Source organism: Tenacibaculum sp. 190130A14a (assembly GCF_964048965.1).
Taxonomy (GTDB): Bacteria; Bacteroidota; Bacteroidia; order Flavobacteriales; family Flavobacteriaceae; genus Polaribacter; species Polaribacter polynesiense.
Genome location: NZ_OZ040189.1, coordinates 3330858 through 3446200 on the forward strand (window position 1 = coordinate 3330858; position 115343 = coordinate 3446200).

The window sequence follows — 115343 nt, forward strand, 5'->3', positions numbered from 1 at the left end:
GCGTATTTACCGTTATTGGAGCTGCTGCCACATTAAATGCAGTAATCGACTTTTCAGATGCTATGGTATTTTCAATGATGGTCCCAAATATGATAGGATTAATTCTATTAGCACCTAAAGTAATTCAAGAATTAAAAAGATATAAAACTGCCATTCATAAAAATTCTTAATTCTATTTTGTAGTTTTATATCCAAATAAATTTCTGTAATGAAAAAAACACTTGCATTTATATGTCTTAGTTTTCTTATGTTTTCTTGTAAAACAGAACAAAAGGGAACTTCAAAAACTCCTATTTCTAATACTGAATACCAACAAGACTCAGTACAAATAAAGGAAATTTTCAATACCGCTTTAACCCAAGGAAAATCCTATGAATGGTTAAGAGACTTAACACAAAACATTGGTAGTCGATTATCTGGTTCTGAAGGTGCTGCTAAATCAGTTATTTGGGGAGAACAATTAATGAAAGATGTGGGACTAGATTCTGTTTGGTTACAACCTGTAATGGTTCCGCATTGGGTACGTGGAGAAAAGGAAGTTGCTAATTACGAATTTAATGGAGAAAAAATCAATGTTCCTATTTGTGCTTTAGGAGGTTCTATAGCAACTCCTTCTAATGGTATTACTGCTGAAATTATTGAAGTAAAAAGTTTGGATGAAGCTAAAAGTCTAGGAGAAAAAGCAAAAGGTAAAATCGTATTCTTTAACGGTGCTTTTGACAATACATTAATCAACACCTTTAGAGCTTATGGCGGTTGTGTTGGACAACGTTTTGCAGGAGCTGCAACGGTTGGTAAGTTTGGAGCAAAAGGTGTCATTGTTCGTTCTATGACCAATGGTCTTGATGATTATCCGCATACAGGTTCTATGGGATATGGAGAAATTCCAAAATCAGAATACATTCCTGCAGCAGCAATTAGCTCAAGAGCTGCAGAAAACTTAAGCAAGCACTTAAAGGAAAACCCAACATTAAAATTCTATTTTAAACAAAGTTGTGAAACCTTACCAGATGCTCCTTCTCATAATGTCGTAGGAGAAATTAAAGGAAGTATCAATCCAGATAAAATTATGGTGATTGGTGGTCATTTAGATTCTTGGGATCTAGGTGATGGAGCGCATGACGATGGTACTGGAATTGTACAATCATTAGAAGTAGCCTATTTATTAAAGAAAAATAACATTCAACCTAAAAATACTATTCGTATTGTATTTTTTATGAATGAAGAAAACGGATTAAGAGGAGCAACGGAATATGCTCGATTGGCAAAGGAAAATGGCGAGTTACACATTGGTGCACTTGAATCTGATGCTGGAGGACATACACCTAGAGGATTTTCTATTGATGCAAATGAAAAAAACAGAACTCTTTTACAAAGTTGGAGAAAATTGTTAGCACCGTATGGTTTACATGATATTACAGCTGGAGGTAGTGGTGCAGACATAGGTCCATTAAAAGATGATCATGTTACTTTAGTAGGATACCGACCAGACTCTCAACGCTATTTTGATTACCATCATGCCGCAACTGATACTTTTGACAAAGTAAACAAAAGAGAGTTAGAATTAGGAAGTGCTTCAATGGCTAGTATCGTGTATTTAATGGATAAATACCTATACAATAACGAAACTTTAAAGCCTTAAAAAGACAATGAATAAAAGACTCAATGAAGAGTATTTCAAGACAAGAGCTAAACATAAAGTTGGGTATAAAAAGAGACCCTTAACTTTTAAAAAAACTCTTATTAATTCAATTATTGTAATTGTTTTGATTTACCTCTCTAATCTTTTATTCAATTATTTTGCAAAAAGAATTGAACAAAACAAAAAGAATGATGCTCATAGTTCTTACATTGTGTATAGCAATGATAGACTATAATTAATTAATTCATTCATTGCTCTAAATATTATTCCAGAAACATCATCTAACCAAATGAAAAAAATATTCATCTCCTTAGTTTCAATAGGTCTTTTATTCTCATGTAAACAACAAGAAAAAGCAGATCTTATTGTTATTAATGCCAATGCATACACCGTAAACAACAACTTTGACAAAGCAGAAAGTTTTGCTGTTAAAGATGGTAAATTTATAGCAGTTGGTACGAATGAAGAAATTCAAAATAAATACGCTACTTTAAAAACGGTAGATGCCCAAAATAATGCTGTATATCCAGGATTTATTGATGGTCATTGTCATTTTTACGGATTGGGCTTACAACAACAAAAAGTAAACTTAGTAGGTACCAAAAGCTATGATGACGTGTTACAGCGTTTGGTAACTTTTCAAAAAGAAAAAAACACCACTTTTATTACAGGACGTGGATGGGATCAAAATGATTGGGAGGTAAAAGAATTTCCTACCAAAGAAAAATTAGACAGTGTCTTCCCTAATACCCCTGTAGCTATTCGTAGAATCGATGGACACGCCATGCTTGTAAATCAAAAAGCAATTGACTTAGCAGGAATTTCTACGGAATCAAAAATTGATGGTGGAGAATTTATTCAAAAAGATGGTAAACTAACAGGAGTTTTAATTGACAATGCAATGAACTTCATCAAAGTACCTAAACCATCTAAAAGAGAACAAATTCAGGCATTAAAAGATGCTCAGAAAATATGTTTCGATTTAGGATTAACTACGGTTGATGATGCTGGTTTAGACAAACAAGTTATTGAGTTAGTAGATAGCCTTCAACAAACAGGAGATTTAAAAATGCGTATCTACGCCATGATTTCCAACAATAAAGAAAACCTTGATTACTACTTAAACAAAGGAGTTATAAAAACCGATCGTTTGCATGTACGCTCTGTAAAAGTATATTCAGATGGAGCTTTAGGCTCACGTGGTGCTACTTTAAAAGATGAATATTCAGATAAAAAGGGACACTTTGGTGCATTGGTAAATTCTTATAATGATCTACAAAACTTAGCACAACGAATTGCAAATTCAGAATATCAAATGAATACACATGCCATAGGTGATTCAGCAAATTATGTAATGCTAAAAACATATGACGAGGTCTTAAAAAACAAACAAGACCGTCGTTGGAGAATAGAACATGCACAAGTAGTAGATTTAAAAGACTTTCATTTCTTTAAAAATGTATTACCATCTATACAACCAACACATGCCACTTCAGATATGTATTGGGCAGAAGAACGCGTTGGAGCTGAAAGAATCAAAGGAGCTTATGCTTATAACGACTTACTTAAGCAATACGGAAAAGTTGCTTTAGGAACAGATTTCCCTATTGAACACGTAAGTCCTTTATATACTTTTTACGCAGCAAGTATCCGTAAAGATTTAAAAGGATATCCAGAAAATGGATACCAAATGAACAACGCCTTGTCTAGAGAGAATACCTTAAAGGGAATGACTATCTGGAATGCTTATGCCAATTTTGAAGAAACTGAAAAAGGAAGTATTGAAATTGGAAAAGTAGCTGATTTTATCATTTTAGAAAATGATATTATGACTGTTGATGAAAAAAAGATTCCACATACAAAGGTTTTAGAAACCTATGTTAATGGAGAAAAAGTTAACTAACTACATGCATCTTTTTTGCTTTTTTGATGTCTGATTATAAAAATCATGACACAACAATTACGAAAACAAGCATTTAAAGAACAACTAGATTTAGGTAAAATGGCACTTAAAAACAAACGTTTTAAAGTGTCATTTTATCATTTTGAAAACGCTCATATTCTTGGGCAAAAACATTGGTACCGACATACAGTTTCTCATTACTGGATGCTACTACACGGAATTCGATCAAAAAACTTCAAAGAGATTCTAGGGCAAATTACTAGAATTTTAGCTTCCTTAATCTTCACTAACATCTGGGTACCAAAAGGAAATACTGGCGGTGCTAACATTTCTCCTATCAAACCAATTCCCATTCGAAAAGAACTTCAAAAATATTTTTCAAGTTAAATGCATCTTTTTACAAAGAACTAAGTCTACTATATGAAACTTTTAAACAATAATATCATGATATATAAAAATCAATGTACTTGTAACTGTGAAGGATGTAAAAATGGAAACTGCAACAGTTGTACTTGTGAAAACTGTACATGCAACAATTGCAATTGTTAATGAATTCATTTGTTAACTACTCGTTCAATTCAAATTAGAATTGAATAACAGAAAATGTATCGAGGTACCTATGCTTCGATACATTTTTAAAACCACTCAATAAAACATTTTTTGTAAATTTATAATATGACTACACAACAGGTTTGGACAAAATATGCAGATGATATCAGATACTTTATATTAAGTAAAGTGAAGGATAAAGATCTTACCGAAGATGTGTTACAGGATACTTTTATAAAAGTACACACTAAGCTTCATACTCTTAAGGATATTACCAAACTAAAACCATGGATTTTCACCATTGCTCGAAATTCTGTCATAGATTATTTTAAAAGTACTAATCAAACTTTTGAATTGGCCAATTTCGAAACGGAGACAAAAATAGAAGCACATAAGCACACCGAACAAGATTGTTTACGAGGTATTTTAGAAAGTCTTCCTAAAAAATATAGAGACCCTCTATTTCTCTCAGATATTAAAGGTTTAAAACAACAAGAAGTAGCCCAACAACTCAACCAAAGTTTATCCACTACAAAATCGCAAATACAACGTGCTCGTAAATTAATTGCCAAAGGCTTTATGGACTGTTGTGGATTTGTATTAAACGAAGAAGGAAAACTGGTAGGAGAAATTCAGGATAAAGACGATTGCAAAGTTTGTAATTAATTCTTTTTTCAAGTATGTTTGAAAAAGAATTAACTAACTATGGAAAACACCCCCACTCGTTTTGATATTTTACAAGCTGAAATTTCAAAAATGATTGAACTTACTTCTTATCGAACTAAGAACAACAAAAAGAAATCATTCCGAATTTACATTAGTATTGCCATCTCATCGGCGTTAATCACTTTTTTGGTAGCTGTAGGAGATGATTTCCCTAATTTTAAAACCACTATAAAAATTCTAACACTTTTTTTTAGTGCTTTAAGTACCATCTTTGCCGCATGGGACGGGTTTTATAGTTATAAAGAATTATGGGTTATTTATGGAGATACACGAGACCGGTTAAAAGAACTAGAATTAAAAACAAAACTTGCTACCAAAGAAGAAAAAAACGATTCTGAATATATTTCTAAAATTCATACAGAATTTCAATCGATTGTTAACAAAGGCAAATACAAATGGAAAGAACTTCGTTTAGACGATAATGGAAATTAAATTTGGAATAACAATTGCAGTTAACTCGTTGATTTTGTATCTTTGATATTATGGTTACTGAAAAAGCAAATAACAGAAAAGAAGATTTAAGTACTAAATTCAGGGAAGCTGGTTCCACTGGAGAAAAACTACATGTAATGCCTCGTAGAGGACAGTGGGTAGTTTTTAAGGAAAGAACCGAAAAAGTTATTTCGCAACACTCTACAAGAAGAAGTGCCATATTAAAAGGAAAGAAAATTATTCAATTACAACATGCAGAAGCATTAGTAATACACAAAATTGACGGGTCTGTAGATAAGGTTCAATTTGCTGGATAATATTTATGGCTTTCGAAAACAACCTCTTCATTAATTGTCCTTTCGATAACGAATACAAACCAATACTCAAAGCTGTAGTATTTAGTGCAGTATATTTAGGGCTAAACCCTTTGTTATCTGAAACTATAAACTCTGCAGAATCTAGGGTATCTGGAATTCAAAACTTGATTCTACAAGCACAATATAGCATTCACGATTTGTCTCGAATGGAATCTACTCAAAAAAATCAATTAGCGCGATTTAATATGCCTTTTGAATTAGGAATGGATATAGGCTGTAAGGTTTTTGGAGAAGAAAAAATGCGTAATAAGTTCTTATTGATTTTAGATAAAGAACGTTATCGCTACCAACGAGCCATCTCAGATTTATCGGGGAATGATATTGAAATTCATAGAAACTCACCGGAAGCTGCTATTCGAAAACTTAGAAATTGGCTTCGTAAAATTAAAAACGAACAAATAGATAGTGCGAATAAAATTTGGCGTCTGTACAACGAATTCAATGGTGACTTCTATCAAATTGCTCATGAAAATGAACTTAACAAAGAAGATATTGAGGAGATGCCATGGGATGAATACTGCTACTATATTAACCAATGGATCATTGGTCGAAGAAACCTTAATTAATTTATTCGAAAAAAGTAAACTTTAGTATTTTTGTGTAAACTCAACACTAAATGAAGATACCACAAAATATAAAAGTTGCTGTAGATGCTGTTGTTTTTGGTTATGAACAAAAAGAGCTCTCTGTATTATTAATTAAAAGAGGGGTTGAACCCTATAAAGGTACTTGGGCATTGCCTGGTGGATTAGTTTTAGAAAATGAATCACTAGAAGATGCGGTACAAAGAGAATTACAGGAAGAAACAGGAGTTACGATAGATTATCTAGAGCAGCTATACACTTTTGGAACTCCTGGGAGAGATCCTAGAAATCGCGTTGTCTCAGTTACTTATTTTGGCTTGGTAAGTCCGAATCATTTTAAAATTAGTGCAGATACCGACGCAGATGATGTACAATGGTTTTCTATTGACCAACTTCCTGAGTTAGCTTTTGATCATGATCTAATTTTAAATACTGCCTTAGAAAGACTTAAAAGTAAAATCAACTACCAACCTATCGGTTTTGAACTACTAAAAAAAGAATTTCCTTTTTCAGATTTAGAAAACTTATACCAAACGATTCTTAATAGAAAAATAGACCGAAGAAACTTTAGAAAAAAAATTCTAAGTTTTGGAATACTTACAGAAACAGATAAGATTCACCAACCTTCTAGCGGAAGACCTGCAAAACTTTTTAAGTTCAACGCTAAGAAATACAAAGAGCTTGAAAAAGAAGGATTTCACTTCGAAATAAAGTTTGCGTAAAAAAAACACAAAACTCTTTTGCTATCTATAAAACTTTTTTATTTTTGCGTTAAAATTACGCAATATGATTTTAAATTTAGACACAGAGTTTACTCCATACGGAACAGAGAATACAATAACCTATAAAGCTTTTACTTTTTCGGGAGGAGAACCGCATATTAAAATCATATCTGTATTAGAAAATGTTGAAGAAGTAATCATTACTCATCGCATTCAGTCATTTAATGATATAGGAATGCTATTGTTAGCAACCGATGCTTTAAGAAATATGGGAGTTCGAAAATTACATTTAGTACTTCCCTATTTTCCAGCAGCTCGCCAAGATAGATTAATGGTTACTGGTGAACCTTTATCGGTAAAAGTATATGCTAACGTTATTAACAGTCAAAATTATGACTCGGTTAGCATTTTTGATCCGCACTCTGAAGTTACTCCTGCATTATTGAATAATTGTAAAGTAATTGATAATTACAAGTTCATTGAAAGTATAACCCAACAGCTTTCTAAAGATCTTATATTAATCTCTCCTGACGGAGGTGCATTAAAGAAAATATATAAAGCAGCTGCTTATTTGCAAGAATATCAAGTCGTAGAAGGCTCAAAAAGCAGAGATGTAAAAACGGGTGCACTTACAGGATTTAAAGTATACACGGATGATTTGCAAGGCAAAGACTGCTTAATTGTAGATGATATATGCGATGGAGGGGGTACTTTTTTAGGACTAGCAAAAGAGTTAAAAGTAAAAAATGCCGGCAATTTATATTTAGCCGTAAGCCATGGTATATTTAGTCGAGGATTTGAAGAGCTGGAAAAAGTATTTACAAAAATATTTACAACAGATAGTTTTAAAACTATTGAACATAAAAGTTGCGTACAAATAAAATTGAAAGAAATATTAAAAGAATGACTATGAAACTAAAAACAACGCTATATAAAGAACAACTAAAAAAATGGCCAGAAAAGGGACACCATATAATGGCGCAATATGATAAAGAAAAAGTGATTGTATATCAATCGTATCGTCCAGCTATTGGGAATTTTGCTATGAAAAACCAGTACTTTGGTGGCCCTTTTAAATATACTCGTATGACCTGGATTAAACCTAACTTTTTATGGATGATGTATCGTAATGGTTGGGGAACAAAAGAAGGTCAGGAAGTAGTATTAGCTATCCATATAAAAAGAGAAGCGTTTGAACGTTACCTAAATAAAGCTGTCTACTCTAGTTTCAAAGAAGATTTATATGGGAGTTGGGAGCTTTGGCAAGAAGAAGTAAAAAACTCATCTATCAGATTACAATGGGATCCAGATCATGATCCATATGGAGCAAAGCTAGAGAGAAGAGCTATTCAAATAGGTATTAGAAATGAGGAAATTGTTCAATATGCTAGAGAAGATATTATTGAAATTGAGGATATTTCTGATTTTGTTCAAGAACAATATCAATATGTTTTAAATAAAGATCTAGATAAGTTAATCATTCCTGAAGAAAAACCATATCTATCATTTGATACTAGTGTAAATAAAAGATTAATGCTTGAAAATAATAACTATGAAAAATAATGTAATCACATCCACATTTATTGGACTAGCAGTTGCTGATGCTCTAGGAGTTCCAGTAGAATTCATGAGCAGAGCAGCATTAAAAAATAATCCAGTAACAGATATGAGAGCCTTTGGAACACATCATCAACCCCAAGGTACTTGGTCTGATGATAGTTCCTTAACTTTTTGTTTAGCTGACAGCTTATGTAAGGGCTATGATTTAGTGGATATCTCTCAAAAGTTTGTACAATGGATGCGAGGACAAATTTGGACTCCTCATGGATCTGTTTTTGATATTGGAATACAAACTAGAAGTGCTATTTATCAATTAATTGGTATACTAAAGAAAAAAGAATACAAAGATTTAGAGCTTCTAAAATACTCTGGTGATGAATACACAAATGGTAATGGTTCTTTAATGAGAATAATTCCTTTGCTATTCTATATCAAAGACAAAGATATTATTGAACAATTTGATATTATATGGCATGTTTCCTCTTTGACTCATCCACATATTCGATCAGCCATTGCATGTTTGATTTATTTAAAACTTGCAGAATACATATTACAAGGTAGTTCTATTGAGGACTCTCATAAAAATATGGTTCAAGATGTTTTAGCATTCTTTGAAAAAAGGAAGATATCAGCATATGAACAAAAACATTTTAAAAAAGTTTTACAACTAAATTTAAAAAACTTAAAAGAAGAAGAAATTAGTTCAGGAGGTTATGTAATGTATACTTTAGAAGCCTCTTTATGGTGTTTATTAAATACTTCTAGTTATAGTGAAGCTGTTTTAAAAGCTGTTAATTTAGGTGATGACACAGATACAACAGCTACTGTAGTCGGTGCTATTGCAGGAATGCATTATGGATTAGATAATATTCCAAATGATTGGATTGATTGTTTAGCAAGGATAAATGACATTTTTGAATTAAGCGAACAATTTGCTAAAAAATACGGTTATGAATAACATACAATATATAAAGGGAGATGCAACACAGCCAACAGGAAACGGTAATAAAATTATCGTACATGTTTGTAATAATATTGGCGGTTGGGGAAAAGGGTTTGTTATGGCACTTTCTAAACGATGGAAAGCTCCAGAACAAGAATATCGAAAATGGCATACTTCCCAAGTTGGTTTTGAACTAGGAGCTGTTCAATTTGTGCAAGTTGAAAAAGATTTATGGATTGCCAATGTAATTGGTCAACATAAAATTAGGAAAGACAAACAAGGAAATCCGCCTATTCGATATAAAGCAATTCAAGACGGCTTGAAAAAAGTTAGTCAGAAAGCAAAAGAATTAAATGCTTCGGTACATATGCCAAGAATTGGCTGTGGCTTAGCTGGTGGAACTTGGGATAAAATAGAACCCCTAATTACAAAAGAACTAATAACACATCAAATTCGTACCACAGTGTATGATTTTGAATAAGAAATATAATTATGAATGAAAAAGAAACAAAAAGAATCAGTAAGTTTTTAAGCTTACTATTAAGACATCAACCTGATAAAATTGGCTTAACGTTAGATAAAAACGGATGGGCATTTGTAGAGGAATTGATTTCTAAATCAAAAAAATCCGGAACTTGGTTTTCTATGGAAGATTTAGAGTTTGTTGTAAAAACCAATGACAAACAACGCTTCGCTTTCAACGAAGACAAAACTAAAATTAGGGCCAATCAAGGACACTCGCTTAAAAATGTAGAAGTACTTACAGAAATAAAAGAGCCTCCTACTTTTTTATATCATGGTACTGTAGCCAAATTTATATCATCCATAAAAGAAAAAGGTTTACAAAAAATGAGCAGACAACATGTTCATTTAAGTGCAGATAAAGAAACTGCTATAAAAGTGGCTAGTAGAAGAGGAAAACCAATAATCTTAACAATTCGTACTGGAGAAATGTATAGAGAGAAACATCCTTTTTTTCAATCTGAAAATGGGGTTTGGTTAACCGATCAAGTACCTACTAAATATATTGAGTTTTAAAATTTACTCAAAAACAATAAACCTATGAAAAAAGAACTAATAGAAATTGTTTCAAATAAGATAAGCAATAAAAACCTCAAAAAAAACAAAATAACATTTTTAACTGGCGCAGGAATTTCCGCTGAAAGTGGTATCCCAACATACAGAGGAAAAGATGGAATCTGGATAAAAGGTAGTACATTTTACAAGCCTGAGTCTTTTGGTACTTTTGAACATTTTTCAAAAAACATTGATCAAGTTTGGCAATATACTTTCTTTAGAAAAAAAATGTTTCATGATGCCAACCCAAATAAAAATCATAAGTTATTAGTTGAAATTGAGCAGAAACTTGATGATAGATTTTATTGCATTACACAGAATATTGATAACCTACATCAAAGAGCTGGAACTAGGAACTTATATGAAATTCATGGTAATTTACGTGAAATGCGATGTGCTGAAGAATGTTCCAAGGAAGTCTATAAAATCCCTTCTGAAGTTTCTTTAAAGAAATTAGATGAGGATTTAACTTATGATGAAAAAGAGCTCCTAAAATGTCCTAAATGCGGTGAAGACACTAGACCTAACATTCTTTGGTTTGATGAATATTATAACGAAAGAAACTTTAAACTTCACTCCTCATTAAAAGTAGCAAAAAACTCTAGTTTACTGATAGTACTTGGTACTTCAGGAGCAACCAACCTACCTATTGGTCTTGTCGAACAAACATTAAAATATGGTGGTCATGTGATTGATGTTAATCTAGAAGACAATAACTTTACAAGAAAGTTCTCTTCAAAAAAACATTTCCACTCAGTAAGAAATGATATAAACTCTTTTCTTATGGAACTTTTAAAACTAATACAATGAAAACATTTGTAATTGGAGATATACATGGAGGTTTAAAAGCACTTCCACAAATTTTAAAAAAGGCGAAGGTAACTACTGAAGATACTTTGATCTTTTTAGGAGATTATGTTGATGGTTGGAGCGAATCTGCTCAAGTAATAGACTACCTCATCAACCTAAACAGAACACATCATTGTATTTTTATCAAAGGAAACCATGATATATGGTGTGAAGACTGGTTGAGGACTGGAAAAGGAGAAGTTGTTTGGGAAATTAATGGAGGTAATGAAACTAAAGATAGTTACATGGATTTTTCAGAAGAAGAAAAACAAGAACATTTGGATTTTTTCAAAGAAATGAAACCTTACCATATCGATTCTGAAAATCGTTTATTTATCCATGCAGGATTTACTTCTATGCATGGTGTAGAAAAAGAAACTTTCAAATTGAATTATTATTTCGACAGAACTCTTTGGGAAATGGCCCTCACTATGGACAAAAGAATTGAAAAGAATTCAGAATTATATCCTAATCGATTAAAACATTATCAAGAAATTTATATTGGACATACTCCAACAATACGATATAATAGTAAGCAACCCATAAATGCCATAAATATTTGGAACTTAGATACTGGAGCTGCATTTACTGGAGCCTTAACCATTATGGATATTGATACCAAAGAGTATTGGCAAAGTGAACCTTTGAAAGATTTATATCCTAAAGAAAAAGGAAGAAACTAAACATCATTGCGAAGAAGGGTAAACGAACGACGCAATCTTTTTATAAAAATAACACTATGAAATACACTAACGAAAAAATAATAGAACGCTTTAATAATAATGAAACTTTAAAATTCTTATTCTTTTGGGGACATCAACCTAATAAAGATGGAAGCATAGGCAAAAGTTGTTTTAGTCAATGGTGGGAAGCTTCATTTGAAATTGATGGAATCACCTACCCTACTGCAGAGCATTATATGATGGCAAGAAAAGCTCGCTTATTTAAAGATGAAGAAATATTACAAAAAATTCTTATTGCAACGCATCCTCACGATGCTAAAAAATTAGGACGAAAGGTAAAGAACTTCACACCCGAATTATGGAACGAACATAAGTTTAATATTGTTTTAGAAGCGAACTATGCAAAATTCTCTCAAAACGAAACTTTAAAAGAATACCTAGTAAACACAAAAGGTCGAATTATTGTAGAGGCCAGTCCAAGAGATAGAATTTGGGGGATTGGCATGGGACAATCAAATGAAAAAGCAATGAATCCAAATTTATGGAGAGGACACAATCTTTTAGGCTATGTATTGATGGAAGTTAGAGATCAATTAAATAATTAGGCTAAACTCTATGCTTGATATCAATCATTACTCTAAACTAAACTTAAAATACAATCCTTTTTCATATTTAAATGATCAAGAACTACTAGCGGTAACAGAAGAGCGAATGAATCTTAAAGATCTAGCTTTAAAAATAACCACTAGTAGTTCTTGTTTTGTTGAATTTTATGGTAAAAAAGGGAGAGGAAAATCAACACTCTTGCAATCACTTTATTCCAACTACTTGCCCAATGCTACTTTTGTTAAATTAAAGAAGAAAAAGCCCGAATATGTACAAGTAGTACCAGGTATTCTTATCATAGACTCTTTTCAATTGCTTTCTATTCAAAATAAACTGCAACTATTTAAAAATCAACACAAACTAATTATTGGTTCTCACTACTCTCATAAAATTCCGTATTTTTCGAGAAGAAAATTATATGAAAAAGTAAATTTCAACAAACTAGAAATAGATATAAACCTTATAAAAAAAATTGTACAGCAAAGAATTCAATTGGCATGTTTAGATTCTGACAAAGAATCTATAAAAATTAAAGACGAATACCTTAAAAGATTACTAGCAACCTATGGTAACAATTTAAGAGCAATTCAAACATGTTTATATGATTTTTTCTTAAACCCCAATAAAGAACTATATGAGCTATACTAACTTTGTAGATATTAAAATTGTGCTTGATGAAAATGAATTTCAAGTAAACCAACCTATTACAGGTGAAATATTTGTAAAAAACAACAGTCCTATTCATTTAGACCTTGAAACAATTGAAATTAAACTATCTCTAAAACATCAAGGAAAAGGAGAAACGGATGAAATTACATTGGATTACTATTTCATAAACGATTATCCAAAAATTTCTAGAGGTCAAACCATTTCATCTAAGTTTTCATTCAACCCTGCTTTTAATGTTTCTTTCATTGGTAAAAACATGACACAATCGATCTTATTAACCACAAAAGTTGATATTAAAAAGGAAAGTGAAAAACTATTAAGAAAAGAAAAACTATCTGATTTTAAGTTAGGAGGGTATCTAAAAGGTCTTGTTTCTCCAGATTTTTATGATGAGACTCCAGTTTTAGTTATAAAAGGGGATACTCCGTATAAATTTAAGAAAACTTCAGGAAGTATTAAGCCTGGTATTAAAAAAGCAATATCTATTTTATTCTTTGGTTTTGTTATTGTAACAATTCTTAGTCTCTTTATATATTCAACAATAGATATGTTGGAAGTATGGTATACATCTTTGTCAATATATATTATACTATTAGGAGTAGTTTACTTTTACAAGATCAAACCTTCTCTTGCCATAGGCAAAATCGATTATAAATTAACAACAATAGATGACAGCTTCTACCAAACAAGTTTAAGGTTTAAAAAAAGAACTAGAATGATACAACATATAAACTGTCAACTCATTGCAAAAGAGAAAGTAACCTATGATAATGGCAGCAGTCGTTCTACGGTAACAAAAAACTTTTATGAAGGGCCAATAACCAAAGTTACTTCTACAAACTTACATTCCTTTAAATCAGAACTCCCAACCAAATCACTTCCTATTTCAATTAACAACAACGATTTTGAGATCTTATGGTACTTGAAATTGGAAGTTTTAACCAGAGGTAATAAACGTTTAAATGGAGAAGGTTTAATCGAATTAGATTTCCCAATAGACTTTTAAAACATCTTTTAAAAAGGAAAATTTTGCTAGTTAAATTTAATTTGCGTATTTTTGACGCAAATTAAATTATTACACTATGAATCCATTATTATATACAGACGGTTATAAAGTAGATCACAGAAGACAATATCCTAATCAAACTACCTTAGTATATTCAAACTGGACCCCTAGAAAAAGTAGAATTAATGGAATTGAAAAAGTTGTATTCTTCGGACTACAATACTTCATTAAAAAATACATTATTGAAGAATTTGAAACAAACTTCTTTAACAAACCCAAAGAAGAAATTTGTAAACAATACAGCAGACGAATCAATAATTATTTAGGGCAAAATCAAGTAGGCATTCAACATATTGAAGCACTTCATGATTTAGGATACATTCCAATGGCTATTAAAGCTTTACCTGAAGGAGTTGAAGTACCAATTCGAGTACCAATGTTTACCATGTACAACACCTTACCAGAATTCTTTTGGTTAACCAACTATTTTGAAACTTTATTATCCACTACCGTTTGGTTACCATGTAACTCTGCTACCATTGCAAAACAATACAGAAAAATATTAGATCAATACGCAGAAGAAACCTCTTCTACTCCAGAGTTTGTAGACTGGCAAGGGCATGACTTTTCTATGAGAGGAATGGCAGGCTTGGAAGCTGCAGAATTAAGTGCAGCAGGACACTTATTGAGTTTTACAGGTACCGATACCATTCCTGCAATTGACTTTTTAGAAAAATACTACAATGCCAATTCTGATCTTGAATTAGTGGGTGGTTCTGTTGCCGCTACAGAACACTCTGTAATGTGTATGGGAACCAATAGTGGGGAACACGAAACTTTTAAACGATTGATTACCGATGTTTATCCGAACGGAATTGTTTCTATCGTTTCTGACACATGGGATTTATGGAAAGTATTAACTGAATACTTACCTAACTTAAAAGAAGAAGTATTAGCACGTGACGGAAAAGTAGTGATTCGACCTGATAGTGGAGATCCTGTAGACATCATTTGTGGAAACCCTAATGCAAGCACTGTCGTTGAACAAAAAGGAGTGATACAACTTCTTTGGGAAACTTTTGGAGGAACCACCAATGAAAAAGGGTATAAAGAATTAGATCCTCATATTGGTGCTATTTATGGAGACAGCATTACCATTGAAAGAGCTACACAAATTTGTGAACGCCTAAAACAAAACGGTTTCGCTTCTACCAATGTAGTCTTGGGAATAGGTTCTTTTACCTATCAATACAATACTCGCGATACGTTTGGTTTTGCGATGAAAGCTACTTATGGAGAAGTAGACGGTATTGGAAGAGATATTTTTAAAGATCCTATTACCGATGATGGAACTAAAAAATCAGCTAAAGGATTACTAAAAATCACTCTTGAAAATGGAGAATATCAACTACAAGATCAAGTTAATTGGGAAGAAGAACAACAAGGTGAACTTCGAGAAGTTTTTCGTAATGGAGAATTATTAATTAATGAAAAATTAAGTGATATCCGCCAACGAGTAAAAAATACTATTATAGAGCCTATTGCATTATAAAAAGAAAGGTTGGATTAAAAATCCAACCTTTTTTATTTCTCTATTATCGTCTTTTTTTCTTAAAACCTTTATTCTTTCTTCTCGATGGTTTCTCTTTATAGGTAACTGCATCGTTAAAAGTATTCTTTGTTTTTCCTGGCTTATTCTTTCTCCAAGAATTATCTGGCGGCAATAGCTTTTGTAATAAATCACTACGTCCAACCTTTGTAAGGGTGTCTTTAATCCACTTTCTATTTTCTTTCTTATACCAAAAGAAGAATTTATGTTGATCTAACTTCTCTTTTTTCGTTTTTGGAGTATTTACTTCTTTTAACGTATATGGATGATAACCACTATAGTAAATTACAGTAGCAACTGTCATTGGTGTCGGCGTAAAATCTTGTACCTGCTCTAACTGGAACCCCATATCCTTTGTTTCTGCAGCTAAATTTGCCATATCCTCTGGCTCACAAGCAGGATGACTAGAAATAAAGTATGGTATTAACTGAAGATTTAACTTCTTACGCTTATTAATCTTATCAAAACGCTCCTTAAACTTATGAAAATATGTAAACGATGGTTTACGCATTAATTTTAGCACAGGATCTGAAGTATGCTCTGGAGCTACCTTTAAACGACCAGAAACGTGCTTTGTCATTACCTCTTCAGTATATGCATCTAATTCTTTAGGGTCCGCATTTTTATTGAATTCTGGCACTAACATATCATGCCGAATTCCACTACCGATAAATGATTTTTTAATCTTCGGATGTTTATCAACTGCCTGATATAACTCTGTTAATGGCTTATGCGAAGTATCTAAATTACTACATATCACAGGAGAAATACAAGAGGGTGCAACACACTTGTCGCAAATAGCCTGTACCTTTCCTTTCATTTGATACATATTTGCTGATGGTCCTCCAATATCAGATAGATACCCTTTAAAATCATCCATCTTTGTCAATTCATCCACCTCCTTTAAAACAGATTCCTGACTTCTACTTGCTATAAACTTTCCTTGATGCGCTGAAATTGTACAAAAACTACATCCACCAAAACATCCTCTGTGAATATTTACCGAGAACTTAATCATTTCATAAGCAGGAATGGCTCCTCTCTTATTATACTTTGGATGCGGCATTCTTGTGTAGGGCAAATCAAAAGAACCATCAATCTCCTTTTCTGTCATAGTTGGATATGGTGGATTGATCATTAACTTCTTATCTCCTACACCTTGAAAAATTCTTCGAGCATATAATTTATTAGACTCTTGCTCTATTACTTTAAAGTTAGAAGCATACGCCTTCTTATCTCTTAAACAAACTTCATGAGAAGAAATCTCAACATCTTGCCAATTCTTATTCTTAGGTACCTTCTCTCCTTCTTCTAATAAAACAGCTGTTTGTTTGATGGTTTTTAAACTAGAAAACGGAACTCCTTTTTGTAAAAGTTCCACAACTTCACGTAACGGCTGTTCTCCCATTCCGTAAACCAACATATCGGCTCCGGAAGTTTCTAAAATTGAAGGCATCAATTTATCCGACCAATAATCGTAATGTGTTACACGACGTAACGAAGCCTCGATTCCTCCAATTAATACAGGAACATCAGGGAATTTTTCTTTTAAAATCTTCGTGTATACAGTAGTCGCGTAATCTGGTCTAAAACCTTTATCTCCATTTGGAGTATATGCGTCTTTATCTCTTCGACGTTTACTTGCAGTATAGTTACTTACCATGGAGTCCATACAACCTGCTGTAACTCCAAAAAATAAACGTGGAGTTCCTAACTTGGTAAAATCTTGCAAATTATCGTTCACACTTGGTTGCGGTACAATTGCTACGCGCAAACCATAACTCTCTAATATACGTCCAATTACTGCAGGACCAAATGCTGGATGATCTACATATGCATCTCCACTGAATAGGATTACATCTAATTCATCCCATCCTCTTAACTTCACCTCCTTGTTTGTCGTAGGTAACCAATCTGAAAGTCGTCTAATTCTCATGCCGCTGCAAAGGTACGATGTTTTAATTTATTGATGGCGTCTTAAATTTTTGTTAAACGCGTAACATTTACTGTAACAATTCTTCTTTACTCTATACAAATCAATCAAACTAAATACATCTAATGAAAAAATTAATATTAGGAATGGCTACATTGGCCTTCATTGCCAGTTGTTCATCTACTAAAAACTTAAACAACAGTACTTCATTAATAGAGACGACTATTGATTTAGAAAACGTAATAGACGATAAAGTTACCGTCGAAGTCAATCCACAAAAAATAAAACAAGCAACCATTACTTATCAAATTCCTGCAATTGTTCCAGGAACTTATAAAATGAGTAATTATGGACAATTCATTTCTAATTTTAAAGCTTTTGATTATAAAGGGAATGAATTAGTTGTAAAAAAGCTTGACACAAATTCTTGGCAAATAGAAAATGCTTCTCAAATGGACAAACTATCTTACCAAGTAGATGATACTTTTGACTCTGAAGTTAAACATGGTATTTATGTTATGGCAGGTACAAATATTGAAGAGGGTAAAAACTTTATTTTGAACCTACCTGGATTTATTGGGTATTTTAAAGGTAAAAAAGAATCTCCATACAGTATTAAAGTACAGCACCCTGAAAACTTAATTGAAACTACTTCATTAATTAATAAAAACAAGAATAATGCTAACAAAACAGAAGATGTTTTCCATGCAGCACGTTATGATGAAATTTCTGATAGCCCAATTATGTATGCTCCTGCAAACACAATTAGTTTTAATGTAGATGGAATTGATGTTTCTTTAGTTATTTATTCTCCAAACGGAGTTCATAAAGCCGAGGATTTTAAGGCACCATTACAAAAAATGATGCAAGCACAATCTAACTTCTTAAAAGGATTTGATACCACAAAAGAGTACAACATTTTAGTATATCTGTTTGATGATAAAACCTATAAGTTTGACATCTATGGAGCTTTAGAACACAATACCTCAACAACGGTAGTATACCCAGAGTCTTTACCAAAAGAGCAATTAGTAGATAATATGATCAATCATGTTGTTTCTCATGAATTCTTTCACATTGTAACTCCTCTTTCAGTTCATTCAGAAGAGATCCATAATTTCAATTTCAATCAACCAAATATGTCCAAACATTTATGGATGTATGAAGGAATTACAGAATATTTTGCACACTTATTCCAGGTAAATCAAGGATTAATTTCAGAGCAGGAATTCATTAATAATATGAATGGTAAAATTGCAACCTCTAAACGTTTTAAAGATGATATGTCTTTTACTGAAATGAGTAAAAACATCTTAGATGAGAAATATGCTCCTAACTATTCAAATGTATATATGAAAGGTGCTTTAATTGGGATGTGTATCGATATCATTTTAAGAGAAGAAAGTAACGGAACTTATGGCCTAAGGAACTTAATGAAAGACTTATCTAATAAGTATGGAAAAAATAAACCTTTTAAAGACGATGAAATCATTGACGAAATTATTAAAATGACCAATCCTAAAGTAGGTGAATTCTTTGCTACTCATGTACAAGGGGCTACTCCGATAGCGTACTCAAAATATTTTAATAAGGTTGGAGTAAAAAATCAAACTACTACAGAAAACTCAACTTATTTCATTGATAAAAAAGGACGTCCATTTATATCAGTAAACAAAGACAAGAAAATATTCTTTACTAAAAAAACCAACTCTGGATTAACAAATTTAGGGGTAAAAGCAGGAGATATTTTAGAGTCGGTAAATGGAGAAAAAGTATCTTTAGAAAACATCAGACCTATTATTGGTAAAACAATGCAATGGAAAACTGGAGATACTATTAGTTTAGAGGTTACTAGAGATGGAAAAATTTTAAAGTTAGGTGGTAACTATGTGCAACCTACTTCAGAAGCTACAAGTTTAACCATTGACAATGCCGCAAATGAAACTCAAAATAAATTAAGAAATTCTTGGTTAAAAAGTTAATATTACTTTCTAATCACTCAACTGAAAGCCCTCTTTTTGAGGGCTTTTCCTTTTAAGATGATTTTTTTTATTTTTGATACTCAATCTAAAAATCAAAGTGCATGAAAAAATCTATTTTAATTATTGTAGCCTTATTCTTTGGTAGTATTTCTTCTTTTTCTCAGATAAAAAGTGAAAAAATCACACCTCCTTCAGAAGGAAAAGCTGTAATTTATTTTTTAAGAACAACATCTTTGGGAGCACTCATGAATATGAGATATTTTAACAAAGATGTTTATCTAGGTAAATTTAATGGCGTAAACTATTTAAGATATGAATGTGATCCTGGTAAAACCTATTTTTGGATTAAAGCAGAAAACATTGATGTTTTAGAAGCTAACTTAGAAGTCAATAAAATATATTTAGTGGAAACAAATGCAGCTATGGGAGCATTTTCTGCTTCAGCTAAATTTAAAATTGTCGATTTTGAAAATGAAAAGCAAATCAAAAGAATTAATAAATTACTGAACAAAAAAGATTCAAAAACATTTACTCAAAACGAATTAAAAAAGCAGATGAGAAAACAGAACAAATCTTTTCAAAAAGGAATGAGAAAGGTTCGTTCTATAATAAAAGAGGGAGATTTTAAGAAATTAACCTCAAACATGAACTATGTTCAATAAACGTAATAAAGAAGAGTTTTTACTCTTCTTTATTTATGATTAAATGTGGTACTTTTTCCAAATCCCAATTTATCACCAAACCTCCGGCTAAAGACTGTGTTATTTCCTCCCCATATAAAAACTCACATAAGTACAACGCCGCCTCGAATGATTTTGCTCCTCCTGCTGAAGTAATATATTTACCATCATGCACAAATAACACATCTTTCCTGATATCTAATTCAGGAAATTTAGCACGCATCTTATCTATATCTGAAGGAAAAGTTGTAGAAACTTTTTCATTTAAAACTCCTGCTTTTGCCAGTACAAAAGCACCATCACAATGAGAAGTAACAAATTGTGCTTCTTCATCAACTTTTTGTACAAATTGAATTAATTGCTCATTTTCTAAATCTGTATCCAAATGATGTTCTGCAGAGGGAACTACCAAAATATCAATCTTTGGTAAAGAGTCTTTAACATAATTAAAATCTGGTAAAATCCTCATTCCTTCGAAGGTAGTAATTGGTGCATCTGTATCTGCTACTGTAAAAACATTCATTGCTTTGATCCCATCTCTAAAAATAGTATGTTGAAAAATATCAAATGGAGCTGTTAACTCAGTATTATAAGTTCCGTCCATTATTAAAAAAGCAACATTGAATCGATTAGGTTTTAATTCAGGAAACACTTTTTTGACATCCTCTTTTTCAATTTTAGTTTTTGTTTTTTGAAGACAAGAAGATAACACTATAACAAATAGAAGAAACGTAATTTTTTTCATGAGTAAAATTTAAGAAAGTTTAAAAATACTCATTTTATAATAGTTCTGTTTTTATTAAGATGATTCCCTTTCCGTTTAACAAATAATTAAGATTTTATAAGATATGATTCGCTAATTTCGACAAATTTCACAATTAATTAACATCATGAATATAAAATTAGTCACAAGAATTTTATCTTTTCTTTTTGTTTTTGTCATTACTCATAATGTAGATGCGCAAAGGAAAAAGAAGAAAAGAAAAAATCAAAAAACTACTACTACTGCTCCAGCATCAAAATCAAAAAAACCTAAAAAAGGTGAGATTCTACCTTACGAAAAGGTAGTTACCAAAAAACATACAACAGATGATGGTTTGTTTAAGGTTCATCAAAAAGAACAGAACTATTTATTTGAAATTCCGAATTCTTTGTTAGGCAAAGAAATGTTAATGGTTACAAGGATAGCTAAAACTGCCAATGGAATTGGTTTTGGAGGAGGAAAACAAAACACGCAAGTACTTCGTTGGGAGAAAAAACATAAAAAAATACTATTAAGAGTTGTTTCTCATGCAGTAGTAGCTGACAGTATTTTACCTGTTCATGAGGCTGTTACCAACTCTAATTTTGAACCTATCCTATTTTCTTTTCCTATAAAAGCTTTTAGTAAAGATTCATCTGCAACTGTAATAGACGCTACTCCATTATTTACAAAAGACGTTAAAGCAATTGGATTTCCTCAATTTAGAAGAAAACGTTACAAAATAACAAAGTTAGATGGTACGCGTTCATATATTGATAGAGTAAGTAGCTATCCTAAGAATATTGAAATCAGACACGTAAAAACATATGCTTCTAACCAACCACCATCAAATAGAAGTGTTGGTTCTGTTTCTCTAGAAATTAGTAATTCAATGATTCTTCTTCCAGAAAAGCCTATGAAACGTAGGTATTTTGATCAACGTGTAGGATGGTTTACCAGTTCTCAAACTGATTATGGCTTAGATGTTCAAAAAAGTAAAAAAGTAACCTATTTAGATCGTTGGAGATTAGAGGTTAAAGAAGAAGACATTGAAAAATTTAAACGTGGTGAATTAGTAGAACCTAAAAAACCTATCGTTTATTATATAGATAGAGCAACTCCAAAAAAATGGAGAAAATATTTAAAGCAAGGAATTGAAGATTGGCAAGTTGCTTTTGAAGCTGCTGGGTTTAAAAATGCCATTATTGCAAAAGACCCGCCTACAAAAGAAGAAGACCCTGATTGGTCTCCAGAAGATGTAAGATATTCTGTTGTGAGATACTTAGCTTCTCCAATTCCTAATGCCAACGGGCCACACGTAAGCGATCCTCGTTCTGGTGAAATTTTAGAATCTGATATTAACTGGTATCATAATGTAATGACTTTACTTCATAATTGGTTCTTTATTCAAACAGCCGCTATCAACCCGGAAGCAAGAAGTAACGAATTTAAGGATGAGGTTATGGGACGTTTGATTCGTTTTGTATCAGCCCATGAAGTAGGACATACAATTGGATTACCTCATAATATGGGTAGTTCTGTTGCTTATCCAGTTGATTCACTTCGCTCTGCTTCCTTTACTAAAAAATTTGGTACTGCTCCATCTATTATGGATTATGCTCGATTCAATTATATTGCGCAACCGGAAGACAAAGGGGTTGCTTTGATGCCAGATATTGGTCCGTATGACAAATACGCTATCAGTTGGGGGTATAGACCTATTTTAAATGTTTCGGCGAAGGATGAAAAAACAACTTTAAATCAATGGATTACAGAAAAAGCAAACAATCCTTTGTATCGTTTCGGACATCAACAAGCTCGTAATGTAATTGACCCAAGTTCTCAAACAGAAGATTTAGGAGATAATGCTATTAAAGCAAGTGAATATGGAATTAAAAATTTAAAGCGCATTTTACCTCGTTTAGAAGAATGGACCACTGAAAAAGGTGAAAATTACGATGAATTAAATACCATGTATGGACAACTTGTTGGACAATTTAATAGATACATGGGACATGTAAGTTCTAATATTGGAGGTGTATATGAAAACTATAAAACTGCCGATCAAGATGGAGCTGTTTATACACATGTAGATAAAAATCATCAAAGAAACGCTTTACGTTTTATCAACGAGCAATTATTCAAAACACCTAATTGGTTAATTGATAAAAACATATATAGTAAAACAGAATTCTCTGGTTCAGGAGAAGATATTAGTCGTTTACAAGTAAGAACTTTGAATCGAATTTTAAAAACGGGACGAATGACCCGTATGATTGAAAACGAAACCTTAAATGGTAATACAGCATATACCTTGGTAAATATGATGTCTGATTTACGTAAGGGTGTTTGGAATGAAATATATAATAATCGTTCGATAGACACCTATAGAAGAAATCTACAAAGAGCTTATTTAGAACGTCTTGATTTTTTACTAAATAAAGCGAAAGATCAAAAAACAATTAGCAACGGAGGTTATGTTAAACAAACAGGTGTAACTATAAATCAATCAGATATTAAACCAGTAGTGAGAGGAGAATTAAAACGTTTAAAAAGAGATATTAAACGTAGTATTCCATCGGCAAGAAATACCATTAGCCGCTATCACTTGCAAGATGCAGTTGACAGAATTGATACTATTTTAAATCCGAAATAATTAAATATATAAAAGAGATCTAATTTACTAGGTCTCTTTTTTTATATTTACCACACTATTACAATTAACCACATGAAATCACAATTAAAACTATTACTGTTATCGTTATTTATAATAACGAGTTGCTCCAAAAAGACTGACGCTAATAAAGAAGAAAAAGTAGACACTTTTGTTCAAGATAATTATACTAAACAAGAAGTTAGTATTGAAATGAGAGATGGTGTTAAACTGCACACAACTATTTACTCTCCTAAAGACACCAGTAAAACATACCCTATCTTATTACAACGTACACCTTATAGTTGTAGACCCTATGGAGAAGATAAATTCAGAAAAAAAATTGGCCCAAACCCAATTTTAATGAAAGAAGGGAATATCATTGTATATCAAGATGTACGTGGAAGGTGGAAGAGCGAAGGTGTTTATGACAATATGCGCGCATATATCCCTAATAAAACAGCAAAGCAATCAGATGAAACTACAGACACCTACGACACCATCGATTGGCTTGTAAATAACGTAAACCATAATAATGGTAATGTAGGAACTTGGGGAATTTCTTATCCTGGTCATTATGCTACCGTTTCTACTATTGATGCTCACCCTGCATTAAAAGCTGCATCTCCACAAGCTTGTATTGGAGATTTCTTTTTTGATGATTTCCATCATAATGGAGCATTTTTACTGAGCTATTTTAAAGTTATTCCTCTATTCGGAACTTATAAAGATCAACCTACCGACTCTGCTTGGTATTCTTTTCCTGATATGAAAACACAAGATCAATATCAATTTTTCTTAGATAAAGGACCTTTAAAAAATCTAAACGAATATTTTCAATACGACAAATTAGATACCAAGACTGCAGAAAGTAAAAATCGTATTGATGATTTCTTTTGGAAAGAAATTGTAGAACATCCAAACTACGACTCTATTTGGAAAAGTAAAGGTATTATTCAACACTTAAACAAAGTACCTTCAACAGTTGCTACTATGGTTGTTGGTGGTTGGTTTGATGCTGAAGATTTGTATGGTCCATTAGAAACTTATAAAAATATTGAAAAACATCAACCAAATAATTATAACACATTAGTATTTGGACCATGGGATCATGGTGGATGGTCTAGAAATAAAGTACCTAATAAAGTAGGTAATTATTATTTTGGAGACTCTATTTCTTTAAATTTTCAAAAAAACATCGAAACAAAGTTCTTCAATCATTTCTTAAAAGAAGGAGGCTCTAAAAACTCTGGTTTACCAGAAGCACATGTTTTTGATACTGGAAAAAAAGAATGGAAAAATTATGATACTTGGCCTCCGAAAAACAGAAAAAAACAAACTTTTTTCTTGTCTGATAACCAGAAGTTAACCACAGCAAAAAAATCAGAATCTAAAATAAATTTTATCAGTGATGTAAAAAATCCAGTTCCTTATTCTGAAGATATTAAAACTGTTTTTACTCCACGAAAGTATATGACTGATGACCAACGTTTCGCAGCAAGACGCCCAGATGTTTTAGTTTTTGAAACAGATGTTTTATCAGAAGATTTAACTCTTGCTGGTGATATCTTAGCAAACTTAAAAGTAGCTACTACTGGAACCGCTGGAGATTGGATTGTAAAAGTAATTGACGTTCACCCTCACGATTTAAAAAATGACAATAAAGAGATGCAATCTCACTTAAAATTGAGCAACTATCATATGATGGTTCGTAGTGAGGTAATGCGTGGACGCTTTAGAAATAGTTTTTCTAAACCTGAACCATTTGTTCCAAACAAAAAAACGGCTGTAGACATTAAACTACAGGATGTATTTCATACAGTAAAAAAAGGGCATAAACTTCAAATACAAATACAAAGCACTTGGTTCCCTTTAATTGATTTGAATCCGCAAACTTATGTAGATAATATTTACAAAGCGAATGAAGATGACTTTAAAACGCAAACACATTCTGTCTTTACCGACTCCAGTATAGAATTCACAATCTTAGAATAATTTTTTAAGCTCGTGTTTATAACACGAGCTTTTTATTTTTAAATGAATTGCCCATATTTGTAAAATAAACTATGAGTTATGAATTGTAAAAATTGTAATGAAGTACTTGAAAACGAAGCTTTATTTTGTGATCATTGTGGTGCAAAAGTTATAAAAAACAGAATAAGCTTACGTTTTTTACTTGGCGAATTATTTGCTTCAATGGGCTTTGAAAGTATTTATTTTCTTACGCTAAAAAAAATGATAATTGCTCCCCATGAGGTTATCCAAGAATATTTAGAAGGAGTAAGAAAACGCTACATAAACCCATTTGCATATTTAGCTGTAGGGGCCGCAGTTTCATTGATTATTTTCAACTATTTTTCTGAAGATTATTTAGAAATACAATCCTCTTTTAATAAAGAGCAAATTGCTGAGGTAGAAGAATTAGCAAACAAGGATTTAACTACTATAAAAGATATTTCCAAAAAAGATTTAGAAAAACTTAAAGCTCAGCAAGGTGTTGCTAAAATGCAGCTTAGTTTTTTAGAAAAATGGTCTACTTTTTTATTAAAATATTTTAATATTTCAACTTTTTTGTTCCTTCCTTTCTATGCTCTCTTAAGTAAACTAACCTATAACAAACGACATAATTATGGGGAACATATTGTAGCAAATGCATATTTACAAGGTACTACTATGTACACTATGATACTATGTTTCTTATTGAGCATGCTGGTTCATCCAAGAATGTTTGGTTTTAGTATGTTAATTGTTGTACTGTATTACCTTTATACTTTTGCCAAACTTTACCAACTAAGTTTTGCGAAATCAATTGTTAAGTTTTTAAAATTTATACTAATGGTAGTGCTCCTTTCAATACCTCTAGGTATTATTCTAATTTTTGGTGTTGCCATATTTATGTTTAAAAGTAATCCTGGGCTCTTTCAACCAGCTTAAAAACAAAAAATTATACGAGCACCTAAACAACTTAGGTGCTTTTTTATTTATAAAAATAAAAAATAACCCTCTCATTACCTATAACTTAACACTCATTCTCTAATTTACTTCCTTTAAGTGTTTTTTTAGTATTCAACTAAAAATAATGATAATCTTTGTTATGATTCTATACCTATTTTGAATACTGTAGCTACTAAGATTAATTATTGTATGGAATATTATTAACCATAAAATATCTCATTATGAATACTAATTTAGCAATGGTAGCAACTCCAAATGCTACTACTCAAGGGGAAGACACAAAATACGACAAAGTAAAAATTACCAATGGATATGGTCTAATATCTAAGGCAGGAGTTTCTGTACAAAGAGGAATTACTGCTCATTTACATGTAGACATGAATACGAAAACTTTAACTGAAAATACTGTAAAATCTTGGTTAGAGGATAACAAAAGTTCATTTACACAAGAGCAATGGTCTAGTGTATCTCAAGGATTCTCAGCTTCTGGTGCTTTTGGATGGTTATTTGGGGGATCTGCAGGATACTATAGAAACACGAATAACAAAATAGCTAAAGCACAAACAGAGCAACAAAAAGGATTCTTAAAAAGCCTATATCAACAACAAGAAACAAATGTGAATATTCATGGTACTTTAGATGCTGTAGGTACTAGCTTTATTCCTGTTGAAGGATTTGTTTTTGTAGAAGTGACTACTATTACTTTTGATGATAATACATCTTTAAATGTAATTAACTCTTCTAATAGCACTGTAGCAGATTCTTCTGGAAGTACAAATGGAATTGAAAAAACAGGAGGTAACTTAAATGTCGTTCCTTTAAAATAATTAAAAAATGTACTGTCAATATAAAAATATATTGGCAGTACTTATTTTACTATGGCTACTGTAACATCTGAATATACAGCAATTGATAGTTTAACTATTTCACTAATAGGAAATGCATCTGCAAAGTTGAAGATTAATTTTGAAGCTGATATTGTAACTATTTCAAGCTTTAAAAACATATTAAATTCTCAATCATCGTGGGAAAGTTTTCTAGTTAGTATAATCGAATTTTTAACCAAATTCTTATTGACCTATCTCAGTGGTAGTGCTATTCCTAAAGTAGGTTCTTCTCAAAATTTTAATTTACCCTCTAACCTACTTACCGCCATCTTTAATTTACAAACTTCTAAAGTTACTATTAACGGTGATATTGATATGACCAACAATAGTAGTATTCCAATTACAGCTAAAGTTTTTGCTGAAGCACTTACTGTTGACAACAATGGAAAAAAACAACAAATAATTAATCCAGAAAAAATGTTTTTGGGATATGAAAACAATCAATTAAAAGGAGTGAGTGCTAGAGAACCAATTAAAATTATCCCTATAACGGGAGCTACTATTACATCATCGTAAATATTTTAAAAAAAGATCTCTAGATATTTCATAAGCACCCAAACTAGCTAAATGTTTATTGTACACCTGACAGTCTATTAGTTTATAATTGCATTCTGTTGCTAAATGTATAAAGGCTATTTTACTCATATTGCTCACATTGCTAAACATGCTTTCTCCGCAAAAAACTCCGTTTCCTAAATCAACTCCATACAAACCACCTACCAAAATATTTTGATTTAAATTGGTATCAAATTGCCACACTTCAATAGATTTTGCAAATCCCACTTCATGCAATTTTAAATAGGCTTTTTGCATATCATCGGTTATCCATGTTCCATATTGATCTTGCCTATCAATATATTTACAATTAAATATAACTTCTTCAAAAGCTTTGTTTTCTGTAATGACAAAGTTCTTTTTTCGAAGTACTTGTTTCATTGATTTTGATACTTTGATTTTATCAGGAAAAAGAACCATTCTTTCCCAAGGAGCATACCATACAATAGGTTCTCCTTCGTTAAACCATGGAAAAATTCCATTTTTATACGCTAAAATTAAACGCGATACAGATAAATCACCTCCTAAAGCTAAAACTCCATCTTCTGTAGCTAAATCTAATGGAGGGAATACCAATTCATTGCTTAACCAAATCATTTATAATACTAATAATCCTAATAAATATACTGCACTTCCCACAACCATTGCTATTAAGGTGTACGGTAAAATTTCTTTTGCTTTTAATTTTGTAATTCCTAGTAAAGGTAAAGCCCAAAAAGGCTGTAACATATTAGTTATTTGATCACCATATGCCAATGCCATAATAGCCTTAGGTAAAGGTACTCCTAGTTGTAATGCACTTTCAACTACAATAGGTCCTTGTACTACCCATTGCCCTCCTCCACTTGGAACAAAAATATTTACCAGTCCTGCACTAAAAAAAGTAAAAATTGGCAAAGTAGTCGCTGTAGAGATAGACACAAAAAAATCAGAAATTAAAGTCACCATCCCTGTACTCTTCATAATTCCCATAATTCCAAAATACAGCGGAAACTGAATTAAAATACCTGAAACATCACTTATAGATTCTCCCACTGCATTTGTAAATTTCTTAAAACTTCCGTGTAATATGATACCTAACCCTAACATAAAGAAGTTAATTAAATTAGGTGTTATTTTTAACCGTTGAATATCTTCAAAATATCGATAACCAAAGGCTATTAAAATAATTATCCCAAAAACAATAGCTAATATCTTTGAACTGTCTAATTTTTCAGCTTTAGTTAGAGCTTCCTCTTTAACGTTCATTTCATATTCTGGCAAATTAATTTCTGTTGGAGTTGCCTTCTTTCCTAAAAAGAAAAAAGTGAAAGACACGGCTATTAATGCTGAGAAGAATATAAGAAGATTCCACCAACTAAAAACTGTTTGAGAATAATCTATTACATCAGGTATTTGTGCCAACACTCCGTCTGAAGAAATAGATTGCATAATACTTTGTATATGGCCACTTTCATTTATTTTTATGGGAGCAGAACCTGAGATTCCTCCATGCCAAACCATAAGTCCCACATAACCTGCGGCTCCTATGATAGGGTAATTCAATTTAATATTATTTTTTTGAGCATGTTCTGCTACTTTTCTTGCTAACAACGCTCCAAATATCAATCCAAGTCCCCAATTAAAAAATGCAACCAACATAGTTGTACTACTTACTATTGCCGCACTTGTAGCAGTATTTGTACAATATTGGGTTACCTTTAAAATCAAATTACTTACAGGTTTACTCAGTACCAATACATGTCCTAAAACGAGTATTAACATCATTTGATAAGCAAACACTAACAAACCATTAGACCAAACTCCACTCTCCCAGAATTTTAATACATCTAATGAATAACTTAAAGCTGATGTCTCAGTTGGTTTGGTAAAAACTAATGCAAGCAATAAAGTAGTTAACGTAAGTAAAATGGCAATAGTAAATGGCGAAGGAAGGTATTTTTTAAATACATTTTCTATAACCTGAGTAATTTTCATTTATTTCATTTTAAATAGCGACCAATTTAGATTACATGGTTCATGTAAAAAAACAGCATTTTTATAGTTGTTCGTTCTTTGAGAGGTCAATAAACTAAGTTTCATTTGCTAAAATAATCAAAACACAATTAAGTTATTGTTTGATATTTCAAATTAGGTATAATGAATCAATTGATTTTACCTAGTTTTGCACTATGGTTAAAGAAATTCAGGTACGCGTTAATTTAGTTGAACAACGAATTGAGGATATATTAAAAAAGAAAGCTGCTAGAAGCTTAAAAATATCTTCAAAAAACATAACCGCTGTTAAGGTTTTACGAAAATCAATCGATGCTCGTAAAAAGGAAACAATATTCAATTATAAACTTGCTGTTTATATAAACGAACCTATTCCTGAAACACCTGATTATATTTTTAACTACAAAGATGTTTCTAATGCCAAAGAGGTACATATTATCGGATTTGGACCTGCTGGTATGTATGCCGCTTTACGCTGTATTGAATTAGGGTTTAAACCCATTGTTTTAGAACGCGGAAAAAACGTTCAAGATAGACGTAGGGATTTACGTGCTATTAACCAGTTTCATACGGTAAATGAAGACTCTAATTATTGTTTTGGAGAAGGAGGAGCTGGAACCTATTCTGATGGAAAACTATATACACGAAGTTTAAAACGTGGAGACGTTCGTAGAATCTTTGAAAATCTGGTTTATCATGGTGCTACAGAACAAATTTTAATTGATGCTCATCCACATATAGGAACAAATAAACTTCCAAAAATTATTCAAAATATTAGAGAAACCATTCTTAAATATGGTGGTGAAGTTCATTTTGAAACTCGTGTCTCTGACTTTGTTGTTTCAAACAATAAAATGAAAGCTATAATTCTAAAAGACGGTACAGAAATACCAGTAAGTGCTGTTGTTTTAGCTACTGGACATTCGGCTAGGGATATTTTTGAATTGTTACATAAAAAAGATATTCAAATTAAGGCAAAATCATTTGCTATGGGGGTTCGTGTAGAACACCCTCAAGAATTAATTGATCAAATTCAATATAGTTGTTCTGGACAAAGGGATGAATTATTACCCGCCGCCGCTTATAGTTTAGTTCATCAGGTAAACAACCGTGGTGTATACTCGTTTTGTATGTGTCCTGGAGGTTTTATCGTTCCAGCTGCTACTGCAAACGGAGAAGTTGTGGTAAATGGAATGTCTCCATCTAGAAGAAATAATAAATTTGCCAATTCTGGGATTGTTGTTGAAATTAATGTTGAAAAGGACTTACCAAAATATCAACAATTTGGTGAATTAAAAGGATTACAGTTTCAAAAAGATCTTGAAAAACTTGCTTTTAATGCTGGTGGAAAAAGCCAGGTAGCTCCTGCACAACGTTTGACTGATTTTGTAGAGGGACGTTTATCAAACTCATTAAATGACACTTCGTATCAACCTGGATTAAATTCATCTCCTTTACACTCACTACTTCCAAAAATTATAGGAGGTAGACTACGAAAAGGATTTGCTGCATTTGGTAAAAAAATGCATGGTTATTATACTAACGAAGCCAATATTGTAGGGGTTGAATCAAGAACATCCTCACCTGTAAGTATTCCTCGTAAAGAAAACTTAGAACATCCACAAATAGAAGGTTTATATCCTTGTGGAGAAGGAGCTGGTTATGCCGGTGGAATTATTTCTGCCGCTATGGATGGTGAACGATGTGCTGAAGCAGTAATCGCAAAATATACTTCGTAATTTATTGGTATATACTCATGTTAAGTGGTATTTTTGCAGTCTCTAAATTTTGATGTCAAAATCATGACCAAGAAAAAAAAGAAAAAAGGAAATAAGAAACCACATGTAAAACGTTTGCATAATTATTATCAGCGAACAGGTTTTTATATGTTTATTTGGGAAAGTTTAAAAAAAGCTTTTTGGCCTATTGTTATTGCTGTAGTAGGTCTGTTATTGTTTAACAAATATGTGTACAATATTGGAGAAGGCTTAGAGGCTATGACTCAAACCTTTTCAAGGACTGGAGTATTAATCACTTTCTTTGTTTCAGAAACTATCTTAGGATTGATTCCGCCAGAAATTTTTATTGGTTGGTCTAAAAAGACCTCAGACCCAATTTTAAACTTAGCAATTTTAGCTACTTTATCTTATTTGGGTGGTTTAACAGCATATTTTTTAGGAAGAGCTTCCCTTAAAATAGATTCTGTTAGAAACTATTTAGAGGTTAAAATGGCCAAAAATTTAAAAAACACTAGTAAATGGGGTGGGTTTTTAATTTTAGTTGGAGCCTTATTACCATTACCTTTTGCTATTAGCTGTTTAACAGCAGGAATGATCAAGTATCCTTTTAAAAACGTTGTAATTGTAGGTTTGTTCCGATTTTTACGTTTTGCTCTTTACGCTTGGGCAATTTTTTCTGCACTTAATTAAAATAAATATGGGACTTACAAATAATGATATTTTTAAAAAACTTAGAGTAGCACATAAACTTAGAGATACTGATATTATTGAAATTTGCGCTTTAGTTGATTTTAAAGTTTCTAAATCTGAAATCAATGCTATTTTTAGAAACGAAAACCACCCGAAATATGTAGTCTGTGGCGATCAATTTTTAAGAAACTTTTTAAATGGATTAATTATTCATTTAAGGGGTCCGATGCCTGAGAAAAAATAAAAATATTTTCGTAAAAAAAATAAATCCGCATAAGTCTAACCTATGCGGATTATTTTTTCCCCTTAAATTCCTCTCCCATTGCTGGGCGATGATGACACAAACATACAACCTCTTTTTAGTTTACAAAATGGGATTTCCGCAATTTAAAATGTAGTTTTCCGCAAAAGGAGGTATTTATCAGGTTTTCAACCAAATAAAAGAGGGAGATTGTTTCTACAACCTCCCTTTATTATTTAATTTTATTTGATTATTAATTTACGTTTTAGTCGTTTTCCATTGACTCTTAACTCGTACATATATACACCGGTTTGAAGTTTAGTTCCTCTAATTTCTCCATTCCATTGTAATTCATGTTTTGTATTTGCTTTTACTTTTCTTGAAACAAATGTGTGTAACTTCTGTCCAAGTAAGTTATATAAACTTAGGTTTACATGGGCATCATTAGAAATACTAAAACTAATTTTGGTATATTCATCTACAGGGTTTGGTCTATTTTGAGATAGTGATAAACCATAATCTGTACTAGATTCAATTTCTTTAGCTTTTAATCTAAAAATGTATGGAGTATTCATATCTCCGAATACTTGGTTCGATTCAAACTTCTCAACGTTACCTAGCTCAGTAATATCAATTCCGTTATATAATTTAAATGTAATATTTTCAACTGGTGTATTACTTCCTACCCCAATATAGTAGTGATATGCTCCATTTATAAATTCAGCTTTAGAAACTCCTCTTAACTCATTATTTACAAAAGCTAAAATGGTTTGTGCTTCATCAGAAACAACATTTTCATCATCAATAACACCATTGATGTACATAAAATTAGCATATTTATTAACGTCTATTGTTAAATCTAAATCTTCATATAAAGGAGTTTCTTCCAACTTACTTGTAGCAATTGCTTCATTTTTTGAAGAGTTACGTGAAACAAACGACCTAGCTTCTGCATTTTTAACAATTCCTGAATAGTTAATTGCTCCTGAGTTTTGCGATTTAAAGATATATCCTAATCCTGGGGTTAAATGTGTTAAACTACCTCTCCAACCATTGGCTGTTGAATATTCAGCAAATAAACCTCTTCTTTCAATTCTATCTCCCTCACTAACTTTTGTTGAAGTAAATGATCGTAATGCGTAACCTGTACGCTGTAAATCATTTGGATAAAATGGAAGTGCGTTTCTAACATTATTTCCATTTATAACTAGGTCTTTATCTAAACTTACTGGAACACCTGTTACTTCAATATATTTCACATCTTCATGAGAAGCGGCTACATTAACTAAATATGCTTTTGTAATATCTAATTCTGTTAAACCTCCTGTGAAAACATTGTTTGTACCAAGTACTGCAATTCTGTTATCTGATAAATCAAGAATCTGCGAATTAACTGGTAATCCTTTGATTGCTGTCAATGATAATTTATTTGATGCTTCGCTATCTTTTAAATTAAAACTTAATTCTTGATATCCTGTTACAACTGGTATTCTTCTTCTAACTTTTTCTCCTACCGTAAACTTAACTGGTGCAGCATTCGAACCTACTGTAGCATTTGAATTAAAACTATAATTTTCAATAATCCCTTCATACTCGGTACATTCTGAAGCATCCCATATTTTAAAGTTTAAGGCTGTAGTTTCTCCAATATTTCCAAATACAGTTAAATCTACCAAACCGTTAGCTCCAACTTTTGCATATCCTCTTATTTCATTTCCTACATAGGCTTTTACGATATCATTAATGTCTGCAGAGTTTTGAGAATTAATAACTAAATTACCTTTTATATTCATTGAAAATGGATACTTGTTTTCAAATCCAGTTTCAACAGGTGGCTCCGGACACTGAACAGTTACCTCAACTCTAAAACTCTCTACTCCTAATTTTAAACCAGTTTCTTTGTTACTCGTTTTTATATAAATCGTAGCGGTATGAACACCAGGATTTAGATAATTTTTTACTTCAAATTCTAAATCTCTATTTGTTTCTGTAGCTCGAATAATATTTAATGCATCTTTGTCTGGATTTGCACCTTTGTTCACACTAAACCAAACTGGTAAGTTTTCAAAAGTATATGCCACATCTACTCCTCCCTCTTCGTTAATCAAATCAATATAATCGATCAATGTTGCTTCTCCCTGATTTTGTGTTATCGAGATGTTGTTATGACTCCACTTTAACTTACTTCTATTTACAATAAAACTCCAAGATGTTTTGTCTATCTTATTTCCTAAAGGATCTTCTAACTTTTTATCTTTTACAAAAACGGTTAATCGTGCTCCTTCTACGAATTCTAAGTCTGAAATTTTCATATTGAAATTAATAATGGTATTATTTTCAGACATGGTTGTTGTAAATTGAATGTCCTCCACAGTTTTTGTTTCATCTAATGGAGCTGCCTCTTCATTGGTTATAAAATCAATACCTGATGCGGTTGTACCTTGCGCATTTCCAGTAAAATCTTGAATTGCTTCATCAGGATTTCCATTTATTCCTTGCTTTGCCAATGTATTATTATTGAAAACAAAATATGCTTCTAAATCATTTTCATTTCCTAATAACTGGTTTTTGAAATTACTTGCAATTTCTAATGGAGATCTTGCAGATTGCCATAGTCTCATTTCATCTATAGAACCTACAAAAGAATCTGTTGCCCCTATTGAAGATATTATGAAATCCTCTGTATTTACTTCATTACTTATGGTAGAAATATTTCCTGAACCAACTTCTCCTCCGTTAAAATAAATAAGAGCATTCCCATTTGTTTTATCTAATACAACCGCTACATGAGTCCAAGTAAATGGTTGTAATCCTCTTATTGATTTTACTCCATCATTTGTAATAATCTTACCATCTGGCATTAATGAAACGTGGTAATTTGATCCTTTTTGAACAATTGGCACATTGCTTCCTGATGGATACTTTGATGGGTTGACCCACATTTCAATAGTCAATTTATCTTCTAAGCTAAACTTATCATTATGAGGAACAGTAATAACATCTGATACATTATCTAATTTCACCGACGTTAATGGCTTTGGTACTCCTCCTAAGATTCCACGCATTGCCAATGAATTTAAGTTTACTGTTGCTGGATTAATTGGAGCTGAGAATTTAGCCGAAATAGTTCCTGTGGTAAAGATCCCTCCATTATCTGGTGTTGTTAAAACCAATTGAGGTGCTTGTCTTGCTATTTTCCCTGATACAAAAGGAGTTGGGTTTTTCCTATTATTTGGATTATCTGAACCACCATCTCCACATACAGGTACAATTCTAAAGTTATATACTCCATCTGTTAAACCAGAAACATCTGCACTATATTCTACTTGATCTGTCTTTGAATTTAAATGTTGTTTTAATGTTTGTAAATCTAGCTTTCTTAATATTTTAGGTGAATTATTACCTTCAATTGTATATTCTAAATCTACAGAGAAATCATTATCATCTGACATGTCTTTTAACTCAGGAATTCTAAAGTTAAAGTCGAGTTTCTTTTTATCAGAACCATTTACCACCCAATCATTTTGTGGTGCATCTGAGGTAATTTCTTCAATACAAGCTCCTGTAAAATGTGCGGTTACTAATATTTCAGCATACGGTTTTATACCAACTTCATTATACTCATCTACACCATAAGAACGGTATCTATCTCCTGTTTGTTCACACTCAGAGTACATTTGAATTTTTATATTCTCATAAGAAATTTCTGAAGGAGCATCTGTTCCTCTAGAGATACGTAATTGCGCCTTGATTTCTTTCCTTACTCCTGTAGGAGAACTTGAATCCAAATCAAATACAAATTTTGACGATGTTGTTGGTTCAAAAATTGGTGATTCATTCAAATTCACCACAGCACCTAAAGGATTCGAAGCACCTGACATACCTACAATATAGGTTTTTCTTGTAGCATCTTTTGCTATTTGGGTATTACGTAGCGTTAAATTGTATAATATAGATTCATCTCCTGTACCATAACCAACTACCTTATCTACAATTAATTCTACTCCTTCTCTAGGAACAGTTCCAGATTCGAAAGGACAAGAACTTCTTCCAGCATTTGTTAAGAACATTGGTGTATCATATTCTGGATCTCTCTTTATTAACACATCAAAGTGATCTCCCGCATCGTCATCACTCAATGTGAAACTATCTACTCTATTGTTTCCATTCTCATCAGTATCGGTTCTACTGTTAAAGTTATGTACTTTGGTTTCGTTGTTTAGCGTAAGTCCAACTCCAAAGACTGTAAAATCTGTTGAAAAACTAACACCTACATAAGGTCCTCCACTAAATGAATTTCCAGTACTTTTTGTTTTTCCTCTAGATAAGGTATAACTAATCTCTGTTAAGGCATCAAATGTAATTCGCTTATCTAATACAGAAGCATTTAACCCTGCACCACTCTGACCAACATCATTGTCATTAGTTAGTTTCTTAGTGGTTGAACTAAAATCAGGAGCATTATCAAAATATGCTTTGGTACGCTTATCATGATTCTTTTTTATAATTGCTTTCCACCTAGAGATTTGATGTAAGTAATTCTTGATGTCTTTATCTTCTCTATCATTTGGTGTACTTGCCAAAAGCTTTTCTAAGGTACCTTCTAAATCTAAATAATCTCTATCGTCTGGCGCTGTTTCAATATTGTTGTTTTTATCATATTTAGCTATTGCCAACTGATATAAATTAGGGATTACAATATCATTTAAACTCTGTTTTGTATAAATAAAAGGAGTTACGGTAGATGGCTTTGCAACCTTGTCTGAATTTTGAACTACCGGTGAACAACCATTTAATTTTAACACTTGCCCTGTTCCAAACGTAATTACTTTTGACGTTCCAATAAATACATCTGCATCTTCGCCTACATAAGTAGGATCTGAAGGAGTAGAAACTGATTGTTCTAAAGTAACCGTTTCTGAATTACCACTATGTCTTACATAGTCAAATTTTCCACCAATTAAACCTTTGGTATCACTACTTGTTTGTAATACTGGATTTACAAAACCTGCCACTGTTCCAACTCCTAATGGTGCTGCAACAACTCCTGTTAGGATTTGTTTTTTAACTTTTAACTTGGCTCCTATTGAATTATCAACTTCTAAACCTATACCATTTTCTGCTGAAAAAGAATAAGAGTAGGTGGCTCCTTTTGCCAACGTTGAAGAACTATTATCTCCAGGAGGATCATGTAACACAAAACCTACTTGAGGATCTATCAATGTAAAGTCTGAATTTCCTTGACGAGCACCTAAAATAATTGCTTTTTTAGTAATGGAAGCTGTTCTACCGTTGTGTTCAGCAGAGATTAAAAAACTTCTTGTATGGTTTCCTAAGAAATTAGGCGATGAAACTTGTGTAAAAAACTCCAATACTCCTTGACTTAAACTATTCCCTGATAAATTACTATCTGATAAAATAGCATCACCACCCAAAGTAATTTCAGCACCTTCTACTGGACACATATTAGCTCCATACCTTTCAAAAACCTTTACGTCCATTTTAAAACCATCATGAGAGTTAAAAGTATAGCTTCCGTCACAGGTACTATTTATTTGTTCTCCTACATAATCTCTCATATTATCTACATCTCTAACTCCCGCCATATCGAATTTATATAACTCAATTTCTAGTTCGATATCGTTTCTAAATTCAAAATCATAAACTACATTTTTACGTCTTAAATCTATAATGGGACTATTCAATAGTCTATTGGTATCTGTATTGGTAATTTCAACACGATATTGCCCTGGTAATAAATCATTTATTGTAAAAACAGTTGCATCATTGTTAAAGTTAGCAGCATTGATTGTTTTTTCAAACTTAGGAAATTCAATATCCGTTCGAACAATTCTTCCTGTCCAAGCTCCCACACTATTGTTACATGGAACTACTATATTTCCAATAAAACTTCGTCTGGTAGTATTTTCAAAATTCACATTCTGTAAAGGTTCTTCCAATACAACTTCATAGCTATTTCCTTCTGGATTTAAACCTGTATTAGTCGCTTTATATGTATATTGTATTTCTCGTACATATTGTTTATGTGATGTATTATCAAAGCTACATCCTCCTTCAAATTGTAAATAATTATTCTCTACAGTACTTACAATAGAATTGATTGCTTTGGTTCCATATTTTTGATCAAAACTATAAGATAATTGTAATTGTGATTCTTCAGGTGAAAGGTACTTTCCTTCTAATATCTTTAGTATAGCTTCTTCCTCTAAAGCCGCTGTTCTATACTCTAGTAAATCAACCTGAGATTTTGAAAAATTCACATAGCCATCTACAGTTTCTTCTGCCCCGACAAATAGATTTCCAGCTGTTATAAGGTTACTTAACGATGTGTTTTTTCTTTTACTATTTACATAAAGAGACATCGTTCCTTTTTCCTTATTGTAATTTACAGCAAAGAACGAAAATTGCCCTACACTATTGGATGGTAAGACTTCCGATAGCTTTTCTTGGTTACCGACATAAACCTTTAACGTACTATTGTTTATTAGTTTTAATGATACATCTCCCCAATCTAAAATAGTTTGAATAGCAATAACTTGCTCATCTACATTGGTTTTTAAATATGGTTTTATAAATCCAGACCACACAAAACTTTCTCCATTATTAGCTATAGATTTTAAAGAACGAGCATATCCTGTTACTCCATCAAATTGTAAACTTCCTTCATTTAATAATTCTTCATTAGTTAATGATGGTACTGGATTAGGAGTAATAATATGTCTTCCAGGAGCAGTTTTTATGGCATATGTTCCTGTATTATCAGTAGTTACTTTATCATCTTCATTACTTTGAATTACAGATCCATCTACTTTTAATGAAGTCCCTTTTATTACAGGATATAATTCTTCTCCCACTTTATATGAAATTACTCCCGTAACCGGTAGACTAGATACATCGTTGAAGTTCACATCGTTTACCTCCGCGCCATTTAATCTTCTTGGTACTCCAACTACTCTGTTTTTAGGTAAGAAATCGAATCGTGGTTTTGATGGCTTTATTGTATACTCAAACTTATTGTCATTGTTTGTTACACCTTGTATACCTGTATTCAACGTATTAAACTCATAGTTTCCTGTTTCATTTGTAAAAGTGGCATATGTAATTTGTGGTTGTTCTTCTGCAGGTAAACGCTCTAAATCCTCTTCCGTTTCAGCAATATATTCACCTCTTCTAGTTGATGAAAAATTAAATACTTTACGACTACTATTGAAATCAAAACGGTAGTATGCAAACAAATCACTTACATCTCCTCCAATAATATGGTTTGCATAGTTTTTTAATTCTAGTGATGTTCTTGGTGTATTCCATAAACGAACCTCATCGATATAATAAGTTACGTTGGTCGTTTCGCTTAGATAAAATGTATTTACATTACTTAAATCTAAGTTAAATGGTGTTGAAGTACTTGCATTATTTATTGGTTCTCCATCTTCATAAAGAACTCCTCCTGTAGTATTAAATGCAAAAGCATAATGATGCCAATTGGTATCTGATGTTCTTGCTCCTTCTAAGTATGTACTTCCATTTAACCTAACTACTATTTTATCTTCTTGAAGAACTAATTCACTATTTCCGATTTTAAAAATCTTATTTTCTCCTTGAGATACACTCGGAGTTTTATACCAAAACTCTAAGGTTGCTCCTCCTTTAGCTTTTCTAAAAGCATTGATATTCTTAATAAGTAATGGTTTTTTCTCTGGTATAAACTTAAGAGCTCCTCCTGGATTTACATTTCCTTCAGCTATAGCTTCTACTTTTGCATACTTCGTTGCTACACGAGAAGATGTTTCTATAATTCCACTTACTTTTCCATTTGGCAATACAAATCCAACATCTTTACCTGATAATGTCGTTGCTCCATTTTTCTTAGCTTCTACCGTATACTCATATAATTCGTTTGGCAGTATTCCTTTGTCTACAAAAAATAAAGATTCTGAGGGACTTCTTGTTTCTGTATCTTTTAAAGAATGGATTTCTGTACTGGTTGTTCCTGATCTTAAGTTTCTTCTTTTAATTTCATAGCTCTCAACATTTCTAACATGTTGCCACTCTATTAAAACTCCATTAGCTCCTGATAAAAGTGTATTATCAATACCATCTCCATCACTAGCACGTACTATAATTTTATTTAAGTTTAGTACTGGGTGTTGTATATCTGAACCTATTCTTCCTACTTCATTTGTTTTTAAATTTGAAGAAAATTCTGCTTCCTTCACTAAATTGTCGTTAGGAAAATATTCATACAATAAGTTTTCCCAAGAAATAGAAGTAAGTACATTTCCTCCCAAATAATCTTCATTTCTATAATTTGTGTTTGTATACACAATCTCCAATCCGTTATTTTTCAATTCTTCCAACGAATTTTGAGTTTCTTTATAGAAAGTTCGGTACTGTTCTTCTTGAATTTGTTTTTTACTTTTTACAGTAGACCATCCTCTATATTCGGCTAAAAACAGATCTGTCTTTTTATTTGTTAAAAAGTACAATTCTTGGACATCAAAAGTAAGTTTGGTACTATAAAAATATTCAACTCCATCAATATATACTCGTAACTCATTATACTCTTTATCTAATGTAATTGCATAATGATGCCATGTATTTTTAAACAATCTTTCTGTAAGTAAGAAATCACCTACTTGCTCAATACTTCCTACTCTTAAAGAAATCTTGTCTTCTTCTACACGAAGTGTAAATTCTTTTGCTCCGGTTTCTAAGTTTGAAAATTGCCATTTTACCACTTCATTAATCCCTGAAGTTCCAGTATTATGCATTCCCCAAAACTCGATGGTTGCTTTATTATTTATTCCGCTATTTAATAAACTATTTAGTTTAGTTTGAGGGTTAAAAATTCTATGATACTTTCCTTTACTTTGTATTTGCAATACAGCCAAATCATGCGATTGTTGTGCATATAACAAAGAAAATGAATGCAATAGAGCTATTATTAAACAGCCTATAATTCTATTTTTTCTCATGTTTATTATTTTAAAGTACGTTTGCTATTTTTTCCATGGTAAACCTGTATTGATCTCCCACTATTTTTCCTGTGGTTAACTCTTGATTATTACCATCTTTAAATTCTTCTAGTTTTATGATATTACCTTCTTTTTGTACCAAGCCTTTGTTAAGGTTACTTAAAGGTGATATCAATATTTTACCTTGACCAGCAAACTGAATTCTCCATGTGTAGTTATCTAACTCATTAAAGTTTTCTATAGTAGAAAAAACTACATCACTTGAGGTATTACTAAATTTTAAAAAGTGATTTTTTTGTTTTGCAGATGCTATTAAAACGTTACCTCTTTCTAATCTCTTTAGAATAAAAGACTGTAAATAACCATCTTTTTCATTTAGATTAGAACTCGATTTTTTTAATAACTTAATTGAATTATTAGAAGTATTATGGTATAACACCATTTCGTTTCCATCTACAACATTAGCATTTGTAAACCTAAATAACTCTATATCTTGAGCAAAGGCCATCCCTGCACCTAAAACATATAGGTACAAAAACAACATCAATTTGTTTTTCATGTCTCTTACTTATTTTTTGTTGATTGTATAGCCTCTTTTATAAGTGCTAGCTCCTTTTGTAGTTGTTCAATTTTTTCTTCTTGAGAAATAGTATGTAGGGTAAGTTCTTCTACTTTTTCTACTAAAATTGTGTTGATTTGTTTTAGATTCATACCATTAGCTACTACCTCCTTTTCAGATGGCATATTAGGCAAATGCTTATGCTCTTTTATATAGATAGCTACTTCTTTTAAAGGCATTAATCTATAGCTTTTAGAAAACACATAATCTGGAAATGATCCTACATTCAAAACAACACTATCTAAAGTTAAAACTCCGTTTCTTAAACTTGCCATTTCAACATTATTACCATTTAAGAAAGTTATTTTTTCATTTGTACTATGCCCTAAACTTAACCTACCACTACTATTATAAGAAACACTACCAAATGTACCTTCTTGAATTTGAGCACTATTTACTGAGATATTGTTATTAAAAATACCAGTATTAATTGTTAAAACACCATCATGAATTTTTGCCATTTCTCCATTTGCACTATTTCTAAAAGAAATAATATCGTCTCCATTATTATCTACATCTGGATGCAAAATTATTGGCCCCCAACTTTGGTACTCTCCTGTATCTATTCGAATATTTTTGTTTTTTACATGTATTCCTTCGGTTGGTGTTATTCCTAAACCAATTTTAGAAAAAGTGCTCGTTCCAGACACATTTAAGTTGGTATTTATTTGTACATTTTTCCTAAAATAAGTTAACCCATCGAAGTACACTTCTTTATCAAAAAAAGTTCTCATTAAATGAACATTGTTAGCAGGAGTAAAATATGCTAACTTCTTATTTGCAGCATACAAAACAACTCCTTCATTACCTCCTTTCGCATCGGTATCGGCTCTAATATCAATTCCTCTCACAGTTTGGATAACATGTTGTGCTTGTGTAATACTTGCTCCAAATAATAAACCTAGTAGTGTAATTTTCTTAAACATCTTCATTTTTTAATTTTTAGCTTTTAACGAATGATACTCCTTTTCTAAATTTGAAATTCTTTCTAAAAGATTTTCCATTTTTTTCTCCGCTTCTTTTGCTTTTTTCAATGCTCCAGAAAGCTTCGTTATTTTTTCTTCTTGAGAAATAAGATAAAGTGTTAGTTCCTCAACTTTCTCCACTAAAACCGTATTAATTTGTTTTATATCCATTCCCTTAGCTATTACTTCAGCTTCAGAAGGCATATTTGGTAAGTGTTTATTTTTCTTTATAAAAATTGCTACATCTTTCAAAGACATTAGTTTATATTTCTCTGAAAAAACATAATCTGGAAATGAGCCTACATTTAATACAACTTTATCTAAAGTTAAAACTCCGTCTTTCAATGTGGCCATTTCGTTATTTTGACCATTTACAAAAGTTATCTTTTCATTTTCACCATGCCCTAAGCTAAGTCTACCTGTACTATTGTTATAGGATACACTTCCAAAAGTTCCTCCAACGGTAGAAATACTATGATTAAAAACACCTCTATTAGTTGTAAAGACACCATCTTGCAAAGATGCCATTTCCCCGTTTTGACTATTTCTAAATGAAATTTTATCATCTCCTGTATTATCAACATCTGGATGAAATATTAGCTGTCCCCAACTTTGATATTCTCCATTATCAACTCTAATATTTTGATTTTTTACGTGTATAGCTTGTAAAGGAGTTGTTCCAATTCCTATTCTCGAAAAAGTACTATTTCCTGAAGCACTTAAACCGCGGCTAAAGTTTGCTCCTCTAGCAAATGAAGCATCTCCATCTGAATAAAAACGCCCTTTAACTCTTAACTCTCTATTGGCTTTAAAGTTTACTTCAGAAATATTTCCTGTTGTGTAAGATCGAAAAGTAGTTATCGTACCTCCTCTAACTCCTCCGTTGATAAAAAGCCCTTCAGATCCCTGATGACTTCCATCTGTATCGAAGTAAATTATGTGGGTACTCCCTTGGGCTTTTAGATTATAACTGACACATAACAATGCGCCAATTAAAAAAATTGTTTTTCTCATGTATACTTATTTAATGGTTAAAAATTCTAACTAACTAGTAGTTAATTTCAAGCCCACAAAATTCAATTAAGAAAAACCATTCGATTTAACTAGAATCACCATTTAACCATGGTCACTATTTAACACACATCAATATTTGACCTACATCACATTTAACACCATCGTAAAACCCACTAATTAAGACACTTATATTTTACACAGAAGAAATTAATATTGATCACTTTTCTTAAAGCCTTCAATTTTATTTTTTTATTAAATAAATTAACATTTATTTAACATTTTACACTAAATTCGTTTTAACCAGAATGTTAAAACCGAGTTCATGAAAAAAACATGTACTTTTTCTAAAAAGTTGTAACGGTTTCCTTAGCTTCAATTTTATACTTATAAGAATTATTTATGACGCATAAGTATTTCATATTAAAGAGTCATAGGGTTTTCTTTTTGCACACTGTTTAGATAGAATGTAAGAACATTATATAATTTACTACTAAATAACGGCTTACAGGTTTAAGTACAAATTAATTTAAATAATTTATAATGATTTTAGAGTCCCTCATTAATTGTAACGAATCAACTACTAGATTAATTCAATCTTATGCTATTAAAAAGAAATATATTTCAGGTGATCCTATTTTACTAAAGGATGTTCCTTTAAATCATAGTGCTATTATAATTAAAGGTGTTTTAAAAGCACATCTTGATCAAGACGATAGTTCGCTGTTACTTTATCATATTTCCCCAGAAAACAATCCAATTATAGCACTAATGAACATGACAGAAGCTCAGGCTTCCCCTATTTCAATTACTGCAATAGAAGATAGCATCTTATTATGGTTTCCTAATGATAAAATTGCCGAATGGCAAAGCACTTATTTGTCCTTTAAAAAAGCGATTATCAATTCTAGTGAATACAATATTAGCACTATGGTATATAGACTAAAGAACTTACTAACCCATTCTTTAGAAAATCGTTTGTTTTATTATTTAAAAAACAAGTCAAACATTTATCAGAAAAAGGAAATTCATATTTCAAGAGCTGAAATTTCTTCAGATTTAAAAACTCCCCAAGCTTCTATTTCTAGAGCTATTAAACGTTTAGAAAATCAGCATAAAATCATTGGAAAACCAAGGTCCATACAGCTGGTAGTGTAATTTTAAACTCACATAAATTTTATAGATACGGTTTATATATATGTAAACCTAAAGGCTCATTTTACCCTATTTTTTAAGGGCAAAAAATGCTATAACCAACTAACCTAACAAACTAAACATATGCTAGAAAACTTACCACTATCTCAAGAGGTTATCGATCTTTTTAAAAAACATGGAAACCTTTTACATTATAAAAAAGGATATCTATTACAAAGCTGTCGTCGCTTCGACCAAGGTGTATGTATTTTAACCTCTGGAATTGTCAAAATATCAATAAATCATAACAATAAAAAAATTCTACTATATCATATTGATTGCAGTAGTCCACAAATAATGAATTATACCAATAGTCCTAATATCTCTTCTGAAATAATAAGTAGTACTGTTTTAAAAGATGCAACCATCTTAAACATTCCTAATAGTTTATTCTTAGAATGGACAAGTACTTATACTGAACTAAGAGATTTTATGGTTAGTTCATTTCAATATCATTACATGAATATTATTACAAAAACCCAAGAAATTAGTAATCAACCTCTAGACACTCTATTACTTAACTACATACAAACAAAATCTAAACTCTATAAAAGTTCAGAAATCAAAATACCTCTTCTAGAAATTTCTGAAGATTTAAACTTTTCACGAGAAGCAATATCTAGAAGTTTAAAAGTACTTGAAAAGAGCGAGAAAATTATTCGAAAAACAAGATCAATTATATTGCTGGATCCCTAACTTCTAAAGTTTTCCATAAAAAAAAGCCTATGAATTAATCCATAGGCTTTTTTTATATCTTATTGATTTTCTCGTTTAGAACGGTAAATCATCTGGTTCGTTAGCAGATAAATCTGGAGCTGGCTCAAACTGATCTGGAGCTGGCATTCCTTGTGGTGCTGCTTGTGCTAAGTTTTCAATTCTCCATCCTTGAACAGAGTTAAAATACTTCGCTTCTCCTTGAGGGTTAATCCATTCTCTTCCTCTTAAATTGATAGACACCTTTACATCTTGCCCTACTTGGTAACTGTTTAATAAGTCACACTTGTCTTGAATAAACTCAATTAATATCATTTGAGGATATTGCTCATCAGTAGTCACAACCATTTCACGCTTCCTGAATCCGTTCGATCCAAAAGTTTGTGTTTCATTGATCAATTTAATCTTCCCTATAACTTCCATATTCTTAACTATTTAATTAAAAGCACTTTCCACGCGCTTTCTACATCATTTTTTTGTAAATACTCTTGTGCAAATGTATGCTTTTTTTCAGTGCTAATAGAAACATATTCTGGATGTTCTTTAGCAAAGTTATTAACAGTTTCATTAGTAGGAAGCTTTTCTACATTACCTAACATACCTAAATTATTTCCTGTTAAAACAGTACTATTTCTAATTTCAAATGGAATTTGATCTACCCCAATTCCTAAAGTAGATATTGGTTTTGGAATTTCAAAAAAACCATCTCTTGCTCTAGAATAAAAACTTCCTCCTGCTCTAGCTACCAAATCTATCTTATATTGGTCTATACTTCCATCTTCAGCTAGAACATCTTCATTTATATGGAGCTTTACCACTTCACAAACAATTAAATTTCCTGCTCCACCTTCTGACCCTGTGTATATTATGTCGTTCACTTTACACTCAAATTGAACTGGCGACTCAGCTACTCTAAAAGGTTTTACCTCATCTGAAGGTAACATTGTTAAACCAGCTTTTTCAAACTCATTTACTCCTTTAGGGTACATAGTACTACTTAACGACATTTGTTGAACAATGTCATAGTTTACAATATTAATTACAACTTCTTTGGTTTCTTCAGCATTATCTAACGTATGTTTTGTTGTATTTGCTCTTACACTTCTAGCCGGAGAAAAAATCATGATTGGAGGGTTTGCTCCAAAAACATTAAAAAAACTAAAAGGTGATAAATTTGGATTCCCATCACTATCAATGGTACTAGCAAATGCTATAGGTCTTGGAGCAATAGCTCCTAATAAATAACTATGTAATTTTCCTGTAGGTAAATCTTTAGGATCTAATGATAACATTGTCTAATATTTTTAATGTAAATATACTACGGATTTATAAATTAAGTTATTGTAAAGAATAGTTATATTTGGATAATGAGTTTTTTTATGAATACTTATTGGTTGAAACGATTTGGAATTTTAATTTCCTTTGGAATCGTTACTTTAATTTTATGGAATACCTATTCTTTTTTTAAGCTTTTTAAAGAAGAAGAACGTGCAAAAATGGAGGTGTACGCTTCTGCTATAAAAGAGCTAGCAGCAAATACTGACTTAAATGCAAATATTAATCTTGAAAATAAAGTTTTTGAAACAATTAAGAACATCCCAGCTATTTCAGTTAATGAGCATGGAGAAATTAAATACACCTATAACTTAGACTCCATTAAATCTAAAAACCCTAACTATCTTAAGGAGCAATTAAATCTAATGAAAAAACAAAATGCTCCAATTATTATTGAATACCAAAACACCAAAGAGTATGTTTATTACAGAAACTCTGATTTATTATATAAACTAACCTATTACCCGATAGCACTTCTTTTAATTCTAGCGCTATTTTCTACAATTATATATTTAGTGTACCGCTCCAATAAAGTTGCCGAACAAAATAAATTATGGACAGGTATGGCTAAGGAAACTGCGCATCAAATAGGAACTCCTCTATCTTCTCTATTGGGTTGGATTGAAATCTTAAAAACTGAAAATATTGATCCATCTTATATCAACGAAATGCAAAAAGATGTAGATCGTCTTAGTACAATAGCCAATCGATTTTCAAAAATTGGTTCTCTACCAGAATTAAAAAAACAAGACATTGTTCTTATAACCAAAACCACCTTCAATTATCTTCAATCTAGAGGATCAAGACATACAAACTTTTCTTTTTCTTCAGATAAAAATGACTTGTATACTAAATTAAATACGGAACTATTTGGATGGGTTATTGAAAACCTCATTAAAAACGCGATTGATGCAATGCAAGGTAAGGGAGATGTAACAGTTACTATTTTAGAAACTCCTAAAAAAGTAAAAATACTGGTTTCTGATACTGGTAAAGGAATCGCCAAATCACAATTTAATCAAATTTTTAAACCTGGTTTTACAACTAAAAAAAGAGGTTGGGGATTGGGCCTTTCACTTTCTAAACGTATAATAGAAGATTACCATAATGGTAAAATACACGTACTAAAATCAGAACTAGGAAAAGGAACTACTTTTGAAATTCTTTTAAACAAACTATAAATATTTAATTTCTAAGAAACAATATATACGAATCAAATGGGTTCAATCTCTATAGTTTCTATAACGAAATTATTTGGACTGATTTCGACAACTATTTCGTATTTATCTTTGAACCCTTCATCCAAAAACCTCAAAATAATTTCCTTTCTAGCCAAACAGGAATTATTTTCTATGTAGTTTTCAATTTCCTCATAAGAAAAAGATAATACTATGTAGTTGTAAACTTTTTTTCCTTCGATTACACTCACTCTCTTCATTATCTGTAACTAAGTCAAGACTTAATTTTTCAAAAACCCTTTCCTTTAAACTATCTAAATACTTTAAACTAAACTCTCTTTCAAACTCCTTAAGTATCTTTTCTAAAGTTTCAAATCCGGACATATCATTCTCTGGTTGATTAAAAACCTGAAACTCTATATCCAGAATAAGATTTAACTTAACAAAGTCATAAGTACCTGTCATGTATCGATTATTATACTTATCAGGTTCACTTAATTTATCTAGCTTAAAGTAATTAGATATTTTCATCTATTTTTTAGAAGACTTCTAAGCTTTGATTACTCAAAGCTTTGAGCTATTTTATTGGCTACCTCTACAAACTCTTCCTTTGCGAGTTTTTCTTTTTTAACAAATTGCATATCTGCCATTGTATTTATAGGAATTAAATGTACATGTACATGGGGTACCTCTAAACCAATTACACTCATTCCAATTCGTTTACAAGGAACTGCCTTTTCTAACGCCTTTGCAACTCTATAAGAAAAAGACATTAAACCATCGTACTCTTCTTTTGATAAATCGAAAATCTTGTTTTCTTCTCTTTTTGGAATGACCAAAGTATGTCCTTTTGCATTCGGATTAATATCTAAAAATGCATAGTAGTTTTCGTCTTCTGCTATTTTATATGAAGGAATTTCTCCCTTAACTATTTTTGTAAAAATACTTCCCATTATTTTCTTCTTGTTTTCAGTAAAAATAAAAAAAGCGCTGCTTACGCAACGCTTCTTTATAAATTATTTTCAAACATCTTATCTTGATATATCCATAATTTCAAACTTCATAATTCCATTAGGAACTTGAATTTCTGCAATGTCTCCAACCTTCTTACCTAATAATCCTTTACCTATAGGTGAGTTTACAGATAACTTACCATTTCTTACATCACTTTCACTATCTGCAACAAGCGTATAAGAAAACTCCATTCCGTTTACTGTATTTTTAATTTTCACTATAGAATGAATCAATATTTTTGATGTATCTAATTGACTTTCATCAATAATACGAGCACTCGCAACAACATTCTTTAATTTAGCAATTTTAGTTTCTAATAAAGATTGCTCTTCTTTCGCTGCATGATACTCTGCATTTTCACTTAAATCCCCTTTATCACGAGCATCCGCAATTTCTTGAGAAACTCTTGGTCGCTCTACTTGCTCTAAATGTGCTAATTCATCTTTTAATTTCTTTAATCCTTCTTCAGTATAATATGAAATATTGCTCATTTTTTCTTCTTTTTAATCCGACATCAAGACTTCTATTTACAGAGGTCTTCCAATATACTTTTGCCTAAGTACTAATCAGGCTTTTAAAATTCAAAAATCCCACACCTATAGGAATGAGATTCTCTTACAAATGTACAAAATATTTGTAAATTCGTCACGTTACATTATCAATACAATATAGTTTTAATGAGAAAAATACTTTCCTTATTCGTTTTTATAGTATTTTATGGTTGCGGAAGCGAAATAGTGCAAAACACTTGTTTTAATGGTGTTAGATTAAATGAAGTAATTAATCTAAGTAACCCTGAATTTATCGACTTACAGGTACCCAATGGTAGTGCTATTACAAGAATTGGAGGAAGAACTGTTCTTGTTATAAGAAGAAATAGTCATTATCAAGCTTTCGATCTAGAGTGTCCTGAAAAAAATTGTGGTAGTCCAATGACTTATGATGGATTAAAATTAAAATGCCCATGTGACAATAAAGAGTACAACTCATTAAATGGATCGCCTTTAAACAACGAAGGTTGTTTTGCTCTAGAATACAATGTTTTACAAATTAATAGTTCTTCTTTGCAAATTAGCCGATAATTAAGTTTTCACAACCCAATAAGATTCTTATTTTTGCGCTAACAACAACACAACTAATTAATTTTTAACGTGAAAAATTATTTTTCGTCTTCCTTTAGACTAGGAGTTCTAGGTGGAGGACAGTTAGGTAAAATGCTGCTATCTGAAACTCAAAAATTTGATGTTTTCACTGTAGTGTTAGACGCAAACAATGAAGCTCCATGTGCACAAATTTGTAATGAATTTCATCAAGGAGACTTATTAGACTTTGATACCGTTTACAATTTTGGTAAACAAGTAGATTTATTGACTATTGAAATCGAAAATGTTAATATTGATGCACTCGACAAGTTAGAGGCTGAAGGTTTAACAATATATCCAAAACCTAAAAACTTAAGAGTAATTCAAAGCAAAGCTCAACAGAAAAAATTCTACAGAGATCATAACATTCCTACTGCTGAATTTAATCATTACGCTTATTTAGAAGAACTAAAGCATTCTTATGAAAATGATATTATAGAATTTCCATTTGTTTGGAAAGCTGCTCGTTTTGGTTATGATGGCAACGGCGTTAAAGTAGTTCGAAATATAGTAGATTTAGAAAGTTTACCTGCTGGCGAATGTATAACAGAAAAGTTAATTCCTTTTAAAAACGAGTTAGCTGTAATTGTTGCTCGAAACGAACAAGGAGAAACAAAAACATATCCTGTAGTAGAAATGGAATTTCATCCAGAAGCTAATCAGGTAGAATATGTAATTTGTCCTGCTCGTATAGCAAATACAGTTGCCACAAAAGCACGTGAAGTTGCTCTAAAAGTAGCAGATTCTTTCGATTTTGTTGGTTTACTTGCTGTTGAAATGTTCCAAACAGAAAACGACGAGATTTTAGTGAACGAAGTAGCTCCAAGAACGCACAACTCTGGACATTATTCTATAGAAGCAAGTTATACCAATCAATTTGAACAACACTTGCGTAGCATATTAAACCTTCCTTTAGGTAATACAGAAAGTAAAGTAGCTGGTATTATGGTTAATTTGGTAGGGGCAGAAGGATATACTGGAAATGTTGTCTATGAAAACATTGAAGATATCCTAAAAATAGATGGTGTCACACCCCATATCTATGGAAAAACAATTACCAAACCTTTCCGAAAAATGGGGCATGTTACTATTGTAAATACTGATATTAATGAAGCTAGAAGAATAGCCCAAAAAGTAAAAGAAACTATTAAAGTTATTAGTAAATAATTTCTCGAACTTATTCGAGGTCATAAAAAAGAATACATATGGTAGGAATTATCATGGGAAGCGACTCTGATCTTCCAATAATGCAAGAAGCAATTGATATTTTAGAAAGCTTTGACATTCAAGTTGAAGTAGACATTGTTTCTGCACACAGAACACCAGAGAAATTATTTCATTATGCAAATAATGCACACAAAAGAGGCGTACAAGTAATTGTTGCTGGTGCGGGAGGAGCTGCGCATTTACCTGGTATGGTAGCAAGTATGAGTCCGTTACCAGTTATTGGAGTTCCTGTTAAAAGTAGAAATTCTATTGATGGATGGGATTCTGTGTTATCTATCTTACAAATGCCCGGTGGAGTTCCTGTAGCAACAGTTGCTTTAGATGGGGCAAAAAACGCTGGTATCCTAGCGGCACAAATTATTGGAGCTTCTGACAAATGTGTTTTAGATAAGATTGTTGCTTATAAAGAAGGTTTAAAACTTAAGGTTGAAAAAGCTTCAGAAAGAGTAAAAAAATAAGTACATTAGTACACTGTTTTACAAACCTCACAGATTCACATTTGTGAGGTTTTTTCAATTTTAAAAGAGAATTTTATGACTAAAAATCCTTTATTACAAGATTTCAACACTCCTCCTTTTTCTCAAGTAAAAGAGGAAAACTATAAACCTGCAATACAAAAAGCAATTGAACTTGCTAAAGAAGAAATTAATACAATTATAGAAAACTCAGATACTGCAACCTTCGAAAACACCACTGAAGCTTTAGATTATGTTGGAGACAAACTAGATAGGGTTACCTCAATTTTCTTTAATTTGAATTCTGCCGAAACCAACGAAGAAATTCAAAAAATAGCAAAAGATATTTCTCCTTGGTTAAGTGAATTTAAAAACGACATGATTTTAAACGAAGCTTTATTCGAAAGAGTGAAAATAGTTTATGATCAAAGAGAACAATTAGAATTATCTTCTGAGCAAAGTATGCTTTTAGAAAAACAATATAAAGGTTTTTCTAGAAACGGAGCTGATTTAAATAATACTGATAAAACAGAGCTGCGTAAACTTGATGCAGAGCTAGCAAAACTAGCTCTTCAATTCGGAGAAAATGTGCTCGCCGAGACCAATTCTTATGAGCTTTTATTGACTGATGAAGAGGATCTTGCTGGACTACCAGATGGAGCAAAAGAAGCCGCAAAACTCTTGGCTCAACAAAAAGGATATGAAGGATGGTTAATTACGCTTGATTATCCGAGCTATATTCCTTTTATGACCTATGCAGAAAATAGAGAGTTGCGAAAAAAGCTATCTATTGCTATGGGTAAAAAAGGATTTCAACAAAATGATTTTAATAATGAGAAGATTGTTTTAGAAATTGTTCATCTTCGACATAAACGAGCAAACTTATTAGGATATAAAACCCATGCTCATTTTGTCTTAGAAGAGAGAATGGCTGAAACTCCAGAAAAAGTATTAGCCTTTTTAAACGAGTTGTTAGAGAAAGCTAAGCCGGCCGCAATTAGTGAATTTAATAACTTAGAAAGTTATGCTCAGAAATTAGACGGAATAGACAAATTACAAAAGTGGGATTCTGCATATTATTCTGAAAAATTAAAAAAGGAGTTATTTAATCTTGATCAAGAATTACTAAAACCATATTTTAAACTGGAGAATGTTATTCAAGGAGTTTTTGAAATTTCAAGTAAGTTGTTTGATTTACAGTTTGAAGAGATTGACTCTATTGATAAATACCATGAAGATGTAAAAACGTATCGCGTTACGAATACAAATGGAGATTTTATTTCATATTTCTATGCCGATTTTCATCCTAGACCTGGGAAAAGAAATGGCGCTTGGATGACGTCTTATAAATCTCAACAAATTAAAGATAAGGTAAATGAACGTCCACAAGTTTCTATAGTATGTAATTTTACTAAACCAACAGCAACTAAACCTTCTTTACTTACTTTTAATGAAGTTACCACTTTGTTTCATGAGTTTGGTCATGCTTTACATGGAATGTTAGCTAATACGACTTATGGTAGTTTATCTGGAACTTCTGTTTCTTGGGATTTTGTAGAGTTACCTAGTCAAGTTCTAGAAAACTGGTGTTATGAAAAAGAAGCCTTAGAATTGTTTGCTACGCATTATAAAACTAACAAAACAATTCCGATGGAATATGTTCAAAAGATTAAAGAATCTGCAAGTTTCCATGAAGGAATGCAAACTTTGCGTCAATTAAGTTTTGGGTTATTAGATATGTCATGGCATGCAGGAGAATCACCAGAAAACATTGATTCTGTAAAAGACTTTGAGTTAAAAGCTTTTGAAAACACTAAACTATATCCAGATGTAGCTGAAAATTGTATGAGCACAGCTTTTTCTCATATTTTTCAAGGAGGATATTCTGCAGGCTATTACTCTTACAAATGGGCCGAAGTTTTAGATGCAGATGCTTTTGAATATTTTAAGGAAGAAGGTATTTTTAATAAAGAAGTAGCCGATAAGTTTAAAAATAATGTTTTATCAAAAGGAGGAACAGAAAAACCAATGGACTTATACAAACGTTTCAGAGGTAAAGAACCTAATTCAGATGCTTTACTAAAACGCGCAGGCTTAATTAAATAATTAACAATTTTAAATTTTAATTCTGCTAGTAAGTCCCTATTTTTATTGAAAAATTTTACAATGAAAAAGGGACTTGCTATTTTATTTTTGTTTTTTTCTTCACTTAGCTTTTCGCAAATAACTCTTGAAGGAAGTGTTGTTTCAAGCGATAACAAACCTTTAGAAGGTGCTTCTGTTTATTTTAACAATACCACTATTGGAACAATAACCAATGCTAATGGTAAATTCAATTTAAAAGTAAAAGAGGGTAACTATTTATTAATTGTTTCTTTTTTAGGTTATCAAACCAAGCAATTATCGATCAATTCAAAAAATAAAAACCAAAAAATTAAGGTTATTCTAGAGGAAGAAACCAATGTTCTTAATGAAGTAATTGTAAAAAAAATAGTTTATGATCACGTATGGAAAAACAACCTAATACATTTTAAAAGAGCTTTTCTTGGTAAAAGTGCTGCTGCACAAAAGTGTAAAATACTAAATGAAAAAGATTTGTACTTCTCTTATGATCACGATACGAATACTTTTAAAGCCTTTTCTAAGAAAAAGTTACTTATAAAAAATAAAGAACTTGGTTATATTATTACTTATGACTTAGTAGACTTTATTATGCACGACGATAAACTTTTTTTTAGTGGATATGCGCAATTTAAAGATTTACGCAAAAAAGTTCGTTCTAAATACCACAGAAATAGAATAAAAGCTTTTAATGGATCAAGAATGCATTTTTTGAGAAGTTTATTAGAGCATAAAACAGAAAAAGAAGGCTTTATTATTCATCAATTTAATAGAATCAAAAACCCTGAAAGACCTACCGATGAAGCAATAGAGTTAGCTAGAAAAGTAATTAAACCAATATACCACAAGGTCGATTTCAACAAAACTATTATACAACCAAAAACAAAAATAGATAGTGCTTTAATCACATTGAAAAAAGCATCGTTACCTAGGTTTATTGATTACATCACTAGAAAAAATGTTTCAGATAAAAATATTTTACAACATCAAGAAAGCGTTCCTTATTTAGATTTTAAAAACTTTCTTTCAATTATATACAAATACGAGCCAGAAGAATACAACTATCTAAAAACGCTTCCTAGATCTCAACGAAAAGGATCAGGTGTTCAAACTTCAAACATAGTACTACTAAATGGAAAAACACCTATTGACGCTCATGGAATTTTAGAACCTAGAGCAACTTTAAGTGAGGGATACTGGGGATTTGAAGCGATTGGTGAAATGTTACCTTTAGATTATCAACCAAAGAAAAACTAATTCTTATTTTTCTCTTCAATCCATTTACTCATATATTTTGTTGCTTGTAATGTTTGATACTGCAACAAGTTTCCATAAAAATTTTGTGTACGATGCATTGCTATATTATTCTTAATATGAGTTATTCTAGCAATAAATGGTTCTGATAATTCTTTTTTATCATACAACTTATTAATAATGTCAATTCCATTTCTTTGTGCTTTTTTCCACATAGTTTTATCCGAATAAAGCTCTACAGCGGCATCTGCGAATCTATCAATATCATCTTCTATAAAACCATTCCAAGGTTGCTCATCGTGCATTCCTTCTGCCCCTAATTTAGTGGTTACCGATGGTGTACCACAAAGCATCGCTTCGGTTAATTTTCCTTTTATCCCGGCTCCAAAACGTATTGGGGCAAGTACTACACGTGCTTTTTGCACCACCTCTTCTGCTTTTTTAGCAAACCCTTTTACTATAAAACGCTCTTGAGGTTTGTGTAAATCTCTAATTTGTTGAGTTACGTAAGCCCCATAAATATGCATCTCTGCATTAGGTAACTTCTTTCGTAAAATATTCCAAACTAATTTTAGCTGTAACGCGGCATCAACATTTGGTGCATGAAAAAAGTTCCCTATAAAAACAAAATGCTTTCTTTTTTCAAAAGTACTCCAACTTTGAATAGTCTCTTCATTAATACCTTCTAATAAAAATGGTAGGTGACACAGTACATTTTTGTCCACTTTAAAAACTTCTTGTAACAATTTCATTTCATAAGATGAAATAATCAAGCTCACATCACAACGTAAAATAGAAGCTATTTCTCGCTTAGCTTGATCTGAATTTAACAAAGCTTCTTTGGTAAACTTTTCTCCTTTTTTTATTTGTTGATGACGAACTTTACGTAAAAAATGTAAATCTTCAGTATCTAATATTCTTAAAGAATGAGGAGAATTCTCAGCAACTCGCCAACCAAATTGTTCCTCCATCATAAAACGATCAAACAATACAATATCTGGTTGAAGGTTTGACACAAACTCATCGAACGAAGTATTATTTAATTCTATCGATACTTCCTCAATACCGAGTATATTTAAATCTAGTGAATTTTCAGTTTTCTGTGCAGGTGAGGCAAAAGTTATGGTGTATCCTTCTTTTAAAAACAACTCAAGTAATTGAAACATTCTATTCCCTGCTCCTGTTGTTTTCTCTACCCATACATAACCAATAATTAAAAGCTTGGCCATTAATTTAATTTTGATTTATAATTTTCTTGTACTTGTTTTCCCCATGTTACCACTAATTGTATTTGTGCGTCCGTTAAACGAGCGTCACCATGTGTCCACTTATACGAATCAATTGGCATATGCTTCTCTTCTACTTCTTCCCAAACTTCCTCCATCTTATGCTCTTTCTTTTTTAAAGAATATGAATCCCAATTTGAAAAATTTAGATCTCCCTTTCCATGCCTAACATGATCCGCCATCCAAAAATTAATTGGTGTAATATTACTATACCAAGGATAACGAGTTGTATTACTATGACAATCAAAACAAGCTACTTTTAAAATTTCCTGAACATCTTCAGAAGGTTTTGTTTCCGTTAAAAAAGCACTTAATGAAGTATATTCTCCTTCATTCTTTTCTGGTTGAAAAAACTGCGCAACCACTATAATTGCTAATAATATTAAAATCAGTTTTTTAAAAATTTTCATTTGTTAGTTTTTTGTTTTCTTAAAAATACTAATTCTAATAAATTAAACTATTTTATCACAAATAATTGTACTTTTGTAAGACAATTTTATCATTCTTTTTTTTAAAGAAAAACTGTTTTAAGACAAAAATAAATAACAATGAAATACGATGTTATCGTTATTGGTTCTGGACCTGGTGGATATATTTCTGCTATCCGAGCTGCACAATTAGGTTCTAAAGTTGCTATTATTGAAAAGTACCCAACTTTAGGTGGAACTTGTTTAAATGTTGGTTGTATCCCATCAAAGGCTTTATTAGATTCTTCTCACCATTATTACGATGCTGTACATCATTTTGAAGAGCACGGAATTTCTGTTGAGAAACCGTCTTTTGATTTCGGAAAAATGGTAGACCGTAAAGCTAAAGTAGTAGAAACTACTACCGGAGGTATCAAATATTTAATGGACAAAAACAACATTGATGTTTTTGAAGGTCTAGGTTCTTTCGAAGATGCTACCCACGTAAAAGTTACTAAAAATGATGGCTCTTCAGAAGTTATTGAAGGAACAAACATTATCATTGCAACTGGTTCTAAACCTTCTACGTTACCATTTATTTCTATTGATAAAGAACGCGTAATAACTTCTACAGAAGCATTAAAACTTAAAGAAGTTCCTAAGCATTTATTAGTAATTGGTGGTGGAGTAATCGGATTAGAATTAGGATCTGTTTATAAACGATTAGGAGCAGATGTTACTGTTATTGAATACGCTCCAACTATTACTCCAACTATGGATAAAGATGTTTCTAAAGAACTTACTAAAGTTTTAAAGAAACAAGGAATGAAATTTAATGTAAGTCACGGTGTAACTTCTGTTGAAAGAAATGGAGATGAAGTTATTGTAAAAGCTACGAATAAAAAAGGAGAAGAAGTTACTTTTACTGGTGATTACTGTTTAGTTTCTGTTGGACGTCGTCCATACACAGAAGGATTAGCTCTAGAAAAGGCTGGTGTAAAAGTTACTGAAAGAGGAATGGTTGAAGTAAATGATCATTTACAAACGAACGTTGCTAACATTTACGCTATTGGAGATGTAGTACGTGGTGCTATGTTAGCTCATAAAGCAGAAGAAGAAGGTGTTGTAGTTGCTGAATATTTAGCAGGACAAAAACCACATATTGATTACAACTTAATTCCTGGTATTGTTTATACTTGGCCAGAAGTTGCTGCTGTAGGTAAAACTGAACAAGAACTTAAAGATGCTGGTGTTGATTATAAAGCTGGAAAATTCTCGATGCGTGCTTTAGGACGTTCTCGTGCTAGTGGAGATATTGATGGATTTGTAAAAGTTTTAGCCGATAAAAACACAGATGAAGTTCTAGGTGTACACATGGTAGGAGCTCGTGTAGCTGATTTAATCATGGAAGCTGCCGTAGCAATGGAATATAGAGCTTCTGCTGAAGACTTAGCACGTATTTGTCATGGACATCCAACCTATTCTGAAGCGGTTAAAGAAGCTGCTAAAGCGGCTTGGGATGGAAAACCATTAAACGCATAGTAAACAACTATTAGAATATATTTAAAAGCAATCTTAAAATAAGATTGCTTTTTTTATTCTTTTAATATTTATTTAACTCTTAATGAACGACATACACTAAAAATTCTACTTAGAAATTTGTAATTTTAAACAGACTCCTCTCATAACATATCAAACAATGAAAAAGTTATTAGGATTACTTTGTATTACATTCATTATGATTTCCTGTAAAGGACAATCTCAAACTATCAAAGAAAGAAATGTTGGTGGATCTTGTCAGGATTGTATTGCCTTATTAGATTATAAAACTTTAAACAAAACTCTTAAACCGATAGATACTTTACCTGGCTTCAATGAAAATGCACCTAAATTAAAAATTACTGGAACCATATTTCAAAAAGATGGAAAAACACCAGCAGAGAATATTATAATCTATGTGTATCACGTAGATAGAACGGGAAGGTATACACCAAGTGCAAGACCTTTTGGTTGGGAAAAAAGACATGGCCAATACAGAGGTTGGTTAAAGACTACTAAGGATGGAAAATTCACTTTTTACACTTTTAGACCGGCCTCATATCCAGGAACCCAAATTGCCGAGCATATTCATATTTACCTTAAAGAGCCCAATACAACTCCCTATTATATTGATAGCTATCTTTTTGAAAGCGATCCTAATCTCACAGAAAATGAAAGACATTCTCAAAAAAAACGTGGAGGCTCAGGAATTGTGCAACTGAAAAAAGAAAACGATATTTGGGTGGCTAACAGAAATATTACCTTAGGATTAAATATCTCTAACTATTAAACACCATGGTTACCCTTGAAAAAATAACAAAGCTTCCTAATTTTTCAAGTCAACTCGACAATAAAATATTGTATTCAGAACATGATTGTGATATTGAAATTCAATACCAATCTACTTGTACTATAAAATATGTTATTGAGGGCTCTAAGCACTACCATTTTAAGAATCAGGACAGCAGAGTTTCTTCTGGACAATATATCATCTTAAACAATAGTGATATTGCTACCAAAGCTTTAAAAGGAAGTAAAGGCCTTTCTATTTTTTTATCTCCTCAGTTGATTTCAGAAATATTACACAACCTCTATGGAAAAAATATTGATACTTTAAACTTTTTTGAATTCCCACAGTCTCAACATAATCTTCTGGGATATCAATTGAAAAAAATGGCACATATATTTAATAATGACCCAATCTTTTTCCTACTTCAAATAGAGGATTTATTTATGAATCTTTCTGAAACTCTTATTAGATATCATGTAAATCTTGAGACCAAATTTTCAGAATTAAAAATTGCAAAATACAATACCCAAAAAGAGCTTTTTAAATATGTTTCTTTAACTAAAGAGTTTATACATGATAACTATAATCATAAAATTTCCCTAGATACCTTAAGTAAAAGCTCGGGTATTAGTAAGTATTATTTGCATCGACTATTTACTGAAATCATAGGTCATACTCCTATAGAGTATTTAACTTATTTACGATTGAATAGTGCAAAGCGTGAACTAAAAAACACTAAGAAATCAATTTTTGAAATTGCCATTGATAATGGCTTCGAAAGCTCTTCTTACTTCTCAAATATTTTTAAAAAAAGTTTTAAAATTTCTCCTTCTCAATATAGAAAACAATAAAATCTGCAAGATTTTACAACTCTACATTTATCTACATAGGTACTTTTATCAAAAAGATACAAGTCATTCATGAAAAAAAAGATAGCCCATATAACAGATATTCATCTTGATGAAATCTTTGTTCAAAAACAAGGTATATCAGCAAGAACCAGGTTAAAAAAAGTACTACAACATATTTCCTCATATCATATTAATGAAATTGTTTGTACAGGAGATATAGGAGAAGATACTGGTTTAAGTTTCTTCTTTAAGGTATGTCGTAAATTTAATTTATCCATAACTCTAGGAAATCATGATTCCTATCTTAAAGTAATCAATCACATCCCTTCTAAAATTTCTGTAACTTCTAAATTATATTATAGTAAAGAAGAGAACCAACACAAGTTTATTTATCTTGATTCATCTTCAGGAGAAATTGATACTCTTCAACTAATTTGGCTTCAAAAAGAGCTTATTTCGGAAAAACAAATTATCATATTTATACATCATCCAATACTTAAACTTTCACTAAAAGTTGATGAAATAGGAGCACTAAAAAACAGGAATGAAGTCCATAATCTTTTAATAAAACAAACAAATAACATTACTGTTTTTTGCGGTCATTATCATTTAAACAACACTAGTACTTATAAAAATATTACACAGCATATAACACCAGCGACATCATTTCAAATCAAAAAGCATACAGATAAAATAGAAATAGACTCAAAGTACTACGGCTATCGAATTATAGAACTTAACGAAGCGGGTATTTCAACTAAAACACAGTTCGTCAATGACACAAACTAAAAAACAATCATTTATAGAAAGTTTAATAAATGTTTCTGTTGGTTTTTTAATAACAATAATATCTTTAAACGTACTATTTCCTGTTTTAGGTATCGCGAGTAGCTATACAAAAAACCTCTTCCTAACCCTCTATTTTACAGTATTAAGTATTATTAGAAATTATACCATACGAAGATTCTTTAACAAAAAAAGTCCGAACTAATTAGTTCGGACTTTTTATTTGTATGGACTTGTTTTTTTATTCTATTCCGTAGAAAGAGCTTAATCTATCCTCAACATCAGAAGCTTTTTTAACAGCCTCATATAATTGGAAAGTTTTAGCTTTTCTCTCTCCAGCAATACGTTTTCTAAATGTATCATAGTTTGGTAATGCTGCTGGTTGCTCTTTCTTTTCAACGATAAAAGCATACACTCCTAAATCACCTGCTATCTTATTCTTTAATTCATTTTCTTTAGAGAATAACATTGCTCCAACCACTTTTGGTTCATTTCCAATTCCTGGTAATGCAGGCGATTGTAAATTTACATCAGAAGCAGTTCTAACAGTTTGAGAGTTCGCACTTGCAATATCTTGTAAGTTTGCTCCGTTCATTTTATCAGCAATTAATGCCGCTTTCTTTTCCTTTACTAAAATTGATCTAACTTGAGCAGTAGCCTTTTCTACTGGCATTAATCCTTTTGCAGTTTTCGCTTTTAAAACAGCTACAGCATATCCTCCATTAATATCAAAACGTTTGAAATCTCCAATACCTAAATCTTTACCAAATGCCCAAGTAACCATTTCTCTTTCGTTACCAACGCTTGGTACCATTTCGTCTAATGCTTTGATTCCAACAGCTGAAGTAGCGTTTAATTCATTTTCTTTAACAGCATCTGCAAAACTTTTTCCATTTGCTAATTCTTGAGCAAAAGTTTCAGCTTTTTGGAAGATAGTGTTTTCCGTTGCTTCAGATGCTTCAATTTTTCTTCCAAAAGTAGCTAACTTCACTACTGGCTGGAAGTTCTTTTGTCCTTCTACTTTGATTACGTGGAAACCAAAAGGTGTTTTAACAACCCCCATATCTCCTTCTTTACTTTCAAATACAAAATCTCTAAACGCAGGAACCATTTGTCCATAAGGGAACCAATCGTAAAATCCTCCTTTTTCTGAAGACCCTTTATCTGATGACATTTCCTTTGCTAAATCAGCAAACTTAGCTGGACTTTCTTTTACTACAGTTAACAAACTATCTGCAGTTTTCTTTGCTTCTTCTTCTGTTTGAGTTACAGTTGCATCTGCACTTGAAGCACCCATAAATGGAATTAAGATATGTCTTGCTTGTGCTGAATCAGGCAATTGAGTAACCTTTGTAATTTTAGAAATTTTAAAGTATTCTCCGTCTTTATAAGGTCCAAATACATCTCCCTCTTTCCCATTAAATATATCATCTGCTACAACTTGAGGTACCTGAACTTTATATTTAACATTATCATCTAAAGAAATATCAGATTCATTTTCTTCAAAAAACTCAGCATAATCTGTAGTATTTTTTAACCCTTTGATTGGAGTATTGTTTACCGTAGAATCTTCCAACAATTTAGCTAAATCTGCTTTAATAGCATCTTCATCTTCTTTAGTTGGTACAATATCAAATCTAACAACTTCTAAATCTCTTGATTCTTCTACCTGAAATTGATTTGAATGTTTTTCAATATAATTTCTTACATCTCCTTTTGTTAAAACTACTAAACTATCTGCAATTGTAGCGTATGGAATTTGCACATACTTAGCTGTAATTTTTGCATTGTTATTCATGTACTGAGTTTCTCCTTCTTTTAAAGAAGCTCCTAAACCTGCAGCAACTAAATTATCGTAAGTAGTTTTTTCTAATCCATTTTGGATTGAAGTCATAAAGTTTTGCCATAATCTCCACTCTTCACCATTTGTTTCTTTGATTGTAACTAAAAACTCTTTTAATTTTGCTCTATCGAAAACTCCAGCAGTTTGAAATCTTTGATCACTTTGAATTGATGGGTTCTCACAGATTGCATTAAAAATATCTGCATCTCCAACTGTAATACCAGCTTCTTCTAATTGCGCCTTGTAAATCTTTTGTCTTAATAAATTCTCCCAAACAGTTTTTGCAGCTTGCATTTCTGGAACTCTGTTTCTAGTTTGGGTTTTATATGCATCTAAAGCCTCTGCAAACTCTACACGTGAAATACTTTCTCCATTTACTTCACCTATTTCATTCACCTTACTTGAATTGAAAAAATCTCCGATTGTAGAAGGATCTAATACAAAAGCAAAAAGTGCTAAACCTATTACAAGAATCAAGAACATTGAACGTTCTCTAATTTTCGATAAAATTGCCATACGTCATTTATTTAATTAACAGTGTGCGAAAATACAATTTCACATTAAATAATGCAACGTTTTTTTAGCTGTTTTAGAGGGGGTTTAAGATGTTTTGATGAAGAACATGTCTTTAGTCTTCTTTATGTAAAACTTTAAGGTATAAATCGTTAATTTTTGTAGCACTAACCGTCAATATTTCAATATGAAACCTACCAATATCAATTTTATCTCCTTCTTGTGGTATTGTTTCTGTATGATTAATTATAAATCCACCAAGTGTTTCGTATGCATCTTCTTTAGGAATATTCAAATCGTACTCTTCATTTAAATAATCAACTTCTAAGCGTGCAGAAAAGTTAAATTCTCTATCGTTAATTTTTTCTTCTAATTGTTGTTGAACATCATGCTCATCTTCAATTTCTCCAAATAATTCTTCTACAACATCTTCCACTGTAATAATACCAGAAGTTCCTCCATATTCATCTACTACCACAGCAATACTTCTTCTTTTTTTCATTAAAGAATTTAACACATCATTTATCACCATAGACTCTGGAACAAACTCTACTGGTAACAAAATTGATTTGATAGATCTTGGCTTTTTAAAAAGTTCAAAAGCATTGACATACCCAAGAATATTATCAAGTGAATTCTTATATACTAAAATCTTTGAATATCCAGTTTCTATAAACAGTGTTCTTAAATTTGCTACCGACTCATGCAACTCTACAGCCATTATTTCAGTTCGAGGAACCATAATTTCTCTAGACTTAACTTTATGAAACTCTAACGCGTTTTGAAATATTTGAATTTCAGAGTCTACTTCTTCACTATCTTTCCCAGTTTCTAATTGTTCTGAGATATAGTTTCCAAGTTCTTCTTTACTAAACTCTGTTTGTGTTTCGTTTTCTTTCGTTTTAAAAAATACATGTAACAAAAAGTCAGAAATTTTTGTAATAAACCAAGAAACGATATAGAAAACTAAGTAAAAGAAATAAGCTGGTATTACGAACAGTTTAAGCATTTCATTTGCATAAATTCGCGAAATTGCTTTGGGCAAAAATTCTGCAGTAACCAGTATAATAATTGTAGAAATTGTGGTTTGAGTTAATAAACTTAAATCCTTTAATATATAATCTACAAAAGGAAGCTCTGTGGGCAGAAGCATTTGAAACCATTGCATTAGCAGCTCTCCCATAAAGTAACTGTAAACAACCAATGCAATATTATTACCTACCAACATTGTGGTAATAAATTTTGATGATTTCTCTGTAAGTTTTGCTAGTATTTTAGGAGTAATACCTTCTCTTTTTTTCTCTAGCTCTATGTGCAATTTATTTGCCGACACAAAAGCTATTTCCATTCCTGAAAAAAAAGCTGAAAACAGTATTGATAAGAAGATAATAATTAGTTCGGTATACATTAACCTTGTTTATTACGTTTTTCTACCTTTCTTCTAAAATTACGTTTAAAGAAGAAAATTAACGTAATAAAGATAGCAAAACCAAACATAATAATTGCTTGTTGTTTGTCAGAATTCCATTTTAGTATTCCTTCAACTAAAAATATAATTCCTACTACCAAATAACCATATTGAATATATTTCCAAAGTGCGTTCATTATTATATTTCTTTTTGTTTTACTTCTATATCTCCTGTGATATCTTTTGCTACAAACTGACTTAAATCTTGTTTTGACTCAAATCCAAAACCATTTATAACACTTTCTGGGGTAGTTAATCGAAAACCATCTTCTGTAAAGAAATAAGCTTCTTTTTGATCCCAAAACAACTGATTTGTTTCTAGTTTTGAATTATCACTATGATTTATAATTACCACATTACCTCGAATTTCAGAAACTTCCGTTTTCGAATAGGTTAATGCATAGTTTCCGGTAATTGTTGTGGAGTCTTTACCGTTTTTTCCAATTGAAACAATTTTAATTCCTTTTGGAAATTCGTTGTAAGGGTGTTGTTTCCTATTAGAGAAATCCAGAAGCAACGGTGTAATTAGTCGAGATGTTACTCTACCAGAATCTTTATACACATGATTTGTATTTTTAGCTTTACCTATCGGTAAGTTTTTGTCTGCCAAAAAATCTTGTACTTCTTTTTTGCTATTTACACATGAAAAAAACATTGCCACCAAACTAATGATAGCAATGTTATTTATGATATGTTTCTTTTTATTCAAAATTTCAAATAGATTATGGTACTCTTACAGTTTCCCCAATCCAACATCCAACTCTATATGAAGAACCTGATGCTAATCCTTTTTGGAACACTAATTTTTTAGAAGGTATTAATCCCTTATAACTCTTAATATATCTTCCTGCTCCACAACCTGGGTCTACTCTTTTTGCTTTTTGTGCCTTGTTTAAAGCTGCTACGTATACCATTCTCTTTTCAAATTCATCACTACCACAAGAGTTTGCACTCTTAGCATATAAATTTGCAATGAATAAATACGCTTTCCCCATATTTGGATTATATCTTAAAGCTTCTCTAGCTAAAGCTCTTGCTCTACTACCACTAGCTCCTTGTGCTTCTCTCAACTTATACTTAGCTTTCTTTAATGGATCTGTTTCTAAATCGAATGCCTTCTTTCTCATTTGAGCAGCACCGCTCTTATCTCCATTTTTAGCTAATACTCCAGCTAAGAAGTTATATGCATCTGCAGATTGCGTTGTTTCAGCATATGCATTTGCTAACTTTTCAAATAAAGGATCTGTTGCACATCCTTTGTTATACATTCTTGAAACGGCTCTCTTTAACCAAACTCCGTTTGTTTTGTTTCCTTCAAAATCTCTACTATAAATAGGGATTAATCTTTCACAAGTTGCAATTTCAGAAATTGTTGCATCTAATCCACCCTCTACTTGACCTAAAGAAGTTGAATTGATGGTATACGCTCTTAAGTTTCTTTTTTCTTTAGCAGAAATTGTTTTTAAAGAATCTTTTAACTGTAACGCTGCAATCTTCTTGTTATAATCATCTAACTTCTCACCTACAGATTCCATTACATCATCATACGTATCAAATACTTTTTGCGGATTTGAATCTTTATTCGTTTCTGTCACGGTTTTAAAATATCTAAAGATATTCTTAACACTCATATCTTTTGGAGAAAGCTTGTACGCCTTTTCTAAGATTACAAAAACATCTGAATCAGAAGCTAACTTGTTTTTTAATAAATACGTTGCATAATCACTATGTGCTTTTGCAGCTCCCTTTTGAGGGAAGTTAGCGATTCTTGTTTCGTATAACTTCTTAACTAAGTCGTGATTTTTAGTAGCTTCAGCTAACTTAGTTCCATACTTATAAATATTAACTGATAATTTTGGACAGTTTGTTAAAAGATAATCTAAGTTTTGTTTAGCGTCGTCCGTGTACTTTTTGTTTTTAACATCGCCACTCATTAAGTTATACTTAACTAGACACTCTTGATTTGCTTGTGCCTTAATCCCGCTTACGGCTACAAACAAAAATAATCCTGTTAGTAAATACGTAATTTTTTTCATCATTTATCAGTTTTTATTAATCTATTTGTCTCTTTTTAAACCAGTTTGTACTGTTCAAAGATAAACTTAATCTTACATTAAAATAATTTTCTTGTATTAAGTTTTCATTAGTTGTACCTCTTTGTCCGTATTCAAATCCAACATTTAAATTTGATAACTGACCTGGTAATGGCAACCCTAATCCAACATTTATGCCAAAGTCTTTTATTTCAGTAAAATTATTAGCATTTCCACTATTAACTAATAATCCCGCATTTTCATATCGAAATCCTGCTCTATAGGTAATTCTATCCCAATAACTTGATATTGAGTTAATTTTAGGAATATAATACCCTCCTAAAGAAAATTTCATTGAATCATCATATCTAAAAGAAGTTCCATCAGTTAATAAAGAATTTGTAGTAGATAATGCTTTTTGAAACTGTTGATTTACCCCAACATACCATTTATTCAATTTCCCAACTCCTACTCCAACAACCGTTTTTAACGGTACAGTAATGTCTCCTTTAATTTGAGTTTCTGAATGTAATTCTTTCTCTATTTCAGCTCCACTTGAATTAAAAGTTACACTAGACAACCTATCTGTTCCATTTCCTGACAAATCAGATTCTAACGTCATTGCAACTCCTGAGTGAAATTGTAATTTATTCTTAAACTCTGTTTTATATTGAGCTCCAATTTTAAATTGTCCTCCACGAATATTCAATTCTTCACTATTCTTTGAACCTCTCGCAACATCTGTACGTTGGTTTAAAATAGTGTTTTCAAGGTTTCCAAAAATAAATCCTGCTTCTACCCCTAAAGAAAGTCCTTCATAAACATACATACCAAAACTAGCATATATTTTATTGGTTCCACCTGTTCCTCTAAACAAGGTAACATCATCTGGGTTACTATCGTTTAACAATGAATATCCAACAGAAGAAAAAGGTTGTAAACCTACAGAAAAACCAGCTTTCTTTCCTACTGGAAACCCTAATGCTATATATCGTAAGTTTGTCGAATTCCCTGATTGAGATTCATTTCCTTCCTTTAAATTTATAAAAGTCAAACTTCCTCCAATAGCATATGTAGCAAAGCGTAAATCAGCATTGGCTGCTGGGTTAATGAAGTTTAAATAATTTGCATCTTTCATCGCAACTCCTATTCCCCCCATAGAAGCTTGTTCTACTGTTACTGCTTCAAAATTTTCTCCAATTCCAAAAAATGAATATGGTGAAGCACTGTTACGTTGTGCTAATAATGTTAATGAGCTAAATACGAATACTCCTAGTAAAATCCTCTTAATCATTCGCTAAATTATAATTCAAAATTGTATGTAATCCTTCCAAAACAAAATTTGGATGGGCAAATATGACACTTTTTAATTGTTTAGCCAAGAAATATGTGTCTCCTCCTGTTAAAACTACTGTTAAATCTTGATACTTCTCTTTATATTGTTGAATTACCCCGTCTATTTCCCTGCAAACTCCGTTCACTACACCCGAGTGAATCGAAGTATTTGTATCTACTCCAATAGCGTCTTCCACTGTTTCTGATGATAACAACGGTAATTTCGCCGTAAAAGTATGGAGTGCGTTATATCTCATTTGAACTCCAGGAGAAATGGCCCCTCCTAAATATTCTCTTTCTCTATTTACAAACTCATAAGTAATACAGGTTCCCGCATCTATTACTAATACGTTTTGTTTTGGAAATTGTTGTACGGCAGCTGATGCCAATGCGATTCGATCTACCCCCAAAGTTTTTGGAGTTTTATATTTATTGATAAAAGGAACTTTTGTAGCTGAACTTACGAAGATCGGATCTAGTAAATCTGTTATTTTTTTCTTTTTTTCTATAGATATTGATGCTACCGAAGAGATGATACTGCTAGAAATATTATTTTTTTTAATAATTTTTTTAAGCTCCGAAATTATTTTTGATTTTTTAAAAACAACTAATTCCTCCAAGCTACCTTGTTCATAAACAGCAGCTTTCACTCTTGTATTCCCCACATCAATTATTAAGTACATATCCTCTTTTTATAAAACTTCAAATTTACAATACATTTTTTTAAACTAATTGCTTTGTTAAATTAAAAAACGATTGTATATTTGCATCCGCTAAACAAAAGCTAATAACTGGTGCCTTAGCTCAGTTGGTAGAGCAAAGGACTGAAAATCCTTGTGTCCCTGGTTCGATTCCTGGAGGCACCACTTTTTTTAAAGCTTTTGATTGGCAAAAACCATTACTGGTGCCTTAGCTCAGTTGGTAGAGCAAAGGACTGAAAATCCTTGTGTCCCTGGTTCGATTCCTGGAGGCACCACATAAAAAACCCGAACATTTGTTCGGGTTTTTTGTTTTATATAGTTACATGCCAGAGTTTTTCAATTTTTGCATTAACTCTTCCTTTTTACTTACATGAAGCTTTTCGTAGATATTTCTTGTATGTGTTTTAATTGTATTTACTGATAAACTTAATTCTTCAGCAATTGTAGCATAACTCCTTCCTTTTGCAAGCAATTTTACGACTTCATTTTCACGCATTGTCAACCCCTCTTGTTTAGGCATTTGAAAATATGCAATTACCTTCCTCGCAATACTTCCACTCATTGGAGAACCTCCCTTTTTAACCTGTTTTAGTGCATTTATTAATTCTTCTGGGTTTGTGTTTTTAGTTAAGTATCCAATTGCTCCAGCTGATAATGCATCAAATATATAGTCTGAATCTTCATATACAGAAATAACGACACTCTTGGCCTTCGGGTTTTGATAATGAAATCGTTTAATCCCTTCAATTCCATTTATTCCAGGCAACTTAATATCAATCAAAATGATATCTGGCTCCTCATCCTTACAAAACAAAAGTGCATCTTCGCAATTCAAAAAAGCTCCTAACACCTCAAACTCAACCGAAGAATTTACTATTTCCTTAAATGACATTAAAAGACTTTCATTATCTTCTATTATAACCACCTTTTGCATACTACTTACTAATTATCCCTTTAAAACAAACTTCGCAACCATTTTCTGTTTTGAAGCTTAAATCTCCATTTATTGACTTTACCCTTTCTTTCATATTTTGCAAACCATTCTTCCTTCCTGAATTGTCCAAGTTAAATCCAACTCCATCATCTTTAAGTGTAATCTCTAAAACATCCTCCTTCAAAAACACGGTAAACAGTACTTCCGTCGCTTTACTATGTTTTAAGACATTTGTCATTGCCTCTTTAAAAACTAATACTAGTTGTTTATTCCAATAATGTGGCAATACTACATCAGATTTTGCGACATTATTAATACTTTTAAAATTGATATTAGCATACTCAAACAGTTTTTCTCCAAAATCATTTAAATACATTTGAACCTCAATCAATTTATTGTTGTTATAGTCTAAAGACCAAACAAAATCTCGCATCCCTGCATACAAGAAGTTAGCATCCTTATGTATCTGATTTAGATTAGGGTATAATTCATGTTCTTTTGTCGTCTTTTTTATTGATAAATTAGATAACATTGATATACTTGCAAGTTTATTCCCTAAATCATCATGAAAATCTCTTGCTATTTGATGTCTTACATTTTTAAGATCCTTTTGTAGCGTTTCTCTTTCTAAAAGGATTTTTTGAAATACTCTATTCTTTTTTCTTGCTCTTACCAATTGTGTATACACTAAAACCACTATCAAACTAGCGACCCCTAAAATTAATAATACATAAAACCATAACTGCTTATACCAAGGAGCTGTAATTTTAAATTTGTATGGTTTCGTATAACTCCAATCACTTATTCCGTCTTTAAATCTAAAAACAAGCTGATAAGCATCTTGTGTTAGTTTTTTAAAATCTATTTCTTTAGCCGAAGTTTCAACCCAAGAATCATTATTCAACTTATACTGCACCCTAACAGTGCTGGGATTTGTAAAATTTATAGCAGAAATAACGAATTGAGCTTCTTTTTGAAACACTTTCAAATTGGTATTTAATACTGGAGTAAAAGCTTGGAGATTATCATATTTAAATAGTCCTTTACTTCCTGCTGCATATAAATAACTGTTATACTCCGTTATTTTTTTTATCGATGAAGATCGCTGCCCTAAGTTTTTATCTATTGTATAAAATTTCTCTTTATTGAAAACATTTAATCCTTTCTGCGTCCCAACCCAAAGAACACCATGAGTATCAACAAATAAGTCATTCACAAAATTACTTAGCAAACCATTCTTCGTTGTAAAATGTTCTATCCTTTCCTCGAAAACCCTATAAACTCCATCATTTGCTGCAACCCATAAAAACTTATCGTCAATGATAATATCATTAAACATACTAGATTCGATTCCTAGTTTTTCATTCCATAAAATCAATTCTCCTGTTGAAACATTCAACTTATAAATTCCCTGATGCGCAAACACTACATAAACCTCATCTTTATATATAACTGCTGTTTTTACATAAGCTCCCTCTACAGGATGAAACATTTCTGTTTTTAACACCTCTTCTTTATACATTATTCTAAACGAGGCTCCAGAAACCTCCACAAGTTTATCTCCAACCTTAAAACTAAACTCCAAACAATTCTTGTTCTTAATAGTGTAATCTCTAGTAACTTCTTTATAACTACCTCTAGCTCTATTGGGAGCAATTATATCTATTCGTTTGTCCTCTAGAATTTGAAAAGATTCGGTATGAAATGGGATTTTCTGGGTTTCAATCTTGTTCTCCTCATGAATAGTGTAAATTATATTTGGCGCCATCGTAACAATTGCTCCTCCACAAACACCTACATCTCTCAAATCTGGATTAATAAAATAGTTTTTGTCATAAAAGGTATTGTCTATATCTAATATTTGATAAACACCATCACCATAAGTCGTAACCCATAAACTTCCCTCTTTATCAAACATAAAATCAGATACAGAGCCCTTCATTAAAACTTTAGAAGATACATTGGTTAAAAAATCATTTTTAACATCATAACAATACAACTCCCGTAATCCATTCTCTTTATTTATAAAAACAAAATACACATTGTTTTCATCAACTTGCAATTGTATAATCTTACCTTGCTTTAAGTTAATTTCTCTCTGATCAACAAGTCGTTTACCATCATAAAAAAACAATGTCGTATATGATGACATTACAAAGTATCCGTTACTTTTTGTTAGAGCGTGAATGCGTTTATTGTTAACCTCTTTAAAATGTTCTTTTTGGCACTTGAAATTTTGATAAGAATAAACTCCATTCAACTGAGTCTTAGAAGAAGAATTTAGCTCAGAATCGAAAATAAACAGCTTTCCATCGATAAACTCTTGATTGATATCTTGGATTACATTCGTAAAGTTATTTTTAGTTTTCAATAGTAATTCTTGATGATCAAAACCTAAATACTGTGTAATTGTTTCTCCTGTTTTTAAGTTATAAAACAACTGCTTACTACTATTGGTAATACCATAAACTAAAGTATCATTTAGTTTAAATATTTTATTCACTTTTGTGTAGTCTGTTGTTCGAGTTTCCTTTTTTACAATACTATCATTTTTTAATACATGAATTCCTCTACCCCATGTAGCTATTAAGTATTCTTCATTAGAAACATCTTCAATGATATCTATAGCAAAACTAGATTTTAGCCCTTTTTCAGTTCCAAAGACACGAAATTCCTTTCCATCGTATTTTACCAAACCATCATCTGTTCCTATCCAAATATACCCCTTAGAATCTTGTATAATCTGATATGTTATATCATGAGAAAGTCCATCTTCCGAGGTAAAATGCTTGTATACACTATTTTGTCCGTAAGAACTACTGACAGATATTATGAATAGTAAAACCACTATTACATTAATATATATATGTAACCTCTTTAAAATTAACATCAAACAAAACCACAAATATCTACAAATTAAAGATGAAAAAATCACCTTTTTAGGGTGAATTAAATCATGAGTATTCATAATAGTTTTACCCAGTAATTTTAAAAAAACAAACTTGTGAAAAAACATTTTACACTTTTAAGCTTAGCATTAACACTTTTAATAATTGCTTGTGGTAAAGATGATACTGATAACATAAATAATAACAAGTTCGATAAAGTTTATGTTTTAAGCAATGAAATCATTGCCGAAGAAAGTACTTTGAGTTTATGGAACCAAAGGAAAACCACCATTGTAAGTAATGGGAATACTATTGGAGACAAAGTACTTGTAGCAAATAATGATACTTATATCTTAGGTTCTAAGTACAACCCTACAACAAAGCAAAAAGAAAGTAGAATTTGGAAAAACGGAAAAGAAACAGCAATACCAAAAGACCTATATATTTTTGATTTTCTAGTTATAAATAATGACATATACATTGTAGGAAAAGAAGTTTCTAACACCTTAGGATTTAAGTCCAAACTAGTTTTGTTTAAAAACAATCAACCAACCTACCTAACTGATGGAAACTCCGAGCTCTCCTCTTCCTTTAGAGTCTTTATTGAAAATTCCAATGTTTACGTACTCGGCGCTTTAAATGAAGGAAACAAAAACCTGTTAAAGTTATGGAAAAACAATGAACCTCATAATATTACTGATGGCACTAAAAATATACTCCCGATAGATTTTTTCGTAAAAAACAATACAACATACATTCTTGCTAGTGAATATAACGGAGCTAGTTACACTCCTAAATTGTGGATTAATGATGAAAGTAAAAAAGTGGTAAGTAATGAAGATTTTGCTCCAATTAAAGTATTCGTTGAAAATGAGACATTATACATTGCAGGGCACTCGAAGTCAAATGTAGTTTCTAAAAGTTCAATAGGTATTCCTGGACCTCAGGTACTAGTGAACGGAAAGGTTATTAGTATTGGCAACAACAAAGATGCTGGTATCACTTCTTTATTTGTTAAAAACTCAAAAATATATGTTAGTCTAATAGAGCCAAACTCAAATAAAGTTATGGTCTCTAAACTATGGGCTGATGGAGAAGTTATAGATATATCTAATGGAACAACGCATACATTTTCTCGAAGTGTATTTGTTGAATAAAAATTAGTTTTAGATTCAGTAGTACTTCATAATTAGTAAGTATTTAACCCCAAAGCTCATTTACTAAAATGGGCTTTTCCTTTTAAAAAATCACCCTTTTGGGGTGAACTACAATCTACTCACTTAAAATATTTTTACCTCCAAATAAAAAACAAAAATAAAATTACATGAAACTATTACAAATCATTAAAGACAAACTCGGTATTGGAGGAGTTAAGGTCAAACTACGAGTACCTGGACAGGTAGATCAACAAACAGGAAGTGTTAGAGGAACTGTTCATTTAACATCTAAAAGTGACCAGGAAATTACCAATATGCGTTTTGTATTTATAGAAGAGTTCTCTAAAGGAAGAGGAGATAACCAAACTGTAAGAAATTTTGAACTTGGAGAATCATTTCATCACGATAGCTTTTCAATAAAAGCAGGGGAAAACAAATCTTTTGATTTTACACTTCCCTTTCAACTTTTAAAATCAAATGCAGATAGTTTAAAGGAAAAAGGTGGTACGCTTGGTAAAGTAGGAAGTTTTGTAAAGTTCGCCAACAACGAAAAATCAGCTTATTTTATTAAGGCTGAAGTTGATGTAAAAAGTGCAGCACTAGACCCTTCAGATAAAAAAGAAGTAAAATTAGTTTAATTCACTATGCTCAGAATAAAAATGAAAACTACTATTTATATAATACTATTGGTATTTACCCAACAATTAATAGCTCAAAATTTCCAAACGGGAACATATTATGCTTCTGGAGGCTCTATCAACAATATTGATATTAAACTGAGAGATGACAATACAATAAAAGCTACTTTTAACACGAATAGAGGAAGCTATAATTATACATTTACTCCTTTATCAAAAAACAAAGGAAGCTATGAATCAACCAAAGGCAACTTTGTGTTCACTCAAAAAAAAGGAGCTTTAACGCTTTTAGAGCTTGACAAAAACAATGCAATCAACTATGCTGTAGCTCTTGCTTCTTCTAAAAAAGCGCTACGTGATGCTAAAAAGAAGTTAGGAATAAAGAGTAATATGTTTGCTCCAACTAAAAATAACACAAAAGGAAACAAAGAGTATTTTGTCAAAAATCCTACTTCTGAATTCCATAAGAAACATGTGAATAAAATTGTATTCTTCTCTAAAAAGCCAGAAATCGGCAAAGAAGATAGTAGTAGCATTAAAAATTCATTTAACGTTGGAGAAGAAATTTGGGCTGTTGCTTACCTTCCTAGCGATTTTAATTCAAGCCGATACTATAAAAGATTAACCAATTCTTTTTACGATGCGTATGGAAAAACACATTATTGGATTACTATAGGTGTTGATAAAAATGAAAAAGACAGATCACCAAAAGAAAATGAAATTGTAAATCAATGTACGGTAAGGTCATTATACAAAAACGACCTAAATAAAAACTATGTTATCTTTCAACTAATTCCGGCATCAGTAGCCTCTTCTGTGATGGATAAACAAGGTAGTGTCTTCTTATTAAAACGTTTAGGAAATCGTTTAGCAAACAAAAAACATCGAATTAGAATTTCACTAACAGATGGCAAAATGAATCCAAAAGAAGAAATTATTTCTGGATATTTCACATACAATTCAACTAAAGGAACTGAAAGTTTAACAAGTATGTCTAAAGACATTGCTAGCAAAATCTTAGATTCGAAAAAAATACCAACAGCGGTACGTAAAGATTTAAATATTGAAAGACAAATGCTTGCACAAGTAAAACTATGGGGTTCTAAAAACAACTGGTCTGACGTAGATTTTAAACGTGCAATTATTACATTAGATTGGACTGTTTTGAAAGATTCTTATGGAAATATTGAAGGAAAATACATTGAAGGAGATGTATTATATAAAAGTGAAGAAGGCTGTGGCTATCGAAACTTTGGTTTCATAAAAAAATATTTAGGAGGAGGCCGTTATGATTCTTTTCTTAGACAGCATACCGTAGGAGCTACCGCTGCTTTAAGTTGTAAAAAAGTAAAATAACCAATCAACAATATTGAGATTAAAATGCACTTAAGTTAAAAGTTGAATTTCTTTGTGATAAGACATTATTTATAATTAAAGATATAGTGCACATGCTAAGCCTATAGCATAAAAAAACTCGAAGTTTTCACTTCGAGTTTTTCTTATTTTAATCGGAATTTCATTTCTACTGGTAGATGATCGGATGCTTGTCCGAAACCATTTAATACTTTTCCACTTACATATTCAATTGAGTCTTCAGTATAAAAAATATAATCAATTCGTTCATACAAATCTTTCGTATCAAATGTATTGGCAGGATTGTTTGCTTCAAAAGCTGCATTTCCTACACCTTGCATTTTAAACATTTTTTGAATAACTGCGCTTTCATCTCTTGCTCTTGAATTAAAATCTCCTAATAATATCGTTGGATAATCTTTCTTATAACTGTTAAACAAATTTACCACATATTCAAACTGACGCGTTCTTGTTGGTTTATCAAATGCTTCTAAATGAATATTAATAACCACCACATCTTTTCCTTCTAATTTCACCTTAACCACTTGAACCAAACGTTCTAAATACAGTGCATCTCTATAAAAAGGGTTATCAGGAACACGTTCTAGCACAATACGTTCATAATCTTTCAATTCATATTTACTAACAATCGATTGTCCTGAAACCATTTTACCAAAATGCATACTTGGCGGCCAATACGGAAAAGGCACATAGTTTTCATCCCAATTTACACCTCTTGCCACATAGTTATAACCTAATTTAGCAATTTCATTTTCTTGATTTACTTCATATGAGCGCGATGAGTTATAGTCTATTTCTTGAAAAGCAATGATATCAGGGTTTTCTTTTTTTATTTCTGAAACTACCTTGTTTAAATTTGAATCAAACAATTCCTTTGGTTTTGCTACAGCCCTATTATTGGTCATTCCACTTAGGTAACCAATATTATAAGTAACAATACTATAAATGGAATCATTATCTATAGTGGAATCGTAATTGTGAGTGCTTAATTTGGCATATTCTTTTTCATTCATTGTTGGTGAAGAAGCCCAAAAGAAAAATACAAATGCCAAAGCCACTATAACCATTAATAGTTTTAAAATAATCCTCACTAGTTTCTTCATAAAAATTAAAAATATGTTAAATTGGTTTTCAAATTTAAACTTTTTTAGTTTTGCTTAGTCATAGAAGCGTAATTTAAAATTAAAACCATGAAAAAATTAGTAGCTTTATTTATTTTAATGTTTACGGTAAGTACAACATTATTAGCTCAAAAGAAACAAAAGAAAGACGATTTAAGCATAGATCAAAAAACGGAATTAAAGTTAAAGCATATGACTTTAAAGTTTGATTTAACAGCGCAACAACAACGTCAAATTAAGCCTTTATTAGCACAAACAATTAGCGATCACATGGCTATGAAAGAAAAAAGAAAAGCTATGAAGGCAAAAAAACAAAAACTTACTGCAGATGAGCGTTATGAAATAAAAAACAGCATGCTTGACAAGCAAATTGCTTTTAAAGCTGAAATGAAAAAGATTTTAAACGAAAAGCAGTATGAAAAGTTTGAAAAAGCGCATGCACGAAGAGGGCAAAAAATGAAAAAGCGAATTAAAAAGCATAAAAGAGAAAAGCATTCACAACAAGGTGATGAGCATTAATAGAAAAAATAAAAAGTTCGGTTTTTAACCGAACTTTTTATTTTAACCAACTATCTAAATTTATTTTATAAGTTTTTCCAATTGGAATAATATAATCGTGTATTCTAATTCTATTTCCTTCTATTTCTTTTACGTGTTTTTTTGCAACTATAAAAGATTTATGCACTTGTACAAACAAATCTTCTTCTAATGATTCTTTAAACACCGATATCTTTTCTCTTACACTCAATTCTTCCTCTTTACAAACTACTTTACAATAATTCCCCAAAGCTTCAACAAACAAAATATCTTTTATTTGTACCTGAATGTGCTTTTTGTTACTCCTTAAAAACAAACTATCATCTTCTACTCTTTTAACTCGCTGTATTTCTTCCTCACCTGTTTCTAATTTATTTGTAGCTTTTAAAAAACGTTCGAAACTAAAAGGTTTTAACAAATAATCTAATACATTTAATTCATACCCTTCCAAAGCATACTCTTTATATGCAGTAGTAACTATAACATTTGGTTTTTTAGATAGCGTTCTTAAAAAATCAAACCCTTTGAGTTTAGGCATATTGAGATCTAAAAAAATTAAATCTACTTGATTTTTAGATAAAAATTCTAAAGCTTCAATAGCATCATAGCAACTTTTTACAAACTTAAAATTAGGCAAAAAATCACCATATCCTTTAATAATATCATGCGCTACTGGTTCGTCATCAATAATAATATACTTTATCATACTTGATCTATTCTTAATTGCACATTATACACATCTTTAATTATAGTAGTCTCTAGTTTGTATGCATTAGCATACACCAAATCCAATCGTTTTATTAAATTTTGCAAGCCAACACCTCCTTCTTCTGCTTTCATTTCTGCGTCAAAGTTATTTTCAACTTCAAAATAAACTTTGCTCTTTTTAGCCTGCAACTTTATATACACATATGCATTTTCTCTAAGGTTCTCTACACCGTGTTTAAAAGCATTTTCTACTAAGTTAATAAACAACAATGGCATTAACTGCAAACTTTCGTCTTCTACCTCAACTTTAAAATCTATTTTCAATTCTTTATAGTACCTCAACCTTTGAAGGCTTATAAAGTTTTCAATAAAATTAACTTCTTCTTTTAAACTCACATAATCGCTCTCCCCTTTATAAATGCTATAACGCATCATTTCAGATAATTCCAATACAATTTTCTTTGCTTTAGATGCATCCTTATCTATTGACCCATATAAATTGTTCAACATATTAAAGAAAAAATGCGGACTCACTTGAGCTTTCAAGTACTTCAATTCATTTTTTAGTTTTTCATTTCTAAGATTTAAAACATGTTTTATTTCTGTTAGTGCCCAACTTCCTCCAAGAACAAGTAATGTTCCATAATATAAAATTATCAATACGCTATATACCGAAGGAAAATCAATTAATAACACCACATTATCTTTTCCTAAGACTATTGTTTCATAGGCAACAATTAAAACAGGAACTAATACAGATATTCCTATAATATATTTTAAAACCTTTTTATGTTTTTTACTTCTAATTAATTTCATGAAGTAAATGTACACTTCCTTTTGCTTTTACTAATATTATCTTGTCAAACTAACTAAAATTGAGGTTATACGATTCCATAAGTGTGATAAACGAACTAGCTCTTATAAAAAGTGTCTTTTATCATCATACTACTTCAACACATCCCTAAAAATTTAATTAGACCATCTCTATTTATAGGTTTGTCTCATCAAATCTTAATACTCAGAACTAATGAAAAAAAGAATTCTTAGATACCTTAAACATATTTTTGGAACTATTACCGTTTTAGTTATAACCGGCATTTGTGCACTACTTTATCTAAACGGAAGTTTGAATTACGGCCAAAACTCAAAAAGTTATGATCTTTCTCATGAAGGCCCGTATGTGTTTTATGAAAACGACAGCCTTCTAACTATAAACTATGTAAAAGGAAATAGACACGATGGCTTTTATGTTGACACAAAACATCATACTTTAAAGCAACTTATTTCAGGAACTTGTTTTTTCCCTCTTGATTCTACCTCTTTTACATTTCCTTTAAAATCTAATTTTCAAACTCCAAAAGCTATTTATAATGATGGAAATAAAATTTTAGCTATTTCTGATATTGAAAGTAAATACAAAACATTTCGCGACTTCTTAATTAGCAATCAAGTTATAGACAAAGAACTTAATTGGACTTTTGGCAAAGGACATTTAGTTCTAGTAGGTGATTTTGTAGACAGAGGTTTTTCTACCACCCAAGTTCTTTGGTTTATTTATAAGCTAGAACAAGAAGCGAAAAAACATGGTGGAAATGTTCATTTTATACTAGGAAACCACGAGTTAAAGAACCTTCAAGGACAATACAAATCTGCTGAGCAAAAATATTATGCAATTGCTTCTATTTTAGGGAAACAACAGTATAATTTATATGATCAAAATTCTTTCTTAGGTAAATGGATGGCTTCTAAAAACACCATCGAACTTATCAATGGTATTCTTTTTACTCATGGAGGAATTCATCCTGAAATTACTGAATCAAATCTTACTTTGCAGGATTTGAATCGAATCAATAGAGAAAATTATTACAACAGATATTTTCCAAAACCAGAAAAAAACATCATACAAACAGTTCTTTCTACTAAAAAAGGAATTTGTTGGTATAGAGGTTATTTTAGAGATAATTTATCTCAAGAAGAAGTGGAAAAAGGAATTGAAAAATTTAATGCAAAAACTATTGTTGTTGGACATACAATTCAATCTAAAGTAAAGAAATACTACAATGGAAAAGTACTTGCAATTGATGTAAAACACCCAGATGATTACTCAAGCAGTTGGCCCAACAAAAAATCGGAAGGTTTGTTAATTGAAAACAACAATTTCTTTAGAACATTTTACAACGGAACTAAAGAAAAATTATAATTATGGTAAGTGTAATCATTTTAATAGTATCCAACACCCTAATCGTTTTAATAAAAGAGCTTTTATAAGCTCTTTTATTCTTTAAACCAACCAGAATATTTCACATAATTGTTAGCTATACGGTCAATTTCTCCTGAAATAAGTTCTTGAGATATATCTTTCACCTTTTTTGCAGGCACCCCAGCATAAATGCTTCCGCTTTCAACCTTCGTATTTTTAGTTACTACTGCTCCGGCTGCTATGATTGAATTGGATTCAACCACACAATCGTCCATAATAATACTTCCCATTCCTACCAATACGTTGTCGTGAATAGTACAACCATGTACTATAGCATTATGCCCTATAGACACATTGTTTCCTATGGTGGTTGGTGACTTTTGATAGGTAGCATGTATTACTGCACCATCTTGTACATTTACCTTATCTCCCATTTTAATATAGTGCACATCTCCACGAATTACAGCATTAAACCACACACTACACTCCTTACCCATACTTACTTCTCCTACAATAGTTGCATTTTCTGCAACATAACAATCTTCTGGTATTTGCGGACTCTTTCCGTTTACTGGTTTTATTATTGGCATAAAATATTATTTAAAATACGATAGCAAATTAGCTTTTTTTGATGAAGAAACTACGATTTCTTTTCCATTAGATAAAACAACACTTCCACCTTTTCCTTTTTTGTATTTGACTATTTCATTAACGTTGACCAAAAACGATTTATGTACACGTACAAACGATGATTCTTTTAAAATATCCTCAAAATATTTTAATGTTTTACTCACAAGTTTTTTAGAGTTTTCAAAATAGACTTCGGTATAATTATCATCGGCTTTACAAAAAAGAATATCGTTGGTATTTACTACTTCGAAACCATCTTGTAACGGAATGGTTATTTTTCCGTTTACACTATTGGTTTTTGGTGTTAAAATTGAGCTTTCTAAAGCCACTTCTTTTTCTTTTATTTCATGCACTAAATTCACTGCTTTGATCAACTCATCTATAGAAATTGGTTTTAATAAATAATAAGTAGCTTGGGTATTTAAAGCTTCAATAGCGTAATGATCATAAGCTGTTACAAAAATTACTTCAAAGGTTCTGTTTTCAATTTTTTCTAACAAATCAAAGGCATTCCCAAAAGGCATTTCAACATCTAAAAAAACCAGATCCAAATCATATTTATTTATCAATTCTTCTCCTTCTTTTATATTACTTGCCTCTCCCAACAATTCTATATTAGGACAATATTTAGAAATATAATTTCGTAAAATATCTCTACTAATTGCTTCATCTTCTACAATGATTGTTTTTAACTTCATAGCTTAATCTTTCTTTAATATTAGTTCTACTTTCGTTCCGCTTCCATCTTCATGAACATCACTCACCTTCACGGCTATCTTATCTTGATACATATCATTTAAAATAGAAATTCTATTTTGAATTGTACTCATTCCTTTAGATTTCTGTTTTAACTGATTTTTTGTTTTTAATTCTTTAGATTTTTTTCTTCCAACACCATCATCTACTATTAAAATCTTTATCAAGTCATCACTTTCTTGATTCATCGAAATATGTAGGTTTCCTTTTTCTTTCTTATAACGCAATCCGTGCCAAATAGCATTTTCTATATACGGTTGTAATAACATGGGTGGAATAGAATACTCTTCTAATCGAATTTGTTCATCTATGTTTATAGTATAATCAAACTTATCTTTAAAGCGATTATGTTCTAACTTTACATACAATTCTAACAAATCAATTTCTTTAGAAAGCGGAATAAAATCTTCATCTGAATTTTCTAACACCGATCTCATTAACACTGAAAACTCCGATAAATACCTATTGGCACTTCGTTCATCATTTACGGCAATAAAACTATTCACTGAGTTAAGCGCATTAAATATAAAATGTGGATTCATCTGAGACCTCATCGATTTTAATGCTAATAAATTATTTGCTAGTTTCTGTTGTCTGTTGGTTCTAAACATCAAATACGCCAGCAACACCATTAACAACATTCCGCCTATTAAGGAATAAATAATGTATTCCTGACGTTTATTACTTTCTTCTACTAATTGCTGATCTTTATACGCTAAATCTACTTTTGTATCTGCCAGCTCTTTATCTTTTTCTAAACTTTTTATTCTACTCTGATTCTCTGCAATACGTCTTCCAAAACGTTTCAATTGTTGTATTTCCTGTTCTTTTCTTGAATAGAGTGTATCTACCAATTGCACATAATCTTGATAAGATTTTAAGGCTTCAGAATAGGCTCCTACAGTTTCTAAGGCTTCCGATAACTTACGAGTAGCGTCTTTTTGCACAATAAGATCTTCATTTTCATCTGCCTCTTCAATACTCTTTTTTAAATAAGGAATTGCTTCATTATACTCTTCTTTTAAAATATATGCGTTTCCTATTTTATAGTTTATTTTTTGCGAGGTTATAGAGTCTACCAACGATTCTTTATCTTCTGTTTCTATGGTAATGCTGTTGGCTTCTTTTAAGCTTTCTTTTCTTAAATCAATCTCGTCATCATATCTTCTAGCAGTGTTGTAATAGTCTGCTACCTTTTGTTGTTGATTCAATGATCTTCGTACGTTTTCTTTAAAAGCTAAGTCTAAAGAATTTTTAAACAAGGAATCTGCTTTGGTCGTTTCTCCAAGTTTAGCATAGGTTTCTGCTAATTTGGAATTTAAATCTGTTATTTTCGATTGTAAAGATCTTGTTTTAGCAATTTTTAAAGCAGCTTCATAATGTTCTTTGGCCTTCCTAAATTCAGTTAAGTTCATACTAACATCTCCTAATCCTTCCAAAACAAGTAATCGATCGTATGTACTTAACTTTCCTTTTAAAGCTTTTGTATAACTTCGTTTAGCATCTCCGTTTTTTAAAGCCAATAATTGCGTTTTCGCTAGTAACAGTTGTACTTTGTTATCATACACTTCTTTTAACGATGCTTTAAAGTTCTCTATAGCCAAATCGTATTGTTTCCAATAAGTGTATATCTCTGCAAGCTCTTTAAACGAAACTGCTCTTCTTCGTTTGGTTTGACTTTCATCTAACATTTTCTCAACAAACGTTAAACTCTTATCCAAGTTTTTCTCTTTATGAAACTTTACAGAGTCGTAATAAACATTAAAAGCATCGGAAGCTTTTTTACTTTTAGAAGGTTTGTTCCTAGGGCTTGATAATTTTTTAAGACTGTATTTTGACTTTTTATCTTCAATTCCTTCTACCGATATTTTTATATCTTCATTATCCTTTATAACATAATACACTGTATCAAAATCTGGATGCGTAACAATTAATTCGTCGTTTGCTCTTGCCTTTATAATATATCGATCTTTCAAACTAGAAAACAAAAAGAGTTTCCCATTTACAGATACATTGGCGTTTTTAATTGGAAGGTTTGTATTCTCATCAATCACCTTCACTTTTATACTAAACACTCTCTCTGAACTACTTTCTTCTTGTGCCCAAATTGAAGATTGACTCCCTAATAACAAAACTACTAGTATGTATAAAAATCTCTTCATCATTTTATTTTATTCATGTAAACATACACACAAAAAATCGGTTCAAAAAATGCAACTATCTGTAAAAGCCTATACTTTACAACAAAAAACAACACTTTACTCATTTTTACATCCTGTTTACTCACTCAATTGTTCTGTTTACTCATTCTTGGTTTTTTTAGAAAAAGGTTGGCCCTAGTTTTGATAATGTAATACAAAATGTAAGTCAAGAAATTATAAACACTTGCATGTAGTATTTGAAATTAATTAAATCATACCAAGCTTTTAATTAAACAATAATTAAAAACCAAAAATTATGAAAAATCATGTTTTAAAATTCAGTTTTCTATTTGCGTTCCTTATTTCTTTAGGAAGTTTTGCAAATACTCAGCCAATAAAAACGGTTAAAAAGCAAACTATTAAAGTAGCCTTATTATTAGATACAAGTAATAGTATGGATGGTTTAATAAACCAAGCAAAATCACAATTATGGGATATTGTAAACGAGCTATCATATGCAAAGTGCAATGGTATAAATCCGAATTTAAAAATTGCTTTGTATGAATACGGAAACGATCGTTTGTCATCGAGAGAAGGGTACATTCGTCAGGTATTACAGTTTACAAGCGATTTAGACGAAATTTCTGAACGTTTATTTTCTTTAACTACCAATGGTGGAAGCGAGTTTTGCGGACAAGTAATTCAAACTTCATTAAATGAATTAGAATGGGGTAAAAACGAACGTGATTTAAAAATGATTTTTATTGCTGGTAACGAACCATTTACGCAAGGAAAAATTAATTATAAAGATGCAATTACCAACGCAAAAGAAAAAGATATTACCATTAACACTATATTTTGTGGAAACTATAACGATGGTATTTCTGGTATGTGGCAAGACGGTGCATATTTTGGAAATGGTGATTATATGACCATTAATCACAATAAAAACATTGTACATATCGTTACTCCTTATGACAGCGATATTATTATTTTAAATAAAAAACTGAATAAAACGTATATCCATTATGGAAATGCTGGTTATTCTAAATATCAAAAACAAGCCCTACAAGATACTAATGCACAAGAAGTAGCAGAAGAAGTTGTAGTAAAGCGTGCTGTTAGTAAAAGCTCTAGATTGTACAATAATTCTTCTTGGGATTTGGTAGATGCATCGAAAGCTAAAAAAGTTGACTATGCTAAGTTAAAAAAAGAGCAACTACCTAAACATTTACAAAATAAGTCTGCTAAAGAGATAAAAATCTATGTAGATAAAAAAAGTAATGAGCGTAAAGAAATTCAGAAAAAAATTCAAGAATTAAACAAAAAGCGCAAAGTATACATTGCTAAAAAGAAAAAAACAGATACTAAAAGTAATGAGTTAGAAAGTGTAATGATAAAGGCTATTAAAAAACAAGCTAAAAAGAAAAACTACTCATGGTAAGTAGAGTAGTTCTTAATTCAATTCAATTTTGAGAAGGAGGCAACTCCTTCTTTTTTATTTTACCAATAAATCTTGTCCAATACTAATTGTATTATCTTTTAATCCGTTGGCATCTTTTAATCGTTTTACCGATATATTATGTTTTCTTGCAATAGAATACAACGTATCTCCTTTTTGAACTTTGTAGTATGAGTTATTGCTTACCACCACTTTGGTATTCTTCTTACCTCTTTTTGGGATTCTATCGTACTTGTAAAGTTCGTACTTATGAATAAGTGCTATTAATTTTTGAGGGTATTTTCTATCTGTTGCGTATCCTGCTTTTTTTAATCCGTACGCCCATCCTTTATAATCGGTATGACGTAGTCTAAACAAACTAGCATATCTTTTACGCGTTAATAAGAATTGCGAGTGATCTTCATAAGAAGATTCTGGATATTTATACTTTCTAAAACACTCTCCTTTTTCATCATCATCGTGCGTTACACTCTTTCCTTTCCATCCTCGATGGCATTTAATTCCGAAGTGATTGTTGGAACGCACTGCTAGCGGACTTCTTCCACTACCCGATTCTAAAATTCCTTGTGCCAAGGTAATACTTGCTGGAATTTTATGTTCGTGCATTTTTTTAACCGCAATAGGAGCAAATTTTAAAATATAATCTTCTGTATTGTTAATTGTGGTTTTTGTTTTTCTTTTTACCTGTTCTATTTGAACAATCTCTGGCTTTTTTTCTACCTCTTCTTTAACAACAACTTTTTTAGGTTGCGAGGTTACCACACGCTTACTCGTATCGCAACTTGTTAGTCCTAATAAAGTAACTACTAAAAATAAACCTACATATAATCTCATTAAATCTGTATTAATTCTTGATTCTTATTTTTCAACTTTTGGTTTACACCAGCAACACCCTGTAAACCTCCTGTATGAATTGCTAAAATTTTACTTCCTCTATCAAATTGATTTTCTTCAATCAGCTTTAAAATTCCGTACAACATTTTTCCTGTATAAATAGGATCTAGAGGAATATTTGTTGCTGCTTTAAATTCATTTATAAAACGGATAAGTTCTGGAGTATATTTTCCATAGCCTCCAAAGTGAAAATTAGTTTGTAAACTCCAATGATCGTTCCTTTTTACAAATGGTTGTATTTCTGAAGTTAAAAAATCTCCTTTTAACGCAGGAAACCCAATTATTTTTTGATGTTCTTTTACCGAATTTATCAATCCAGCAATGGTTCCTCCAGTACCTACAGCACAACAAATATAATTGAATTTTTCATCTTCAAAAGTTACAATTTCTTGGCATCCTTGTACCGCCAAATTATTGGTTCCTCCTTCAGGCACCAAATAAAAACTCCCAAACTCTTCTTTGAGTTGTTTTATAAATACTTCTGAGGTTTTATTTCGGTATGCTTCTCTCGATACAAACTTTAATTGCATTCCGTTATCAACCGCATGTTTTAAGGTTGTATTTCCTGCAAGTGTACGTTCTAAATCTTTCCCTAATTCATCTCCACGAATAATTCCAATGGTTTTAAAACCAGCTATGTTACCCGCAGTAGCTGTAGCAGCGATATGATTGGAATACGCCCCTCCAAAGGTTAATAAAGTGCTGTGCTTTTCTTCTTGCGCTTTGGCAATATTATACTTGAGTTTTCTAAACTTATTGCCCGATACAAAAGGATGAATGCTATCTTCTCTCTTTATCCACAATTCAATTCCCTTTTCTTTTAAAAGAGGTAACTGAACGGGTTGATTTATGGGAGTAGGTATTTCTAACTGAAAAAGCATTGCTTATAATTAATGCTACAAAAGTAAGAGTTTAATTAATTTCTAACTTATAGCCTACCCCATGAATATTGGTAATTTTAATGGAAGCATCGTCTTTTAGTTTTTTACGTAGTTTAGAGATATAGGTATCTAAACTTCTACCAACAATAACCCCATTGTCTTCCCATACTTTTTTGGTGAGTTCTTCCCTTTTTACAATCTCGTTAGGTTTACTAATAAAAATTGCAAGCAATTCACATTCTTTTTTAGATAAATTAATCTCTACAGCCTGTTTTACAAGCTTGTTTTGATCTGGGTAAAACTCAAATATCCCTAAGGTTTGAATATCTTCTGAAGTCTCCGCTGCCACATCTTTTTTATTCCTAGTTCTTAGAAAAACAAAAACGCCAATGAACAGTAACACTAGTAAAGCTCCATACAAAATCAAAGGTTGTGAAGTTGCCAATTGTTTTTGTAAAAACTGAATCTCAATCACATAACAGGCAGTTGGTAACAACCTACCTCTACAAGGAATGATAGAGTTTTCCTCAGTCCTTTTCATTTCATAACTATATACCACCTCTTTATTGGTACAATCTTTAACCTCTAAAATATAGTTGGTTGAAAAATTTGCTTTGGTAAAATTCCTATTAACGATAGCCACCAAACTATCTGGGTTTATTTCTAGGTGGTTTTGAAAACTTAATTGATAAGTGTTTTGGTCTTGTTCTTTTACAGGCAATACCAACGAAGTAATGTCTTGAGCATTGAGTAATAATTCGTGCCCAATACTACGTATAGACACTTTTGCTCTTTCTGAAAAAGTATTGGATTTACTACATGACACTGCTATAAGCAGTATTAAAAACACATTGATATTTAAAAAAAACTTCTTGCACATACAACTTACAAATATCAGGCTTTTTATATTCATTTTTAGTTCGTTGACACTTCTTTTACACTTTTTTGACATTTGTACAACCCAATAAATTATTGAAAGCTGATATTTTAAGATTAATACAAATTCTAACTTTAAATCCAATACTATATGTAGAAAGCCAGCTTTTAATTAATTTTACGAAAAAAAGATAGATTAATTCATATGAAAAAGAAAGCATGGTTATTAGTATTAATTACAATTTTCTTCAACAGTTATTTAACCGCTCAACACAGTGAAAAAATCAATAAGTTAATTTCTAACTTAAAACCAATTGACTCTGTTTCCGTTAATAAAAAATATAGAAATGGAGACAAAAAAGAAATTGGTAATTATAGAGTTTTCGAATTGAACAACTATGAATATCATCTGCGTACAGGGAAATACTTCACCTATTATCCTGGCAATAAAATATTGGCAGAAATTACTTATGATAATTTCGGTATAGCTTTAGAATGGAAACTATATGATGGACTTGGTAATTTATTGGAAGAGTTTAAAACAATATCTATTGATACCCAAATAAACAATCCGGAGAAGCTTTTAACCAATTTCGATTTAATTGATATAGTACGAGAAGAAAAAAAATATAGATTTTCAGATAAGATATGTGGTTGGTTTTTATTCAAGGAAGGTAAAAAACTCAATGGTAAAAAAATTGAAGAATGGAAAAAGTACTATCCAAATGGAGACATCAAAAAAGTCAAAGTTTATTAAACTGAAAATGACTTAACCTAAAAAAGTATCTAGAATTCCCAACAAACAGATTGCTTCGTTACACTCGCAATGACGCTACTTAACGTCATTACGAACGAAGCAACGCGCAATGAAGTAATCTGCCTTTTTAGAACTCCCAACAAACAGTTTACTTCATTACACTCGCAACAATATATCAATTATCAAAAATTACAATTACCCAAAAAACATTTTTTAAAATATGGGTAGCTATAATTCTTACCGTTTGTTTTTAAATATGTTTGAACAATCAAAAACTACAACTCTCTACTTACCCTCTAAAAAATTAAACACGTAAAACCTTAAACATACATTAAAATGAAAAATTCAAAATCAATTTTAGCAGTTGTTTCAATCATTTTTACTTTTTCTTTATTACTAAGTTGTAATAATGAAATGGAATCATTTAAACAGGATGAATTATCACCAATAATTCAAAAAATAACGAAGGATAATGTTATTGAAATAAGCCTTACTAAAAACGGAAAAATAGTATACTCCGAAAAAGACGGATTCGAAGAGGGCTTCTCTACAAAAATGGAACCAGGTGACATACTGTGTAAAGGGTCAGGTCTCCCTTTTGCCAAATGTGTTAGAAAAAACCTAGACAACGGAAAAACTATGAAACTATACAAAAACGGCGATGTTTATTACGCTGAAGAAATGTAGTAGCATAAAAGATGCTATTTAAAAAGTAAAAACCCATTATTGAAGAATCTCGCGGAGGAAATAATTAGATTACTTAACTAACAAAACACTAGCACCTAACAACATAAAAAACAACCTATTAAGTACAAGACATCAAAGTTTTGCATTTTTTTATTACTCTGGTTTTGACAATGAAAGTATAGAATTCTAAAAAATTGCTTTTCATATACTACACCGTTCCAAACCTCCACACTCCATTTCCTAGTTTAAAATAAAAGCTTACTTTTATGCTATGAATATAAAACTAAGTGAAAAGAGAAAATTGAAATAGCTAAAACACTTAAAAAGAGTGTCTTGATAATGAATTAATTGCTAAAAACACTGGTTTATCTCTTGAAGAAGTAGAAAAATTAAGAGTCCGAAAAAAATAGCGCTGTTGCCTAAGAAGGCTGAAAAACTAAAAAAATTGCATACTTATAAAAAATCAACGTTTCTTAACTGAAACTATTATTCATAGTTTTTTAAAATGAGAAAACTAACTTTAATATTGATTACCTTAACAATAATTGCTAGTTGTAAAGTAGTAGAGATTACTGATATTGAAAAACGTTACCTAATTTCAGGCAAAGGAAATAATAAATTCTATTTAATAGATTTTATTAAAGAAAATCAAGATAATGAAAAATTGGGTGAAATCCCTTCTGTTATTCTTAACGGTGAAGTAATAACATATCATTACAAAGAAGAACACGAAAAAATTTTGATTACCAAAAAAGAAATTAAACGAATTGAAATTATGGAATCTAAAAAGAGCATCCCTTTATATGGAAGTGCAGGAAAGTATGGTGTAATCATGATTTACACTTATTGATTCTAAAATATGTTTAGAACAAGTTAAACAAATCTAAATTAAAAAGGATTTAAAGTATCGAAAAACACTCCTCCAATGGAAAGAATTAAAGAACTAAACAGCTTTACAAAGACTAATCTCGGACTTGGCCTATTATTATTAATCTATGGTTTTATAAGTCGAATAATTCCCTTTAATGTCTTTTGGGAATCGAAATCTGTTGGATGGGTATTAATACTGCTTGGACTAATTAGTGTATTACTAGATGGAATTAAAAAACGAAAAGCTTTGAATAAAAAGACAATTTGGAACAAAATAGGAATTGGATTTATATGTTTTACGCTATTAATTCAGACCATTTTAATCATCATCATCCCTAATACGGATGCATTTAAAGTATCGAAAGAGTTTATATTAAACGATAAAGAGTTAGCGTCAGAAGTTGGAACTATTAAAGGCTTTGGTCTAATCCCTACGGGGGGAATTTCTGTTCAAACAAATTCAAATGGTAAAACAGGAAATGCTAATATTAACTTAATAATTAAAGGAGAAAAGGCTTATAAAAGTGTTACCGTTTTTGTTTTTAAAGATTACGAAAAAGATTGGGAAGTGTACGGTATAGAATAAAAAACGGTTAACGAACCTACAAGGAAAATTGCAAATTTAACAGGTTGAATAATGGAAATAATTGATCTTAATGAAATTGATTTTGAAATAAATGAACATGATTTTTTTACCTTTTTAAAATACAAAGGAAAACCTTTTACTGGCAAAGTAAAAGATGGAAGACAAATCACTCAATTTAAAAATGGTAATGCAAATGGAGATTCATTTGAATACAATAAAACCGGTCAAATTATACAACACGATGTTTACCTAAATGGTAGTTCGATTCGTTCAAAAGAGTGGTACTCAAATGGTCAATTACTTTTAGATTCGGAATTAGGAAGAGTATGGAATTCTAAAGGAAAGCTTGTCAAAGACAATGAACATTGGCTTTACAACAATCTTAAACCAAAAACAAAAGGAAATTACTTTAAAGAAGGTATTATTTACTTAGCACCTAATGGTGAAATTGTTGCTGAACAAAAATATATTAATCCCGAAAAAGACATTACAAAATATAATGACACGTCGCTTGCGAAATGGTACTATGAAATATTAGTTAATCCATGTCCTGAACTATCTCCAGAAATCTATTTTACAAATTCAAATACTAGGTTTATTTGGGGGTGGATTTGGAATATTTTTAAGAATGATAAGCAAAAAGCCACACAAATTCTTTCTAAGCTTACCAAACATGAAAATTTAAAAATTGCAGAAGACGCCAAAGAAATGTTAAACGATATAAAAAAAACAAACTTCAACTATATTAAAGCGAAATGGTTATAAAAAATATAGTACAGTTTAAAATTTCAAAAAAATGGAATATCAAGAATGTAATTTGAATATACGATATGATTTGCCTAAAGAAGTTTGGAATAAAGTACCATTGATTTATGAAAAAATGGATGGCTGGATTGGGTTTGGAAAAGATGGAAATGGAGAAAACGGAATTCCATATTGGTTTAGTTACAACGAAGAAGAAAAATTTGTTTTTGCATCAGTTGAACCTAGCGGTCTTCTTTTTGAAGCAAATATGGATTCGAAAGAATGGATAGTATGGAAAACAGAATTCAAAAAAATCGCAACAGAAATTCTTGGGTTTAAGGTTGACGAAGTAACACTTTCTAAAAAGTAAAATGAATTTATTCAAACAAAAATATAAAACGCAATACTTCCTTGATGGTATTGAATTTGATGGATCTGAAGACTGTATTTATTTCTGTGCATTAACCAATATGAATGAAGAAGCTGCAAAATCTGCTCTTGCCATTAATAAATTAACATTTGACCATAGGACAAACAAATTAATAAAAAAGGAACGTTTTTGGGAAGGAACACTAGATGAGGAAATTCCCTTAACAGATAATGAAAAACAATTTCAATTTATAGAATTTGATATAAAAACACCTGGTCATTTAATTACAAATTCAAAAAGCATAAATCATTTTGGGGGTAATTGTCCAGAACAACTAATAATGCCAACACTAAAAGGAACAACTGTTAGCTATTTAGGCATGATTAGTAAAGAAGAAAAATTATTTGAATGGCTTGATTTTGATCTCCACTTGGTATGTCCTACTTTCTTAGACTTTACAGAGCCTATTAGTATTGATTATTCTAATCCAAACAAACCTGTTTTTATTAATAAAGACAAAATAGAAAATAATGAGTTTTGTAACAAAGAAGCAATGAAAAGTATAAAACCTTTTGCGTATTACTCAAAACAAAGTTTTTCCTTTAGTAACACAAACAAAAGAAATGTGATTAAGAAATCAATAGAAGGATATTGTGGAATTCCTGATTGGGATCATGAACCTTTTTTACCCTATTGCCCCAAAACCGGAAAAAAGATGGAATTTGTTTTAAACACCGTCTGGATAAATGCAAAGCTTATATCTGAAGTTCCTGAATCTATTAATCAAGGAGGAGATACCGATTTATTTTTTAGTGATGGTAACCTACATATCTTTTTTCAACCTGAATCAAAAGTATTAACCTATTTTGCTCAATACTCTTAAAATAAAAAAACACCTTTTACCCAAAACATAATCGAAAAAAGTATATTAAAATGTCTAAACAAAAATTTGAGTTCGAATCAATATACAACCTACTAAACGTTCAAGGTAAATTTTTAAAAAATAAAACAAAGGACACCATAGAAAATTTAGACAAAATATATTCTGAGTTTAACACAGTAAAAAACTTACCAAAAGCATTGCTTTTTATGAACTTAGGCCAACTAAGTTTCGAAATAGGCTTTTCTACAATTAACGAAGAGCTTGATATTCAAAATAATTGGGAATATGAATTTAATTTAAATAATGGAGAATCTTTTAACATAGAAGATTACTCCATGTACAACTCGAAATATCCTTTAGAAGATTATTTTTCTATCATAAGAGAAGAGTTTTTAGAAAATATGATGAAGGAGTTTTTTATTGAATGCTACTGGAACTCAAAATTAAAAGATTTAAAAACAAACGTACTTTATAGTAATGATTCAGATTGTGATGAAATAATTGATTTGAGTAATGATTTAGTAGTGTATCATAATTTTGATTTCTTAAAAGTTAACTAAGATTAAAAGAATGAAATCTATGACAAAAGCTGAAAGATTTGATGGCTGTATAATTGGAGGAGCAATTGGAGATGCTTGGGGAAGTGGTTTTGAAAATCAATTTGAAGAAGAAGACGATACATTTTATTTATTAGGCAATCCAAATGTAAAAAAGCCTAACTGGGGAATTACAGATGATACACAATTGACTTTAGCCACAATAGAAGCAATTATTGGCAGTGAAAAACTAACTCCTAATATTTTAGTAAAACAATTCATAGCATATTATAAAAAAAGAAAAATAAGTGGAATTGGCGCAAGTACTTTAAAATCATTAAAAGAATTAAGCCATGGAGGTCATTGGAGCCAAGCAGGAAGGAGAGGTGAATATGCAGCAGGAAATGGAGCAGCAATGAGAATTGCACCAATTGCTTTTAAAGAAGAAATTAATAATTCTGAAATAAGAGATATTTGCATAATCACTCATAATAATGATGAAGCATATATAGGAGCCAAAAGTGTAGTGATTGCAATAAGAGAAATTCTAAATAATAATTGGAACGGAGAAACAAACTTGATTGAATTGATTATAAATCAAATTCCTGACACTAGGGTTCGAGATCGATTAATAGAAATTAAAGATATCCAAAACCTTCAAGAAGTTGGACTATTTGGTAGTGATGGATATGTTGTAAATTCAATCCCTTTAGCAATAGCTGCTGCCAATAAAGTTAGAGAAATAGGAATTGAACAAATGTATTTACAGTTAATTGAAATTGGTGGAGATACCGATACAAATTGCTCAATCGCTGGTCAAATAGCAGGAACTTTAATAGGACGAAAAAACATACCAGAAAAGTTAATTAATAAGCTAAAAGAATTACAAGATTATAAATGGATAGAAACAACCATAAATCAATTAATAAAAAAAGAAAACTGGATATAAGAAAGTAAATAATTGCTCATGAATAAAATGAATAGAAAAGAATTTTTAATTATTGTTTGGAAAAAAATTCTAAAACCACTTATTATTGTCGGAATCCTCTTTTTTTGTGGTAAGATTTCTTACAGTATTTTCTCCAATGACAAAATCAAACAATTTATCCTTCTTATAATTATTGGAATAGGTTTACTAATACTAATCTCTCATCTCATTGAAAAACTCTTTAATTTATTATCAGAAAACCTCAGTAAAGCAATCCCAGACACCATAAAACCATCGTTAAGAATCATTGGTAAATTATTTAGTTATATATTACCCATACTATTAGGTATGATTATTTATCATTTCGGAAAGGAAGATTGGGTTACTTCCTCATTAATACTGGGAGCACTCTTAATTGAAAAATTAAAAGAAATTATAAAGGAAGAAAAACAAAATATAACTCAAAATGAATCGAGAAATCATAGACATACATGATTATACTATTTTATTAGAAGAAGCTTCTTCTAATAGTAACTTGATTGATTCTTGTTTTTTTGATGAGCCAGTAATCGCCATTGCTTTTTATGGAGTTGGTGACGTTGGCTTGAAAGTGAAATTTGATGGAAAAATGAAAGAATTCCATCATACCAAAGGCATGGTATTATCATTTTATGCAAATGATAAAGTAACCTTTGAACATCATGTTTCTAAACTAAAACCATTACAATGCTTGGTAATTGTAACTGCTTTAAAAAACATAGATAAATTACCGGATGGAGAAGGGCAGTTTTTAGAAAAATTTTTGCGCCCATTGGTACATCCAAAAGATCATTATGTTGAAGGCCCTGTTTTTAATATGAGCCCTGAGATGTTTCAATTAGTAGAACAATTCTTCAGCAATACATACAAAGGTGAAGTTAAAATGCTTTTCTACAAAAGTCATATCACGGCATTACTATCACATTATTTCGGACAATTAGCCAAACAACAAAATGCGAAACTCAATACTTTAGACCTTGAAAAAATCAATCTTGCACACGAAATTTTAGTTTCAAATTTAGAAAACCCACCCTCTTTAACAGAATTAGCTCATAAAATAGGTACAAACACCAACAAACTTAAAATAGAATTCAAAGCTCAATTTGGTGTTCCTGTTTTTAAATACCTACAAAACGAACGTTTAAAAAAAGCCTACAACCTCATTAAAAATGAAAAAAAACCAATTCAAGAAGCTGCATGGGCTGTTGGCTATGATAGTTTAGGTTCTTTTTCTAATGCTTTTGAAAAAAAGTTTGGTTTTAGACCCAGTCAAGTCTAAAATTCTTTTCGAATAAATCATAATTCTTTTTGAATAAGTTACTGGTTAACAAGTACCATAGCTTTGTATCATAATTAAAAACCAATATTATGATCAGTAAAAGTTTATTCAGTATTATCACCGCCATATTCGTTTGGGTTTTGGGTGTTTGCTTTTATCTCTTATCATTTTATATCACTCTGTTAAATGACCTAGACTTACAAGCTAATATAATACTCGCATTAGGGTTAATTCCAAGTGCTTACTTAGGAACCTATCTATTTTACAGAAAACATTATTTAAAACCATCATCACTTGCTCTCCTATATATACTTGTAATTACACTACTCGATGCTTGTATAACAGTACCCGTATTCTTAATTCCAAATGGTGGGAGCTATTCAGATTTTTTTGGAGATCTAAAATTCTACGCAATTGTAATAGAGATTTATGCAATTGTATGGTACTTCGGAAACTATATAACTAATAAAAAAAGAGCATGAAAACACTGACACTTTTTATTACGGTATTATTGAATGCGCTTGCTACTGGTTTTTTCTTTGCTTGGTCTGTTTCTGTTATTCTAGGAACAAAAAAAACGGGTGATTTAACCTACTTAGAAACCATGCAAAGTATTAACAAAGAAATTCTAAATCCTGCTTTTTTTATTGTGTTTTTTGGAAGCTTAATTACACTGCTCATCACTAGTTATACTCAGTTTTATGATAAACCTGTGTTTTGGTTAATCTTTATTTCGGCTATTACCTATTTAATAGGAACTTTTAGTATAACCGCCTTCGGAAATGTTCCTTTAAATAATCAATTAGAGGCTTTAAGTCTTGAAAAACTAACTCTTTCTCAATTAAAAAACTTCAGAAACTATTATGAAACTAGGTGGAATGTATATCATACTATAAGAACCATAGCTAGCATGGTCTCCTTCATATTATTGCTGGTTGCAATTTTTATAAAAAAACAATTTTAAAACAATTATCATGAATAATAACATATTAATTATCGGAGGAACTGGTAAAACTGGTCACCGAGTAGTAGAACAATTAAGAAAAAAAGGAATCGAACCTAGAATTGGCTCTAGAAATGCATCGCCAAACTTTGATTGGGATAACAAAGATACTTGGGTAGCCGCTTTACAAGGAATTGGAAGAATGTACGTTACCTATTATCCTGACTTAGCCGTTCCGGGAGCCAAAGAAGCCATAGAAAGTTTAACCTATTTAGCTAAAGAATTAGGAGTTCAAAAAATGGTTTTACTATCAGGAAAAGGTGAAACAGAAGCTGAAGCTTGCGAACAAATTGTAATGAATTCAGGTATCGATTACACTATTGTTAGAGCCTCTTGGTTTAACCAAAATTGGAGTGAAAGTTTCTTTTTAGAGCCTATTTTATCTGGAGAAGTAGCTTTACCAATGTCGGACGTATTAATTCCATTTGTTGATACTAATGATATTGCGGAAGTGGCCGCTACAGTTTTACTTGATGATTCTTACAATGGTCAAACTATTGAAGTAACAGGACCAGAATTAATTACATTTAAAAACATTATTGACATCATTTCAAAAACTAGTGGAAGAAATTTAAATTTTTATGACATTACATTAGAACAATATATAGATGGTATGAAACAAATGCAAATACCTAATGATGTTGTATGGTTGATTGAATATTTGTTCAGTCATGTTTTAACCAATCCTAAAAATCAACTTGTAGTTAATGATATTGAACAAGTACTAGGAAGAAAAGCAAAAACGTTTTTAGAATATGCACAAGAAACCGCTAAAACTGGAATTTGGAATCAGATTAAAGTCAGTTAACCAATACTACCAAACTTTATCCATAAAAAAACCTCCTAGCCATTACTAAGAGGTTTTTTTTATTTAAGTTCTTTCTCTAACCAAGTGAAAAACTTTTTTATTTTTTCTTCATTATCATCTATCCATCTTTTTGATTTCAAGTCCATTTGTGTAACAAAATTGCAAAAAGCCTCTATATGACCACTCTTGGCCAACTTATCGTAAAACGTCACATAAAACTCCCACCAAAAGCCTTCTTTCTCACTATTCTCTTTTAGCTCTCCTAAAATTAAAAACAAACTTTTTGTGTTCTCCACAAACATTTCTTCTTTGGTTTTATCCTTGTTTTTCTCAAGCTTATGCGTTGCCTCTAACATTGACAACATTAACTCTGCAGCACCAAAATCATCATCTTTCCCGAGCAAATTTAGATTTATCGTTACATTTTTGCCATCTTCTTTCTTAACTCCAGCTTTGATATTCTTTTGAAGAATCGCATAGATCTCTTGTGCTCTGATAGACTCAGGTTCAATAAACAAAAAATAATAACTGGCTAATAACGCCTGTACTCTTTTACCTTTTGAATCGTTTATTTTTGCTAAATAAAAATGACTTGACGTGTGAACAGGATTATGCTTAATAGCTTCTTGTAAATGAACCTCTCCATTTTCTAAATCATTCATTTTTAAATAATTTATTGCCAAATTAAAATGAAGTAAGTAATGATTCCCCAACTTTTTTATTCCCTTTTCGAAAATCTTTATCGATTTTTTTGTTTTTCCCAACATATCTAATGCCGAGCCCTTATTTACATAAGCCGGTAATAAATAACGTTCATCTTTAGAACTACTTATAACCTTATCGGAATACTTAATGGCGTTTTTGTAATCTTTCAAACTCATATAAGAGAGTGAGATTTCATAATTCGCCAAAGGAGAATTTTGTTGTAATTCTAGCGCTTTTTTATAATAGTTAATGGCATCTTTATACCTTCCTTTATCGTGATTAGATATACCTACCTCAATCAACTTATTAAAATCTTCTTGGGCACTCACATGCATTACAGCACCCAATAACAATAATGCTATAACAATTTTTTTCATAAAACAATTTTTTAAGATTTAGCTAAAGTTAGAAATTTTTTCTTCAACTTCCTCCCATTCTTCCATTAAATCATCTACTTTGGCCTTTTTAGCTTTATAATTTTCAAAGAAGTTTGGTTGTGCAGAAACTTCTGCATAATTCTGTGCTAATTCTAAATCAATTTTTTCAATCTCTTCTTCTAAATTAGCAATTTCCTTTTCTATTTTATTTATTCTATTCTTTAACTTTTTAAGCTCTTTTTCTTGCTCCTTTGATAATTTGTAGGCTTCTTTTTTAGAAGTATCTTTTTCTGATTTTACTACCGTACGCTTCTCAGCTTCTCTCAAACTTTCAATTTGATGCTGCTCTAAGAAATAATCAATATCTCCTAGGTACTCCTTAATTTCACGATCTTTAAATCCGTATACCGTAGTGGTCAATCCCTGCAAGAAATCACGGTCGTGAGAAACAATAATTAAGGTACCATCAAAATTTTGCAAAGACTGTTTTAATACATTCTTAGAGGCAATATCTAAGTGGTTGGTAGGCTCATCCATTATCAATACATTAAACGGTGATAATAGTAATTTACATAAAGCCAATCGGTTTCGTTCTCCTCCTGATAATACCTTTGCTTTTTTATCTACGGCTTCACCACTAAATAAGAAAGCTCCTAGCATATCTCTTACACGAATTCTGTTAGAATCATTTGCTGCATCTTCCATGATTTCTAATACTGTTTTCTCTGGAGGTAAATGTTCTGACTGATTCTGTGCAAAATATCCTACTTCTACATTATGACCCAATTTCAAATCTCCTTCAAATGGAATCTCACCAACCATCATTTTGGCTAGGGTAGATTTTCCTTGTCCGTTTTGACCAACAAAAGCAATTTTACTATTACGTTCAATTAATAGATCTACGTTTTTTAACACTTCTTTTTCGCCATAGTTCTTGCTTAAGTTTTCTGCCTCAACAATAATTTTTCCTGGCTCTTTAGAAATTTCAAAACGTACATTCATCACCGCATTATCGTCTTGGTCTACTTCTATGCGTTCTACCTTTTCTAATTTTTTAATAAGCGATTGTGCCATGGCCGCTTTACTAGCCTTAGCTCTAAACTTTTCAATTAGCTTTTCGGTATGTTCTATTTCCTTTTGCTGATTCTTTTGTGTTTGTAATTGTTTCTCTTTAATCTCAGCACGTAGTTTCAAAAACTCAGAGTACGGTTTTTTATAATCATAAATCTGCCCTAATGAAATCTCAATAGTTCGATTGGTTACATTATCTAAAAACATTTTATCGTGAGACACTAGTACAATAGCACCTGCATAATTCTTTAAAAAATTTTCCAACCAAATAATCGATTCAATATCTAAGTGGTTGGTAGGCTCATCGAGTAATAAAATATCGTTGTTCTGTAAAAGAAGTTTCGCTAACTCAATACGCATACGCCAACCTCCAGAAAACGTATCGGTTAGTTTGTCAAAGTCTTCTCTTTGAAATCCTAAACCTTGTAAAATCTTTTCGGTATCTCCTTGATAATTATATCCTCCTAAAAGTTCGTAACGCTCTGTTTTTTCGTTTAAATCAATAATTAATTGATTGTAACTTTCACTTTCATAATCGGTTCTTTCTGCCAACTGCGCATTGATATCATCCAATTCACCTTCAATTTCTTTAATTTCAGTAAATGCCTGATATGCTTCTTCGAGAATAGTTCTTCCATGCACAAAATCAATATCTTGACGTAAAAAACCAATATTAATTTCTTTATCTAATGCTAAAGATCCTGCACTACTTTCAAGATCGCCTGCTAACACTTTTAGTAAAGTTGATTTTCCTGCTCCATTTTTCCCAATCAATCCAATTCGATCACCTTTATTCAATTTAAAAGTAATTCCTGAAAACAAATCGGTTCCCATAAATGAGACCGATAAATTATGTACATTTAACATCTAATATTCGTTTTTTGTAACCTCGGTTACTTTTTCTTATTAGTTTTTTCCCGATTTTTGCACAAACTTACTAAAACGAAACTAATAAATACATCATGTTCGGAAAAGGCAGTAAATTATATAGTATTTTAAAACATAAATGTCCACGTTGTCACGAAGGAGAGTTTTACAAATACAAGCTCAATGTAAATCCTAAAAAAATTACGCAATTACATGATAATTGTCCGAACTGTGGATTAAAATACATGTTAGAAACTTCATTTTTCTTTGGAGCAATGTATGTAAACTATGCCCTAGCAGTAGCTTTATTTGTAGCCGTTTTTATAATTGCTAAAGTTTTTATTGGTCTGAGTATTTTACAAAGTTTCATTAGTATTGTGGTAGTTTCTTTACTACTCACTCCTATCACACTTAGGTTGTCTCGTATTATTTGGATCAATCTTTTTGTAAACTACGATAAAGAAGCCGCGAAAAAGAAAAACTTAAAGTAAATCTTGAAATCTTTTGATATCGATTTCTTTATCCAACTCCTGATTGTTTTCAAGATGATTTAACAAGTTTTTAGCTACCGTTGGAGCAATCATAACTCCACGAGTTCCTAAACCGTTTAAAACGGCTAATTTTTTGTTTTCTGGATGTGTTCCTACTAAAGGTCTTCTGTCTTTTACCGTTGGACGTATTCCTGCTCTTTGTTCTACGATTGTATAAGAGACGTTAATTACTTTTTCTAATTTTTCTATCAACTCTTTTTTCCCTTCTTCTGTGGGTATAGAAGTTTTATCAGTCCAGTTAAATGTAGCTCCAACTTTGTAGTAATCCTCTCCAATTGGCATTACAAAAACTGCAGATTTCAATAAGTAATCAATTTTTAATTCAGGAGCGTGAATTGTCATTACTTCTCCTTTCGTTCCATTCAGTGGTAAATAATTAAAGAATGGATTACTTTTCAAACCAAATCCTTCACAAAAAACAATTTTATCTGCTTCAATTTCATCGTACTTTAATTTATCATTTGAAGTTACCAGTTTACTATACATAAACTCCTCTGCAAACAATACATGCATATCTTCTAGGTACTTTTTATACGATGAAACAAGTAACGGTGTGTTTATTCTTCCTGTTCCTGTAAGCTCACCATATCCAAAATCGCAAATAACTCCAGGAATAGCTTCTTTAACCACGGTCGGGTTCATATAATGGGACAACATAGGTTTATCTGAAGCGATAAACCAATTATTTTCATCTCCTACAGAAGAAAATATTTTTCTTGTTTTAAAGGAAGTATCTAAAACCACCTTTAATCGTTCTTCTATTTCTTTATAAAAAGGGATTGCCGTTTGTAACTGCTCATGCCCATTCCAAACAGGTGTAAAACGCTTTAATATTACAGGATTGTACGTACCTCCTGCAACAATAGAAGATACCTGCGAGCTATTTTCAAACACTAAAAAAGACTTTTCAGCCTTTATCAATTCTTCTACGAAAGCAATTCCTGCTAAGCCTAAACCAACAACAATATAATCTACCTTTTTATTCATGCATCAAAGGTAGTTATTATTACAAAAAAAAGCGTTTGCAATTGCAAACGCTTTTTAGATTTTTATAGAAATTGGAATTAATAATTCCACATATCCATTTCTCTATCTCTTATTCCTTCTTTAATTCGATTCGCTTCTAAAAGTTGGAATAATGAATTACCTCTTACGTAATCCTTAATAGCCCTATCTCCATATAAATTCTCTTCCTTCTGAACAATAGAATTAAATCTACGTGCATTTAAAAGGTTATCATATGATAAAGGTTGTGCCGAGTTTAGTGGATTAAATACTTTTGATTTATGCAATGTTTCTCTTGCATCTGGATAGAATACCCAGAATAAAGGATATACATTATCTGCATCATCAATTTCTTCAACTCCTAATACCTGTACATCAGGCCCCATTGGAGCAATAGCCAACATACGATACTTTAACTCTCCTTGACGCTTATCAAAATACCAGATTCCTTTAATTAAATATCCTTTAATACGATCTGATTTGATAGTATAAACATCAATGTTTCCATACCCATCATCACGAGAATTTTCAATTTTAGTTTGGATTTCTTGCATTCCTATTTTAGCAGTAAAATAAGAATCTTCATAAACCTCATTGATTTCACCTGTTCTAATTCCTTTTAATAAGGTATCATACAAAGAACGTCTACCATTAGAAATACTTACAGTATCAATTGGATAATAATATGGTAGGTTGATTTTTTGGTTTAAATCTACATACTCCCACACTACCTTAGACCATAGTACATCTCTATCACTTATGTAACCATAAGGAAGAGGTTTATCTGCCTCTGCATCAATTTGAGCCTGAGGTTTTATACCAATCTCTTCTACCTTCTTAGCATTTAAAAGGTTGGCCTGCGCGCTTACTATACTTGTACTAGCAAGAGCAATAATAACCACATAAAAACGCTTCCAATTCATACTTCTATATTTTTATTAATTTGTAACTTCTATACTTACAGGTAAAACTTTTTTGATCTTATAGTTTGAACCTGAAACAGATGCTTGGATGTCATAAATTGTAATAACATCATTTCTTCTAGCTCTACTAATTGCTTGTTTAGCTCTGGCGCTTAATCTAGTTCCACTTACAGGAACTGCTAATTGACCAGGTACTTTAATCTTAAAGCTAGACACATTTAATTTTAAATCGAATAAGAAATCTGGCAATCCAGCCGCTACAGTTACTTTTCCTACACTTGACTTAGGCATTTTAACCGTACCATATTGATTTCTTACCATTCCTACCGCTGGTGGAATATCTTTAATTCTAAATTTCTTAACCGAACGAACTCCTTTATCCGCTCCAGTTGGAGTTCCTGTAACAACGATGTTTACTTCGTTTCCATTTCCAGGTCTCATTACATAGCTATCTCCTTTTACTCTACGTAAACCAGGTGCTTTTGCAGAAACTTTGTTTCCTGGTACTCCAGGAATAGAAATTGTTAACGGGTTAGATAAACCACGGTATACAACGTTCATTTTATCTGCAGATACCAAAGCCTCATTAGGTCTTGGAATTACTGCATATCCTCCAGTAATATCAATTTTAACAATTGAATCACCTTCTTTAAACTGAAATTCTCCTTTTAATTCCTTATCTCCAACATTTCCTACTGGAGTATCTAAGATAACTTGACCAGCTTGAATTTTATCAGCAGCGATTTCTTCACCATTGATAATAACTTTTTCAGCTGTTAAGTTAGGATCCTTTTTTCCTAAGATAACTCTACCAGATAATTTTTCTCCAGGATAATACGCTCCTTTATCAAAAACTACCATTGCTTCATACTTCGTCATAGAAACTGCGCTTTTTAACTCACCTTCTAACAACGCTGATAACGCATCCGATTCAGTAGCTTTAACGTCTGCTTGAATCTGTGTTAACTTAGTTAAAGAAGCAACTAAAGGAAATCCTTCATAGTTATACTTTAACCAATCAACTTTCTTTCCATCTTTATTGGTAACTTTATCTGTATTAAAACGCGTTAAAACTACGCCAGCTACTTCAGTTCCTTCAACAGCTGCTGATGCTTCATTTCTAAATCCTTCAATTTTAGATACAAATTCTTTACCTGCTTCAGTAATCTTACCTCCTTTAAAGAATAATTCATCTAAGAACTTAGACTTATCCATTGTTTCATAAGCCTTTGGGTCTTTTAAATCTCCAGTCATTTGAGATTTTAAATCTCCTAAATACTTATATAAATCATCTGCAACAACCTTTAATTTATCAGTCTTCTCTTTAGCCTCACCATATTGTTTAGCTTGATCAGCTGCCATTTTTGTAAGCGTTGCATATGCTAATTCATTCTTCTCTGCTGCCTTAATGTTTGCCTCAGATAATTTTTCGTTCATTAAACCAAACGCAGATAATACTTCCTTACTCATGTTCATTGCTAACATTGCAATGAATACAAGGTACATAAGGTTAATCATCTTCTGCCTTGGTGATAGTTTTCCTCCTGCCATACTAGTGTTAGTTTATTTTGTTAATAATAAAATTAGATAAACTAATTACTTAGTAGACATTGCAGATAACATACCTCCATATACTCCGTTTAAAGAAGATAAGTTTGTAGCTAACGATTGCATTTGCTCTTGTAAACGTTGAGAATTTTCAACCATTGCAGAATTTAAATCTGCTTGCTTACTTGCGTTCTCTACTTGAGTTTGGTATAAACTATTTAATGACTCCATTTGAGCTGCTGCTCTAGACATTTGCTCATTGTAGCTATTTGTAGCTGAAATTGATTGAGATGCAGAAGCTAAAGGCTCTACCGCTCCTTGGAAATCTTTAATGCTATCTCCTAAACGAGAAACTAATTGAGTATCAAACTTAGCTTCTTTTAAGATATCATCTAACTTTTGAGATAATAATGATTGAGCATCAGCTGGGGTAGCTTCTTTTCCTTTTTTACCAGTTGATTGACCATCTGCTAATTCAGGATACACTTTTGTCCAATCTAAATCATCCTCAATTGCTTCGAAAGCTGATAATGCGAAAACGATTGCCTCTGTAATCATACCTAAAATTAACATTTCGTTACCGAAAGGCCAGTGTAAAATTTTGAATAATGCTCCTAAAATTACTACCGCGGCTCCTAAACCGTAAGCCATGTTAAATAATCTCTTAGTTGATTTTGATTGTGCCATAATTTTTGTGTTTTTTAAGGGAATTTTTAATTAATATTTATTTACTCTTGATTATTTATTTTTATTTACTCCTAAGTAATCTTGAACTGTTCTAAATCCTATGTAACTTCTTGCCGTATCAGCATATTCCCAATCACGAGAACTTACTTCTAAGAAATACGCCACATCTTTCCAAGATCCTCCACGGATAATTTTTCTACCATTTTCTTTGTTTTCTACATTCGGGTTCATTGTAGATCCCATGTAGTATGACATTTGATTGTACGCTGTATTGGTCCACTCAGCAACATTACCTGCCATATTAAACAATCCATATTCATTCGGATTGTAAGAAGCTGCTTCAACAGTATATAAAGCTCCATCAGCTGCATAGTCTCCACGTACTGGCTTAAAGTTTGCTAAGAAACATCCTCTATCACTAGTAGTACTTGGACCTCCCCAAGGGTACTTAGCATAGTCTAGTCCTCCACGAGCTGCATACTCCCATTCTGCCTCTGTTGGTAATCTAAATGCAGGAACCAATCCTAAATTTTTCTTAGATCTTTGAAATGAATTCTTATTTTGAGTTCTCCAGTGACAAAATGCTTTTGCCTGGTGCCAGTTTACACCTACTACTGGATATTCTTCATATGCTTTATGAGCGAAATACTCTTGGTGCATTGGATCATTATACGAGTAGTTAAAATCTTTAATCCAAACCGTTGTATCTGGATAAATATTTATAACCTCATTTTGCATGAAATCTTTTCTGTTCTTTCCAGTTCTTGCTGCTGCCTCATTATCAAACCAGAAATATCTATAGTTTAATAATTTTGTATTGAACGTACGAATTCCATTTAATGCTTCATCTTTTGCGATAAATAAAGAGTCCATTACTTCAACATAATCAGCATCAGGATATTCTTGTTGATTCCAAACTAAATCTTCTTCCCAGTTTAATGGTTTTAAAGAGTCAATTCCTTCTCCTAATTCGTAGTAGTTTTCACGCATATACTTATCATATGCAGATTCGTTTGTAGTGTCTTTCGAAGCAAATGCATATAACTGAATTCCTTCTGCTCTATCACCTCCAGCAGTTTCTTCTCCACCACCTTCAGCAAATTCTGCTTGATATGCTAAACGAGTTCTAGTAATAGAATCTCTTACATATACTACAAATTGTTTATACTCAGTATTCGTGATTTCAGTTTCATCCATATAAAATGGTTGAACCGTTACTGTTTTAGTTGGTGCATTCATTGCTCCTAATGGATCTTCATCTTGCTTACCCATAGTAAAAGAACCTCCCGGTATTTTTACCATACCATATGGTTTTTCAGCGAACCATTTTCTTTTAGACTTAGACCCCACCAACTCTCCTCTATCACCGCTTGATCCACAAGCGTACACAACTGATACTAATAATGCAAATGCTGCTAATTTCTTCATACTATATTCTTTCATGTAAAGAGGCGTAAACCTATTATTTTTTTTATTAAAAAACAATTACCTATTATACTTTTTTAAAAACACTTTATTACAACTTACTACATCTTTTGTAATGCCTTATACCATCTTTTAGGTATTTTTTGCTGTAATGCGTGTTCGTAATCTTGATAACTACAAGGTATTAACGCATGTCTTTTATGTTTATTATTCGATATTAAATTTATTTCCATCCACCAACGTCCACTTTTATCACTTTTATAAAAGTTGATTGGTTCGTCATCTTCTAAAACCACAGTGAACTTCTGATATGTCTCCTTTGTTGAATAAGGGTAATCTTTTGCTCTAAAATTTACTCCTTCAACAAAATACCATATTATTTGTCCAATTAACTGCGCTGTTTGGTTATTTACATCCAATTTACCATTGTATTCATAAATACCAAAAGAACTTACTTTATCACTGATACCTGCATATCTTGCAATAGCACAAATTTCTTCTCCATAAAATCCGTTTGGTGATGCATTTCCATTCCCTGGTGCTTCACTTTGACGAATACATCCTACATCTAAACTTACAATATCTGCATCTCTTAAGATAGGTTCAACTAAGGTTATATTTTTTACTTCTCCTAAACGATAAGCATCAAAATATAAATTTTCTAGTAATTGAATTTCTTCTTGAGAATTAAAATAAGTTTGATATCCTATATTACTATAGTTAAACAGATTGGTAGGTTGCTCCATAATCACTTTACTTAAAAATGATTTTGAGGTTAGTTCATCATCTAACCCTCCTAAATCGAACCTACTATCAACAGAAACTAAATTCACCGTTTGTTCAAGCGAATCATATGCTCGATAATTTGCATATGTTAAATCTTGTCCTCCTCCTATAATAATAGGAATGATGTTTAGTTTTAAAAGTGATGTAATAATTGAAGAAACTGCGAAATAAGTATCTGAAACAGCGTTCCCCATAACTACATCCCCTAAGTCAGCAATTTTCACTTGCCACTTACCCGGATATAAGCTATACAGGCTTTTTCTTATTTCTTGTAAATCTTGACCACAGCCAAAATTATTAACAGCTCCGCGCCCATCTTTTACCCCTATGATAGCAATAGACACATCAGACAAATCTGGAAAGTTTTCTTCTGTGTGAATACTTATCAGATTGCCTAAAGCATTTTGCGGTTGCTGTTGACAATATGCAACCACCGAATTTTCAATTGAAGTTAAAAAATCGATGTTCATTTCTAGGGGAAAATTAGAAGTGCAATATACTAACTATTTTAACTCTTTGCTAAATTACTTCTTTTTTGTTGCTTTCTTTTTTGTTGTTTTCTTTTTAGGCGTCTTTGCTTCAATGAGTTTCACTGCCTCTTCTTGGGTCATTTTTTCAATTTCCGTTGTTTTTGGCAATTCAACTTTTATTTTTCCTTTGATTACATTAAACCTACCCCAACGAGCCTTTTCTACTCGAATTCCAACCTCTTCAAAGTTATGAATTAGCTTCTCACGCTCTTTTCTTTTCTTATCTTCAATAAGTTCTTCAAGGTCTGCTTGTGATAAATTATCAAAGTCGTATTTCTTATTTACATTGATAAAAATACTGTTCCATTTGATGAAAGGCCCAAAACGCCCTACTCCTTTTTGAATAGGCATTCCTTCATATTCACCAATAGGAGCATCTGCTTTTCTCTTTGCTTCAATCAATTCTATAGCTCTATCCATATCTACAGACATTGGATTCTCTCCTTTATCTAAAGACACGTATTTACCATCAAATTTTATATATGGACCAAATCGACCATTTGCAACGACTACTTCTTTTGCCTCATAATCACCTAATGTTTTAGGTAACTTAAATAAGTCCATTGCTTCTTCATAAGTAATAGAACTCATGGTTTGATCTCCTTGTAAACTAGCAAACTTTGGTTTTTCCTCATCTGTAGCTTCTCCTATTTGCACCATTGCACCAAAACGCCCTAAACGTACGTATACATTTTTTCCGCTTTCCGGATCAATTCCCAATAGTCTTTGTCCACTTGCTCTATCTGCATTTGCAGCTACATCCTCTACATTTACATGAAAATCTTTGTAAAATTCTTTAATCATTGCTGTCCAGTCTTCCTTTCCTTCAGCAATTTCATCAAATTCGTTTTCTACTTTGGCAGTAAATCCATAATCTAAAATAGAATCAAAATTAGCCACTAAGAAATCGTTTACAATATTTCCTATATCTGTAGGAACTAGTTTTCCTTTATCTGAACCAACTCTTTCTGTTAGTTCTTTTTCTGAAAGTGAACCTTTTGACAATTTAAGTTGTGCATAACTTCTTTCTTGTCCTTCAACAGTTCCTTTCTCTATATATTGTCTTCTCTGAATAGTAGAAATCGTTGGAGCATATGTAGACGGACGTCCAATACCCAATTCTTCTAATCGTTTTACCAAAGATGCTTCCGTAAATCTTGCTGGTGGTCTTGTATAACGTTCAGTCGCTGTAATAAATTCATTTTCTAAACCTTCTCCAACTTTCATTTTAGGTAACATTCCAGCTTGTTCCTCTTCTTCATGATCCGTTCCTTCTAAATACACTTTTAAGAAACCTTCAAATGTAATTACCTCACCATTGGCATTAAACTGCTTGTCGTTTTTGTTATTGTCAATTTTAACAGCAGTTCTTTCTAACTGAGCATCGCTCATTTGAGATGCGATGGTACGTTTCCATATTAAACTATACAAACGATCTTGATCATAGTCTACAGAAACCTCATGCCTTGTCATATTCGTAGGACGAATTGCCTCGTGTGCTTCTTGCGCCCCTTTTGATTTGGTTGAGAAATTACGTGGCTTACTATATTCTGCACCATAAGAATCTGTGATTTCTTCTTGAGCAGCATTTTTAGCATCATCAGATAAGTTTACACTATCTGTTCTCATATAAGTAATTAACCCGGCCTCATATAAACGTTGCGCCATCATCATCGTTTTTGCTACTGGAAAACCTAATTTCCTAGAGGCTTCCTGTTGTAACGTTGATGTTGTAAATGGTGGTGCAGGTGATTTTTTTGCTGGTTTCTTTTGTAAATCCGCAACAGAGAAATTAGCATTGATACAAGAATTCAAAAACGTCTCCGCTTCTTCCTTCGTTTCAAAGTTTTTACCTAGCTTGGCTTTAAACTTCTTTCCTTCTACATTTATAAATTCGGCATCTACTCTATATGAAGCTACCGGAGTAAACCCTTCAATAGAACGTTCGCGTTCTACTATTAAGCGCACAGCTACCGATTGTACTCTACCTGCAGACAGTCCTCCTTTTACCTTCCTCCATAACACAGGAGAAAGCTCATACCCTACTAGTCTATCAAGTACTCTACGCGCTTGTTGTGCATTTACAAGATTATAATTAATATCTCTTGGGTTATCAACTGCTCTTAGAATTGCTTTTTTAGTAATCTCATGAAAAACAATACGTTTGGTTTTACTTTCATCTAATTTTAACTGCTCAGCTAAATGCCATGCAATTGCTTCTCCCTCACGATCCTCATCGGAAGCTAACCAAACTGTTTCTGCTTTCTTTGCTAAATCCTTTAATTTTTTAACTACTGCTTTTTTATCAGTAGATACTATATATTTAGGTTTAAAGTCTCCTTCTACATTTACACCTAATTCTTTAGATGGTAAATCTGCAATATGCCCAAAACTTGATTCTACTTGAAAATCTTTTCCTAAAAACTTTTCAATGGTTTTTGCTTTTGCAGGTGACTCTACTATTACTAAATTTTTTGCCATACTTCTAATTCTCTATTCGCTTTTTACACCATATAGTATATAGTGGTTTTCAATTTGCAAAAGTAGAGAGTTTTTTTTTAATCAAAATGATTCTTTAAAATTTTACATTTAATTAAAGTAAGAAGAAGCTATTTTTTCAATGACAATTTGTCATAAATTACAGTTTTTGGTTGTATCTTTGCACACTATTTTATCACGATTTTAAGGTTTTATGGAACAAGTAGAGAAAGTAATAGACGAGAAAAAACAAGGAAAACCTTTGTTAACTGAGCAAAAGGACGGTAACAGTAAAAAACTTTTTATTGAAAGTTATGGTTGCCAAATGAATATGAACGACAGTGAAATTGTTGCCTCTATTCTTGCTGAAGAAGGATTTAATACCACCAGCAACATGGAAGAAGCCGATTTAGTGTTAGTAAACACTTGTTCTATTCGTGAAAAAGCGGAAACCACAGTTCGAAACCGACTAAAGAAATACAACGCTGTTAAAAAGGTAAACCCTAAAATGAAAGTTGGGGTTTTAGGCTGTATGGCAGAACGTTTAAAAGCTAAATTTTTAGAGGAGGAAAAAATTGTAGATCTAGTAGTAGGACCAGATGCCTATAGAGATTTACCTAATTTAGTAGAAGAAGTTGAAGCTGGAAGAGATGCAGTGAACGTAATTTTATCTAAAGAAGAAACCTATGCTGATGTTTCTCCTGTCCGTTTAAATTCTAATGGAGTTTCGGCATTTGTATCTATTACACGTGGATGCGACAATATGTGTACTTTCTGTGTAGTACCTTTTACTAGAGGACGTGAACGTAGTCGTGACCCAAAAAGTATTATTGAAGAAATTCGATCAATGCATGATAGAAACTTCAAGGAAATTACTTTATTAGGTCAAAATGTAGATTCCTATTTATGGTATGGAGGTGGATTGAAAAAAGATTTCAAAAAAGCTTCTGAAATGGCACAAGCAACTGCAGTGGATTTTGCACAATTATTAGACATGTGTGCTACTGAGTTTCCAAAAATGCGTTTTAGATTCTCTACATCGAATCCTCAAGATATGACCCTAGATGTGATTCATGTAATGGCGAAACATAAAAACATTTGTAAATACATTCACTTACCTATTCAAAGTGGAAGTAATGCAATGTTAAAAGCTATGAACAGATTACATACCCGTGAAGAATATTTAGAATTAGTAGAAAATATTTACAAAATCATCCCTGAGATGAATTTAAGTCAAGATATGATTGCTGGTTTCTGTGGAGAAACTGAACAAGATCACAAAGACACGCTTGACTTAATGGAAAAAGTAAAATATAGTTTCGGATTTATGTTTGCATACTCTGAAAGACCAGGGACACTGGCTGCTAAAAAAATGGAAGATGATATTCCTTTAGAAACCAAAAAACGTCGTTTACAAGAAATCATTAATTTACAACAAGAGCATAGTTTATTTAGAACTAAACAACATGTTGGAAAAATTCAAGAAGTTTTAATTGAAGGAACTTCTAAGAAGAATGAAAACGAATGGAAAGGACGTAATACACAAAACACCGTAGTAGTATTCCCTAAAGAAAATTATAAAATGGGAGAGTTTGTGAATGTAAAAATAGAAGATTGTACTTCTACTACATTAAAAGGAACTGCTGTGGGATATTCGGAAAATAATTAGATAAAAAAGAACGAACCAAGAGGTGTTAAAATACTTTTTGATTCTTCTTCGAACTATCTCTTGATTTTAAAAAATAAGTATGGAAAGTTTACAAGTAATAAAACAACGTTTTGGAATTATTGGTAACGATGTGCAATTAAATCGTGCTATTGAAAAAGCAATTCGTGTTGCTCCTACCGATATTTCTGTTTTAGTTGTTGGTGAAAGTGGTGTAGGTAAAGAGAATGTACCTAAAATCATTCATCAATTATCGCATCGTAAACATGCTAAGTATATTGCTGTAAACTGTGGAGCTATACCAGAAGGAACTATTGATAGTGAATTGTTCGGTCATGAAAAAGGTGCCTTTACTGGAGCAACTGCTGCTAGAAAAGGATATTTTGAAGTTGCCGATGGAGGAACTATCTTCTTAGATGAAGTAGGAGAATTACCGCTAACAACTCAAGTTAGATTACTACGTGTTCTTGAAAATGGAGAGTTTATTAAAGTAGGTTCTTCTCAAGTACAAAAAACCAATGTTCGAATCGTAGCTGCTACCAATGTAAACATGCACGATGCCATTGCTAAAGGTAAATTTAGAGAAGATTTATATTATCGTTTAAGTACGATTGAAATACCATTACCACCACTTCGTGAACGTGGAGAGGATATTCATTTATTATTTAGAAAATTTGCATCTGACTTTGCTCAAAAGTATAGAATGCCAACGATACGACTAGATGAGGCTGCAACAAGAGTTTTATTAAATTATAATTTTCCTGGAAATATTCGACAACTAAGAAATATTGCTGAACAAATTTCTGTTGTTGAAGAAAACAGGTTAATCACTCCAGAAAAAGTGATTCAATACCTCCCTAATATTCAAGGGAATTTACCTGCCGTTGTTAATTCTAAATCTGATAGACAATCAGATTTTTCTACCGAGCGAGATATCATGTACAAAGTATTATTTGATATGCGTAATGACATCAATGATTTGAAGAAACTTACTTTAGAATTAATGAAAAGTGGTAATTCTGAACAGGTAAAAGAGGCTAATCATGGTTTAATTGAACGTATTTATCAAGAACAACCTCAACAGCCAGAAACACATCAAGTAGAAGTTGTACAATTACCTCAATCTCCTGCTATAGACAATACTTTTGATTATGCTGAAACTATAGAAGAAGATGAAAATTTATCTTTACAAGAGAAAGAAATTGAAATGATTAAAAAGTCTCTTGAGAAAAACAATGGAAAACGAAAATTAGCAGCAAAAGAGTTAGGAATTTCTGAAAGAACCTTATATCGAAAAATTAAGCAGTACGATTTGTAAAGCAATTGCTTATTTTTATAACTCATCAAATTCAATATGAAAAAACTTATATATACATCATTCCTTTTTGTTATAACATCTATATTAATAGGTTGTGGAGCTTATTCTTTTACAGGAGGTAATACGGGAGATGCAGAAACTATTCAAGTAGATTTTTTCCCTAACCAAGCACCTTTAATAGAGCCTATATTAAGTCAGAAATTCACGCAAGATTTACAAGATTTATTTACGCGTCAAACGAACTTAACTCTAGTAAATACAGGAGGAGACTTATACTTTTATGGTGAAATTGTTGATTATCGAATTACACCAATGAGTGCTACAGGAAATCAAACTGCAGCTCAAAACCGTTTAACTATTACAGTTAATGTTAATTTTGAAAATAAAAAAGAAGAAAAAGACAATTTTGAGAAGCGTTTTTCTTTTTATTACGACTATGGTGCAGATCAGCAGTTAACTGGGAGTATTTTAGATACTGCTTTGGAGGCTATTTTAGAACGTATTACACAAGATATTTTTAACGCCTCAGTGGCAAAGTGGTAATCAATTGGAAAAAGACAATTACATAAAACTTCTTGAAAACGCTCCACTAATTCAAACGAGCGACACATTGGAATTAAAAGGAATTATTGACAAACATCCTTATTTTCAATCGGCAAGAGCTTTATATTTAAAAGCACTCAAAAACCAAGATAGTTTTAAGTACAATAACCAACTAAAAAAAACGGCTGCTTATACTACCAATAGAACGGTTCTTTTTGAATTTATAACTTCTAAAAATTTTGAAGTAGTAACTAAAAAAGAAGAAAAATTCAGTTTAAAAAGCATTTTAACTCCTAAGAAAAAGGCCGAAACTTCTAAAATTGAAGAACAGCTTGAAATAGGAAAGCCATTGTCTTTTACAAACGATGAAACTTTTTCTTTCAATCAATGGTTACAACTTTCTTCTAAGA

At 31.5% G+C, this 115343-nt stretch carries 110 protein-coding genes and 2 tRNA genes (2 of these 112 cut by a window edge); 70 read left to right on the top strand and 42 right to left on the bottom strand.

The annotated features are described in order from the left end of the window. The 21 genes from ABNT22_RS15460 to ABNT22_RS15560 all read left to right on the top strand — a co-directional run. Positions 1-170, top strand: partial view of an alanine/glycine:cation symporter family protein gene (locus ABNT22_RS15460; RefSeq protein ID WP_348717774.1) — the 3' portion only. The gene continues 1384 nt to the left of window position 1, outside the view; the window shows 170 of its 1554 coding nt (coding positions 1385-1554); its start codon lies beyond the left edge, outside the window; its stop codon occupies positions 168-170. Positions 171-208: 38 nt separating this feature from the next. Next, positions 209-1642 carry a M20/M25/M40 family metallo-hydrolase gene (locus ABNT22_RS15465; protein WP_348717773.1) on the top strand — a complete coding sequence of 478 codons (1434 nt, stop codon included), beginning with the start codon at positions 209-211 and terminating at the stop codon, positions 1640-1642. Positions 1643-1649: 7 nt separating this feature from the next. Beyond that, on the top strand, positions 1650-1877 hold the full coding sequence (locus ABNT22_RS15470) for a hypothetical protein (RefSeq protein WP_348717772.1): 228 nt from the start codon (positions 1650-1652) through the stop codon (positions 1875-1877). Positions 1878-1931: 54 nt separating this feature from the next. Then, positions 1932-3545, top strand: coding sequence for an amidohydrolase (locus ABNT22_RS15475; protein ID WP_348717771.1), 1614 nt, complete (start codon positions 1932-1934; stop codon positions 3543-3545). A 45-nt stretch (positions 3546-3590) separates the two neighbouring features. Next, positions 3591-3932: a DUF3703 domain-containing protein gene (locus ABNT22_RS15480; RefSeq protein ID WP_348717770.1), complete on the top strand. Its 342-nt coding sequence runs from the start codon at positions 3591-3593 to the stop codon at positions 3930-3932. A gap of 288 nt (positions 3933-4220) precedes the next feature. Then, a complete protein-coding gene (locus ABNT22_RS15485) occupies positions 4221-4760 on the top strand; it encodes a sigma-70 family RNA polymerase sigma factor (protein ID WP_348717769.1) in 540 nt (179 codons plus the stop codon). 39 nt (positions 4761-4799) lie between these two features. After that, positions 4800-5252: an SLATT domain-containing protein gene (locus ABNT22_RS15490; RefSeq protein WP_348717768.1), complete on the top strand. Its 453-nt coding sequence runs from the start codon at positions 4800-4802 to the stop codon at positions 5250-5252. Positions 5253-5302: 50 nt separating this feature from the next. Next, positions 5303-5569: a DUF2188 domain-containing protein gene (locus ABNT22_RS15495; RefSeq protein WP_348717767.1), complete on the top strand. Its 267-nt coding sequence runs from the start codon at positions 5303-5305 to the stop codon at positions 5567-5569. A 5-nt stretch (positions 5570-5574) separates the two neighbouring features. Continuing rightward, positions 5575-6195 carry a hypothetical protein gene (locus ABNT22_RS15500; protein ID WP_348717766.1) on the top strand — a complete coding sequence of 207 codons (621 nt, stop codon included), beginning with the start codon at positions 5575-5577 and terminating at the stop codon, positions 6193-6195. Positions 6196-6245: 50 nt separating this feature from the next. Beyond that, positions 6246-6935 (top strand): NUDIX domain-containing protein, encoded by a 690-nt coding sequence (locus ABNT22_RS15505; protein ID WP_348717765.1) that lies wholly within the window; start codon positions 6246-6248, stop codon positions 6933-6935. A 64-nt stretch (positions 6936-6999) separates the two neighbouring features. Continuing rightward, the gene (gene prs, locus ABNT22_RS15510; RefSeq protein WP_348717764.1) at positions 7000-7842 is read left to right on the top strand and encodes a ribose-phosphate diphosphokinase; all 843 of its coding nucleotides are present in this window, start codon (positions 7000-7002) and stop codon (positions 7840-7842) included. 2 nt (positions 7843-7844) lie between these two features. Continuing rightward, on the top strand, positions 7845-8498 hold the full coding sequence (locus ABNT22_RS15515; protein WP_348717763.1) for a DUF4291 domain-containing protein: 654 nt from the start codon (positions 7845-7847) through the stop codon (positions 8496-8498). Further along, positions 8488-9453, top strand: a complete 966-nt coding sequence (locus ABNT22_RS15520; protein WP_348717762.1) for an ADP-ribosylglycohydrolase family protein — start codon at positions 8488-8490, stop codon at positions 9451-9453. Before ABNT22_RS15515 ends, ABNT22_RS15520 begins: the two co-directional genes overlap by 11 nt. Continuing rightward, entirely contained in the window at positions 9446-9919 is a 474-nt protein-coding gene (locus ABNT22_RS15525; protein WP_348717761.1) for a macro domain-containing protein, read from the top strand. Before ABNT22_RS15520 ends, ABNT22_RS15525 begins: the two co-directional genes overlap by 8 nt. Before the next feature lie 11 nt (positions 9920-9930). Next, positions 9931-10476: an RNA 2'-phosphotransferase gene (locus ABNT22_RS15530; protein ID WP_348717760.1), complete on the top strand. Its 546-nt coding sequence runs from the start codon at positions 9931-9933 to the stop codon at positions 10474-10476. Positions 10477-10500: 24 nt separating this feature from the next. Next, a complete protein-coding gene (locus ABNT22_RS15535) occupies positions 10501-11325 on the top strand; it encodes an SIR2 family NAD-dependent protein deacylase (protein WP_348717759.1) in 825 nt (274 codons plus the stop codon). Then, positions 11322-12047 carry a metallophosphoesterase family protein gene (locus ABNT22_RS15540; RefSeq protein WP_348717758.1) on the top strand — a complete coding sequence of 242 codons (726 nt, stop codon included), beginning with the start codon at positions 11322-11324 and terminating at the stop codon, positions 12045-12047. The genes ABNT22_RS15535 and ABNT22_RS15540 overlap by 4 nt, the downstream gene beginning before the upstream one ends. A 56-nt stretch (positions 12048-12103) precedes the next feature. Next, positions 12104-12652 carry an NADAR family protein gene (locus tag ABNT22_RS15545; RefSeq protein ID WP_348717757.1) on the top strand — a complete coding sequence of 183 codons (549 nt, stop codon included), beginning with the start codon at positions 12104-12106 and terminating at the stop codon, positions 12650-12652. A 10-nt stretch (positions 12653-12662) separates the two neighbouring features. Then, positions 12663-13301, top strand: coding sequence for a hypothetical protein (locus tag ABNT22_RS15550; protein WP_348717756.1), 639 nt, complete (start codon positions 12663-12665; stop codon positions 13299-13301). Beyond that, complete coding sequence (locus tag ABNT22_RS15555) at positions 13288-14328, top strand: hypothetical protein (protein WP_348717755.1); 1041 nt, start codon at positions 13288-13290, stop codon at positions 14326-14328. Before ABNT22_RS15550 ends, ABNT22_RS15555 begins: the two co-directional genes overlap by 14 nt. A 76-nt stretch (positions 14329-14404) precedes the next feature. Continuing rightward, the gene (locus ABNT22_RS15560) at positions 14405-15880 is read left to right on the top strand and encodes a nicotinate phosphoribosyltransferase (protein ID WP_348717754.1); all 1476 of its coding nucleotides are present in this window, start codon (positions 14405-14407) and stop codon (positions 15878-15880) included. A gap of 43 nt (positions 15881-15923) precedes the next feature. Here the strand turns inward: ABNT22_RS15560 and ABNT22_RS15565 are convergent, their stop codons facing one another. Then, positions 15924-17873: a YgiQ family radical SAM protein gene (locus tag ABNT22_RS15565; protein ID WP_348717753.1), complete on the bottom strand. Its 1950-nt coding sequence runs from the start codon at positions 17871-17873 to the stop codon at positions 15924-15926. A gap of 122 nt (positions 17874-17995) precedes the next feature. On the opposite strand from ABNT22_RS15565, the gene ABNT22_RS15570 reads away from it, so the two are divergent. After that, positions 17996-19852 (top strand): peptidase M61, encoded by a 1857-nt coding sequence (locus ABNT22_RS15570; protein WP_348717752.1) that lies wholly within the window; start codon positions 17996-17998, stop codon positions 19850-19852. Positions 19853-19953: 101 nt separating this feature from the next. Continuing rightward, positions 19954-20514 (top strand): hypothetical protein, encoded by a 561-nt coding sequence (locus ABNT22_RS15575; RefSeq protein WP_348717751.1) that lies wholly within the window; start codon positions 19954-19956, stop codon positions 20512-20514. 19 nt (positions 20515-20533) lie between these two features. Here ABNT22_RS15575 and ABNT22_RS15580 read toward each other — a convergent pair whose 3' ends face one another. Further along, positions 20534-21277 carry a DJ-1/PfpI family protein gene (locus ABNT22_RS15580; protein WP_348717750.1) on the bottom strand — a complete coding sequence of 248 codons (744 nt, stop codon included), beginning with the start codon at positions 21275-21277 and terminating at the stop codon, positions 20534-20536. 145 nt (positions 21278-21422) lie between these two features. Here ABNT22_RS15580 and ABNT22_RS15585 point away from each other — a divergent pair, with 145 nt between their 5' ends. The 5 genes from ABNT22_RS15585 (at position 21423) to ABNT22_RS15605 (ending at position 28285) form a co-directional block, all read left to right on the top strand. After that, on the top strand, positions 21423-23930 hold the full coding sequence (locus tag ABNT22_RS15585) for a zinc-dependent metalloprotease (protein ID WP_348717749.1): 2508 nt from the start codon (positions 21423-21425) through the stop codon (positions 23928-23930). A 72-nt stretch (positions 23931-24002) separates the two neighbouring features. Beyond that, positions 24003-25922, top strand: a complete 1920-nt coding sequence (locus ABNT22_RS15590; RefSeq protein ID WP_348717748.1) for a CocE/NonD family hydrolase — start codon at positions 24003-24005, stop codon at positions 25920-25922. Positions 25923-26000: 78 nt separating this feature from the next. Continuing rightward, positions 26001-26861, top strand: a complete 861-nt coding sequence (locus ABNT22_RS15595; protein WP_348717747.1) for a DUF3667 domain-containing protein — start codon at positions 26001-26003, stop codon at positions 26859-26861. 242 nt (positions 26862-27103) lie between these two features. Then, positions 27104-27709 carry a hypothetical protein gene (locus tag ABNT22_RS15600; RefSeq protein WP_348717746.1) on the top strand — a complete coding sequence of 202 codons (606 nt, stop codon included), beginning with the start codon at positions 27104-27106 and terminating at the stop codon, positions 27707-27709. Positions 27710-27760: 51 nt separating this feature from the next. After that, positions 27761-28285, top strand: coding sequence for a hypothetical protein (locus ABNT22_RS15605; RefSeq protein ID WP_348717745.1), 525 nt, complete (start codon positions 27761-27763; stop codon positions 28283-28285). On the opposite strand, the gene aat is transcribed toward ABNT22_RS15605, so the two are convergent. Both aat and ABNT22_RS15615 read right to left on the bottom strand, forming a co-directional pair. Next, the gene (gene aat, locus ABNT22_RS15610; RefSeq protein WP_348717744.1) at positions 28277-28921 is read right to left on the bottom strand and encodes a leucyl/phenylalanyl-tRNA--protein transferase; all 645 of its coding nucleotides are present in this window, start codon (positions 28919-28921) and stop codon (positions 28277-28279) included. The genes ABNT22_RS15605 and aat overlap by 9 nt on opposite strands. After that, on the bottom strand, positions 28922-30301 hold the full coding sequence (locus tag ABNT22_RS15615) for a short-chain fatty acid transporter (RefSeq protein ID WP_348717743.1): 1380 nt from the start codon (positions 30299-30301) through the stop codon (positions 28922-28924). Between the two features lie 194 nt (positions 30302-30495). Here ABNT22_RS15615 and ABNT22_RS15620 point away from each other — a divergent pair, with 194 nt between their 5' ends. The 3 genes from ABNT22_RS15620 to ABNT22_RS15630 all read left to right on the top strand — a co-directional run bounded on the left by ABNT22_RS15620 (position 30496) and on the right by ABNT22_RS15630 (position 32992). Beyond that, entirely contained in the window at positions 30496-32058 is a 1563-nt protein-coding gene (locus ABNT22_RS15620) for an NAD(P)/FAD-dependent oxidoreductase (protein WP_348717742.1), read from the top strand. A gap of 63 nt (positions 32059-32121) precedes the next feature. After that, positions 32122-32748 carry a YqaA family protein gene (locus ABNT22_RS15625; protein WP_348717741.1) on the top strand — a complete coding sequence of 209 codons (627 nt, stop codon included), beginning with the start codon at positions 32122-32124 and terminating at the stop codon, positions 32746-32748. 7 nt (positions 32749-32755) lie between these two features. Beyond that, positions 32756-32992 carry a DUF1456 family protein gene (locus ABNT22_RS15630; protein ID WP_348717740.1) on the top strand — a complete coding sequence of 79 codons (237 nt, stop codon included), beginning with the start codon at positions 32756-32758 and terminating at the stop codon, positions 32990-32992. Between the two features lie 239 nt (positions 32993-33231). On the opposite strand, the gene ABNT22_RS15635 is transcribed toward ABNT22_RS15630, so the two are convergent. From ABNT22_RS15635 to ABNT22_RS15650, 4 genes are read right to left on the bottom strand one after another with little or no spacing between them, the layout of a single operon-like run. Further along, on the bottom strand, positions 33232-41985 hold the full coding sequence (locus tag ABNT22_RS15635; protein ID WP_348717739.1) for a LamG-like jellyroll fold domain-containing protein: 8754 nt from the start codon (positions 41983-41985) through the stop codon (positions 33232-33234). Positions 41986-41995: 10 nt separating this feature from the next. Next, positions 41996-42544, bottom strand: coding sequence for a hypothetical protein (locus ABNT22_RS15640; protein WP_348717738.1), 549 nt, complete (start codon positions 42542-42544; stop codon positions 41996-41998). A 5-nt stretch (positions 42545-42549) separates the two neighbouring features. After that, positions 42550-43536, bottom strand: coding sequence for a hypothetical protein (locus ABNT22_RS15645; RefSeq protein ID WP_348721673.1), 987 nt, complete (start codon positions 43534-43536; stop codon positions 42550-42552). A 3-nt stretch (positions 43537-43539) separates the two neighbouring features. Continuing rightward, positions 43540-44583, bottom strand: coding sequence for a hypothetical protein (locus ABNT22_RS15650; RefSeq protein ID WP_348717736.1), 1044 nt, complete (start codon positions 44581-44583; stop codon positions 43540-43542). Between the two features lie 540 nt (positions 44584-45123). On the opposite strand from ABNT22_RS15650, the gene ABNT22_RS15655 reads away from it, so the two are divergent. Then, entirely contained in the window at positions 45124-45738 is a 615-nt protein-coding gene (locus tag ABNT22_RS15655) for a Crp/Fnr family transcriptional regulator (RefSeq protein ID WP_348717735.1), read from the top strand. A 120-nt stretch (positions 45739-45858) separates the two neighbouring features. After that, a complete protein-coding gene (locus tag ABNT22_RS15660) occupies positions 45859-46470 on the top strand; it encodes a hypothetical protein (RefSeq protein WP_348717734.1) in 612 nt (203 codons plus the stop codon). Between the two features lie 75 nt (positions 46471-46545). On the opposite strand, the gene ABNT22_RS15665 is transcribed toward ABNT22_RS15660, so the two are convergent. Both ABNT22_RS15665 and ABNT22_RS15670 read right to left on the bottom strand, forming a co-directional pair. Next, entirely contained in the window at positions 46546-46911 is a 366-nt protein-coding gene (locus ABNT22_RS15665; RefSeq protein WP_299107562.1) for a DUF3127 domain-containing protein, read from the bottom strand. A gap of 8 nt (positions 46912-46919) precedes the next feature. Beyond that, on the bottom strand, positions 46920-47780 hold the full coding sequence (locus ABNT22_RS15670; protein WP_348717733.1) for a flavin reductase family protein: 861 nt from the start codon (positions 47778-47780) through the stop codon (positions 46920-46922). Positions 47781-47867: 87 nt separating this feature from the next. On the opposite strand from ABNT22_RS15670, the gene ABNT22_RS15675 reads away from it, so the two are divergent. Then, positions 47868-49004, top strand: coding sequence for a HAMP domain-containing sensor histidine kinase (locus ABNT22_RS15675; protein ID WP_348717732.1), 1137 nt, complete (start codon positions 47868-47870; stop codon positions 49002-49004). Between the two features lie 189 nt (positions 49005-49193). Here ABNT22_RS15675 and ABNT22_RS15680 read toward each other — a convergent pair whose 3' ends face one another. From ABNT22_RS15680 to greA, 3 genes are all read right to left on the bottom strand, one after another. Continuing rightward, positions 49194-49532: a hypothetical protein gene (locus ABNT22_RS15680; RefSeq protein WP_348717731.1), complete on the bottom strand. Its 339-nt coding sequence runs from the start codon at positions 49530-49532 to the stop codon at positions 49194-49196. A gap of 29 nt (positions 49533-49561) precedes the next feature. Continuing rightward, positions 49562-49954: an HIT family protein gene (locus tag ABNT22_RS15685; protein WP_348717730.1), complete on the bottom strand. Its 393-nt coding sequence runs from the start codon at positions 49952-49954 to the stop codon at positions 49562-49564. Positions 49955-50032: 78 nt separating this feature from the next. Beyond that, positions 50033-50506, bottom strand: a complete 474-nt coding sequence (greA, locus tag ABNT22_RS15690; RefSeq protein WP_348717729.1) for a transcription elongation factor GreA — start codon at positions 50504-50506, stop codon at positions 50033-50035. Between the two features lie 186 nt (positions 50507-50692). On the opposite strand from greA, the gene ABNT22_RS15695 reads away from it, so the two are divergent. The 5 genes from ABNT22_RS15695 (at position 50693) to ABNT22_RS15715 (ending at position 56217) form a co-directional block, all read left to right on the top strand. Further along, positions 50693-51097 (top strand): hypothetical protein, encoded by a 405-nt coding sequence (locus ABNT22_RS15695; RefSeq protein WP_348717728.1) that lies wholly within the window; start codon positions 50693-50695, stop codon positions 51095-51097. Positions 51098-51166: 69 nt separating this feature from the next. Then, positions 51167-52324, top strand: coding sequence for a 5-(carboxyamino)imidazole ribonucleotide synthase (locus ABNT22_RS15700; RefSeq protein ID WP_348717727.1), 1158 nt, complete (start codon positions 51167-51169; stop codon positions 52322-52324). A gap of 38 nt (positions 52325-52362) precedes the next feature. After that, positions 52363-52842: a 5-(carboxyamino)imidazole ribonucleotide mutase gene (gene purE / locus ABNT22_RS15705; protein ID WP_348717726.1), complete on the top strand. Its 480-nt coding sequence runs from the start codon at positions 52363-52365 to the stop codon at positions 52840-52842. A gap of 75 nt (positions 52843-52917) precedes the next feature. Beyond that, on the top strand, positions 52918-54945 hold the full coding sequence (locus ABNT22_RS15710) for a M3 family metallopeptidase (RefSeq protein ID WP_348717725.1): 2028 nt from the start codon (positions 52918-52920) through the stop codon (positions 54943-54945). Positions 54946-55005: 60 nt separating this feature from the next. After that, entirely contained in the window at positions 55006-56217 is a 1212-nt protein-coding gene (locus ABNT22_RS15715) for a carboxypeptidase-like regulatory domain-containing protein (protein ID WP_348717724.1), read from the top strand. Here ABNT22_RS15715 and ABNT22_RS15720 read toward each other — a convergent pair. After that, positions 56214-57443, bottom strand: coding sequence for a glycosyltransferase family 4 protein (locus tag ABNT22_RS15720; protein WP_348717723.1), 1230 nt, complete (start codon positions 57441-57443; stop codon positions 56214-56216). The genes ABNT22_RS15715 and ABNT22_RS15720 overlap by 4 nt on opposite strands. Beyond that, entirely contained in the window at positions 57443-57910 is a 468-nt protein-coding gene (locus ABNT22_RS15725; protein ID WP_348717722.1) for a heme-binding domain-containing protein, read from the bottom strand. The genes ABNT22_RS15720 and ABNT22_RS15725 overlap by 1 nt, the downstream gene beginning before the upstream one ends. 138 nt (positions 57911-58048) lie before the next feature. On the opposite strand from ABNT22_RS15725, the gene lpdA reads away from it, so the two are divergent. The 4 genes from lpdA (at position 58049) to ABNT22_RS15745 (ending at position 61876) form a co-directional block, all read left to right on the top strand. After that, positions 58049-59449 carry a dihydrolipoyl dehydrogenase gene (gene lpdA / locus ABNT22_RS15730; protein ID WP_348717721.1) on the top strand — a complete coding sequence of 467 codons (1401 nt, stop codon included), beginning with the start codon at positions 58049-58051 and terminating at the stop codon, positions 59447-59449. A 157-nt stretch (positions 59450-59606) separates the two neighbouring features. Then, the gene (locus ABNT22_RS15735) at positions 59607-60236 is read left to right on the top strand and encodes an intradiol ring-cleavage dioxygenase (protein ID WP_348717720.1); all 630 of its coding nucleotides are present in this window, start codon (positions 59607-59609) and stop codon (positions 60234-60236) included. Positions 60237-60241: 5 nt separating this feature from the next. Then, positions 60242-61087: an AraC family transcriptional regulator gene (locus ABNT22_RS15740; protein ID WP_348717719.1), complete on the top strand. Its 846-nt coding sequence runs from the start codon at positions 60242-60244 to the stop codon at positions 61085-61087. A 69-nt stretch (positions 61088-61156) separates the two neighbouring features. Further along, complete coding sequence (locus ABNT22_RS15745) at positions 61157-61876, top strand: metallophosphoesterase family protein (RefSeq protein WP_348717718.1); 720 nt, start codon at positions 61157-61159, stop codon at positions 61874-61876. A gap of 238 nt (positions 61877-62114) precedes the next feature. Here the strand turns inward: ABNT22_RS15745 and ABNT22_RS15750 are convergent, their stop codons facing one another. The 7 genes from ABNT22_RS15750 to ABNT22_RS15780 form a co-directional block, all read right to left on the bottom strand. Continuing rightward, positions 62115-64232, bottom strand: a complete 2118-nt coding sequence (locus ABNT22_RS15750; protein ID WP_348717717.1) for a peptidylprolyl isomerase — start codon at positions 64230-64232, stop codon at positions 62115-62117. A 112-nt stretch (positions 64233-64344) separates the two neighbouring features. Next, complete coding sequence (locus ABNT22_RS15755) at positions 64345-65637, bottom strand: hemolysin family protein (protein ID WP_348717716.1); 1293 nt, start codon at positions 65635-65637, stop codon at positions 64345-64347. Then, positions 65637-65834, bottom strand: a complete 198-nt coding sequence (locus ABNT22_RS15760; RefSeq protein WP_348717715.1) for a hypothetical protein — start codon at positions 65832-65834, stop codon at positions 65637-65639. Before ABNT22_RS15760 ends, ABNT22_RS15755 begins: the two co-directional genes overlap by 1 nt. A 2-nt stretch (positions 65835-65836) precedes the next feature. Then, on the bottom strand, positions 65837-66406 hold the full coding sequence (lptC, locus tag ABNT22_RS15765) for an LPS export ABC transporter periplasmic protein LptC (protein ID WP_348717714.1): 570 nt from the start codon (positions 66404-66406) through the stop codon (positions 65837-65839). Between the two features lie 13 nt (positions 66407-66419). Further along, positions 66420-67736, bottom strand: coding sequence for a hypothetical protein (locus ABNT22_RS15770; RefSeq protein ID WP_348717713.1), 1317 nt, complete (start codon positions 67734-67736; stop codon positions 66420-66422). 13 nt (positions 67737-67749) lie between these two features. Next, a complete protein-coding gene (locus ABNT22_RS15775) occupies positions 67750-69024 on the bottom strand; it encodes a hypothetical protein (protein ID WP_348717712.1) in 1275 nt (424 codons plus the stop codon). Continuing rightward, positions 69017-69748, bottom strand: a complete 732-nt coding sequence (locus tag ABNT22_RS15780; RefSeq protein ID WP_348717711.1) for a type III pantothenate kinase — start codon at positions 69746-69748, stop codon at positions 69017-69019. Before ABNT22_RS15780 ends, ABNT22_RS15775 begins: the two co-directional genes overlap by 8 nt. Positions 69749-69858: 110 nt before the next feature. On the opposite strand from ABNT22_RS15780, the gene ABNT22_RS15785 reads away from it, so the two are divergent. Continuing rightward, positions 69859-69931 (top strand) — tRNA-Phe (locus ABNT22_RS15785). 37 nt (positions 69932-69968) lie between these two features. After that, positions 69969-70041 (top strand) — tRNA-Phe (locus ABNT22_RS15790). 44 nt (positions 70042-70085) lie between these two features. On the opposite strand, the gene ABNT22_RS15795 is transcribed toward ABNT22_RS15790, so the two are convergent. Continuing rightward, positions 70086-70700, bottom strand: coding sequence for a response regulator transcription factor (locus tag ABNT22_RS15795; protein WP_348717710.1), 615 nt, complete (start codon positions 70698-70700; stop codon positions 70086-70088). 1 nt (position 70701) lies between these two features. Then, a complete protein-coding gene (locus ABNT22_RS15800) occupies positions 70702-73668 on the bottom strand; it encodes a two-component regulator propeller domain-containing protein (RefSeq protein WP_348717709.1) in 2967 nt (988 codons plus the stop codon). A 36-nt stretch (positions 73669-73704) separates the two neighbouring features. On the opposite strand from ABNT22_RS15800, the gene ABNT22_RS15805 reads away from it, so the two are divergent. From ABNT22_RS15805 to ABNT22_RS15815, 3 genes are all read left to right on the top strand, one after another. Next, the gene (locus ABNT22_RS15805; RefSeq protein WP_348717708.1) at positions 73705-74745 is read left to right on the top strand and encodes a hypothetical protein; all 1041 of its coding nucleotides are present in this window, start codon (positions 73705-73707) and stop codon (positions 74743-74745) included. A gap of 167 nt (positions 74746-74912) precedes the next feature. Further along, positions 74913-75383 (top strand): sporulation protein, encoded by a 471-nt coding sequence (locus ABNT22_RS15810; RefSeq protein WP_348717707.1) that lies wholly within the window; start codon positions 74913-74915, stop codon positions 75381-75383. A gap of 21 nt (positions 75384-75404) precedes the next feature. Beyond that, positions 75405-76739, top strand: coding sequence for a hypothetical protein (locus ABNT22_RS15815; RefSeq protein ID WP_348717706.1), 1335 nt, complete (start codon positions 75405-75407; stop codon positions 76737-76739). A 143-nt stretch (positions 76740-76882) separates the two neighbouring features. Here ABNT22_RS15815 and ABNT22_RS15820 read toward each other — a convergent pair whose 3' ends face one another. After that, on the bottom strand, positions 76883-77860 hold the full coding sequence (locus ABNT22_RS15820) for an endonuclease/exonuclease/phosphatase family protein (RefSeq protein WP_348717705.1): 978 nt from the start codon (positions 77858-77860) through the stop codon (positions 76883-76885). An 87-nt stretch (positions 77861-77947) separates the two neighbouring features. On the opposite strand from ABNT22_RS15820, the gene ABNT22_RS15825 reads away from it, so the two are divergent. Beyond that, positions 77948-78397, top strand: a complete 450-nt coding sequence (locus tag ABNT22_RS15825) for a hypothetical protein (protein WP_348717704.1) — start codon at positions 77948-77950, stop codon at positions 78395-78397. A 37-nt stretch (positions 78398-78434) separates the two neighbouring features. On the opposite strand, the gene ABNT22_RS15830 is transcribed toward ABNT22_RS15825, so the two are convergent. Then, on the bottom strand, positions 78435-79121 hold the full coding sequence (locus ABNT22_RS15830) for a LytTR family DNA-binding domain-containing protein (RefSeq protein WP_348717703.1): 687 nt from the start codon (positions 79119-79121) through the stop codon (positions 78435-78437). After that, on the bottom strand, positions 79118-79939 hold the full coding sequence (locus ABNT22_RS15835) for a sensor histidine kinase (RefSeq protein ID WP_348717702.1): 822 nt from the start codon (positions 79937-79939) through the stop codon (positions 79118-79120). Before ABNT22_RS15835 ends, ABNT22_RS15830 begins: the two co-directional genes overlap by 4 nt. Before the next feature lie 211 nt (positions 79940-80150). Between ABNT22_RS15835 and ABNT22_RS15840 the strand changes: the two genes are divergently transcribed. Continuing rightward, a complete protein-coding gene (locus ABNT22_RS15840) occupies positions 80151-81323 on the top strand; it encodes a metallophosphoesterase (protein ID WP_348717701.1) in 1173 nt (390 codons plus the stop codon). A 74-nt stretch (positions 81324-81397) separates the two neighbouring features. Here ABNT22_RS15840 and ABNT22_RS15845 read toward each other — a convergent pair whose 3' ends face one another. From ABNT22_RS15845 to ABNT22_RS15855, 3 genes are read right to left on the bottom strand one after another with little or no spacing between them, the layout of a single operon-like run. After that, positions 81398-81913 carry a gamma carbonic anhydrase family protein gene (locus ABNT22_RS15845; RefSeq protein WP_348717700.1) on the bottom strand — a complete coding sequence of 172 codons (516 nt, stop codon included), beginning with the start codon at positions 81911-81913 and terminating at the stop codon, positions 81398-81400. A 6-nt stretch (positions 81914-81919) separates the two neighbouring features. Continuing rightward, positions 81920-82651 (bottom strand): LytTR family DNA-binding domain-containing protein, encoded by a 732-nt coding sequence (locus ABNT22_RS15850; RefSeq protein WP_348717699.1) that lies wholly within the window; start codon positions 82649-82651, stop codon positions 81920-81922. A 3-nt stretch (positions 82652-82654) separates the two neighbouring features. Further along, positions 82655-84874: a histidine kinase gene (locus tag ABNT22_RS15855; RefSeq protein WP_348717698.1), complete on the bottom strand. Its 2220-nt coding sequence runs from the start codon at positions 84872-84874 to the stop codon at positions 82655-82657. Positions 84875-85166: 292 nt separating this feature from the next. Between ABNT22_RS15855 and ABNT22_RS15860 the strand changes: the two genes are divergently transcribed. Beyond that, positions 85167-86294, top strand: a complete 1128-nt coding sequence (locus ABNT22_RS15860; protein WP_348717697.1) for a vWA domain-containing protein — start codon at positions 85167-85169, stop codon at positions 86292-86294. Positions 86295-86348: 54 nt separating this feature from the next. Here the strand turns inward: ABNT22_RS15860 and ABNT22_RS15865 are convergent, their stop codons facing one another. The 3 genes from ABNT22_RS15865 to ABNT22_RS15875 are packed head-to-tail and all read right to left on the bottom strand — an operon-like array spanning position 86349 to position 89000. After that, entirely contained in the window at positions 86349-87146 is a 798-nt protein-coding gene (locus ABNT22_RS15865; protein ID WP_348717696.1) for a glucosaminidase domain-containing protein, read from the bottom strand. Next, complete coding sequence (locus ABNT22_RS15870; RefSeq protein ID WP_348717695.1) at positions 87146-88087, bottom strand: 1-aminocyclopropane-1-carboxylate deaminase/D-cysteine desulfhydrase; 942 nt, start codon at positions 88085-88087, stop codon at positions 87146-87148. Before ABNT22_RS15870 ends, ABNT22_RS15865 begins: the two co-directional genes overlap by 1 nt. 31 nt (positions 88088-88118) lie before the next feature. Beyond that, positions 88119-89000 (bottom strand): winged helix-turn-helix domain-containing protein, encoded by an 882-nt coding sequence (locus ABNT22_RS15875; protein ID WP_348717694.1) that lies wholly within the window; start codon positions 88998-89000, stop codon positions 88119-88121. Positions 89001-89168: 168 nt separating this feature from the next. Between ABNT22_RS15875 and ABNT22_RS15880 the strand changes: the two genes are divergently transcribed. The 14 genes from ABNT22_RS15880 (at position 89169) to ABNT22_RS15945 (ending at position 98453) form a co-directional block, all read left to right on the top strand. After that, positions 89169-89720, top strand: a complete 552-nt coding sequence (locus ABNT22_RS15880) for a hypothetical protein (protein ID WP_348717693.1) — start codon at positions 89169-89171, stop codon at positions 89718-89720. Between the two features lie 336 nt (positions 89721-90056). Beyond that, positions 90057-90407: a hypothetical protein gene (locus ABNT22_RS15885; protein WP_348717692.1), complete on the top strand. Its 351-nt coding sequence runs from the start codon at positions 90057-90059 to the stop codon at positions 90405-90407. Between the two features lie 505 nt (positions 90408-90912). Further along, entirely contained in the window at positions 90913-91257 is a 345-nt protein-coding gene (locus tag ABNT22_RS15890) for a hypothetical protein (RefSeq protein WP_348717691.1), read from the top strand. Positions 91258-91332: 75 nt separating this feature from the next. Then, complete coding sequence (locus tag ABNT22_RS15895) at positions 91333-91863, top strand: hypothetical protein (protein WP_348717690.1); 531 nt, start codon at positions 91333-91335, stop codon at positions 91861-91863. Positions 91864-91914: 51 nt separating this feature from the next. Next, complete coding sequence (locus ABNT22_RS15900; protein ID WP_348717689.1) at positions 91915-92628, top strand: hypothetical protein; 714 nt, start codon at positions 91915-91917, stop codon at positions 92626-92628. Positions 92629-92659: 31 nt separating this feature from the next. Next, positions 92660-92977, top strand: coding sequence for a hypothetical protein (locus ABNT22_RS15905; RefSeq protein ID WP_348717688.1), 318 nt, complete (start codon positions 92660-92662; stop codon positions 92975-92977). Position 92978: 1 nt separating this feature from the next. Continuing rightward, on the top strand, positions 92979-93860 hold the full coding sequence (locus ABNT22_RS15910) for a hypothetical protein (protein WP_348717687.1): 882 nt from the start codon (positions 92979-92981) through the stop codon (positions 93858-93860). A gap of 50 nt (positions 93861-93910) precedes the next feature. Continuing rightward, positions 93911-94420, top strand: a complete 510-nt coding sequence (locus ABNT22_RS15915; protein ID WP_348717686.1) for a hypothetical protein — start codon at positions 93911-93913, stop codon at positions 94418-94420. Positions 94421-94430: 10 nt separating this feature from the next. Beyond that, positions 94431-95345, top strand: coding sequence for an ADP-ribosylglycohydrolase family protein (locus ABNT22_RS15920; RefSeq protein WP_348717685.1), 915 nt, complete (start codon positions 94431-94433; stop codon positions 95343-95345). Between the two features lie 27 nt (positions 95346-95372). After that, positions 95373-95819, top strand: coding sequence for a hypothetical protein (locus tag ABNT22_RS15925; protein ID WP_348717684.1), 447 nt, complete (start codon positions 95373-95375; stop codon positions 95817-95819). After that, positions 95791-96642, top strand: coding sequence for an AraC family transcriptional regulator (locus ABNT22_RS15930; protein WP_348717683.1), 852 nt, complete (start codon positions 95791-95793; stop codon positions 96640-96642). The genes ABNT22_RS15925 and ABNT22_RS15930 overlap by 29 nt, the downstream gene beginning before the upstream one ends. 89 nt (positions 96643-96731) lie before the next feature. Continuing rightward, positions 96732-97124, top strand: a complete 393-nt coding sequence (locus tag ABNT22_RS15935) for a hypothetical protein (protein ID WP_348717682.1) — start codon at positions 96732-96734, stop codon at positions 97122-97124. Continuing rightward, a complete protein-coding gene (locus tag ABNT22_RS15940) occupies positions 97121-97606 on the top strand; it encodes a DUF1772 domain-containing protein (RefSeq protein ID WP_348717681.1) in 486 nt (161 codons plus the stop codon). Before ABNT22_RS15935 ends, ABNT22_RS15940 begins: the two co-directional genes overlap by 4 nt. Positions 97607-97616: 10 nt before the next feature. Continuing rightward, positions 97617-98453: an NmrA family NAD(P)-binding protein gene (locus ABNT22_RS15945; RefSeq protein WP_348717680.1), complete on the top strand. Its 837-nt coding sequence runs from the start codon at positions 97617-97619 to the stop codon at positions 98451-98453. 59 nt (positions 98454-98512) lie between these two features. On the opposite strand, the gene ABNT22_RS15950 is transcribed toward ABNT22_RS15945, so the two are convergent. Then, the gene (locus ABNT22_RS15950) at positions 98513-99535 is read right to left on the bottom strand and encodes a tetratricopeptide repeat protein (protein WP_348717679.1); all 1023 of its coding nucleotides are present in this window, start codon (positions 99533-99535) and stop codon (positions 98513-98515) included. An 18-nt stretch (positions 99536-99553) separates the two neighbouring features. Next, positions 99554-101473, bottom strand: coding sequence for a ribosomal protection-like ABC-F family protein (abc-f, locus tag ABNT22_RS15955; protein ID WP_348717678.1), 1920 nt, complete (start codon positions 101471-101473; stop codon positions 99554-99556). A gap of 95 nt (positions 101474-101568) precedes the next feature. Here abc-f and ABNT22_RS15960 point away from each other — a divergent pair, with 95 nt between their 5' ends. Next, positions 101569-101964 (top strand): DUF983 domain-containing protein, encoded by a 396-nt coding sequence (locus ABNT22_RS15960; RefSeq protein ID WP_348717677.1) that lies wholly within the window; start codon positions 101569-101571, stop codon positions 101962-101964. On the opposite strand, the gene ABNT22_RS15965 is transcribed toward ABNT22_RS15960, so the two are convergent. The 7 genes from ABNT22_RS15965 to topA all read right to left on the bottom strand — a co-directional run bounded on the left by ABNT22_RS15965 (position 101956) and on the right by topA (position 111409). Then, entirely contained in the window at positions 101956-103011 is a 1056-nt protein-coding gene (locus ABNT22_RS15965; protein WP_348717676.1) for an FAD-binding oxidoreductase, read from the bottom strand. The two genes, ABNT22_RS15960 and ABNT22_RS15965, sit on opposite strands and share 9 nt — an antisense overlap. A gap of 77 nt (positions 103012-103088) precedes the next feature. Then, positions 103089-103952, bottom strand: coding sequence for a gliding motility protein GldN (gene gldN / locus ABNT22_RS15970; protein WP_348717675.1), 864 nt, complete (start codon positions 103950-103952; stop codon positions 103089-103091). A 15-nt stretch (positions 103953-103967) separates the two neighbouring features. Then, the gene (gene gldM / locus ABNT22_RS15975) at positions 103968-105503 is read right to left on the bottom strand and encodes a gliding motility protein GldM (protein ID WP_348717674.1); all 1536 of its coding nucleotides are present in this window, start codon (positions 105501-105503) and stop codon (positions 103968-103970) included. Between the two features lie 45 nt (positions 105504-105548). Continuing rightward, on the bottom strand, positions 105549-106187 hold the full coding sequence (gene gldL / locus ABNT22_RS15980) for a gliding motility protein GldL (RefSeq protein ID WP_348717673.1): 639 nt from the start codon (positions 106185-106187) through the stop codon (positions 105549-105551). Positions 106188-106238: 51 nt separating this feature from the next. Further along, positions 106239-107615 (bottom strand): gliding motility lipoprotein GldK, encoded by a 1377-nt coding sequence (gene gldK, locus ABNT22_RS15985; RefSeq protein WP_348717672.1) that lies wholly within the window; start codon positions 107613-107615, stop codon positions 106239-106241. 98 nt (positions 107616-107713) lie between these two features. Beyond that, entirely contained in the window at positions 107714-108868 is a 1155-nt protein-coding gene (locus ABNT22_RS15990) for a formimidoylglutamase (RefSeq protein WP_348717671.1), read from the bottom strand. A 54-nt stretch (positions 108869-108922) separates the two neighbouring features. Beyond that, positions 108923-111409: a type I DNA topoisomerase gene (gene topA / locus ABNT22_RS15995; protein ID WP_348717670.1), complete on the bottom strand. Its 2487-nt coding sequence runs from the start codon at positions 111407-111409 to the stop codon at positions 108923-108925. Positions 111410-111620: 211 nt separating this feature from the next. Here topA and miaB point away from each other — a divergent pair, with 211 nt between their 5' ends. The 4 genes from miaB to ABNT22_RS16015 form a co-directional block, all read left to right on the top strand. Then, on the top strand, positions 111621-113075 hold the full coding sequence (miaB, locus tag ABNT22_RS16000; protein ID WP_348717669.1) for a tRNA (N6-isopentenyl adenosine(37)-C2)-methylthiotransferase MiaB: 1455 nt from the start codon (positions 111621-111623) through the stop codon (positions 113073-113075). Positions 113076-113154: 79 nt separating this feature from the next. Beyond that, on the top strand, positions 113155-114390 hold the full coding sequence (locus ABNT22_RS16005) for a sigma-54 dependent transcriptional regulator (protein WP_348717668.1): 1236 nt from the start codon (positions 113155-113157) through the stop codon (positions 114388-114390). A 36-nt stretch (positions 114391-114426) separates the two neighbouring features. Continuing rightward, the gene (locus tag ABNT22_RS16010; RefSeq protein WP_348717667.1) at positions 114427-114933 is read left to right on the top strand and encodes an LptE family protein; all 507 of its coding nucleotides are present in this window, start codon (positions 114427-114429) and stop codon (positions 114931-114933) included. Positions 114934-114937: 4 nt separating this feature from the next. Next, positions 114938-115343 carry the 5' portion of a hypothetical protein gene (locus ABNT22_RS16015; protein WP_348717666.1) on the top strand. The gene runs 332 nt beyond the window's last position, so 406 of the gene's 738 nt are visible here — the first part of the coding sequence; it begins with the start codon at positions 114938-114940; its stop codon lies beyond the right edge, outside the window.

What these genes read in the sequence shown, in the direction of transcription:
- ABNT22_RS15465 (WP_348717773.1), top strand. Translation starts at nt 209, where the DNA reads ATGAAAAAAACACTTGCATTTATATGTCTTAGTTTTCTTATGTTTTCT.
- ABNT22_RS15470 (WP_348717772.1), top strand. Translation starts at nt 1,650, where the DNA reads ATGAATAAAAGACTCAATGAAGAGTATTTCAAGACAAGAGCTAAACAT.
- ABNT22_RS15475 (WP_348717771.1), top strand. Translation starts at nt 1,932, where the DNA reads ATGAAAAAAATATTCATCTCCTTAGTTTCAATAGGTCTTTTATTCTCA.
- ABNT22_RS15480 (WP_348717770.1), top strand. Translation starts at nt 3,591, where the DNA reads ATGACACAACAATTACGAAAACAAGCATTTAAAGAACAACTAGATTTA.
- ABNT22_RS15485 (WP_348717769.1), top strand. Translation starts at nt 4,221, where the DNA reads ATGACTACACAACAGGTTTGGACAAAATATGCAGATGATATCAGATAC.
- ABNT22_RS15490 (WP_348717768.1), top strand. Translation starts at nt 4,800, where the DNA reads ATGGAAAACACCCCCACTCGTTTTGATATTTTACAAGCTGAAATTTCA.
- ABNT22_RS15495 (WP_348717767.1), top strand. Translation starts at nt 5,303, where the DNA reads ATGGTTACTGAAAAAGCAAATAACAGAAAAGAAGATTTAAGTACTAAA.
- ABNT22_RS15500 (WP_348717766.1), top strand. Translation starts at nt 5,575, where the DNA reads ATGGCTTTCGAAAACAACCTCTTCATTAATTGTCCTTTCGATAACGAA.
- ABNT22_RS15505 (WP_348717765.1), top strand. Translation starts at nt 6,246, where the DNA reads ATGAAGATACCACAAAATATAAAAGTTGCTGTAGATGCTGTTGTTTTT.
- prs (WP_348717764.1), top strand. Translation starts at nt 7,000, where the DNA reads ATGATTTTAAATTTAGACACAGAGTTTACTCCATACGGAACAGAGAAT.
- ABNT22_RS15515 (WP_348717763.1), top strand. Translation starts at nt 7,845, where the DNA reads ATGAAACTAAAAACAACGCTATATAAAGAACAACTAAAAAAATGGCCA.
- ABNT22_RS15520 (WP_348717762.1), top strand. Translation starts at nt 8,488, where the DNA reads ATGAAAAATAATGTAATCACATCCACATTTATTGGACTAGCAGTTGCT.
- ABNT22_RS15525 (WP_348717761.1), top strand. Translation starts at nt 9,446, where the DNA reads ATGAATAACATACAATATATAAAGGGAGATGCAACACAGCCAACAGGA.
- ABNT22_RS15530 (WP_348717760.1), top strand. Translation starts at nt 9,931, where the DNA reads ATGAATGAAAAAGAAACAAAAAGAATCAGTAAGTTTTTAAGCTTACTA.
- ABNT22_RS15535 (WP_348717759.1), top strand. Translation starts at nt 10,501, where the DNA reads ATGAAAAAAGAACTAATAGAAATTGTTTCAAATAAGATAAGCAATAAA.
- ABNT22_RS15540 (WP_348717758.1), top strand. Translation starts at nt 11,322, where the DNA reads ATGAAAACATTTGTAATTGGAGATATACATGGAGGTTTAAAAGCACTT.
- ABNT22_RS15545 (WP_348717757.1), top strand. Translation starts at nt 12,104, where the DNA reads ATGAAATACACTAACGAAAAAATAATAGAACGCTTTAATAATAATGAA.
- ABNT22_RS15550 (WP_348717756.1), top strand. Translation starts at nt 12,663, where the DNA reads ATGCTTGATATCAATCATTACTCTAAACTAAACTTAAAATACAATCCT.
- ABNT22_RS15555 (WP_348717755.1), top strand. Translation starts at nt 13,288, where the DNA reads ATGAGCTATACTAACTTTGTAGATATTAAAATTGTGCTTGATGAAAAT.
- ABNT22_RS15560 (WP_348717754.1), top strand. Translation starts at nt 14,405, where the DNA reads ATGAATCCATTATTATATACAGACGGTTATAAAGTAGATCACAGAAGA.
- ABNT22_RS15565 (WP_348717753.1), bottom strand. Translation starts at nt 17,873, where the DNA reads ATGAGAATTAGACGACTTTCAGATTGGTTACCTACGACAAACAAGGAG.
- ABNT22_RS15570 (WP_348717752.1), top strand. Translation starts at nt 17,996, where the DNA reads ATGAAAAAATTAATATTAGGAATGGCTACATTGGCCTTCATTGCCAGT.
- ABNT22_RS15575 (WP_348717751.1), top strand. Translation starts at nt 19,954, where the DNA reads ATGAAAAAATCTATTTTAATTATTGTAGCCTTATTCTTTGGTAGTATT.
- ABNT22_RS15580 (WP_348717750.1), bottom strand. Translation starts at nt 21,277, where the DNA reads ATGAAAAAAATTACGTTTCTTCTATTTGTTATAGTGTTATCTTCTTGT.
- ABNT22_RS15585 (WP_348717749.1), top strand. Translation starts at nt 21,423, where the DNA reads ATGAATATAAAATTAGTCACAAGAATTTTATCTTTTCTTTTTGTTTTT.
- ABNT22_RS15590 (WP_348717748.1), top strand. Translation starts at nt 24,003, where the DNA reads ATGAAATCACAATTAAAACTATTACTGTTATCGTTATTTATAATAACG.
- ABNT22_RS15595 (WP_348717747.1), top strand. Translation starts at nt 26,001, where the DNA reads ATGAATTGTAAAAATTGTAATGAAGTACTTGAAAACGAAGCTTTATTT.
- ABNT22_RS15600 (WP_348717746.1), top strand. Translation starts at nt 27,104, where the DNA reads ATGAATACTAATTTAGCAATGGTAGCAACTCCAAATGCTACTACTCAA.
- ABNT22_RS15605 (WP_348717745.1), top strand. Translation starts at nt 27,761, where the DNA reads ATGGCTACTGTAACATCTGAATATACAGCAATTGATAGTTTAACTATT.
- aat (WP_348717744.1), bottom strand. Translation starts at nt 28,921, where the DNA reads ATGATTTGGTTAAGCAATGAATTGGTATTCCCTCCATTAGATTTAGCT.
- ABNT22_RS15615 (WP_348717743.1), bottom strand. Translation starts at nt 30,301, where the DNA reads ATGAAAATTACTCAGGTTATAGAAAATGTATTTAAAAAATACCTTCCT.
- ABNT22_RS15620 (WP_348717742.1), top strand. Translation starts at nt 30,496, where the DNA reads ATGGTTAAAGAAATTCAGGTACGCGTTAATTTAGTTGAACAACGAATT.
- ABNT22_RS15625 (WP_348717741.1), top strand. Translation starts at nt 32,122, where the DNA reads ATGACCAAGAAAAAAAAGAAAAAAGGAAATAAGAAACCACATGTAAAA.
- ABNT22_RS15630 (WP_348717740.1), top strand. Translation starts at nt 32,756, where the DNA reads ATGGGACTTACAAATAATGATATTTTTAAAAAACTTAGAGTAGCACAT.
- ABNT22_RS15635 (WP_348717739.1), bottom strand. Translation starts at nt 41,985, where the DNA reads ATGAGAAAAAATAGAATTATAGGCTGTTTAATAATAGCTCTATTGCAT.
- ABNT22_RS15640 (WP_348717738.1), bottom strand. Translation starts at nt 42,544, where the DNA reads ATGAAAAACAAATTGATGTTGTTTTTGTACCTATATGTTTTAGGTGCA.
- ABNT22_RS15645 (WP_348721673.1), bottom strand. Translation starts at nt 43,536, where the DNA reads ATGAAGATGTTTAAGAAAATTACACTACTAGGTTTATTATTTGGAGCA.
- ABNT22_RS15650 (WP_348717736.1), bottom strand. Translation starts at nt 44,583, where the DNA reads ATGAGAAAAACAATTTTTTTAATTGGCGCATTGTTATGTGTCAGTTAT.
- ABNT22_RS15655 (WP_348717735.1), top strand. Translation starts at nt 45,124, where the DNA reads ATGATTTTAGAGTCCCTCATTAATTGTAACGAATCAACTACTAGATTA.
- ABNT22_RS15660 (WP_348717734.1), top strand. Translation starts at nt 45,859, where the DNA reads ATGCTAGAAAACTTACCACTATCTCAAGAGGTTATCGATCTTTTTAAA.
- ABNT22_RS15665 (WP_299107562.1), bottom strand. Translation starts at nt 46,911, where the DNA reads ATGGAAGTTATAGGGAAGATTAAATTGATCAATGAAACACAAACTTTT.
- ABNT22_RS15670 (WP_348717733.1), bottom strand. Translation starts at nt 47,780, where the DNA reads ATGTTATCATTAGATCCTAAAGATTTACCTACAGGAAAATTACATAGT.
- ABNT22_RS15675 (WP_348717732.1), top strand. Translation starts at nt 47,868, where the DNA reads ATGAATACTTATTGGTTGAAACGATTTGGAATTTTAATTTCCTTTGGA.
- ABNT22_RS15680 (WP_348717731.1), bottom strand. Translation starts at nt 49,532, where the DNA reads ATGAAAATATCTAATTACTTTAAGCTAGATAAATTAAGTGAACCTGAT.
- ABNT22_RS15685 (WP_348717730.1), bottom strand. Translation starts at nt 49,954, where the DNA reads ATGGGAAGTATTTTTACAAAAATAGTTAAGGGAGAAATTCCTTCATAT.
- greA (WP_348717729.1), bottom strand. Translation starts at nt 50,506, where the DNA reads ATGAGCAATATTTCATATTATACTGAAGAAGGATTAAAGAAATTAAAA.
- ABNT22_RS15695 (WP_348717728.1), top strand. Translation starts at nt 50,693, where the DNA reads ATGAGAAAAATACTTTCCTTATTCGTTTTTATAGTATTTTATGGTTGC.
- purE (WP_348717726.1), top strand. Translation starts at nt 52,363, where the DNA reads ATGGTAGGAATTATCATGGGAAGCGACTCTGATCTTCCAATAATGCAA.
- ABNT22_RS15710 (WP_348717725.1), top strand. Translation starts at nt 52,918, where the DNA reads ATGACTAAAAATCCTTTATTACAAGATTTCAACACTCCTCCTTTTTCT.
- ABNT22_RS15715 (WP_348717724.1), top strand. Translation starts at nt 55,006, where the DNA reads ATGAAAAAGGGACTTGCTATTTTATTTTTGTTTTTTTCTTCACTTAGC.
- ABNT22_RS15720 (WP_348717723.1), bottom strand. Translation starts at nt 57,443, where the DNA reads ATGGCCAAGCTTTTAATTATTGGTTATGTATGGGTAGAGAAAACAACA.
- ABNT22_RS15725 (WP_348717722.1), bottom strand. Translation starts at nt 57,910, where the DNA reads ATGAAAATTTTTAAAAAACTGATTTTAATATTATTAGCAATTATAGTG.
- lpdA (WP_348717721.1), top strand. Translation starts at nt 58,049, where the DNA reads ATGAAATACGATGTTATCGTTATTGGTTCTGGACCTGGTGGATATATT.
- ABNT22_RS15735 (WP_348717720.1), top strand. Translation starts at nt 59,607, where the DNA reads ATGAAAAAGTTATTAGGATTACTTTGTATTACATTCATTATGATTTCC.
- ABNT22_RS15740 (WP_348717719.1), top strand. Translation starts at nt 60,242, where the DNA reads ATGGTTACCCTTGAAAAAATAACAAAGCTTCCTAATTTTTCAAGTCAA.
- ABNT22_RS15745 (WP_348717718.1), top strand. Translation starts at nt 61,157, where the DNA reads ATGAAAAAAAAGATAGCCCATATAACAGATATTCATCTTGATGAAATC.
- ABNT22_RS15750 (WP_348717717.1), bottom strand. Translation starts at nt 64,232, where the DNA reads ATGGCAATTTTATCGAAAATTAGAGAACGTTCAATGTTCTTGATTCTT.
- ABNT22_RS15755 (WP_348717716.1), bottom strand. Translation starts at nt 65,637, where the DNA reads ATGTATACCGAACTAATTATTATCTTCTTATCAATACTGTTTTCAGCT.
- ABNT22_RS15760 (WP_348717715.1), bottom strand. Translation starts at nt 65,834, where the DNA reads ATGAACGCACTTTGGAAATATATTCAATATGGTTATTTGGTAGTAGGA.
- ABNT22_RS15770 (WP_348717713.1), bottom strand. Translation starts at nt 67,736, where the DNA reads ATGATGAAAAAAATTACGTATTTACTAACAGGATTATTTTTGTTTGTA.
- ABNT22_RS15775 (WP_348717712.1), bottom strand. Translation starts at nt 69,024, where the DNA reads ATGATTAAGAGGATTTTACTAGGAGTATTCGTATTTAGCTCATTAACA.
- ABNT22_RS15780 (WP_348717711.1), bottom strand. Translation starts at nt 69,748, where the DNA reads ATGTACTTAATAATTGATGTGGGGAATACAAGAGTGAAAGCTGCTGTT.
- ABNT22_RS15795 (WP_348717710.1), bottom strand. Translation starts at nt 70,700, where the DNA reads ATGCAAAAGGTGGTTATAATAGAAGATAATGAAAGTCTTTTAATGTCA.
- ABNT22_RS15800 (WP_348717709.1), bottom strand. Translation starts at nt 73,668, where the DNA reads ATGAATACTCATGATTTAATTCACCCTAAAAAGGTGATTTTTTCATCT.
- ABNT22_RS15810 (WP_348717707.1), top strand. Translation starts at nt 74,913, where the DNA reads ATGAAACTATTACAAATCATTAAAGACAAACTCGGTATTGGAGGAGTT.
- ABNT22_RS15815 (WP_348717706.1), top strand. Translation starts at nt 75,405, where the DNA reads ATGAAAACTACTATTTATATAATACTATTGGTATTTACCCAACAATTA.
- ABNT22_RS15820 (WP_348717705.1), bottom strand. Translation starts at nt 77,860, where the DNA reads ATGAAGAAACTAGTGAGGATTATTTTAAAACTATTAATGGTTATAGTG.
- ABNT22_RS15825 (WP_348717704.1), top strand. Translation starts at nt 77,948, where the DNA reads ATGAAAAAATTAGTAGCTTTATTTATTTTAATGTTTACGGTAAGTACA.
- ABNT22_RS15830 (WP_348717703.1), bottom strand. Translation starts at nt 79,121, where the DNA reads ATGATAAAGTATATTATTATTGATGACGAACCAGTAGCGCATGATATT.
- ABNT22_RS15835 (WP_348717702.1), bottom strand. Translation starts at nt 79,939, where the DNA reads ATGAAATTAATTAGAAGTAAAAAACATAAAAAGGTTTTAAAATATATT.
- ABNT22_RS15840 (WP_348717701.1), top strand. Translation starts at nt 80,151, where the DNA reads ATGAAAAAAAGAATTCTTAGATACCTTAAACATATTTTTGGAACTATT.
- ABNT22_RS15845 (WP_348717700.1), bottom strand. Translation starts at nt 81,913, where the DNA reads ATGCCAATAATAAAACCAGTAAACGGAAAGAGTCCGCAAATACCAGAA.
- ABNT22_RS15850 (WP_348717699.1), bottom strand. Translation starts at nt 82,651, where the DNA reads ATGAAGTTAAAAACAATCATTGTAGAAGATGAAGCAATTAGTAGAGAT.
- ABNT22_RS15855 (WP_348717698.1), bottom strand. Translation starts at nt 84,874, where the DNA reads ATGATGAAGAGATTTTTATACATACTAGTAGTTTTGTTATTAGGGAGT.
- ABNT22_RS15860 (WP_348717697.1), top strand. Translation starts at nt 85,167, where the DNA reads ATGAAAAATCATGTTTTAAAATTCAGTTTTCTATTTGCGTTCCTTATT.
- ABNT22_RS15865 (WP_348717696.1), bottom strand. Translation starts at nt 87,146, where the DNA reads ATGAGATTATATGTAGGTTTATTTTTAGTAGTTACTTTATTAGGACTA.
- ABNT22_RS15870 (WP_348717695.1), bottom strand. Translation starts at nt 88,087, where the DNA reads ATGCTTTTTCAGTTAGAAATACCTACTCCCATAAATCAACCCGTTCAG.
- ABNT22_RS15875 (WP_348717694.1), bottom strand. Translation starts at nt 89,000, where the DNA reads ATGAATATAAAAAGCCTGATATTTGTAAGTTGTATGTGCAAGAAGTTT.
- ABNT22_RS15880 (WP_348717693.1), top strand. Translation starts at nt 89,169, where the DNA reads ATGAAAAAGAAAGCATGGTTATTAGTATTAATTACAATTTTCTTCAAC.
- ABNT22_RS15885 (WP_348717692.1), top strand. Translation starts at nt 90,057, where the DNA reads ATGAAAAATTCAAAATCAATTTTAGCAGTTGTTTCAATCATTTTTACT.
- ABNT22_RS15890 (WP_348717691.1), top strand. Translation starts at nt 90,913, where the DNA reads ATGAGAAAACTAACTTTAATATTGATTACCTTAACAATAATTGCTAGT.
- ABNT22_RS15895 (WP_348717690.1), top strand. Translation starts at nt 91,333, where the DNA reads ATGGAAAGAATTAAAGAACTAAACAGCTTTACAAAGACTAATCTCGGA.
- ABNT22_RS15900 (WP_348717689.1), top strand. Translation starts at nt 91,915, where the DNA reads ATGGAAATAATTGATCTTAATGAAATTGATTTTGAAATAAATGAACAT.
- ABNT22_RS15905 (WP_348717688.1), top strand. Translation starts at nt 92,660, where the DNA reads ATGGAATATCAAGAATGTAATTTGAATATACGATATGATTTGCCTAAA.
- ABNT22_RS15910 (WP_348717687.1), top strand. Translation starts at nt 92,979, where the DNA reads ATGAATTTATTCAAACAAAAATATAAAACGCAATACTTCCTTGATGGT.
- ABNT22_RS15915 (WP_348717686.1), top strand. Translation starts at nt 93,911, where the DNA reads ATGTCTAAACAAAAATTTGAGTTCGAATCAATATACAACCTACTAAAC.
- ABNT22_RS15920 (WP_348717685.1), top strand. Translation starts at nt 94,431, where the DNA reads ATGAAATCTATGACAAAAGCTGAAAGATTTGATGGCTGTATAATTGGA.
- ABNT22_RS15925 (WP_348717684.1), top strand. Translation starts at nt 95,373, where the DNA reads ATGAATAGAAAAGAATTTTTAATTATTGTTTGGAAAAAAATTCTAAAA.
- ABNT22_RS15930 (WP_348717683.1), top strand. Translation starts at nt 95,791, where the DNA reads ATGAATCGAGAAATCATAGACATACATGATTATACTATTTTATTAGAA.
- ABNT22_RS15935 (WP_348717682.1), top strand. Translation starts at nt 96,732, where the DNA reads ATGATCAGTAAAAGTTTATTCAGTATTATCACCGCCATATTCGTTTGG.
- ABNT22_RS15940 (WP_348717681.1), top strand. Translation starts at nt 97,121, where the DNA reads ATGAAAACACTGACACTTTTTATTACGGTATTATTGAATGCGCTTGCT.
- ABNT22_RS15945 (WP_348717680.1), top strand. Translation starts at nt 97,617, where the DNA reads ATGAATAATAACATATTAATTATCGGAGGAACTGGTAAAACTGGTCAC.
- ABNT22_RS15950 (WP_348717679.1), bottom strand. Translation starts at nt 99,535, where the DNA reads ATGAAAAAAATTGTTATAGCATTATTGTTATTGGGTGCTGTAATGCAT.
- abc-f (WP_348717678.1), bottom strand. Translation starts at nt 101,473, where the DNA reads ATGTTAAATGTACATAATTTATCGGTCTCATTTATGGGAACCGATTTG.
- ABNT22_RS15960 (WP_348717677.1), top strand. Translation starts at nt 101,569, where the DNA reads ATGTTCGGAAAAGGCAGTAAATTATATAGTATTTTAAAACATAAATGT.
- ABNT22_RS15965 (WP_348717676.1), bottom strand. Translation starts at nt 103,011, where the DNA reads ATGAATAAAAAGGTAGATTATATTGTTGTTGGTTTAGGCTTAGCAGGA.
- gldN (WP_348717675.1), bottom strand. Translation starts at nt 103,952, where the DNA reads ATGAATTGGAAGCGTTTTTATGTGGTTATTATTGCTCTTGCTAGTACA.
- gldM (WP_348717674.1), bottom strand. Translation starts at nt 105,503, where the DNA reads ATGGCAGGAGGAAAACTATCACCAAGGCAGAAGATGATTAACCTTATG.
- gldL (WP_348717673.1), bottom strand. Translation starts at nt 106,187, where the DNA reads ATGGCACAATCAAAATCAACTAAGAGATTATTTAACATGGCTTACGGT.
- gldK (WP_348717672.1), bottom strand. Translation starts at nt 107,615, where the DNA reads ATGAAGAAATTAGCAGCATTTGCATTATTAGTATCAGTTGTGTACGCT.
- ABNT22_RS15990 (WP_348717671.1), bottom strand. Translation starts at nt 108,868, where the DNA reads ATGAACATCGATTTTTTAACTTCAATTGAAAATTCGGTGGTTGCATAT.
- topA (WP_348717670.1), bottom strand. Translation starts at nt 111,409, where the DNA reads ATGGCAAAAAATTTAGTAATAGTAGAGTCACCTGCAAAAGCAAAAACC.
- miaB (WP_348717669.1), top strand. Translation starts at nt 111,621, where the DNA reads ATGGAACAAGTAGAGAAAGTAATAGACGAGAAAAAACAAGGAAAACCT.
- ABNT22_RS16005 (WP_348717668.1), top strand. Translation starts at nt 113,155, where the DNA reads ATGGAAAGTTTACAAGTAATAAAACAACGTTTTGGAATTATTGGTAAC.
- ABNT22_RS16010 (WP_348717667.1), top strand. Translation starts at nt 114,427, where the DNA reads ATGAAAAAACTTATATATACATCATTCCTTTTTGTTATAACATCTATA.